This window comes from Streptomyces sp. NPDC019443 (assembly GCF_044389785.1).
Lineage (GTDB): Bacteria > Actinomycetota > Actinomycetes > Streptomycetales > Streptomycetaceae > Streptomyces.
On record NZ_JBIRYJ010000007.1, the window covers coordinates 114,265 to 210,471 of the forward strand.

The window sequence follows — 96,207 nt, forward strand, 5'->3', positions numbered from 1 at the left end:
GAAGCCGCCCGACGCGTCGAAGGCGCTGCGCCGGAACGACGCGTTGCCGCCCAGCACATTGCGCACCCGCACTTTGCCGGGCGGCAGGCCGCGGTACGTACAGCCGACGACCCAGTCGAACTCCTCGGGGAACCAGACCGGCCTGCGCCCGGACGCCCAGGCGGCCATGGTCCGCCCCCCGACAGCCATCACTCGTCTGTCGTCGTACCCCTCGGCGAAGTACCGCAGCCAGTCGCGCTCGGCCACCGCGTCGTCGTCCAGGAAGGCCACGAACTCGCCGCGGGCCGCCGCGATTCCGGTGTTGCGGCCCGCGGAGAGGCCGCGGGGGCCCGCATTCGCGAGCACCCGCACCTTCTCCCCGTCCGCCGCGCTCTCGCTCTGCTCGCCGTACTCCTTGTACTCCTTGGCGAGCCGGTCCAGCAGTGCCGGGTTGTGGTCGACCACGAGGAGCGTCTCCAGGGCCGGCAGCGACTGCCGCCGTACGGAGTCGACGGCCGCGAGGATGTCCTCCCAGCGGTCCTCCGTGTAGGCGCAGATCACCACGGAGAAGCGCCGGTCGCTCAAGACGCCCCTCCCCGCGGGATCCCGATGCTCAGCGCCGCCGGACGGCGACGCGCGGCTCTGCTCACGCCTTTCTCCTTGAGGATCACTCTGAGGACCCGCAACCCGTCCCGTACGGCTCGAAGGTTGCTGACGCCGTGGATGCGGAGGTACTCGTGGCTGGGGACTTCCTGCACCCGCAGTCCGGCCTTGACCACCCTGATGTTCATCAGGGTCTCGATCTCGAAGCCGGTGCAGTCCAGGGTGATCCTGTCCAGGCAGTGCTTCCAGAAGGCGTTGTAGCCGTAGCAGAGGTCGGTGTAGCGGGCCCCGAACTTGGCGTTGACGACGGTGCACAGGACCCAGTTGCCGAGCTTGCGGATCGGGGTCATGTCGTCGGTGCCGCCGCCGTTGGCGAAGCGGGAGCCCTTGGCGAAGTCGGCGCCGGAGACGAGTGCCGAGACGTACGACACGATCTCCTGGCCGTCCGCCGAGCCATCCGCGTCGACCATCACGATGATGTCGCCGGTGCAGGCGGCGAATCCGCTGATGAGGGCGTCCCCTTTGCCCTTGCCGACCTGCTTGACGACCTTGACCTCCGGCCACAGCTCGCGGGCGACCTGAACGGTGTTGTCGCTGGAATTCCCGTCGACCAGGACGACTTCATGAATCCAGTCGGGCAGGGTCTTGAAGACGTACGGAAGATTTTCCGCCTCATTCATGGCGGGGATGACGACGCTCACCGGCGGAGTGATCGCGAGATGTGAGGAGATCGGCCGGTACGCAGCGGCTATTCGGCCGGTTCCCTGCGCTTCCGGTCCGGCGCCTGCTGAGTGGGCGGCCGCGGATTGTGTGGCTGAATCCGCGGTTGATTCGGCGGTGTTGTCATGGTGCGACGGTGCAATGAACGGATCTTGCCCCGGAGCGGCCGGGTGCAGGACTGAGCTCATGAGTCTGACTTCCCTCTCTACCGGTGGACTGCCCGCCCCCGGGCAGTCCGGATGAGTTTCCGGTTCGAAAGGGGGGTTGTTCTCACCCCGGCCATGACGGCATAGCACTCCGTACTAGGTGGGTGAGCTGGCAAAACTGGCCGCGCGGCATACGGCTCGGATTGAGCGCGAAAACCGAGCACGGCACCCCCCTACCGCGCCCCGCTCCGGATCCATCGCGACGCCTGAGCCCTCCCCTAGAGCCGCTTTGCATGATGGACCGTTGCGGGTGGATGTACGACGGTATTAATGATTAGGACTGTATGGCAAGACCTGGAACGGGGGCTCACTTTTTTACTTTTTTGATACCGATTCGGTGGTCAGATACGGAACCGTCCCGATCGGATTCTCTTGATCCTTTTCATCAACCGGTCTGCCGGATCGATGTGTTCCGCATTCCGGATACGCCGCACCGGTGTCCAGAGGAAGAGGAGAGCGGTGGTCACGGCGACTGTCGTAATCCCGCCATTGGCCGTCAGGACCCGCGGTGACGACAGGGATTGGGCGATGACCAGATCGATGACCACCGCACCGGTTGCGGCCACGGCGGCACGGGCGGCCGGATCCAGCCGGTGAAGCACGGCGGCCAGCCCCCCGGCCGGCCCCGCGAACAGAAAGAAGAGGATGAACGGCGCGCGCAGCGGCGACTGGGCGCCGGTGAGCGCCAGTGCGACTCCGACCCCCGAGACGGCGGACGCGACGCCCGCGAGAGCCGGCAGTAGATCCGTCCGGACTGCGGACGGCTTGTCCTTGATCATCTGCATGACGGACTTTGCCCCTAGTGCCGGTTTCCGAGTCTCAATGCTGGGCAGTCGGCGACGCTCCGTCAAGAAGTCAGATGTCCTCACCGAATCTTCTTGGCATGGACACTTCCGGTGAAGTATGGGCCTTGCTACGACAGTTGTGGCAGAGATCCTGCTAAAGGGAGGTTCCATGAAACTGTCCCGAATCGCGGCATTCTCATCCTCACTCCTCCTCGGCGCCGTCCTCGCTCTCACCGGGGCCGGCCAGGCACAGGCCGCGGACACCGCCCTGGCACTGGACTATGTGGCCCTCGGCGACTCGTACTCATCGGGCGTCGGGGCCGGCAGCTACGACAGCGGCAGCGGCAACTGCAAGCGCAGCAGCCGTGCCTTCCCCAAGCTCTGGGCGGCCTCGCATTCACCCTCGTCGTTCGCGTTCACCGCTTGCTCGGGCGCTCGTACGGGTGATGTCACGGCCGGTCAGCTCTCCCCCCTCAGCTCCGCGACCGACCTCGTATCCATCACTGTCGGAGGCAATGACGCGGGCTTCGCCGACGTCATGACCACCTGCGTCCTGCAGTCCGAGTCCACCTGCATCAACCGCATCAACCAGGCGAAGGGCTACGTCGATTCGACGCTGCCCGGCAAGCTCGACTCCGTGTACTCGGCCATCAGATCCAAGGCTCCGGCGGCCCAGGTCGTCGTCCTCGGCTACCCACGCTTCTACAAGCTCAGCGGCAGCTGCGCCGCCGGGCTGAGCGAGAACGAACGGGCCGCGATCAACGGTGCGGCCGACTACCTCAACGCCGCCACCGCCAAGCGCGCGGCCGACCACGGCTACGACTTCGCGGATGTCACCCCCGCCTTCACCGGACACGAGATCTGCTCCGGGTCGGCCTGGCTGCACAGCGTCAACTGGCTCAACATCGGCGAGTCCTACCACCCCACCGCCTCCGGACAGTCCGGCGGCTACCTGCCGGTGTTCACCTCGCACGCCTGAACACGGAACTCGCCGCGCTCGCAGTGTTCGCGACGCTCGGTGTGTTCGCGGTGTTCGGTGTGTTCGCTGTGTAGGAGCTCTCGTCCGTCGGGGGCTCCTGCTCGCAGGTGACCGAGAAGTCGATCCAATTCGAGCGCACCTCGACCGGGCTCCGGACCTCCACCCGGATCCGGTCGTGGTGCGTCTCGTTCGCCTTGTACGTCAGCTCGGTGTGGCTGACCTGCTTCTGCTTCGAGCCCCCGGCCGCGAAGTGCAGCGTCTTCCAGCCCGAGCCGGAGCTCTCGCCACTCTTGGTCGCCCAGCGGTAGTCGACAGCCGCCGGGGTGCGGCCGACCGTGATCGTCGCCCGGAAGGACGGAGCCTCCGCTTCCGGTGGCGGGCAGGCGCCCGAGTAACTGCCGTGCACGGTCTCGACGTACACCTTCACGGTCTGCGGCGGCGTGACCGTACCGCCATTGCCCGCGCCGTTGCCTCCGTCGTCGCCTCCGTCGTCGCCCCCGCCGTCGCCCCCGCCGTCGCCCCCGCCGTCGCCCCCGTCGGTCGTGCCGCCGTCCGTCCCTCCGCCCGGGGCGGACGCCGTACTGCCCGTGCTTGCGCTCGAAGTCCCCGACGCAGGGACCGTGCCGCCGTTGTCGTCCCGGCCGCCCTGGTCCTTGTCCTTGTTGACCAGCGCCCAGGCCAGTCCGCCGACCGCGAGCAACAGGATGGCCACCCCGGCGACCAGCACCATCGCTGCCCGCCGCGCGCGTTCCGGCGGTACACCGGTCGTTGCCGTGGTGGCCGGACCGGACTCGGGAAGCGGCACGAACGGGGTCGGGGGAGTGGCCGGGGTGGGGGACGCGGCCGAGACGGTGGGGCTGTACGGGCCGGGCGGCGGCGGAGCGGTACGCGCGCCGCCGCCCGCGCCGATGACCCGCAGTTGATGCTCGGCCTCCTCCGCCGAGAGCCGTTCCGCCGGATCCTTGCGCAGCAGCCCCGCGATCACCGCCGCCAGCGCTCCGGCCCTGCGCGGCGGCGGCAGTTCCTCGTCGACGACGGCCCGCAGCGTGCTCAGCGGGGTGTTCTGGCGGAACGGGGTGTTGCCCTCGACCGCGGCGTACAGCAGCACCCCGAGCGACCACAGATCCGACTCCGGCCCTGGTGTACGCCCCAGCGCCCGCTCGGGCGCGAGGAATTCGGGGGAACCGATCAGTTCGCCCGTCATCGTGAGGTTGGAGGTCCCCTCGACCGTGGCGATGCCGAAGTCGGTGAGCACTACCCGGCCGTCATTGGCGATGAGTACGTTTCCCGGCTTCACATCCCGGTGCAGTACGCCCGCCTCGTGCGCGGCGCGCAGAGCGGCAAGGATCTCCGCTCCGATGTGCGCGACGCGCTGCGGGGGCAAAGGCCCTTCCGCGTCCAGCACATCGGAGAGCGCCAGGCCGCGCACCAGCTCCATCACGATCCAGGGCCGGCCGTCCTCGGTCGCCACGTCGTAGACGGTCACCACATTGCGGTGCGAGATCCGGCCCGCCGCCCACGCCTCCCGCTCCAGACGCGCGTACAGCCGCTGCTCGTCCGTAGTGCCGAGAGCGGCGGGGGCACGCACCTCTTTGACCGCCACCTCGCGGGCCAGCAGCTCGTCGCGGGCGCGCCACACCACGCCCATCCCGCCCTCGCCCAAGGGGCTCAGCAGTCGGTAGCGTCCCGCGACCAGCCGCTCATCGCCCGGCACTTCGCTCACAGAGAGCCCCCATCGGTAGCAGAGCAACTACCCCAAGTTAGCTCACGCAAGAGCTGTTGCCGCCCCCTTGAGCGCCAATCCGCATCCGAGGGCGAGGACTATGCAGGCCGTGCCCAGCGGCATCACGCGCTGCGCGGCGGAGAAGACCCGTCCCTTGCGACGGCTCCGGTCGGCCAGCAGGCGGGCGGCGCGATCACCGAGGCGGACCGCGGCGAAGCCTGCGGCGGCGAGAGTGAGGGCGAGCCCGACGCCGTACGCAATGACGAGCAGCAGACCGAACCAGGCCCGCCCGAGCGCGGCGGCGCCGACGAGTACGACGACGGCGGACGGACTGGGGACCAGTCCGCCGGCAAAGCCGAGCAGGAGGGTTGAACGGACGCCCAGGGGGCGGTGGTCGTGGCTGTGTGGGTGCGCATGGCCGTGGGAGTCCCAGTGGCCGTGGTCGTGCCCGTGGCTATGGCTGTCGTCGTGGCCGTGGGAGTGGCTGTGCCCATGCCCGTGGCTGTGCCCATGCGCATCTCCCCGGTTTCTCCACGCCCTGCGTACCAGCACCGCCCCCGCCCCCGCCACCAGCGCCCCGCTCGCGACGCCCAGCCACGCCACCACCGACGGTGCGGCCGCCGAGCCCAGCGCGATCAGGCCGCCGAGCGCGAACACGCCGAGCGTGTGCGTGACCGTCACCGACGCGCCCAGCGAGAGGACGTCGCGCAGGGAGTTGCGACCGCCCGCCGCCGCGGCGGCCGCCATCACGGTCTTGCCGTGACCCGGCGCAAGCGCGTGCAGTGCGCCGAGCAGCACTGCCGTCGCCAGTGCCAGCGCGGCGAATCCCGCCGTCAGTTCGCGCCGGGACACCAGACCGGTCAGCGCCTGCGTCCAGCGGTCGGTCCCGCGCGGCAGCACGGAGGCCGGGGGCGCCGCCGCCTCCGACCGGTCCGCCGGTGCCCCGCCAGGAGTGACCGCGAAGCCGGCAGTCCTGCGGTCCAGCGGTGAGGAGAGCTGCCCTTCCGGGTACCGCGCCAGCCGCCGGGACGCCGACGCCCTGGGTACGTCGGACGAGGTGAGCGTCATCCGGTCGCCGCCGGCCGTGATCTCCCGCCAGCCCGGCCCCTGGCCGTCGCCCGCCGCCCGAAAGGCGATCGTCTGCCGCCCGTCGGGCAGTTCGGCCGTCAGCCTGCACTCGACGCGGAGCGTCGGCAGCCCGGCCTGGCCGGGGCGTACCTCCGCGTGGCCCGCGCGGGGCGTGAGCGGAACCAGGCGGCGTCCGACCGCGACCTCGGTGTCCCGCGCCGCGTCACCGCAGCGGCCCTGGGCCCACTCGGACAGTTCACCGGTGGACATCTTCCGGTCGCCGTTCCGGTCGATCTTCGAACGCGCCTGGGCGGCCGGTATCTCCGCCAGATCCTCGACATGGTCGACGCTCAGCCGGCCGGGCGAGACGAGGAGCCCGTCGTAGCGGTTGACCGTGAAGTTGCCCAGGGGATGCGCGGCGGCCGTTCCCGCGGGCAGCACGGCGAGCGCCGCCCCGGCGACGAGGACCGCCGCGCAGACGGCGGTCGTACGCCTCTTCATGACGCCTCCAGAGCCTTCAGCGCGGTTCGTGCCGCGCGTGAACCGGTGGGGGAGAACCCGGGGTTGATCTTCAGGGCGGTGGCCAGTGAACCGCGGGCCACGGCCGTCCTGCCCGCCGCGCGTTCGATCATGCCGCGGTGGTAGAGGAACACGGCGTTGCGGCAGCCGGTCGGTGCGGACGTCCTTACGTACGAAAGGGCCTCCGCGGAACGGCCGTTGACGTGCAGGGCCCAGGCGAGGGCGTCCGCCGTGTGCACGGTGCGGCGCTTGCGCCACTCGGCGCGTGCGGCGTCCAGCGCCTGGGCCCGGTCACCGTGGTCGGCCAGGGCGAGAGCCGTGTCCAGGTCGGTGTCCACGCCATTGGCGCGGGCCAACTCGGTCCAGGTGCCGATGAGTTCGTACTGGGCTCGGGCATCGGCCTTGCGCCCACCCGCCTCGTACAGCTCACCGAGCGCCACCAGCTGTCCCGGCAGCGGCAGCCGGTTCACCACCGCTTCGAGCCCGGACACGGCGGCCTTGGTGTCGCCGCGAGCGGCCTGCGCGCGGGCACGGCCCTCGAGCGCGGGCAGATACGCCGGGTCCGCCTTGAGCGCGGTCGCAAAGTGCCGCAGGGCCGGGGTGTACGCACCCTGGCTCCACTCCAGCTGGCCCAGAGCGGTCGCCACATACGCCGTGTCACCGGGGGAGGAGGCCGACTCCAGCGCCCGTCCGAGCACCCGGCGGGCTCCCGCGATGTCGCCGCGCAGCTCCAGTACGTACGCGTAGCGCGTGAAGACGGGAATGCCGGGGCGGCGGCGGTCGGCCTCCTCGGCCGCCGCCAACGCCCTTGGATAGCTGCCCAGTTCGACGAGGGCGTCGATCCGGGAGGCGAGCGCCCGCTCGCCGTACGGATTGACCTTCAGCGCCGCCTCCGCCTCCCGCAGCGCGCCGCGGAAGTCGTGCCGAGCCGCCGCGAGCGCGGCACGACCCGCGAGTGCCGCGTCATTGCCCTGCGGCTGGAGAGCCAGTGAGCGGGCGAGCGCCTTGTCTGCCTGCGGGTACCGGGTCGGGTCACCGCCGGTCCTGGCCTGCTCGACATAGGCGGCGCCCAGCGCCGCCCACCCCCGGGCGTCCTTGGGCTGCGCCCGCAGATGCGCCTGGAGGCCGGTGACCCCGCGGCCGAGGTCACCGGTGCCGATCCGGTCGAACGGCGCGTCCGCCACGGGCGCTGCGGTGCGGGCCGCCGGGGGCTCCTGGTCCCCCCGGCCGGCCACGACAGCACCCGCGGTGAGCGCGACGGCCATCACGCCGGCGGGAAGAAGGATTCCCCAGCGCCGGGCGCTCGCCCCTGATTCCCTTCGCAGGGACATGAGTCCTGCCCTTTCCGCTCGTAGATGCGTACGGCCAGATGCGTACGGGTCAGATGCGTACGGCTCAGCTGTACGGATTCCGTCGCCGCATCCGCCACCAGTTGAGGCCCAGGGCGACGAGCAGTACCCCCGCGCCCGCGGCGACCGCTGATGCGATCAGCGTGGTGCTGGTGGCGTCACTGCCGGAGGCGGCAGACGACGCGCCACCGCTGAGCAGGTTGCCCTGGGCGTCCTTGGTGCCGCCTTCCTTGGCGAGCGGTCCCCGGGAGCCGGCCGTCGGGAGCGCCACGTACGGGAAGGCCTTGCCGAACTTCTGGTCGTTCTCGTTGACCGCGTCGCCCAAGTCGTTCTTCTGACCGAGGAGTTCGCCCTCGACGACCTGGAGCGCGATGTCCAGCACGTCGTCCGTCAGCCGTCGCCCGTTGGGGAATCCGGCGTTGTCGCCGTCCAGCACGCCCAGCCTCTTGGGCTCGGCACTCGGCTGGATGGAGGTGTTGAGCCGTAGCATCTCCGCGGGACGGACATGCGGCGGCTTGTTGAGCTTGTCGACCCCGGTCAGGAACACCGAGACCAGGTCGTTGCGCGGTTCGGCCGGGGCCTTGATCTTGTAGATGCCCTCGATCAGCTTCGGCAGTTCCGGCTTGGTGACGAAGTTCAGGAAGTCACCGTCGTTCCAGGGGGCGGACGCGTTGAACTTGTCCTTGTCCTTCACGGGTATGACGACCTCGTTGACCAGCGGCATACCGAGCCGGGACACCTGGGTCCAGTGACCGCTCGCACTCTTGCGCTGGGTGGTCGACCAGATGCCGACGATGGGCTGCTCCTCCGACTCCTGGATGTACGCCGTCGGCACCTGCAGGGCGATGGAGTTGACGCTGTAGCCCTTGAGCGTGTCGTTGCCGACCTCGGAGAGGTTTCCGCCGTAGAGCAGGTCGAAGACGCGCAGGTCGAGGAAGAAGGGATCGTCCGCCTGGCCCGCGAACGCCATGGAGCCGCCCGGGAGATGCTTGACTGCCTGGTCGCGCAGGGCCTGGTAGTCCGGCATGGACGCCTTGCCCACGTTCGACGGCGCCACCGGCAGATCGTCGGCGATCTTTGTGCTGTGCTTCACACGCTGGTTCTTCAGCCTCAGCAGTTCGATGTCGTACGTCTGCGTGATGTTGAGGTCCGGGTCGTCGAGGGAGGTGACGGCGCCGGTGTTGAAGAGGAACGTATTGCCGTTCTTGACGTGGTCCTTGAAGGTCCACCGGTAGATCAGGTCGCCCTGGGCGTCGCCGTCACTGTCGATGTGGATGTCGTACTGGGCGTCGTCGGCGAACTTGAAGAAGTTCGGGCCGCCGGCCGGTTCCTGGAACGGCAGCACGTTGGCGACGAGCGTGGTGGTGTCCGGCTTGTCGGGGCTGACGAACGCGTACACGTCCGTGTTGTCGTACTGCGGCTGCCCGGAGATCAGTGGGGCCTCGCGGTGGCTGGAAGCCTCGGCCGTGCCCGGCTCCAGCCCGGTCACACCGGAAGCCACGAGTGTCCCGGCGGCCAGCGCGACGCAGGTAAGAGCGGCGAGCCTCCTGGGCCCCCGCCCGCTGCTGCTCATTGCGGTCATCGAATCCGTCCTTCGCGAGTGCTGGTCTTGCTTCGATGCCAGCCATTCGGTGCGGAGGGCTGTTCGGATTGGTCGGGAGTCCAGGAAGTTTTTCCTGACGCTCTGTCCAACTCGCCCTGGAATCACGTGGATTCGGTGAGTAGTCGTCAACTCGCGTACGGGTGTGGTGAATCCTGTGACCGGAATACACGAGTGTCACCGCGGGACGATAGGGTTAACCTGCCCGGGCCGGGTGCCCTCGTACGGGTGGGGAGTGACATGGAACAGATAACGGTGCGCAGCAGGGCGCGAGTGCCTGCAATCACGTGTGGGAGCAGTGCGACCAGCACGCGTCTCGACCGCCATCTCTCGGTGCTCGGCGGCCCTGCCGTCCCGCAGGGTGAGACGGCCGAGGCGACGTCGCTGATGCTCGAGCTCACCTCACGCGATGTCGCGCACACCCGCAAGAGCAAGAGCGCGCGTGTCTCGCTCTTCGCGCCGCTCAGGCGGCTGCGTCGCTCACTGTTCGGCAGCCGCGGCTGACCGACCCCCAGGACGCTCTCTCCTACGCGAACGCGCTCAGGCGACCACACCGTCCCGGCGCAGCGCCGCTGTCCCCTCATCCGTCATCCCCAGGGCCTTCAGCAGCGCATCGGTGTGCTCGCCGAGTGCGGGAACCGCGCCCATCCGCGCCTCCGGCCCGCCCGGGAGAGTGATCGGCGGCAGCAGTGCCCGCAGCGGCCCGACCGGTGAGTCCACCTCTCGCCACCGGTCCCGCGCGGCGAGCTGAGCATGCCCGGCCACATCCGTCACGTTGTTGAGCCGGGCGCATGCGATGCCCGCCGCCTCCAGCCGGCCGATCGCCTCCCGTGTGTCGAGGCGGGCCAGCGCCTCGGCCACCACCGCATCGGTCTTCTCCCGGTTCGCCGTACGGGCCGTGTTGGTCGCGAAGACCGGATCGGCCCCCAACTCCGGCCGCCCGAGCACCTGGTCGGCCAGCCGCCGCCACTCCCGGTCGTTCTGCACCGACAGCAGCACCTGCCCGCCGTCCGCCGTTGTGTAGGCGTCGTAGGGCGAGATGACGGCGTGCGCGACCCCCGTGCGCGCCGGGGCCTCACCCCCATGCATCCCGTAGTGCAGCGGATGCCCCATCCACTCGGCCAGTGACTCCAGCATCGAGACCTCCACAGGGCCTCCGACGCCCGTGGTCCCGCGCCGCAGCAGCGCCGCCAGCACCCCCGAGAAGGCGTACATGGCCGCCGCGATGTCGGCCGCCGGAATGCCCGCCTTGACGGGCTGCTCCGCGGTCCCGGTCACCGACACGAGGCCCGCCTCGCACTGCACGAGCATGTCGTACGCGCGCTTGTGGGCATACGGCCCCTCCGCGCCGTATCCGGAGATGTCCACGGCGATCAGCCGCGGGTGCGCGGCGCACAGAGTGTCCGCGTCCAGACCGAGCCGGGCGGCCGCGCCCTGGGCGAGGTTCTGCACGAACACATCGGCGTCCGCGACGAGTTGACGCACGATCTCCAAGCCGCGCGGGTCCTTCAGATCGACGGCGATGGACTCCTTGCCGCGGTTGCACCAGACGAAATGCGAGGCGAGCCCGCGGGCGGCGGTGTCGTAGCCGCGCGCGAAGTCGCCGCCGTCGGGGCGCTCGATCTTGATGACGCGGGCGCCGAGGTCGGCGAGCTGGCGCGTGGCGAAGGGCGCAGAGACGGCCTGCTCGACGGCGACGACCGTGATCCCGTCGAGGGGGAGAGGGTGGTTCATGAGCCGTGCCTATCGTGTACGTACCACCTTTGTCACCCCCTGGACCGCTTACCAGCCGTTTTGTGCCACACGGCGCGCGGCGAGCAGTCAGGCGGGGAGGCGCCAGGACGGTCCCGACGGCTCGCCGAGCCACACGGTTTGGATGTCGTCACCTTCCGTGTCTGACGCTGGAAGCTCTGACTGGCAGAAGAGGTGACGCCGGTCGCCCCCTGGGGGAAGCGACCGGCGCCAGTCCGCTCGTCCGGCCGCCATCGCTTACCAAGACGGCATCGTGTTGACGTACGCGCGCGGAGCAGCGGACTTCATACTGCGGCGCAGAATCTCACCGCGTGCGGCCGGCGACGGGACGGGAACCTCGAACTCTGCCCACACCTTCCTCCCCCGGGCAGTCGGCTCCCAGCCGTTGCACTTGGCCGGTGACTCCACCAGGGCAAGACCCCGCCCTGCCTCGGCGTCGCCGGTCGCGTACTTCCGCCTGGGCTCGGCCGGGTTGCCGTCGTGGACCACCACGAGGAGACGGCCATCGCCGAGATGAACGCCGACCATGGTGAAGCCACCGCCATGCACCACGGCGTTCGTGATCAGTTCCGAGGCGACCAGCTTGACCGCCTCGCGCAGCTCTTCATCCAGTGGCACCCCCCAGGCCCGGACGTGTGCCAGGACACGGTCGCGGGCGATTGCGACGGCGCACGGGCCTCCGGAGACGAGAATGCGGGCACGGCGGGTCATGAGGACTACTCCTCGGTGTGGGGTTGGAGGGCAGCCGATCCCGACGGGGGAGGCGGGGACCGACTACCGCTCTTTCGTGCCGCCCGGGGCCTGCTAGGGAGAGCCTGTTGGCGGCTCAGCTCCCTGGGCGGTGTGATGACCAGTCAACGACCGGTGCACCGGGAACCGCGCAGGCTCACGACTGGACCGACCGCCTGCGCACGAAATGGAGCTGACGCCGTGATAGAGCTGCGGCACTACTGTCACGAAGACTTCGCAACGATCCGACAGGTGCTCATCCTCGACGTGCACGCGAAGATCCCTGAGTACTCGCCGAACGATCCGTTCGTCCAGCGCTTCCCCTGGTTCGTGGACCACTGGGGCGGGATGCCCGGATTCACGTGCGTGATCGGTTACGACCGAGCCCAGCCGGTCGGCTTCGCCTACGGCGGGCCGCTGACCGACGGGCGTGAATGGTGGCGCGATCACCTCGACCCGGTCCCCGAGAAGTCGCAGACGTACGCGGTTTCGGAGGTGATGGTGCGTCCGGAGTGGCGCAAGACCGGGACGGCGGATCGGCTCCACGAGGCGCTGCTGGAAAAACGAGACGAACACCTGGCCGTCCTCCTGGTGGACACTACGCACCCCAAGGTGGAGAGCGTGTACGAGAGCTGGGGCTACAACAGGGTCGGCGAGCGCCAGCCGTTCGCGGACTCGCCGGTCTTCGCGGTCATGGTCAAGACGCTGGTGGCGTAGGGCGTGTCCGATGGGTCGGATCCTGGAGGGTGATTGACGATAGATTGCCCGCCTATGCCGGGTAGAAGTGGAACCACTACGTGACTGACGTGACGAAACATGAGGTACCAGGCGGGGCGGGGTACCCGGAGTGGTTCGGGCGCAGGCGGGTGCTGGGGCTGGCCGCAGCCACGTTCGTCTCTTCGCAGTCGTGGCTCGGTACGGAATCGGCCGCGCAGTCCGGCGCGGTACCCGGTGGCCGGCCCGGGGACGTGCGGGAGGAGTCCGGGCTCGACGTGCGTGCCGAGAACTCCCGGCCGGGAGATCGTGACTGGCGGATCACCCGGGCGGGCGCGGCTGGTGCCATTCAAGGCTTCGCCGAGCGCGTCAGCGTGCGCTCTGGGGAGGCCGTCGCGCTGCGTGTGTCGACGACGGCTGCGGCCTACACCGTTTCGGCGTACAGGATGGGCTGGTACGGCGGAGTGAGGGCTCGTCTCGTCTGGAGGTCGGGCCTACTGCCGGGGGTGCTTCAGTCTCCGGCGCTGCTCGATGCCGGTACGCGTATGGCGCGTGCCGACTGGCGGCGGACGGCGGAAGTGGACACCTCGGGCTGGCCGGAGGGCTGCTACCTGCTGCGGCTGGACGCCGAGGACGGCCGGGGGCAGAGGTTCGTACCGCTCACGATCCGGTCTTCTTCCGCAGCCGGCCGCACGGCGGTGGTCAATTCGGTCGCCACCTGGCAGGCGTACAACCGGTGGGGTGGCGCCGACCTGTACAAAGGCACGACCGGCAAGAAGGGTTCGCGATCCCTCGCGGTGTCATTCGACCGTCCCTACTCGGGTGGTCATGGGGCCGGCCAGTACCTCGTCTATGAAGCGCCGTTGGTCGCGCTCGCCGAGCGGATAGGGCTTCCGCTGGCGTACGCCACGGGAGTGGACGTGGCCCGTGAGCCGCGTTTCCTGGGCGGGGCCGTGGCCATGCTCTCGCTGGGGCACGACGAGTACTGGAGCCCCGAGCAGCGGCGGCATGTGACCTCGGCGCGCGACGGGGGTATGAACCTGGCCGTGCTCGGGGCCAACTGCTGCTACCGGCGTGTCCGCTTCGAGCCGTCCGCCGTGGGAGCGGACCGGATCGTGGTCTGCTACAAGGGCGACTACGCCAAGGACCCCGGGTTCCAGCGCGGGTGCCCCCCGACGAACGACTACCGGCGCATGCCCGCACCCGAACCCGAGAGTTCCCTGCTCGGGGTCATCTACGACGGCTACCCGGTGGACGCGCCGTTCGTGGTGTCCCATCCGGATCACTGGCTTTTGGAGGGCACCGGGGCGCGGCTGGGCGATGCCTTCCCCCACCTGGTGGGCGTCGAGTACGACCGGGTGAACCCGGCTCATCCCACGCCTCGGCCGATCGAGATCCTGGCGCATTCGCCGGTGGTGTGCAAAGGACGCCCCTCGTACGCCGACATGGCCTACTGCTCCCTGCCCGGCGGGGCGGGTGTCTTCGCCACGGGCACGATGCGCTGGGTCGAGGCGCTGGAGGCGACCGGCCCGGGCGGGGGCAAGGCGAACCACGGACTGGACGAGCGGGCCGGGAAGTTCACCCGTACCGTGACGGCCAACGTCCTGCGGGCGTTCGCGCAGGGGCCGGCGGGGGACGCGAGACCCGCGCATGACAATCTGGCCGATTCATTCGCCCCTCACAACGTCCGTCACAACAGGGCGAACTGACCCTCCGGCCCTTCCTCGTGATGGTCGAGTACGGAGGCGGGCCGCCGGGTTACGTCGCTCGGCGGCAGAACACCCGGGAGCTCGGTGATCTCCATCCCCTTCAACTCCTGCTTCTGGAGCCTGAGTTGACCGAGCAGTGCCAGCACGGTGATCAGTTCCAGCAACTCGGAGGTCCACTCCTGCGGCCACACCGCGGGCCGGATCGCCTCCAGCGTCCCGGGCTCGGCCCCGGCGGTACGACGCTCGAACCAGAGCTCCAGCACGCGTACGCCACCCACCTCGAAGTCCCAGGCATCCGCGGGTACGGGTGAGATCCGGCCGGTTCCGAGGCTGAGCACCTCCTCCTCGGCGTCGTACGCGATCGCGTCCGGTCGCGCGGGCACGGCGGCCCGCACATACGGCCGCCGGCCGCCCGGCAGCCGGGGTCGCTCGCCGCCCCGGGCCCCACGCAGCTGGACCTCCATCATCCGCCGCCCCAACTCCACACCGTCGACCCACACGTGGGGGTCGACGGGCAGCGGCACCACGCATCCCGCTGCCGACGTCTCGGCGGCCGCGACGATCCAGGCAACGACGTCGTCGGTCTCGACTTCGCGCCCGTACCGGCTCCCCAGGGCGGACAGCAGCCCGGGCGCGAGATTGGGCTCGACACCACCGGGCCGCCGGTAGAGCGGACGAATCCGCCCGGGCCTTCCCGCGGGCGAGCGCCCGTCCGGCAAGAGGGCGGATACGGCCACGGCAGGCCCCGACGCGTCGGCCACCCACCCCTGCTCAACGACAAACACCTGCCGCTCATCGGCGACCCGCCACAATTCGGGCCGGGCGGAGTCGATGAGCCGGTGGTCGGGAATCAGCCACTGCTCGTCGAAGGCCCCGTGCAGCACCCGCACCGGCGCGGGACACCGCCCGTCCTCCCGGACGAACCTGCCCGTCCCGCTGGTCTGCCCGGGCAACTGGGCAACGGCACTGCGCGGCGTACGGGCCCGAGTGCACCCGAACAAGGCATCGCGCTCGACGCCCTCGGCGCGCACAAGAGCATCCCACCGGGCCTTGAGAGAGCCCGCATCCGGGGCCATCACCCAGGCCCGCCCCAGCCGCAATGGGGGTACGCCCCACGGCATGAGCTCGTCCAGCATCGGCATGCCGAAATGCTAACCGGGGGCCCGGAGGCCCGCCCCGGGCCCACCACCCCGAGCCCCGCCCGCGGACGCCTCGCTCCCGGACGCCCGCCCCGCGGACGCCCATACCCCGAGGCCCGCACCCCCGACCGAACGGTCACTCCGCGTCGACCGTCACCGAGAACGAGAACCGGTCCCCCCTGTACCGAATCCGCGCCACATCCACCACCCGCCCGCCCTCGTCGTACGTCACCCCCGTGTAATGCAGGATCGGGCTCAGCAACGGCACCTTCAGCAGCTCCGCCGTCGACGGGTCGGCCAGCCGCGCCTCCACCGTGTCCGTGATCCTGCTGATCCGTACCCCCAGCGAATCCCGCAGCACCTTCGTCATCGGCCAGCGCTCCAGATCCGCGACGTCCAGCCCCGCCGCCACATCCGGGGCCAGCGCGTTCTCCGCCCAGTTGGTCGGCTCACCGCTCTCGCCGTCGCAGCGCAGCCGCCGGTACGTCACGACCTCGGCCACGTCGGGGAAGTACTCCGCGAGGTCGCCCCGGACCGGCTCGGGCCCGTGTCCCAGGATCGTCGTCCGCTCGCCCGACTGCTGGGCCACGATCGCGTCGATCGAGCCCAGCAGCCGCCTCGGCGCGCCCCGCCGCGCCCCCGGCTCGATAAAGGTGCCGCGCCGCCGGTGCCTGCTGATCAGGCCCTCCTCCTCCAGCTCCTTGAGGGCCTGGCGCATGGTCAGCACGCTGACGCCGTAGTGCGCGGCGAGCTGCTCCTCGGTCGGCAGCCGCAGCGACGCCTCGGGCGCTCGGCCCAGTATGGAGGCGCGCAGGGACTGCGAGACCTGGTACCACAGCGGCAGCTTGCGGTTCAGGACCAGCGAGTCGGGGGCAAAGGCGGTCACGGGGTACTCCGTACTACGACCGGAAGTGGCGCTCAAGACCCTGCCACACGTCGTCGTACCCCTCCTGCAGATGGTCCGCGTTCGCCGCCTGCGCGGTCGCCGTCACCGGCCAGCGCGTCTCGAACATGAACGCAAGCCCGTCGTCGATCTTCTGTGGCTTCAGCTCGGCGGCGCTTGCGCGGTCGAAGGTCTCCCGGTCGGGCCCGTGCGCGGACATCATGTTGTGCAGCGAACCGCCGCCGGGCACGAAGCCCTCGGCCTTGGCGTCGTACGCGCCCTCGATCAGGCCCATGTACTCGCTCATCACATTGCGGTGGAAGTACGGCGGCCGGAAGGTGTCCTCGCCGACCAGCCAGCGCGGCGCGAAGACCACGAAGTCGACCCCGGCCAGGCCCGGGGTGTCGCTCGGCGACGTCAGCACGGTGAAGATCGACGGATCCGGGTGGTCGTACGAGATCGTCCCGATCACATTGAAGCGGCGCAGGTCGTAGACGTACGGAACATGATTGCCGTGCCAGGCGACGACATCGAGCGGCGAGTGGTCGTACGTCGCGGCCCAGAGGTTCCCGCAGAACTTGTTGACGACCTCGACCGGGCCCTCCACATCCTCGTACGCCGCCAAGGGCGCGAGGAAGTCCCGGGCGTTGGCGAGGCCGTTTGCGCCGATCGGCCCGAGGTCGGGCAGCTGGAAGGGCTGACCGTAGTTCTCGCAGACATAGCCGCGGGCGGTCGGGCTCTGCCCGCCATCAGGCACAGCGGCGAGCAGCTCGACCCGGAAACGGACCCCGCGGGGGATCAGCGCCACCTCGCCGGGCCGGGCGGCGAGCAGCCCCAGCTCCGTGCGCAGCAGCAGCCCACCGCGCTCGGGCACGATCAGCAGCTCGCCGTCCGAGTCGCTGAACACCCGGTCGGTCATGGAGGCGTTGGCGTGGTAGAGGTGCACGGCCATGCCGGTGCGCTGGGTCGCGTCCCCATTGCCGCCGAGCGTCCACAGACCGGCCAGCCAGTCTGTGCCGGGTGCGGGCTCCGGCAGGGGGTTCCAGCGGAGCCGGTTGGGGTCGGGGACGGACTCGGTGAAGGGCGCGCTGCGTACGCCGCCGTTGCCGATGCGGACGAACGGCGGATGGGCGGCCGACGGGCGGATCCGGTACAGCCAGGAGCGGCGGTTGTGGGCGCGCGGCTCGGTGAACGCGCTGCCGCTCAGCTGTTCCGCGTACAGCCCGAGCGGTGCTCGCTGCGGTGAGTTGCGACCGTGCGGAAGTGCGCCCGGTACGGCCTCCGAGCTGTGCTCATTGCCGAAGCCGGGCGAGTACCCAAGGCCGTCGGCGGTCTTGCGCGCCTGCTCGATGCCGCTCATCGTCCCCTCCCGGTGCCGAAGGATTCCTATGCATAACCATAGGATTACGGGACCGCCCCGTCAACGGCAACAGGTCGGCATGATGGACCGCGTGTCCCCAGCCCATCTCCGCCGTACGCCCGTGCAGCAGCGCAGCGCCGAGCGGCTCGCCCGGATCCTGGACGCCTGTGCCGAACTCCTCGACGAGACCGGTTACGAGGAGCTGTCCACCCGCGCGGTGGCCGCCAGGGCAGGGGTCCCCATCGGTTCCGTCTACCGCTTCTTCGGCAATAAGCGTGCCCTCGCCGACGCTCTCGCCCACCGCAATCTGGACAGTTACGCCGAGCGGATCAGCGGGCGCATCGCCTCGCTCGGTGCGGGCGACTGGCGCGGCGCCCTTGATGCCGTCCTGGACGAGTACCTGGCGATGAAGCGCACCGTCCCCGGCTTCGCGCTGATCGACTTCGGCTACCGGATCCCGGTGGGCGCGCCTGCGGTCGGAGCGAACCATCAGGTCGCCGACCGTCTCGCCGAACTGCTCGCCGGCCATCTGGGCCGCGGCGTCGACGAGGAGCTGCGCAGGGCGGTGCTGATCTCGGTCGAGGCGGCGGACGCGCTGCTGCAACTCGCCTTTCGGGTGGAGTCGGCGGGGGACGAGGGGATCGTCGCGGAGACGCGGGAGCTGTTGCGCGCGTATCTCGCGCGGGTCCTGGACTAGGGCGTCGGGGTGGGGCGCGGTCGCCTGCGGCGGGCTTGTTCCCCACCCCGCCCCTTCCCGCTGTATCGATTTGCGGCTCCGCCACGTGGGGGGGCAAGCCCCCAGACCCCGGTACTCCCCCTACGCCGGACGGGCTCCACCGGAGCCCCTGGGGGTCCCCCCGGACGAAGTCTGGGGCAGTTTGAGGCGCCGGGTCCGGGGCGGAGCCCCAAATCCAGCCCGTCGGCGGCTGTGGCGCGGGTCCGGGCGGAGCCCCAGTTATGGGAAGACCGCTCGTACCCCTCCCCTCCGTGCATACCGGTCGGTATGCTCGACCCTGAACCGCGCGCCACCGCCGTCGCCCCGGGGAGGGCCCATGTCCCGCACAGCTGCCACCCGTACCGCATTGCGCATCTGTCCCCTTTGTGAGGCCACCTGCGGACTGACCCTCACCATCGAGGGCACCCGTGTCACCCGCGCCCGCGGTGACCGCGACGACATATTCAGCAAGGGCTTCATCTGCCCCAAGGGTGCGTCCTTCGGGGAGCTCGACGCCGACCCCGACCGGCTGCGCGCCCCCCTCGTACGCAAGAACGGCGAGCTCCAGGAGGCCAGTTGGGAGGAGGTCTTCGACGTGATCGCGGACCGGATCAGGCCGCTGATCGAGGAGCACGGACCGAATGCCGTGGGCGTGGTCCTGGGCAATCCCAACGTTCACACCATGGCCGGCGCGCTCTATCCGCCCGTACTGCTCTCGCTGCTGCGTACCCGCAATCTCTTCACCGCCAGCACCCTGGATCAGATGCCCAAGCATGTCTCCAGCGGGCTGCTCTTCGGTGACCCCGTCGCCATCCCCGTCCCTGACCTGGACCGCACCGACCATCTGCTGCTCCTCGGCGCCAACCCCTTCGACTCCAACGGCAGCCTGTGCACCGCGGCCGACTTCCCGGGCAAGCTCAAGGCGCTGCGCCGCCGCGGCGGCACGCTGACCGTCGTCGACCCGCGCCGCACCCGCACCGCGCAGCTCGCCGACCGGCATATCGCCATCCGGCCCGGCGCCGACGCCCTGCTGCTCGCCGCCATCGCCCAGACCCTCTTCGAGGAGAAGCTCACCGACCTCGGAGCGCTCGAAGCGCATGTCGAGGGAGTGGCTGAAGTCGCGGAGGCGGTACGGGAGTTCACGCCGGAAGCGGTCGCCGCGGCCTGCGACATGGACGCCGAGGAGATCCGTACGATGGCCCGCGAGCTCGCCGCCGCGCCCACCGCCGCCGTGTACGGACGTGTCGGCAGCAGCACCGTGGAGTACGGCACCCTGACCAATTGGCTGGTCGACGTCCTCAACGTGCTCACCGGCAACCTCGACCGCCCCGGCGGCGCGCTCTTCCCGCTCTCCGCCACCGACCGCGCACCCCGCCCCGCCGCCCCCGGCAAGGGCTTCGCCCTCGGCCGCTGGACGAGCAGGGTCAGCGGCCACCCCGAGGCCAAGAGCGAACTGCCCATGGCGGCGCTCGCCGAGGAGATCGACACCCCCGGGGACGGACGGATCCGCGCGGTGATCTCGCTCGCCGCCAACCCGGTGCTCTCCGCACCCGACGGTGACCGGCTCGACCGGGCGCTGGCCGGACTCGACTTCATGATCAGCGTCGATCCGTACCTCAACGAGACCTCGCGCCACGCGGACGTGGTGCTGCCCCCGCCGCCGCCCTCCCAGAGCGCGCACTTCGACTTCGCCTTCAACGCCTTCGCCGTACACAACCAGGCCCGCTACAGCCCTGCGGTCGTTCCCCTGGAGGAGGGCCGCCTCGGCGAGTGCGAGATCCAGGCCCGTCTGGTGCTCGCCGTCGGCGACATGCACGGCGCGGATCCGGACGCCGTCGACGACATGGTCATCGAGCGCACCCTCACCAAGGCCGTCGCCGATCCGCACTCCCCGGTCCACGGCCAGGACGTGAAGGAGCTGACCGCACAGCTCACCGGCCGCAGCGGGCCGGAGCGGCGACTGGACATGATGCTGCGCCTCGGCCCGTACGACCTCACCCTCGACAAGCTCCTGGAGCACCCGCACGGCATCGACCTCGGCCCGCTGCAGCCCCGGATCCCGCAGGTCCTCAAGACCCGCAGCGGACGCGTCGAGCTGCTGCCGGAGCCCATCGCCGCCGATCTGCCGAGGCTGCGGCGCGCCCTGGAAGAGCGGCCCGCCACCCTCGTCCTCGTCGGCCGTCGCCATCTGCGCTCCAACAACAGCTGGATGCACAACGTCGCCACGCTCAACGGCGGCTCCAACCGCTGCACTCTCCAGGTCCACCCGGACGATGCGGCCCGGCTCGGTCTTGAGGACGGCGCCCAGGCCCGTATCACGGCGGACGGAGGGGAGCTCGAAGCGCCGGTGGAGATCACCGACGCCGTACGGACCGGAGTGGTGAGCCTGCCGCACGGCTGGGGACACAGCCGGCCGGGCACCCGGATGTCGGTGGCCGCCGCGCGCCCCGGAGTCAATGTCAATCAGCTGCTCGACGGCTCTCGGCTCGACCCGCTGTCCGGCACCGCCGTACTCAACGGCTTCCCCGTCGAAGTGTCACCTACGCGATGACCTGGGGTTTTGCTCGTATTGCTCACGCGTCAACATCTTGTTAACGGCCTTTGGCGCGACCTAACGTCATCCGAACCGCCGCTCCGGTGGGAGTTCAAGGGTGAACGTTAGGTGTCCCAAATGCTGACAATCCTCGGCTTCGTCATGATTGCGACCTTCCTGGTCCTGATCATGATGAAGAAGATGTCGCCGATCGCGGCGCTGGTCCTCATCCCCGCCCTCTTCTGCGTATTCGTAGGAAAGGGCGCGAACCTCGGCGACTACGTCATCGAGGGGGTCGGCACGCTCGCCCCCACCGCGGCGATGCTGATGTTCGCGATCGTCTACTTCGGCGTGATGATCGACGTCGGGCTGTTCGACCCGATCGTCCGCGGAATTCTGCGCTTCTGTAAGGCGGATCCGCTGCGCGTAGTGGTCGGTACGGCGGTGCTCGCCGCGATCGTCTCGCTCGACGGCGACGGCTCCACCACCTTCATGATCACCGTCTCGGCGATGTATCCGCTCTACAAGCGCCTCAAGATGAGCCTGGTCGTGATGACCGGCGTCGCCGCCATGGCCAACGGTGTGATGAACACCCTCCCCTGGGGTGGCCCCACCGCCCGTGCGGCGACCGCGCTGAAGGTGGATGCGGGCGACGTCTTCGTCCCGATGATCCCGGCGCTCGGTGTCGGACTGCTCTTCGTCTTCGTCCTCTCCTACGTGCTGGGCCGGCGCGAGCGCAAGCGCCTGGGTGTCCTCACGCTCGACGAGGTGCTCGAGCCGGAGACCGAGACGGTCCTGGTCAAGGCGGGTGGCGGCGACAGTGAAGGGCGAGCCACCTCCGGAAGTGCCGGTTTTGGTGCGGACGTTCCCCAGCAGGATGAAGACGACGAGGGCTTCCAGGGCCTTGACCCGAACCGCGCGACCCTGCGCCCCAGGCTGTACTGGTTCAACGCGGTACTCACCGTCACCCTCCTCACCGCAATGATCATGGAATGGCTGCCGATCCCGGTGCTGTTCCTGCTCGGCGCCGCGCTCGCCCTGACGGTCAACTATCCGAAGATGACCGATCAAAGGGCGCGGATCGCCGCCCATGCCGAGAACGTCCTGAACGTCGCCGGCATGGTCTTCGCCGCTGCCGTCTTCACCGGAGTCCTCACGGGCACCGGCATGGTCAAGCACATGGCTGACTGGCTCGTCGGCGCCATCCCCGAGGGGATGGGCCCGCACATGGCGCTCGTCACCGGCGTCCTGAGCATCCCGCTCACCTACTTCATGTCGAACGACGGTTTCTACTTCGGTGTCCTGCCGGTCCTTGCCGAGGCGGGCGCCGCACACGGCGTCTCCTCGCTGGAGATCGCCCGCGCCTCGCTCACCGGCCAGGTCCTGCACATGTCGAGTCCGCTCGTCCCCGCCGTGTACGTCCTGGTCGGCATGGCCAAGGTCGAATTCGGCGACCACACGCGGTTTGTCGTCAAGTGGGCCGCACTGACCTCGCTGATCGTGCTCGGCTCCGGAATCCTCTTCGGCATCATCTGATGCCTTCCAGCGGCTGGTTGCTGCGCCTTGTCATCGCCTTCGGCTTCGCGCAGGCGGCGGTGTCGACGGCGCGGCCTGCCGTCTCCTGCCGGGCGCTGGCACTGGGCGCGGACGAGCGCGCGATCGGTGTGATCGCCGGTGTGTACGCGCATCGCCTGCCGCCTGGTGATGACCCCGATGATCCGTCTGCTCGGCCGTACGGCGCTGATGACCGTTACCTGTCTGCCCGGCGGGCTGCTGTGCGCGGGCACCGCGCTGCCCGTCCCGGTCTGGGCGCTCGCCCTGATGCTCGCCGTCCTCGGCTTCTGTCTGGGAGTCGGCCGGCCGCTGTCGATGACGACGGTCGTCCAGGCCGCCCCGGCCGGCCCGCGATCGACCGCGCCCGCCCTGAGACTGACCGGAAACCGCCTCGGCCAGGTCGCCGCGCCCGCCTCCGCAGGACTGGTCGCGGGCATCGCGGGCACGGCGGCGCCCTTCGCCATCCTGGGCGTACTGCTTCTGGCAGCGGCCGGACTGGCCACACGGCAGCCGGTCCGCCGGGATCGTCCGGGAGTTCACGGCCCCGGGGCCGGTGGGTTGCCACGCCCGCCGGGTGCGGACGGCTCCGTACAAAAAGCCCAGTCCCAACCTGCGCGCGAGTCATTCCCTGACCGGGAGTAGTCGGCTAGTTTCAGGCGTCTCAGTCGCTCCCCCTCTTCCCATCGGCGGAACCATATGAGTCGCGCCATCTCGCTTCGCAGTGTCAGCAAGAGGTACGAACGCACCGCTCGCGCCGTCGACCGTTTTACCCTCGACATCGAGCCGGGGGAGTTCGTGGTGCTGCTCGGCCCTTCGGGCTGCGGCAAGTCGACCGTGCTGCGCATGATCGCCGGTCTCGAGGACATCACCGAGGGGGAGTTGCTGCTCGACGGCGAGTACGCCAACCACATCCCGCCCCGCGACCGCGGCATGGCCATGGTGTTCCAGAACTTCGCGCTCTACCCGAGCATGACCAACCGCCAGAACATCGGCTTCCCGCTGCGGCTGGAGAACCCCCGGCTGGACTGCGACCCGCAGGTCGAGGCCACCGCCAGGATGCTCGGCATCGAGGACGTCCTGGACCGCTACCCCAACCAACTCTCCGGCGGCGAACGCCAGCGGGTCGCGATGGGCCGGGCCATCACCCGGCGGCCCTCCGCCTTCCTGATGGACGAGCCGCTGTCCAACCTCGACGCGAAGCTGCGCAACCATCTGCGGGCCGAAATCTCCCAGCTCACCGCCGAGTTGGGGGTGACCACGGTCTACGTCACGCACGACCAGGCCGAGGCGATGTCGCTCGGCGACCGGGTCGCCGTGATGCGCGGCGGGGTACTCCAGCAGGTGAGCACCCCACGCGATACGTACGCCCTGCCCGAGAACGTCTTCGTCGCCGCGTTCATCGGCACGCCGCGCATCAATCTGCTGCAGGCCGTCGTCTACGCGCCGCTGGACGGCCGGATGTCGATCGACCTAGGCAAACAGCGGCTGCCGCTGCCCGAACCCCTCAGCGCCGACCACCAGTTGCTCCGCATCCAGCAGGGCCGGCAGATAATCGTCGGCCTGCGCTCCGAAGCCACCCGGATCGCCCCGCCGAGCCAGGCCCGACCCGGCGAGGTCGCCCTTACCGGGATCGTCGAGCACATGGAGTACCAGGGGCATGAGGCGCTGGTGCACTTCAACACCGGCTCGCGGCCCGCCGTGGTCGCCGACCTGGAGTCGCCCAGGCCGCAGGTCCCCGCGCGAAGGCGCAGAAGCAGAAGCGGCGGCCCGAGCGTCCTGACCCGGATCAGGGAGCGCGCGTTCGCCCATGTCTCTGGGCCGGTGGTGGCGCTCGACGACCCGGAGCCGGGGCCTCGTACCATCGCCGCCGAGCGCCCGCCCGTCGCCGCGAGCGATCTCGTCGTGCGGACCGGACCCGATGTGCGGCTGCGTACCGGCGCTCAGGTGCCGCTTCTCGTCGATCTCGCCCATCTGTATGTCTTCGACCACCACGGCCGCAGGATCTGCCCTGCTCCGACGGACCTCCCTGGCCTGGACGCCTGAGGGTCCCGGCTACGCTCCAGGTGCCCCTGGCGTCCAAAAACTAACACCGCTAGTTTGGGGTGTGGACGACTACCGCAGGTTCTGGAGGAGTGCGATGAAGGCCCACGACGGGATGTACATCGGCGGCCAGTGGCGGCCAGCCGCAGGCCCGGACACCATCGCTGTGGTGAACCCGGCGGACGAGCAGGTCATCGGCCATGTCCCGGCCGGCACGGCCGAGGACGTCGACGCCGCCGTGCGCGCCGCCCGCGCCGCGTTCCCCGGCTGGGCCGCCACCGGGCCGGCCGAGCGCGCGGCAAGGATCGCCGCACTGCGCGACGTGCTTGTGGCCCGCGCGGACGAGATCGCCGAGACCGTCACCGCCGAGCTGGGCGCGCCGCTCGCCCTGTCGCAGACGGTCCATGCGGGCGTGCCGATCCTGGTCGCCGGCTCGTACGCGGAGCTGGCCGCCTCTTACTCCTTCGAGGAGAAGATCGGCAACTCCACCGTGCTGCTGGAGCCGGTCGGCGTGGTCGGCGCCATCACGCCCTGGAACTACCCGCTGCACCAGGTCGTCGCCAAGGTGGGCCCCGCTCTCGCGGCGGGCTGCACCGTGGTCCTCAAGCCCGCCGAGGACACCCCGCTGACCGCGCAGCTCTTCGCCGAGGCCGTCGACGAGGCCGGACTGCCCGCCGGGGTGTTCAACCTGGTGACGGGCCTCGGCCCGGTCGCCGGACAGGCCCTCGCCGCGCACGAGGACGTGGATCTCGTCTCCTTCACCGGCTCCACCGCGGTCGGCAGGCAGATCGGCGCCACGGCAGGGGCAGCCGTCAAGCGGGTCGCACTGGAGCTCGGCGGCAAGTCCGCCAATGTCATCCTGCCGAGCGCCGACCTGGCCAAGGCCGTCAACGTCGGCATCGCCAACGTGATGTCCAACTCCGGCCAGACGTGCAGCGCGTGGACCCGGATGCTGGTCCACAAGGACCAGTACGAGGAGGCGGTGGCACTGGCGGCTGCCGCGGTCGCCAAATACGTACCGGGCGAGCGGGTCGGCCCGTTGGTCAACGCCAAGCAGCAGCAGCGCGTACGCGGCTACATCGAGAAGGGCGTCGCCGAGGGCGCCCGCCTTGTCGCGGGCGGTCCCGCCGCCCCGCACGAGACGGGCTACTACGTCAGCCCCACCGTCTTCGCCGATGTCACCCCGGAGATGACCATCGCCCAGGAGGAGATCTTCGGCCCGGTCGTCTCCCTGATCGAGTACGCGGACGAGGACGACGCGCTCCGTATCGCCAACGGTACGGTCTACGGCCTCGCGGGCGCGGTCTGGGCGGCCGACGAGGCGGAGGCCGTCGCCTTCGCCCGCCGGATGGACACCGGACAGGTCGACATCAACGGCGGCCGGTTCAACCCCCTTGCCCCGTTCGGCGGTTACAAGCAATCGGGTGTGGGCCGCGAGCTCGGCCCGCACGGTCTGTCGGAGTATCTCCAGACCAAGTCCCTCCAGTTCTGAGCCGGGAGTCTCACGCATCATGGTCCGTGCTGCCGTACTGCCCGCCGTCGGCTCCCCGCTGGAGATCACCGACATCGAACTGCCCGAGCCCGGCCCCGGCCAGGTGCGGGTGCGCCTCGCCGCCGCCGGGGTCTGCCACTCCGATCTGTCCCTGTCCAACGGCACGATGCGCGTGCCGACGCCCTGCGTCCTCGGCCACGAAGGTGCGGGCACGGTCATCTCCGTCGGCGAGGGGGTCACCCATGTCGCCGTCGGCGACGGGGTTGTCCTCAACTGGGCTCCCTCCTGTGGGAGTTGCCACCACTGCCGGATCGGCGAGGTCTGGCTGTGCGCCAACGCGCTGGCGGGCGCGGCAAGCGTCTACGCCCGCACCGCGAGCGCAGTGAGATGGGGGTCCCCCCGGCCGGAGGCTGGGGGAGGCGCCGAGCTGCACCCCGGTCTGAACGTCGCGGCCTTCGCCGAGGAGAGCGTCGTCGGTGCGAACTGCGTCCTGCCGGTCCCGGACGGCGTCCCGCTCACCGACGCCGCGCTGCTCGGCTGCGCGGTCCTCACCGGGTACGGCGCGATCCACCACTCCGCGCGCGTCCGCGCGGGCGAGTCGGTGGTGGTCTTCGGCGTCGGCGGCGTCGGCCTCGCCACCCTTCAGTCCGCAAGGATCGCGGGCGCGTCGACGATCATCGCCGTCGATGTGTCCCCGGAGAAGGAGGAGCTGGCGCGGCAGGCAGGCGCGACGGAGTACGTCGTCGCCTCCGACGCCACCGCCAAGCAGATCAGGGCGCTCACCGGCGGCCAGGGCGCGGACGTCGCGATCGAGTGCGTGGGCAGGGCCGCCACCATCCGCACCGCCTGGGAATCCACCCGCCGCGGCGGCCGCACCACGGTCGTCGGCATCGGGGGCAAGGACCAGCAGGTCACGTTCAACGCGCTGGAGATCTTCCACTGGGGCCGTACGCTCTCCGGCTGCGTGTACGGCAACAGCGACCCGGCCCGAGACCTGCCGGTGCTGGCGGACCACATTCGCGCGGGCCGCCTGGACCTGGGCGGCCTGGTGACCGCGCGGATCGGACTCGCCGGGATTCCCGCGGCGTTCGACGACATGCTCGCGGGCAGGGGCGGCCGGGCGCTGGTCGTCTTCTGACCGGGGCTCCGCGGGGCTGATTTCCGGAGCTCTGCCCCGGACCCCGCGCCTCAATCGCCGACGGGAAATCAAGCCCGTCCGGCGATTGAGGGCAACGCCCGAAGGGCGTCGGGGGCCCGGGGGCTTGTCCCCGGTTACGGGGCGGGGCGGGGTGGGGGAAAGCCAACCGCCTGCGCAAACCGTTGACCCCATACCCACTGGTCGGTATGGTCCCCGCACTCCTCGTCCCCGCACCCACCGGAGTGTGCACAACATGGACACGGCCCCATCACTCACCGCCCCCACCCCCACCGATCCCCGTCGCCGCCGCGTGGCCACCGCCGCCGCCCTCGCCTCCGCCGTCGAGTGGTACGACTACTTCGTCTTCGGCATCGCGGCCGCCCTCGTCCTCGGCGATCTGTACTTCCCCGCCGGCAGCTCGTCCGCCGGCGTGCTCGCCGCCTTCGCCACCTTCGCCGTCGGCTTCCTCGCCCGCCCCGTCGGCGGCATCATCGCGGGCCAGCTCGGCGACAAGCGCGGCCGCAAGCCGATGCTGGTCCTCGCGCTGGTCCTGATGGGCCTCGCCACCGTCGGAATCGGACTGCTCCCGACGTACGAGACCATCGGCATCGCCGCCCCCGTCCTGCTGGTGCTGTTCCGCGTTGTCCAGGGCATCGCGGTCGGCGCCCAGTGGGGCGGCGCGATGCTGATGGCCACGGAGTACGCCCCCGAGGGCAAGCGCGGGCTGTACGGCAGCCTCGTCCAACTCGGCGTCCCCATCGGCGTGGTGAGCGCCAACACCGTCTTCCTGGTCGCCGGAGCAGTCACCAGCGACTCCTCCTTCGCCGCCTGGGGCTGGCGCGTCCCCTTCTTCGTCGGCTTCCTGGTGCTCGCACTCGCCTGGTTCATCCACACCCGGGTCGAGGAGACCCCCGCATTCCGCGAGGCCGAACGCGCCCTCGCCGCACAGGAGAAGAGTGAACCCCGCTCGCCGCTGCGCACGATCCTGCGGGAGCACCTCGGCACTGTCTTCCTGGCCGGCGGCTCGTTCGCGGTCAACACCGCGACCTTCTACATCATCATCACCGGCGTGCTCGACTACGCGACCCGCGAACTCGACATGAAGCGCAGCGCCGTGCTCACCGTCTCGCTCTGCGTCAGCATCACCCAACTGGCGCTGATACCCGCGGCGGCCGCGCTCTCCGACCGCATCGGGCGGCTGCGTATCTATGCATTCGGCGCGGTCGGCCTGCTTGTCTGGGCGATCCCGATGTTCCTGCTGATCGACACCAAGTCGCTGCTCTGGCTGGGCGTCGGGACCTTCGTCACCAGCTGTTTCCTGAGCATCATGTACGGCCCGCAGGCCGCGCTCTTCGCCGAGCTGTTCACCGCGGAGATGCGCTACACGGGAGCCTCGCTCGGCTACCAGATCGCGGCGGTGTTCGGCGGCGGACTGGCCCCGTTCATGATGGTCCTCCTCCTGGAGGCCACCGGCACGTCGATGGCTGTCTCCGCTTACATCATCGGCCTCGCTGTCGTCGCTCTCGTCTCGATCAAGATTCTGGCTGCTCGGGCCGCCGCCCGGACTGCCGAAGGGGCCGTCGCCCAGGAGTGAACCGGTCCCGATTCACGCACGTGAGACCCCTGTGTGCGGCCGTCCCTTCTTCCCCCGCGGGGCGGCCGCATTCACTCACGAGCGAGATGCGAGGACCGCAATGGCCGACCTGCCTGTCTTCCAACTGCCGGAATCCGTCACCGGATCACCCGCGGACCGGGCCCTGGGGCTTGCGATGGTGGATGCCTGGCGGACCTATGGAATCTTCTACCTGGCCACCGACCCGGCCGGGCGGCAGATCGCCGACTGGGCCATCAAGTCGAGCAAAAAGTTCTTCGCGAGACCGCTGGAGGACAAGACCCGCCACGTAAGCGCCACCAGCTACAGCGGGTACATCGCCTCCGGTGAGGAGGTCACCGCGGGCGAGGCCGATTACTCGGAGATCTTCACGGTCTGCAAGGACGTCTCCCGGAACGACATCCGGTCGGTGGACGGCTGGCCCTGTCACGGCCCGGTGCCCTGGCCGGACGACGCGTACAAGCAGTCCATGCAAGCCTTCATGACCGAACTGGGCTCCCTGGGCGAGACATTGCTCGGCCTCACGGCGCTCGGCCTGGGTCTGGAGGACCCTGCCGCACTCACCACGCTCACCTACGAAGGCTGGCACCATATGCGCGTCCTGCGCTTCCCCGCCGAATCGCGGGCGAGCAGCCGGGGTATCGGCGCCCACACCGACTACGGACTGCTCGTCATCGCCGCGCAGGACGATGTCGGCGGGCTCTGGATCCGGCCGCCGGTCGCTGGTGAACACCGCAACCGGAACTGGCTGGAGAACGAGAGCAGCGCCGGGATGTACGAGAACGAGCAGCCCTGGACCTTCGTCGACCCGGTCCCCGGCACCCTGACCGTCTTCCCCGGCGACATCCTCCAGCTCCTCACCGGCGGCTATCTGCTGTCCACCCCGCACAAGGTCAGGCTTGCCGACCGCGAGCGCTATGCCATGGCGTACTTCCACGAGCCCAACTTCCAGGCCTGGGTGGAACCGCTGCCGCACGCGCACAGCGAAGGCGCCGCGGTCGTGCCGGACGACGAGAACCGGCTGCACTACGGCACCCACTTCACCCGTATGTTCATGCGCTGCTATCCGGAGCGGATCACCACCCTCCGCCTGCACGAGCAGGGTGGCCTGCCGAGGCTGGCAAAGCTGCGGGAGGCCACAGATCAGCCCTGACGGCCCCCGACGTCGGACGCGCCGGTCTCCCGCGCACTCGTTGCGGTCTCCGACGGCGCGACGACCGGTGTGACCGGCTTGGCCGGGGCGGCCACTCGCCGGGACCGGCTGCGCGAGACGGCCACTCCGGCCAGGCACAGCGCGCCGCCCGCCAGAGTCAGCCAGCCCGGCACCTCGTCCAGCGCCAGCCACGACATCAGCACGACCAGCGCCGGTACGGCATACGTCGTCGCGCCCATCCGTCCCGCGGTCGTACGGGCCAGGGCGTACGCCCAGGTCGTGAACGCCAGCGCGGTCGGGAACACGCCCAGGTAGACCATGTTGAGCGTGGCCGACAGCGGCGCCCGCTCCGCCTCGGAGACCAGTTGCCCGACAAACGGCAGACAGGCCACCGCACCGACCAGACAGCCGAACGTCGTCACCTGGAGCGCGCTCGCATGCGCCAGCGCCGGCTTCTGCCCCACCACCCCGCCCGCGTACCCCACCGCCGCCAGCAGGCACAGCAGCACTCCCAGCGTGGAGGCGCTTCCCTTGCCCGACATCGAAAGTCCCACGGTCACCGCTCCCGCGAAGGACACCGCCATCCCGGCCAGCAGCCGCGGCGGCAGCGTCTCGCCCAGCAGCCGCGCGCCGAGCAGCGCGATAAGGACCGGGCCGATGTTCACGACCATCGCGGCCGTGCCCGCGTCGACCTCCTGCTCGCCCCAGTTGAGGACCACCATGTAGACGCCGAACCAGAGCAGCCCGGATATGGCGATCCCGGGCCAGGCGGGACGCGGCGGAAGCCCCTCGCGCCGGATCAGCAGGACGCAGCCGAGAGCCAGGGACCCGGCGAGCAGCCGCCCGAGGGCGAGCGCGCCGGGGGAGTACGCCTCACCGGCGCTGCGGATCGACACAAAGGCGGAGGCCCACAGGACGACGGTGACGCCCGCGGCGGCCAGGGCGGGCCACTGCGAACGGGTGGCGGAGGGCGAGAGGTTCGTCATGGGCCGACCGTACGGCTTCGACCCTTCGGCGCTCACCGCAATATCCCCGGCTCGATGCCGAGCAGGTCGTGCAGCGCCCGCTCGCCGTCCGCGGTCACCTTCACGGCCCGCTCGGACCCGATCCGTACGCACCAGCCGGCCTCCAGCGCATGGCGGCACAGTTCGGCACCCGCGGTCCCCGCGAGATGCGGCTTGCGCTCGGTCCAGTCCAGGCACGACCGTACGAGCGGCCGCCGCCCCTTCCGCTCCAGCGGGAGCCCCAACTCGCCGAACCAGCCCACCCCTTGGGAGGTCAGCGCGAATCCCGTGTCCTGGTGCAGCAGCCCGCGCGCGGTCATCGCCTCGGTGATCGCGATGCCCAGCCGCCCGGCGAGATGGTCGTAGCAGGTACGCCCCCGGGCCATGGCGCTGCGCGTGCTCGCCGCCCGCAGCGTTCCGGCAGGCCCGTCCGGCGCGGGCGTGGAGTGCGAGGCGAGTTCCTCGACGAGATGCGCAACGCGTTCGTCGGCGAGGCGCACATAGCGGTGCCGCCCCTGCCGCTCCTCGGCGAGCAGACCACCCGCGACGAGCTTGCCCAGATGCTCGCTGGCGGTCGACGGCGCCACGCGCGACTGCCGCGCGAGCTCGCCGGCGGTCCAGGCGCGCCCGTCGAGCAGCGCGAGACAGAAGGCGGCACGCGTCTCGTCGGCGAGGAGCGCGGCCAGGGCGGCGAGGTCTCTGGATTGCATGTCTCCAGGTTCCGCCAATCATCGTTCGGCGGCGGCCGAAGCGTCCCGTACGCCGCGCGGGTCAGGCGCGAGCCAGCGCCTCGTACTGCACGGCCAGGCCGTCGATGAGCGCGCGCAGCCCGGTCTCGAACGCACCCTCGTCCACCTTCTGCTGCCGCTCGGCCAGCAGATGTGCCTGGCCGAGGTGTGGATAGTCGGCCGGGTCGTACGCCGTCTCGTCGTCGACGAAGCCCCGGGCGAAGGAGCCGAGCGCCGAGCCGGTGATGAAGTACCGCATCAGGGCGCCGATGTACGTCGCCTGGGCCGGTGGCCAGCCCGCGCGGACCATCGCGCCGAAGACCGCGTCGGCCACCCGGAGGCCGGCCGGGCGGCGTCCTGGGCCGCGGGCCAGGACCGGGACGGTGTTGGGGTGGGCGGTCAGGGCCGCGCGGTAGGAGACGGCCCAGTCGTGCAGCGCGGTGCGCCAGTCGCGCTCGTCGTCCTCCTCGAACATCGAGAGGTCGACCTGCGCGCTGACCGCGTCGGCGACGGCGTCGAGGATCTCGTCCTTGTTGCGGAAGTGGTTGTAGAGAGAGGGGCCGCTGACGCCGAGCTCGGCCGCGAGCCGTCGGGTGGAGACGGCGTCGAGACCCTCGGCGTCCACGAGCGCGCTCGCCGTCTCGACGATGCGTTCTCTGCTGAGGAGGGGCTTGCGCGGGCGGGCCATGCGGCACATAGTAGGCCTGCCAACAAGAAACTAGCAGTGATAGTTAAAAGTGGGTGGGGCGCATGAACCTGGAGCTCAGCGAGGAGCAGGCAGCCGTGCGGCAGCTGGCCAAGGACTTCGTCGACCGCGAGATCACCCCGAACGTCGTCGAGTGGGACCGTGCCGAGAGTGTCGACAGGTCGATCGTGAAGAAGCTGGGCGCGCTCGGCTTCCTCGGGCTCACGATCGATGAGGAGTACGGCGGCTCGGGCGGCGATCATCTCGCGTACTGCCTGGTCACCGAGGAGCTCGGACGCGGCGACTCATCGGTGCGCGGCATCGTGTCCGTATCGCTGGGTCTGGTCACCAAGGCTGTCGCCGCGTGGGGCGACGAGACGCAGAAGCGCCACTGGCTGCCGCGGCTCACGACCGGCGAGGCACTCGGCTGTTTCGGGCTCACCGAGCCGGGGACCGGGTCCGACGCCGGAAATCTGACCACCAAGGCCGTGCGTGACGGCGACGACTACGTCATCAACGGCTCGAAGATGTTCATCACCAACGGCACCTGGGCCGATGTGGTGCTCCTGTTCGCCCGTACCAATGACACGCCCGGACACAGAGGCGTCTCCGCCTTCCTGGTGCCCACGGACACACCTGGGCTGACCCGCCGCACCATCCACGGAAAGCTCGGCCTGCGCGGCCAGGCCACCGCCGAGCTGGTGCTCGACGGCGTCCGGGTGCCGCCCGCCACCATGCTCGGGCCCGAGGGCAAGGGCTTCTCCATCGCCATGTCCGCGCTCGCCAAGGGGCGGATGTCGGTCGCGGCGGGCTGCGTCGGCATCGCGCAGGCCGCCCTCGACGCGGCAGTCGGCTATGCCGGAGAGCGCGAGCAGTTCGGCAAGTCCATCGCCTCGTATCAGCTGGTCCAGGAGCTGATCAGCGACATCTCCGTCGACGTGGCCGCGGCCCGCCTGTTGACCTGGCGGGTAGCCGACCTGATCGACCGCGGCGAGGACTTCGCCACCGCCGCGTCCCAGGCCAAGCTCTTCGCCTCCGAGGCGGCAGTGCGCGCGGCCAACAACGCACTGCAGGTCTTCGGCGGCTACGGCTACATCGACGAGTATCCGGTCGGCAAGCTGCTGCGCGACGCCCGTGTGATGACCCTCTACGAAGGCACCAGCCAGATACAGAAACTGATCATCGGCCGCGCGCTGACCGGAGTCTCTGCCTTCTGAGCCCCTGAGTCCCCTGAGCCTCTGAGTAGGTGAGTGAGTACGGGAGCGGATGTGGCTCCGGCCACAGTGGCTGATCCTGGCGGCATGAGTGAGACACCGGTCAAGCAGCAGAGCACGACGGCCTTCTACGGACAGTCAGTCGCCTCCTTCGCCGTGGCCCTGGCGGCCGTCGGCCTGGGCATCCTCTATCTCGACGCGGACGCTTGGGTGCGCGGCTTTCTCGCCATCGCCGTCCTCTATCTCACGACCTCGGCGTTCACCCTGGCCAAGGTGATCAGGGATCGTCAGGAGGCCGGGCAGATCGTCAGCCGCGTCGACCAGGCCAGGCTGGAGAAGATGCTCGCCGAACACGACCCCTTCCAGAAGCTCTGACCGCAAGCTCTGAACCGCAAGCCCTGACCGCAATCGCTAAGCGCTTGCTCACTGGCGGGGTAAGGTGTGCCTTCTGCTGAACGGAAGGGGCGAGCGATGAGTACGGCGGAGGACACGGCGGGCGAGGACATGCCGTGGGACGAGGTCACGCCCGAGGCGGCGAAGAAGCTGCTCGTCGCCGCCGTCGGGGCCTTCGCCGAGCGGGGCTATCACGCGACGACGACCCGGGACATCGCGGGCCGCGCGGGGATGAGCCCTGCCGCGCTCTACATCCACTACAAGACAAAGGAAGAGCTGCTCCACCGGATCAGTCGGATCGGGCACGACAAGGCCCTGGAGATCCTTTCGGCGGCGGCGGACGCCGAAGGCACACCCTCCGAGCGGCTCGCCGACGCGGTGAGCTCGTTCGTACGCTGGCACGCCGGGCGGCACGACACCGCGCATGTGGTGCAGTACGAGATCGACGCGCTCTCTGACGACCACCGTACGGAGATCCTTGAGCTGCGACGCCGGAGCGACGCCGTCGTGCGCGGGATTCTGCGCGACGGTGTGGAGTCGGGGGAGTTCGACGTCCCGGACATTCCCGGCACCACGGTCGCGGTGCTGTCGCTCTGCATCGACGTGGCGCGCTGGTTCAGCACCAAGGGACGCCGGACGCCCGACGAGGTCGGCGCTCTCTACGCCGACCTCGTCCTGCGTATGGTCGGCGCTCAGAAGAAGTAGCGGGACACCGACTCGGCCACGCACACCGGCTTGTCGCCGCCCTCGCGCTCGACCGTGACGAGGGCGGTCACCTGCACGCCGCCTCCCGCGTCCTCGACGTTCTGCAGGACCGCTGTGGCGCGCAGCCGCGAGCCCACCGGCACGGGGGCGGGGAAGCGGACCTTGTTGGACCCGTAGTTGATGCCCATCTTCATGCCCTCGACGCGCATGACCTGCGGCATGAGGGTCGGCAGCAGCGAAAGCGTGAGATAGCCGTGCGCGATCGTCGTGCCGAAGGGGCCGCTCGCCGCGCGCTCGGGGTCCACGTGGATCCACTGGTGATCGCCCGTGGCCTCGGCGAAGAGATCGATCCGCTTCTGCTCGATCTCCAGCCAATCGCTGTAATCCAACTGCTCGCCGACCCCGGCGCGCAATTCGTCGGCGGAGTTGAAGATCCTCGGCTCAGCCATGTCCCTGGTCCCTGCCTCTCAAGCGTTCAAGCTCGTGTCTAAGCGCTTGCTCAGCATGGTTGGGTGTGGGCGCTCTGTCAACGGACGACGAGGTGCGAGCGGCCAGTGGCGAACGATCTGTGGCGAACGAAGAGCGGCGAACCACCAGTGGCGAACCACCAGTAGGCTTCGAGGAGTGCCACAGATTCCCGAGACGATTCACGAGCTCACGGTCGGCCAGCTGTCCGCGCGCAGCGGCGCGGCGGTGTCCGCCCTGCACTTCTATGAGTCCAAGGGCCTGATCAGCAGCCGCCGGACCAGCGGAAACCAGCGCCGCTACAGCAGGGACGCGCTGCGCCGCGTCGCCTTCGTCCGTGCTGCGCAACGCGTTGGCATCCCCCTCGCGACGATCAGGACCGCCCTCGCCGAACTCCCGGAGGAGCGCACGCCGGACCGGGAGGACTGGGCGCGGCTGTCCGAGGCATGGCGCACGGAACTCGACGCACGCATCCAGCAACTCGGCCGCCTCCGCGACCACCTCACCGACTGCATCGGCTGCGGCTGCCTCTCGCTGGAGACCTGCGTACTGTCCAACCCGGACGACGTCTTCGGCGACCGGATGACGGGCTCCCGCCTGCTCCCGGAGGGCGGGAAGCCGGGGAAGGGCAGGGCCTGAGGCGGGAGTGCGCCTGCGCGAGACTCGGCCTGCGCGAGACTGCGCCTGCGCGAGGGCGGCCCGCCGAGCGGCGACTCGGGCGAGAGCGGGCGCACGACGTGAAAGGTGGGCCCGCACCCCCGTGCCGGGCCCACCCTTTCCGCGGATCGTGCGCGGGCCCGCACCCCCGTGGGCGGGCCCGCGCAGTCCGGCGGGCTCACTCGTACTCCGTGCCGCCCTTCCGGGTCAGATACGCGGGGCTCACTGCCTTCGCGATCGCCCTGCCGCCCACCACCGGGCTGTGGCGCTCCACGGCGGGGCGGATCACGACCCCCTCGCGCAGATGCAGCTCGCGCCCCGACACCGTCTCCCGGCCGCTCGCCAGCTCCAGCACCTTGCCGATGTCGTACGGACCCTCGTACAGCCGGGGCACCAGCGGCAGTTCGCCCTCCAGCAGCTCTGCCGGGTCCAGCCAGCGGATCTGGCCGGATATCTCCGCCGATACGTCGAAGACCGCGTAACCCAGCGCCTCGGAACGGGCGTTGGCCCCATAGCCCAGGTCCTGCACCCCCGCGCCGTACACCTCGCCGAAGAGCCCGACCCGGCTCGCTCCCAGCTTCTCGGCGAGGCGTGCCGCGATCGCCGGGACGTCATGGGCGAGTACCGCGCGCCAGTAGAGATTGCGCGGGTCCGCCGTGAGCGCGAGGCCCTTCGCGCCGAAGCCCTTCGACGACACCTGGACCTTCCCGCCGTCCGCGACGCTGTACGTCAGCAGGCAGGCCGAGCCGTGCAGCTTCTCGGTCAGGACCACCGGCTCGCCGGGCGTGAAGATGTCTGGGTAGCGCTGGATGTTCTCGATGTCGACCCATGGCAGCAGATCGGGCGCGGTCTCCACCTCCCCGTCCATCGTGGGCGGGATCGGTGGCGACCACTTGGTGATCGAGAGCAGCTCGGCGAAGTCCGTGCCGTCGGCGGCCGCCCGCAGCAGGTCGACATCCGCCAGCGCCCGCGGCCGGCACACGATGCCCTGCGACAGCTCGCCGCGCAGCCGCACCGCCTTGACCCGGTCCGAGGCCTTCCCGGCCAGCCGCCCGGTCAGCCCGAGTTCCTCGATCAACCCGGCCGGGAGCACGGCCTGTTCCGGGATGTAGACGGCCGCGTCACCACTGCGGTAAGCCCCCTTGGCGACGACCGCGCGGTACAGACCCACCTGGGCCAGCTCGAGCGCGTCGGCATTCGGGTGCTCGTGGACGGTCAGCAGTTCTGCGGTGACACGCAGCGTGGACATCGGCGTCTCCTCGGTTACGGACTTCCGCAACCACTGTGCGGGTCGCGGCCAACCCGCGGCCACCGAATATCCGCGACGTCCCGGGCCGCGCGCACCAGTTCGGCGTTGGTCGCGGCACGCCGCCCGTCCGGCAGGAAGAGCACATCCTCCAGGCCGATCCGGGTGTCCAGACCCCACTGCCGCGCGAGCCGGAGCACCGGCCACGCCCCGCCGTCCTCGCCGTGCAGCAGCAGCGGTATCCCATGGGCCGTGCCCAGCTCGGCAAGGAGCGAGCGCGCCGACTCCTCCGCCGTGCCGGGATCGGTGTCCACCACCTCGGCGAGCACCCGCCGCACACGCGGGGCCAGCGGGGACGCCAGAAAGCGCCGCGGTCCGTCGGTCCCCGACCACAGGCCCGCCTCCACGCCGACGCCGCGCTCCAGCAGGGCGGCCGCGACCAACTCCGCGCCCGGCTCGTGCCAGTTCACCGAGGCGTAGTCGGGCAGCACCGTCCAGGAGCGGACGCGCTCCACCCGGCGGTCGGGATCGGGCTCCGCCCAGGCGCCCGTGGTCACCCCGACGGGAACGTCCACCACGGCCCGTATCGCCATGAGCAACTCGGCCAGGGCGCGCGGCGACAGGGTGTCGTCGCCGCACGGCGTCTTGGGGTGCACATGCACCTCGGCGGCGCCGGCCGCGACGGCTTCCGCCGCCGACTCGGCCATCGCCCCGGGCGACAGCGGCACGGCGACGCCGTCACTGGCCGAACGGGGTCCGTTCACGCAGGCCTGAATCACGCCGTCGATGGTGCCAGCCGCCAATGACAACGCCAATGACAGCGCCACCGTCGATGCCACTGACAACGCCACTGACAACGCGGGGGCTCAGCGACTGGGTCGACGCCCCCGCGCGCCTCAGGCGACCGACGCCAGTTCCTTGCGCCCCGCCCGTTTGGCCGCGGCCATGGCCTCGGACGTCAGAACGGGCTGCGGCACGACAATGCCGCAGCCCGTGCACACCGGCCCGAACCACGGCTCGTTCGCCAGATCCTGCCGCCAAACGATGTGCGTCCCCCCGCACACCGGGCATGCCACTCCCGGTTCCGTCTCCAGTGCCGCTATCAGCCGCCGCAGCACCTCGTCGAGCGGCGCCGAAGGATGCGCGGTCGGCCTGTCGCAGCGCGCGACGCCGTTCCCGCCCCAGGTCCGCCGGTGCCAGTCGTCGATGGACGCCGGCCGCCGCAGCCCGTCGTGCTTCTCGCGCTTGCGGCGGTCCGCGAAACCCTCTTCGTACGCGAGCCAGACCGCCCGCGCCTGCTCCAGTTCCTCGAGCGCGGCCACCAGCCGCGCCGGATCGGGCGCACGGTCCTCGGGCTCGATGCTGTGCCTCGCGCACAGATGATCCCAGGTCGCCCGGTGCCCATAGGGGGCAAATCGCTCCAGGCATTTGCGCAGCGAATAGCGCCTGAGCGCCAGATCACACCGCGCGTCGCGCACCTGTCTCGCAAGACTCCGGAAACCGGCCATCGCCCTGCCACCTCCGTCGCTCGTACATCGGCGTCATGGAATGGACGTACGTGTGCCCGATCCGGCTCCATCGAAAATTCGATGGCGGCCATCAGCCGGATTTCGCCCATGGTGCCGGGCGTGGCGAGGAGAGGTTCGATCTTCATTTCGTCGGCGTGACCAGGCGCAACGCACGTCATCCGCCCTGACCGCACGCCAGTTGACGAAAACGGACAGCGGTGTCGTGATTCGGAAAAGGTGACGCATGCTCACCTTACTCGCGAGCCTTACCGTCAGTAACGTCCCGCGCATCGGCCTCCCCGAGGAGCATCCATGCGACGACGCACGGGAAGACTCAAAACTGCCCCTGCCGCCGCGGTGTTCGCGTTCGCCGCCGGTCTGCCGGTCTGCCGGTCTGCCGGTCCGCCTGCCGCAGGCCGCGGCCGCCAACACCGCAGCCCCCACCGCAACCGCAGCCGACGGCGACCTTTGCTCGCACAGGTACACCCACCGGGCGCCGTGCGCCTCATGGACGCCTGGTGGCCACTGATGATCGAGGCCGAGTTCAAACCGGGGCTCGGCGGCGACCCCCGAGGTCTACCCCGCCGACGACAGCTGCAAGGCCGGGGAACAGTGGTGCTCGGACGCGATCATCCACCGTGCGCTCGGCGGCATCACCCACCCGGCTATCAGCCGGCAGAACCGGCCGACGTATCAGCAGGTCGTCGAATTCCCGTCCCACAGGTGACAACAGCCATGGGCCGCAGGGGCGTTGAGTGGCGACTCAGCGCCCGACGCGGCCCGCGGCCAGCACCACCCGGGCCAGCTCCTCATGGCAGATGTCGCTGTGCGCACCCGACGGCGGCCCGCCGCGCCGCACCACCGACGCCGTGTCCACACTGACGCACCCCGAGCCGGGAATGCCCTGCCGCAGCGCCTCCTCCAGGGTGAGCCGGACCAGCGGCCGGACGGCCTGGATGCCGTTGTGCCCCATCGCCCACCAGCGTTTGTCGAGCCCGACCGCACTCGCGTCGTCCCCGGCCAGGCTCGACGCCAGCGGATAGATCACCCCGAGCGCACTGTCGTGCCGTGAATAGCAGGCCACCACGGGACCGTCGACCCGCTGCTCCATGGCGCGCAGAGCTCCGCCGCTGTGCGTCGAGTGCGGCAGGCTCTGCGCGAACGCATAGTGCGAGAACGCTCCCTGAAGGAGCGTCAGCGACTTCACGTTGCGTACCCCGTCGGGCAGTCCGCGCAGCGCGAACGACACCAGCCGCGCCCCCTGGCTGTGGCCGACCAGATGCACCCGCACATCGGGGGACGACCGGGCCAGCTGTCCGAGCAGCGGTCCCAGGCCCAGCTCGCCGACCGTCCCGGAGCGCCGCTTCATCGCGTAGTACGTCGTCTGTCGCAGCAGCTCCTTCGCGCCCTTCCACACCTTCTTGAGCCCGTCACCGAAGGAGAAGGACGAGAGGGCGGGCTCCTTCTCGGTCACCTCACCGGTCTCCTCCAGCGCCAGCGCGAACCTCCGGCACATCGTCAGGGCGTCCTCGTACAGCACGGCGGGCGGGCCCTGCTCGTCATACGGCAGATCCTCGCTGAAGCAGGCCTCCAGACCGCCGTGCGGTGCCTCGGCCAACTGCCGTGCCAGTGCGCCGAACTCCGCGAACGCCTCCTCGGACTCGGGCTGTTCGTCGAGCAGTTGGGCCAGCCGCGCCACTGTCCCGTTGTGTCCGGGGAACAGCTCGACCAGAGCGTCCCGCGTCGCCTTGTCGAGACCGGAGCCCGGCAGCGGGCCGGCGGCCGACGGCTGGAAGTCGGGGATCGGCTCGTCCGTGAACCTCATGGACGGCCATACGACGCCCGCATATCCGAGCCGCACCTCGGGAGTGGCCGCCAGCAGCCCCGGGAACGGCGCGAAGAAGGCCGAGTACAGCCGGTTCGCGATGGCGGGCGAGTTGTTCCATCCATGCGCGAACATGACCAGATCGGTGACGTCCATTTCGGCCAGTCGCTCGCGCTGCGCGGTGTCGACGTCGCCGTCCTTGTCGAAGGTGATTTCCCGGTACGGATGCACACTCATCTGCGGCATGGCCCGCCCCTCCCCGTTGTCCCCGTTTCAGCCCCTTGTGCCACAGCATCCTGCGCAAGGGGAGAGACGGCCATACCTGTGACGGCAGTCGGCCGCGCTCGGTCGCGGCCGGTCCCGGACGGTCAGACTCGGTCAGCGGCGCGGACCCGGGCAGGCCCCCGTGCCCCGTCGGTACCGCAGAAACCTCTTCAGTACCACAGATACCTTTTCCGTACGGCCCGGAACGCGGCCAGCTCGTCCCGCCACGCGCCCACCACCTCGTCCGTCCCCGCCCCCGCGTCGATCATCGTGCGGACCTTCGCCGAGCCCGTCAGCTTGTCGACCCAGTTGTCCGGCCGCCAGGCGAAGCCGCTCCATGTCCGCTTCGCCGTCACCAGGAGGGCGACGCCCGTGCGCACCGGGTCGTACGACTCCCGGTCGTGGACGTGCAGTTGAACCCCGCCGACGGTCTTGCCCTGGAACTTGGAGAACGTCGGCGCGAAGTACGCCTCGCGGAAGTGGACGCCCGGCAGCTCCAGGGCGTTCGCAGCCTGCGCCCAGCGGCGGTCGATGCCCTCCGCGCCCAGCAGTTCGAACGGACGCGTCGTGCCGCGCCCCTCCGAGAGGTTCGTGCCCTCGAAGAGGCAGGTGCCCGAGTACACCAGCGCGGTGTCCGGCGTCGGCATGTTGGGGCTCGGCGGCACCCACGGCAGGCCCGTCGCGTCGAAGAAGTCCGACCGACGCCAGCCCGACATCCGCACCGTCTCCAGCTCCACGGGCCGCGTCAGGAATTCGCCGTTGAACAGCAGTGCCAGCTCGGTGACCGTCATGCCGTGCGCCTGCGCGATCGGCTCGCGGCCCACGAAGGTCGCGAAGGCCTTGTCCAGTACGGGACCGAGCGCGGCCCGCCCGGTCACCGGGTTCGGCCGGTCCAGCACCACGAAGCGCTTGCCCGCCAGCTCGGCCGCCTGCATGCAGTCGTAGAGCGTCCAGATGTACGTGTAGAAGCGCGCGCCGGCGTCCTGGATGTCGAAGACGATCGTCTGCACGCCCGAAGCGGTGAAGATGTCGGCGAGCGGCTGCCCGCTCTTGAGATACGTGTCGTACACGGGCAGCCCGGTGGCCGGGTCGTCGTAGCGGCCCTCGGAGCCGCCCGCCTGGGCCGTGCCGCGGAAACCGTGCTCCGGGCCGAAGACGGCGACCAGGTTCACCCGGTCGTCCGGGTGCATCACGTCCACGATGTGCCGCGCGTCCCGGGTGATCCCGGTCGGGTTGGTGACCACTCCGACCCGCTCGCCGGACAGTAGGCGGTAGCCGTCGGCGGCCAGCCGGTCGAAGCCGGTGCGGACCCGGCCGCGGCCCGCGTGGGCGGAGGCGGGCGATGCGGTCGCGGCTCCCACCGCGCCGGAGGCGGCGACCGCTCCGGCGGCAGTCACCGCGCCGCCGGCGGCCAGCAAACCCCGTCTGGACAGGCTCATCGGGTTACCTCCGCGATCGCTGTCTGTCATGGCCACGCACGCTAGCGCGCACGGCGGGCGCGGGGAACGACCCCGGAGCCCACGGTCCGCGTCCGGCACCCCGGCCCGGCATCGACGGTACCCGCCCCTGCCTGCCCCTTCCCCCACTACATACCGACTGGTTAGTCTGCACGGGTGGTCGGCACGCAGAGAGGCGGAGCTTGATGAGTTCGATGCAGGGCGCTGGAGTGGTGGTCACGGGCGCGGGCGGCGGCATTGGCGCCGCACTGGCCCGCCGGTTCGCGGCGGAGGGCGCCCGCGTCGTGGTCAACGATATCGATCCCACGAGGACCAAGGCGGTCGCCGACGAGATCGGCGCGACCGCGGTGCCCGGCGACGCCTCCGAGATCGTGGCGGCGGCCCGTGACGCACTGGACGGCACCGTCGACGTCTACTGCGCCAATGCGGGTCTCGCCTCGCCCGGTGACGCCTTCGCCGACGAGGAAGTCTGGGCCGCAGCCTGGGACGTCAATGTCATGGCGCACGTCCGCGCCGCCCGCACCCTGCTGCCCGACTGGCTGGAGCGCGGCAGCGGCCGTTTCATCTCCACCGTCTCCGCCGCCGGGCTGCTCACCATGGTGGGCGCGGCCCCGTACAGCGTCTCCAAGCACGGCGCGTACGCCTTCGCCGAGTGGCTCTCCCTCACCTACGGCCACCGCGGCCTCAAGGTGCACGCCATCTGCCCGCAGGGCGTGCGTACGGACATGCTCACCGCGGCCGGATCGGCGGGCGAACTGGTCCTCGGGCCGACCGCGATCGAGCCCGAGGACGTCGCCGACGCGCTCTTCGAGGGCATCGAGGCCGACCGCTTCCTGATCCTGCCGCACCCCGAGGTCGCCGGGTACTACCAGGCCCGCGCCGCCACTCCCGACCGCTGGCTGGCCGGTATGAGCCACATCCAGCAGAAGTGGGAAGGGACGGTCCGGTGACCTCGATCTACGCCGCCAAGCCGTGGCTCTCCCAGCTCACTGACGCCCAGCGCGCCGACATCACCCCGCCGGCGACCGTCGTGCACTCCTTCCGTGCCGCCGTCGACCGGGCCCCCGAGCACACCGCCCTCGCCTACTTCGACGGGCGGCTGAGCTACCGCGAGACCGACGAGCTCTCCGACTCCGTCGCGGGCCATCTCGCCGAGCGAGGCATCCAGCGCGGCGACCGCGTGGCGATCATGCTCCAGAACACGCCGCACTTCGTGATCGCGCTGCTCGGTGCCTGGAAGGCCGGAGCCACCGTCGTACCGCTCAACCCGATGTACAAGTCGGCCGAGGTCGCGCACGTACTGAGCGACGCCGAGGTCACCGCGCTGATCTGCACGGACCGCGCCTGGCAGGGGTATCTGCGGGACAGCGCCGCCGAGGCGTCCGTACGCATCGCCCTCACCGCCTGCGAACTGGACCTGCAGAGCCGCGACGACGCCCGCGTCCTCGGCTTCGAGCGGCTCGCGCCGCCGGACGACGCCGACGACCTGGTGACGGTGGCCCGGCAGGGTCTCGCCGCGCCTCAGGATCGTGAACTCACCTCCGCCGACGTGGCGTTGATCAGCTACACCTCCGGCACCAGTGGCACCCCCAAGGGCGCCATGAACCTGCACCGAGGCATCGTCCACAACGCCGAGCGTCAGCGCACCGGCCATCCCGTCCCCGAGGGTGCCTGCTACTTCGCGCTCGCGCCCCTCTTCCACATCACCGGCATGGTCTGCGAGCTCGCCGCCTGCATCGCCAACGCCGGCACCCTCGCCCTCGCCTACCGCTTCGACGCGGGCGTCGTCCTCGACGCCTTCGCCGAGCACCGGCCCGCTTACACCGTCGGCCCCTCCACCGCCTTCATGGCGCTCGCGGCGCACCCCTCGGCCACCCGCGAGCACTTCGACTCGTTCCAGGTGATCTCCTCCGGAGGGGCCCCGGTGCCGCCCGCACTGGTCGAGAAGTTCCGTGCGGGCTTCGGCCCCTACCTCCGCAACGGCTACGGCCTCACCGAGTGCACCGCGCCCTGCGCCGCCGTGCCACCGGAGAAGGAGGCCCCCGTCGACCCGGCCTCCGGCACCCTCTCCGTCGGCCTGCCGGGACCGGACACGCTGGTGCGGATCGTCGACGAGAAGGGCCAGGACGTGCCCTTCGGCGAGCCCGGCGAGATCACCGTCAGCGGTCCCCAGGTGGTGCCCGGCTACTGGCGGCTGCCCGACGCCACCGCCGAGGCGTTCCCGGACGGCGAGCTGCGCACGGGCGACATCGGCTTCATGGACGCGGACGGCTGGCTCTATGTCGTCGACCGCAAGAAGGACATGATCAACGCGTCCGGCTTCAAGGTCTGGCCGCGCGAGGTCGAGGACGTCCTGTACACCCACCCGGCAGTCCGCGAGGCGGCCGTGGTCGGCATACCCGACGAGTACCGCGGCGAGACGGTCAAGGCGTATGTGAGTCTGCGCCCGGGGGCCGCCGCCGAACCGGCTGAGATCTCGGCGTACTGTGCGGAGCGACTGGCGGCGTACAAATACCCGCGCGAAGTCGAGATCCTGCCGGAGCTGCCGAAGACCACAAGTGGGAAGATCCTCAGGCGGGAACTGCGTTTCCCCGGGTGAACCAAGGAACTGACGAGAGGCGGGTGGCGGCAATGGCCAGGACGACGGACGGGGACGGCACCCCCGTCCCGCAGAGGCTGCTGGCCGCCGCCACCCGGCTCTTCGCCGAGCGAGGATATGACCGCACCTCGGTCCAGGAGATCGTCGAGGCGGCCGGCGTCACCAAGGGCGCGCTGTACCACTACTTCGGCTCCAAGGAAGACCTGCTCCAGGAGGTCTACGCGCGGATGCTGCGGCTCCAGCAGGAGCGGCTCGACGCGTTCGCGGACGCCGACGAGCCGGTCGAGCGGCGGCTGCGCGGCGCGGCAGCCGATGTGGTCGTCACGACCATCGACAACCTCGACGACGCCGCGATCTTCTTCCGCTCCATGCACCATCTGAGCCCGGAGAAGCACAAGCAAGTGCGCGCCGAGCGCCGCCGCTACCACGAGCGGTTCCGCGCGCTGGTCGAAGAGGGCCAGCAGAGCGGGGTCTTCTCCTCGGCCACTCCCGCGGACCTGGTGGTGGACTACCACTTCGGGTCGGTCCACCACCTGTCGACCTGGTACCGGCCGGACGGCCCGCTGACCCCGCAACAGGTGGCGGACCACTTGGCGGACATGCTGCTGCGGGCGCTGCGGCCGTAGCCGGGGCTCCGCCCCGGACCCCCGCGCCTCAATCTCCCCCTACGCCCGGAGGGCGTGGGGGGATCCCCAGAAGGGCGTACGGGTCTGGGGCGGAGCCCGGGTTCGGGAAGGGGCGGGGTGGGGAAAAGCCCCCGGCCGAGCTAGAGGTACTTGCGCAACTCGCGCCGCGCCAGCGACCGCTGGTGCACCTCGTCCGGACCGTCCGCCAGCTTCAGCGTCCGCGCCGCCGACCACAGTTCCGCCAGCGGGAAGTCCTGGCTGACACCGCCCGCGCCGTGCACCTGCACCGCCTTGTCGAGGATTTCCACGACCGCACGCGGAGTGGCGATCTTGATCGCCTGGATCTCGGTGTGCGCACCGCGGTTGCCGACCGTGTCCATCAGCCAGGCCGTCTTCAGCACAAGCAGCCGCAGCTGCTCCACCGTGACCCGGGCGTCCGCGATCCAGTTCTGTACAACACCCTGCTGGGCGATCGGCTTGCCGAATGCCTCACGGGACACGGCCCGCTTGCACATCAGCTCAATGGCCCGCTCGGCCATACCGATCAGCCGCATGCAGTGGTGGATGCGGCCCGGCCCGAGGCGCGCCTGGGCGATGGCGAAGCCGCCGCCCTCCTCGCCGATGAGGTTCGACGCAGGCACCCGGACATTGTCGAAGACGACTTCCGCGTGGCCGCCGTGCGAGTGGTCCTCGTAGCCGTACACCTGCATGGCGCGACGGACCTCCAGGCCCGGGGCGTCACGGGGCACAAGGATCATCGACTGCTGGCGGCGGATGTCCGCGCCATCCGGGTCGGTCTTGCCCATCACGATGAAGATCTTGCAGTCGGGGTTCATCGCCCCGGAGATGTACCACTTGCGGCCGTTGATGACGTAGTCGTCGCCGTCCCGCTCGATCCGCGTCTGGATGTTCGTCGCGTCCGACGAGGCGACCTCCGGTTCGGTCATCGCGAAGGCGGACCGGATCTCGCCGGCGAGCAGCGGCTCCAGCCACTGCTTCTTCTGCTCGTCGGTGGCGAACTGCGTGAGCACCTCCATGTTCCCGGTGTCGGGGGCGGCGCAGTTCAGTGCCGTGGGTGCCAAGTGCGGGCTGTGGCCGGTGATTTCGGCCAGCGGCGCGTACTGGAGATTGGTCAGCCCCGCCCCGTACTCCCTGTCCGGCAGGAAGAGGTTCCACAGGCCCTGCTTGCGTGCCTCGGCCTTGAGCTCATCGAAGATCGCCGGGGTGTCCCACGGTGAGGCCAGCTTCGCGCGCTGCCCGTGCTCGATCGCCTCGGCGGGGTAGATGTGCTCGTCCATGAAGGCGAGCAGCTTGGCCCGCAGCTCCTCGGTGCGCGCATCGAATGCGAAGTCCATGGGTGCACTCAGCCTTCCTGGAGGGTGGTGATGCCGTGCTCGATGAAGAGGGGCACGAGATCGCCGATCCGGTCGAAGCCGGAGCCGACGGTCTGGCCGAGGGTGTAGCGGTAGTGGATGCCCTCGAGGATCACGGCGAGCTTGAACCAGGCGAAGGCCGTGTACCAGGCGATGGCGGAGGTGTCGCGGCCGGACCGGGCGGCGTATCGCTCGATCAGCTCGGCCGGCTCCGGGTGGCCGGCCGCGCCCGCGGTGGTGCTGACGGGGGAGTCGGGCAGCTCCAGCTTGACGCTGTACATGGCCAGCAGCCCGAGGTCGGTCAGCGGATCGCCGAGCGTCGACATCTCCCAGTCGAGGATCGCCTTGATGCGGTCGTCCGGGCCGACCAGGACGTTGTCCAGTCGGTAGTCGCCGTGGATGACCGTGGGCGCGGGGGACGCGGGCAGTTCGCGGCCGAGCGCGGCGTGCAGCTCGTCGATACCGGCCAGTTCGCGGTTGCGGGAGGCGTCCAGCTGCTTGCCCCAGCGACGCAGCTGCCGGTCGAGGAAGCCCTCGGGCCGGCCGAAGTCGCCCAGGCCGACCGACTCCGGGTCCACGGCATGCAGTTCTACGAGGGTGTCGACCAGGCCGAGGAGCGCGTCCCTGGTGCGCTCGGGGCCGAGCTGGGCCAGCTCCTCGGCGGTGCGGTACGGAGTGCCGTCCACGAACTCCATGACGTAGAACGGCGATCCGATCACCGACACGTCCTCGCACAGCACCACCGGCTCGGGCACCGGCACGGCGGTCGGGTGCAGCGCGCTGATCACCCGGTGCTCGCGCTTCATGTCGTGCGCGGTGGCCAGTACGTGCCCGAGCGGGGGCCGGCGGACCACCCAGCGGCCGGTGCCGTCGGTGACGGAGTACGTGAGATTGGAGCGGCCGCCCTGGATCAGCCGGACGCTGAGCGGTCCGCTCACCAGGCCCGGCCGCTCGCGGTCGAGATAACCGCGCAGCTGCTCGGGATCGAGGCCTGGCGGCGGGACTGAGCTCATTGGGGGCACCTCCGGGGGGCGGGTGGAACCGGTCTCGCTCATGATGACCGACCAGTCGGTATGTAGTCCAGTGCGCGGCCGGAACCCAGGCGAGGATCACAGGCGGGACGCCACTCGGGCGTGGCGGCAGGAGCCCGGCGGGGCAGGACTCAGGCGTGGCAGGCAGGACGCCGGCGGGGCAGGGCCCCGGCGGGGCAGGGCCCCGGCGGGAGGACCCCGGAGGTACAGGACCCCCGCCGGGGCAGGACTCAGGCGTGGCAGGCCACGGGAACTCCGCCGTTCATCTCGGCCATGTCGCCGAACACTGCGGCGGCGTCCAGCGGCGAGCCCTCCGGCCTTCCGTCCAGCTCCGCGTACGCCCGGTGCAGGTTCGCCACCAGTCGTTCGCTCTCCCGCAGTTCGGCGAAGACCCCGAGGTCCGCCTCGCGCGCCGTCTCCAGAGGAGTGAGTCCCTCGGCGTGCCCCTGCTGGGCCAGCTCGGCGACGTACCGCAGATATCGCTCCGTGGCGTCGTACGCGGACGGGTCGGTGATCGGGCCGTGGCCGGGCACCACCGTCGTCGCGTCCAGCGAGCGCAGCACGTCCAGCGCCCGCAGCGACCCGCTCAGCGAGCCCATCGGGATGAACGGCGTGCCGCCCTGGAAGATCAGGTCCCCGGTGAAGACCACCCGCTGTCCCGGCAGATGCACGATCGTGTCACCGGGGGTGTGCGCCACGCCGCCGGGGTGGATGAGGCGCACCTCGACGTCCGAGACATGGACGGTGAGCCGGTCGTTGTACGTCATGGTGGGGGCGGTGATCGTGATGTTGCCGAAGTCGGTCTGCGGCCACAGGAGATGGAGCTGGTGCCCGGCCGCGAGCACTTCGCTGCGGCAGGAGTCGTGCCCGATCACAACGGCTTCGGGGAATACGCCGTTGCCGTAGGTGTGGTCGCCGTGGTGGTGCGTATTGACGACGGTGCGCGGCAGCGGCAGGCCCGCCCCGAGGATCGCTTCACGCAGCGCCCGCGCGCGCCGCTCGGTGGCGGCGGTGTCCACGAGGAGGGTCGATTCCCCGTCGCTGACGAATCCCGCGTTGTTGAGACACCAGCCGCCGTCCGGCTGGAGGTAGGCGTGCACTTCTGGTGTGAGCTGGACGGTGTACGGATCTGTCGCGGACAACTGCGCTCCCCCGAGTCAAGGCCGAACCGGTCAGGAGGAGACTGTCAGTCGGGCAGGTCCGGGGGAAGTCGGACGAGTCGGCCTCTCGGCTCAGTGGTCGTCCCAGTGCCCGTCGTGCTTTGCGTGCCGGTGTCCGTCGTGGGCGTAGTCGACATGGTCGCCGTGTTCCATGGCGGGGTGGCCGCAGTGGGGTCCGTGCTCGTGGGCGTGCCCGCTGTGCGAGACGTGCTCGCCGGGCTCGCACTCGTCCCAGTGGCCGGAGTGCGCCTTGTGGAGGTGGCCGTCGTGCGCGTAGTCGACGTGATCGCCGTGCGCGATCTCGGGATGCCCGCAGGTCGGTCCGTGATTGTGCTCGTGCGTGGGGTGTTCTTGGTGGGGAACCGCCATGATGCTCACCTTTGATGCGATTCACAGCATTTGTCGCTGTCCAGGCTAGTCTTCGACGCTCTGCCTGTCGTCACACCACCATCGCGACGGCGAACCCGGCCAGCGCGACCGTACAGGCCACGGCCGTCAGCGCCGTCCGCGCCGACAGGGCCTGCGGCCTGGGCCGGGCGCCCAGCGCGTGCACCCGTCGGTGGGCCACCCGCAGAAAGCCCAGCCAGACCAGAGCGCTGAGCGCCACCGCGACGAACCCGGCCGCGCTCAGATCGCCGCCCGCCACCTGCCGGGCCGCGAGCACGGCGGCCACGGTGAATGTCAGCGTGGTCCTGCGCCACGCCAGTCGGGTCCGCTCGGGCTGCAGCCCAGGATCCCGCTCCGGTACGGCCGTCAACGGCCGCCCTCCCAGCCGAACAGCACGACCACAACCATCGCCACCGCCACGACGGCCACCACGACACTCAGCAGGACCGGGAACCGGGACACGGGCAGATCCTCACCCCGCCGCATGGCGCGCTCGCAGCGCACCCAGTGATTGACGGCCCGCAGCGCGCACAGCACTCCGGCGCCGAGCAGCCCGAGCGCCATGCCTGCCCGCACTCCCCAGGGCAGGTCCGGCAGGAACTGATCGACGGCGAACCCGCCGCCGATGAGCGCGAGCGCCGTACGCAGCCAGGCGAGGAAGGTCCGCTCATTGGCGAGCGAGAACCGGTAGTCGGGGGTCTCGCCCTCCTCACGCACCCGCCGGGGCGCGAACCACAGCCGCAGGCTCTGTCCGAAGTCGCTCACGCGTCGCACCCTACCTGCGGATTTGTCAGCGGCCCCGCGGTGCCCGACTCAACCCGCGCCGTGCGCTCGCAGCCGTTCGTACGCAGCGAGTCCGTCCGGCGTCCACTCCCACTCGGTGAGCTGCCGCTCCAGTTCCTCCGGCGGCAGGAAGTCGTACCAGGCGACCTCCTCGGCCTGCGGGTTCACCGGAAGCTCGCAGCGCACCTCGTACACAGCCGACCACCAGGTCTGATCGCCGCTCTCGTAGAGGAACTTGAACAGCGGTGCGGGCTGGGGGAGTCCGGAGACCCCCAGCTCCTCCTCGGCCTCGCGCAGCGCCGCCGCGTCGTAGCTCTCGCCCGCGCCGACGACGCCGCCCACGAACATGTCGTACAGCGAAGGGAAGACCAGCTTCGTCGGCGTACGACGATGGACGAAGATCCGGCCCTGCGCGTCCCTGACCAGGATGAACGCGCAGCGGTGGCGCATTCCGCGCGCGTACGCCTCGCCGCGGGGGGCCTGGCCGATCACCTCGTCCTGCTCGTCGACGATGTCCAGGATTTCGTCAGCGGGAGTCATGCTCCAATCCAATCACCGACGAACGGTTGACGAGTTACTGCCCCGTACAGAAGATCGGTCCCATCGCACTCCGGCCCCCCGACAAGGATGGAACCCATGGCGTACGACGCTGATGTGATCGTGATCGGGGCAGGTCTCGCGGGCCTGGTGGCCACTGCGGAGCTCGTCGACGCCGGGCGCAAGGTCATCCTGCTCGACCAGGAGCCGGAGCAGTCGATCGGCGGTCAGGCGCACTGGTCCTTCGGCGGACTGTTCTTCGTCGACTCGCCCGAGCAGCGCCGGATGCGGATAAAGGACAGCCGGGCCCTCGCGTTCCAGGACTGGCTCGGCACGGCGGGCTTCGACCGCGACGAGGACCGGTGGCCGCGCCAATGGGCCGAGGCGTACGTCGACTTCGCGTCCGGCGAGAAGCGGTCCTGGCTGCACGCGCAGGGGATGCGGTTCTTCCCGGTCGTCGGCTGGGCCGAGCGCGGCGGCTACGACGCCACCGGCCACGGCAACTCCGTACCGCGTTTCCACATCACCTGGGGGACGGGCCCCGGCGTCGTCGCCCCGTTCGAACGGCGCGTCCGGGAAGGGGTGGCGAGCGGCCTCGTCCAGCTGAAGTTCCGCCACCGCGTCACCGGCCTTAGCAGCAACGCCGGTGCGCTGGACACAGTGAGCGGCGAGGTCCTTGAGCCGTCCGACGCCGAGCGAGGCACAGCGAGCAGCCGCGAGGTCGCCGGAGCCTTCGAGTTCCGGGCCCAGGCGTTGATCGTCACCTCGGGCGGCATCGGCGGCAACCACGATCTCGTACGCGCCCAGTGGCCCGACCGGCTCGGCACCCCGCCCGACAAGATGCTCTCCGGGGTCCCCGCACACGTCGACGGGCTGATGCTCGGCATCGCGGAGCGGGCCGGCGCGAGCCACATCAACCGCGACCGGATGTGGCACTACACCGAAGGCATCGAGAACTGGAACCCGATCTGGGCTCGGCACGGCATCCGGATCCTGCCCGGCCCGTCGTCGCTCTGGCTGGACGCGCGCGGCAAGCGGCTGCCCGTCCCGCTCTTCCCCGGCTTCGACACCCTCGGCACACTCGAGCACATCATGAAGTCCGGCTACGGCTACACCTGGTTCGTGCTCGACCAGAAGATCATCGGCAAGGAGTTCGCGCTGTCGGGCTCCGAGCAGAACCCCGACCTGACGGGCAAGTCGATCCGCGATGTGATCGGGCGCGCCAGGGCGGAAGTGCCGGGACCGGTGAAGGCGTTCATGGACAACGGCGTGGACTTCGTCGTCGAGAAAGACCTCGCCGCTCTTGTACGGGGCATGAACGCGCTCACCGAGGAGCCGCTGATCGACGAGGCGGAGCTGCGGCGCGAGATCACCGCGCGGGACCGGGAGATCAAGAACCCGTTCACCAAGGACCTCCAGGTCACGGCCATCCGCGGGGCCCGCAAGTATCTGGGCGACAAGCTCATCCGCACGGCCACGCCGCACCGCATCCTCGACCCCAAGGCCGGACCGCTGATCGCCGTACGGCTGAACATCCTCACCCGCAAGTCACTCGGCGGTCTGGAGACGGACCTCTCGTCGCGGGTGCTGTCCGAGGACGGCGAGCCGCTGCCGGGGCTGTACGCGGCGGGCGAGGCGGCGGGGTTCGGCGGCGGGGGTGTGCATGGGTACCGCTCGTTGGAGGGGACGTTCCTGGGGGGCTGCATGTTCTCGGGGCGCGCGGCGGGCCGAGCGGCGGCGAAGGCGGTCGCCTAGCCCGGGCGCAGCACCTGCGGCGGCCTTTCCCCACCCCGCCCCTTCCCGTAACTGGGGCTCCGCCCCGGACCCGCGCCTCAAACTCCCCCAGACTTCGTCCGGGGGGACCCCCACGGGGCTGGATTTGCCCGGGCGGGCTTCAAGTTTCGTCCGGACGGGCGTGCGGGGTCTGGGGGTCCCCCAGTTCGGGAAGGGGCGGGTAGGGGAAAACCACCGGGCACCCTAGAACCGCTCCACCACCCGGAACCTCTCCGCCACCACCCGCGTCTCGTCGTCCACCACGAACCCCGGTTCCCCCAGCGCCTCCCGCATCTCATCCCCCTGCCAGAACGCCTCATGCCCCGCGCGCCACTCCGCCACCGACGCATACCCCTCGCCCTCGTCCAGCGCGTGCTGCAGATCGACCTCCCCGAGCCGCAGCACCCGTACCTCCGTCAGCTCGATCACCGCGACCTCCCGCCCGTCGGAGTCGATCAGCGCCGACCGCTCGCCGACCGGCGGCAGCTCCTCCTGCTCGGCCTCGTACTCCGCGAGGAGCCCCGTCGTCGAGACCTTCTGGCCGGACAGCACGGCGGCCACCAACTGGTCGCGCAGCGGCCCGGGGAAGGCGAGCAGATACGGCTTCAGCGGTTCACGGTTCTCCATGGAGCCAGCGTACGAAGTGTGACGGAAGTCTGACGCGCACCCGTTTTCCCTGGCGTCGGGCAGCCCCGAGTGTTCGAATCGAGGGGTGACCACACACCACCCCGACGCCGAGGGCGCCCCCGTCGGTCGCCGCTTGGTGCTCGGCATGCTCGGGCTCGGCGCGGCCGGCGTCGCGGGGGCTCCGTATCTGCAGCGCGGGCTCGAATCCCTCCTCGGCGCGGCCTCTGACAAGGACCCGACCGGGCTGACCGGGCTGCTGCCCAACGGCGGCGGCTTCCGCTACTACTCGGTCGCCTCCTCCGTGCCTCACAAGGACGAGCAGAGCTACCGGCTGACCGTCGACGGACTGGTCGACCGCCCCGCGACGTACACCCTCGACGCGCTGCGCAAGCTGCCGCAGACCCGCGTCGTACGCGATGTCCAGTGCGTCACCGGCTGGCGCGTCCCCGACACCCCCTTCTCGGGCGTCAGGCTGTCGCTGCTGCTGGACGCCGCCGGCGTACGCCCGCAGGGCAAGGCGATCCGCTTCACCTGCTTCGACGGCGCCTACAGCGAAAGCCTCACGCTCCCGCAGGCGCGCCGCGACGATGTGCTGGTCTGTCTGCAGATGCAGGACAAGCCGGTCAGCCACTCGCACGGCGGCCCGGTCCGGCTGTATGTCGCGCCGATGTACTTCTACAAGTCGGCGAAATGGCTCTCCGGGATCACCGTCACCTCCGACGTCCAGCCCGGCTACTGGGAGGAGCGGGGATATGACGTCGACGCCTGGGTCGGCCGGTCCAACGGCCGCAGCGACACCCCCACCGTCTGAACGGCCCGCGCGCGTACGGCGGTTCAGCCGCGCACAGCGTTGGGTGCACCGCACGACCGCTGCGCTGATGCTGCTGTGTGTGGCGACCGCCGCGGCCCTGTACGTACCGCAGATCGCCGAACTCGTCGGCCGCCGCTATCTGGTGGTCACCGTCCACGAGTGGTCGGGGCTCCTGCTCCCCGTGCCGTTCCTGCTCGGGCTCGGCTCGCGCGCCTTCCGGGCCGATCTGCGCAGGCTGAACCGCTTCGGGCGGCACGACCGGACCTGGCTGCGCGCGGTCAGGCGGCGCGACCACCGGCCCGAGTCCCGTCCCGCGGGCAAGTTCAACGCCGGGCAGAAGGTCTACTCGGCGTGGATCGCGGGAGCGGTTCTGGTGATGCTCGCGACCGGGCTGCTGATGTGGTTCACCTCGCTCGCGCCGTTGGTGTGGCGTACGAGCGCGACCTTTGTGCACGACTGGCTGTCGCTCGCCGTCGGCATCGTGCTCTTCGGACACATTGGAATGGCGCTCGCCGACCCGGAGGCACGGAGGGGTATGCGTACCGGGTCGGTCGAGCGCCCGTGGGCGGAGCGGGAGCACCCGCTGTGGTTGAAGGACGAGTAGTCCGGCGAGTAGCTACGTAGCCAAGTGGCTTCGTAGCCCGGTAGCTACAGGACGAGCGACAGCAGCAGGACGAAGCCGATGCCGACGACCGAGATGATGGTCTCCATCATCGACCAGGTCTTGATCGTCTGGCCGACCGTCATCCCGAAGTACTTCTTCACCAGCCAGAACCCGGCGTCGTTGACATGGCTGAAGAAGAGCGAGCCCGCGCCGATCGCCAGCACCAGCAGGGCCGCGTGCGAGGTCGACATGTCGGCCGCGAGCGGCGCGACAAGTCCGGCTGCGGAGATCGTCGCCACGGCCGCCGAGCCGGTCGCGAGCCGGATGGCCACCGCGAGCCGAAGTGATCGTTTCGGTGGCGTCCGCTGCCGGCGTCTCGACGCTGAGACTGGTCACGGTGGCTTCCTTGGCTATCGAGCGCTGTCGAGCCGGCGCAGCGCGGCGGCGGCCCGTTCGGTGATTTCTTCCGGGGTGCCGGACACTTCGACGGCGACGCCCGCCTCGTCGTCGCCCAGCGGCTGCAGCGTGGCGAACTGCGAGTCCAGCAGCGCGGGGGGCATGAAGTGGCCCTTGCGCTCCGACATCCGCTGCTCGATGAGCGCGCGGTCGCCGGTGAGGTGGAGGAAGACGGCCTCCGGTGCGGCGGCCCGCAGCCGGTCGCGGTAGCTCCGCTTGAGCGCGGAGCAGGAGACCACTCCGCCGAGGCCCGCCCGGCCGTGCGCCCACTGCCCTATGGCGTCGAGCCATGGCCACCGGTCCGCGTCGTCGAGCGGGATGCCGGCGGACATCTTGGCGATGTTCGCCGGGGGATGGAAATCGTCGCCCTCGGCGTACGGGACGCCCAGTGCGGCGGCGAGCAGGGGACCGATCGTGGTCTTGCCGGTGCCTGCCACGCCCATCACCACGACGACGTGGGGGGTGTTCATTACGTACCTCGCTGTCTTCGTCGACATCGGTGTCGACTTCCGGCCGTCGCGCTACTGAAGCCCATTAGGTATGACGTATTCAAGAGTCCCGGCGTGACCTTGGTTTACTGTGCCGTAACCTCTGAAACACCTCAGATCTATCCCTGCGTGACGTTGGCCACTGCCAAAATCGCAGGGTTGCCCTGAATATGTGCCGTCGGGCCATGCCACGGTGACGACCCCCCTCCGGCTTATGGCCGGGACCGACCACCGTCCCCTCACGAAGGCGAACAGCTCCATGACTGACCGCACCACGACTGCGGCCGACACGCTCGCCGCCGGGACACCGGCGACGAACTCCCCCCACGTGGACGCCGGCGACGCCGGTTACAGCAAGGACCTCAAGTCCCGCCACATCAACATGATCGCGATCGGCGGGGCGATAGGCACCGGCCTGTTCCTCGGCGCCGGTGGCCGGATGGCGGGCGCGGGCCCCTCCCTCGCCATCGCCTATGCCGTCTGCGGCGTCTTCGCATTCTTCGTCGTACGTGCGCTCGGCGAGCTGGTCCTCTACCGGCCGTCCTCGGGCGCCTTCGTCTCGTACGCGCGTGAGTTCATGGGGGAGAAGGGCGCCTTCGCGGCCGGCTGGCTCTACTTCCTCAACTGGTCGACCACCGCGATCGCCGACATCACAGCGGCCGCCACGTACGCCCACTTCTGGGCGATGTTCAGCGACATCCCGCAGTGGCTCCTCGCGCTGATCGCGCTCGCGGTCGTCCTGACCGCCAACCTCATCTCGGTGAAGTACTTCGGCGAGATGGAGTTCTGGTTCGCGATCATCAAGGTCGCCGCGCTGGTCGCCTTCATGCTCGTCGGCATCTACCTGGTGGTCACCCAGCACCCGGTCGACGGCCACACCCCCGGCTTCGCCACCATCACTGACAACGGCGGCATCTTCCCGATGGGCATGCTGCCGATGCTGCTGGTGATCCAGGGTGTCGTCTTCGCGTACGCCTCCGTCGAGCTGTGCGGCGTCACGGCGGGCGAGACCCAGAACCCCGAGAAGATCATGCCCAAGGCGATCAACTCGATCATGTGGCGCGTCGGTCTGTTCTACGTCGGCTCCGTGGTGCTGCTCGCGCTGATCCTCCCGTACACGGCGTACTCCGGGGACCAGAGCCCCTTCGTCACCGTCATGGACAAGCTCGGCGTCCCGGGCGCGGCCGGCGTGATGAACCTCGTGGTGCTGACCGCGGCCCTGTCCAGCCTGAACTCCGGGCTGTACTCCACCGGCCGCATCCTGCGCTCCATGGCACTGTCGGGCTCCGCGCCCAAGTTCACCGGCCGGATGAACAAGGGCCAGGTGCCCTACGGCGGCATCCTGCTGACCGCCGGCTTCGGAGTGCTGGGCGTCGGGCTCAACTACCTCATGCCCGGCCAGGCCTTCGAGATCGTGCTGAACTTCGCCTCGATCGGCATCCTCGGCACCTGGGGCATGATCATGCTCTGTTCGCTGCTGTTCTGGCACCGCTCGCAGGACGGCCGGGTCACCCGCCCCTCGTACCGACTGCCCTGGGCCCCATACACCCAGATCGTCACGCTGTTCTTCCTCGCCTCCGTGGCCTTCCTGATGTGGTGGGGCGGCGGCGTGGGCCGTACGACCGTGATGTGCCTGCCGCTGATCGCGGCGGCGCTGGTCGGCGGCTGGTTCGTCGTACGCGGCCGGGTGAACGCCCTCGCGGCGGAGCGCCAGGACGCCTGAGTGGCAGCAGTGGGCCGCATCAAACTGGCGGCTCCGCCGGGCGGCCGGGCCACTGAGCCAGCCGCAGCCGGCTCTCGAAGCGGTACGGCTCTCCCGTCACCGGATCGGTGAACTCCAGTACCTTCGCAAGGAGTTGAAGAGGACGGGAGTAGTCGTCGGGCCCGGGCTCCCGGACGACCGGATAGACCGGGTCGTTCAGGAGCGGCAGCCCCAGGCTGTTCATGTGGACCCGCAGCTGATGGGTTCGGCCGGTGGCCGGCAGCAGCCGGTACCGGCCGAACCCGGCCCGGTGCTCGAGGAGTTCGATCCGGCTCTCGCTGTTCGGCTCGCCCGGCTCCTCTCGGGCGGCCATCACCCCGCGCTCCTTCACGATCCTGCTGCGTACGGTCACGGGCAGGGCGAGCGCAGGGTCGTACGCCGCCACCGCCTCGTACTCCTTGCGCACCAGCCGGTCCCGGAACAGCATCTGGTACGGGCCCCGGTCCGCGGGCCGTACGACAAAGAGCGCGAGCCCCGCGGTCAGCCGGTCCAGCCGGTGCGCGGGCTGCAACTCGGGCAGCTCCAGATCGCGGCGCAACCGGGCCAGCGCCGTCTCGGTGATGTGCCGGCCGCGCGGGGTGGTGGCGAGGAAGTGGGGCTTGTCCGCGATCACCAGACGCTCGTCCCGGTGGACGATCCCGACCTCGAAGGGGACGCGCTCCTCGGGCGCGAAGTCCCGGTGGAACCAGAGATACCGCCCCGCGGTGTACGGCTCGCCGGCGGCGACCGGACCGTCCGTGGAGACGATGCGCCCCTCCCGGAACATGGCGTCGACCTGCTCCGCCCCGATGGCGTCGGCGTACCGCGCGGCGAGATGGTCGTACACCGTCTTCCACACGCCCTCCGGATCGGCGGGCAGCCGCAGCCGCACCGGGTCGATGCCGTCGCGCTGGGGGAGCGGCGCGGGCGGGGCCTTGCGTCTGCGTCTCACCGACGTGACTGTATGCCCACTGCATCGGATGTCTGCGGAACGGCGGCCGGGGTGACGTCGGTGACCAGCATCGCCGCGCGCCGGCCACGCGCGTACTGGAGACGCATGGCACCCAGGGCGACAAAAAAATCCCCACGGGAATCCGTGGGGATCTTGCTGGTGTCCGAGGGGGGACTTGAACCCCCACGCCCGATAAAGGGCACTAGCACCTCAAGCTAGCGCGTCTGCCATTCCGCCACCCGGACCAGGTGTATGTCTCACAGCCTTAGGCCGTTCCGACGTGGAAAACCATAGCAAACATTCGGCTGTGCCCGATCACGGCCCGGTCCGTGTGACGGCCGTATGACGGCGGACAGTCGCCCTTGGGGTCCGGGGCCGCTCGCGGGAGGATGAGCAGGAACCACCAGCAGCGACAGCGGGAGGAACAGCGTGAGCGAGTCGAACAGGGCAGACAAGTCCAAGCCCGCGACGGGCGAGGACGAGGTCGTCGACCTCTGTCGTGAGCTGATCCGGATCGACACGAGCAACTACGGCGACCACTCGGGTCCGGGTGAGCGGGCCGCCGCGGAGTACGTCGCGGAGAAGCTCGCCGAGGTCGGGCTCGAACCGAAGATCTTCGAATCCCACAAGGGACGCGCATCCACCGTCGCCCGGATCGAGGGAGAAGACCCGTCCAGGCCCGCGCTGCTCATCCACGGGCACACCGACGTCGTACCGGCGAACGCCGACGACTGGACGCATCACCCCTTCTCCGGCGAGATCGCGGACGGCTGCGTCTGGGGCCGGGGCGCCGTCGACATGAAGGACATGGACGCGATGACCCTCGCGGTCGTACGCGACAGGCTGCGCACCGGCCGAAAGCCCCCTCGGGACATCGTGCTGGCCTTCCTCGCCGACGAGGAGGCCGGCGGCACGTACGGCGCGCGGCATCTGGTCGACAAGCATCCGGATTTTTTCGAGGGCGTCACCGAGGCCATCGGCGAGGTCGGCGGCTTCTCCTTCACCGTCAACGAGAACCTGCGGCTCTATCTCGTCGAGACGGCGCAGAAGGGCATGCACTGGATGCGCCTCACCGTCGACGGCACCGCCGGGCACGGCTCGATGACCAACAACGACAACGCCATCACCGAGCTCTGCGAGGCCGTCGGCCGTCTCGGCCGCCACAAGTGGCCGGTCAGGATGACCAAGACCGTGCGGTCCTTCCTGGACGAGCTCTCCGACGCACTCGGCACGCCGCTCGACCCGGAGGACATGGACGCCACGCTCGCCAAGCTCGGCGGCATCGCGAAGATGATCGGCGCGACCCTGCGCAACTCCGCGGCCCCCACCATGCTCGGCGCCGGCTACAAGGTGAACGTCATCCCCGGGCAGGCGACCGCGCACGTCGACGGGCGCTTCCTGCCGGGGTACGAGGACGAGTTCCTGGCCGACCTCGACCGGTTGCTCGGCCCGCGCGTCAAGCGGGAGGACGTGCACGGCGACAAGGCCCTGGAGACCAGCTTCGACGGTGACCTCGTCGACGCGATGCAGATCGCGCTCAAGGCGGAGGACCCGATCGCCCGGGCCGTGCCGTACATGCTCTCCGGCGGCACCGACGCCAAGTCCTTCGACGACCTGGGCATCCGCTGCTTCGGCTTCGCGCCGCTCAAGCTGCCGCCGGAGCTGGACTTCGCGGGAATGTTCCATGGGGTGGATGAGCGAGTGCCGGTCGACGGGCTGAAGTTCGGTGTACGGGTGCTTGACCGATTCCTGGACCGGTGCTGAGTCGCACCGGGTGAAGTGTGCTGAGACGAAACTCCAATAATCGTCAGTGTGTGCGTACTTGACTGAAAAGGGTGAAAGGGGTGATCGCCTCGTAGCCCCCCTCACTCCTCCTCGTTACAGGTGATGCGGTCCGCGGCTGGGATCGCATTGCCAACAAGGAGGAACAATGATCAAGAAGGTCGTCGCTGCTGCGGCTGCCACTGGCGGTCTGGTGCTCGCGGGTGCGGGCGTTGCCATGGCCGACGCCGGTGCCCAGGGTGCCGCTGTGAACTCCCCCGGCGTGCTCTCCGGCAACGTCATCCAGGCGCCCATGCACCTGCCGGTGAACGCGTGTGGCAACACGGTCTCCGTGATCGGGCTGCTGAACCCCACCTTCGGCAACACCTGCGAGAACTCGTGATGTTGTGACTCGGCCCGTAAGGGTTCGGGTTTGAACCCGGGCGGTCCCGGAGTGCGCGCCATGCACTCCGGGACCGCCGGGTATTCCGCCTCCGGGCACGAGTCCGGAGGTTTTCCTGAAGCGTGAAGGCAAGGAACCAACCTATGCGACAGGTCACTCGCAAGGGCCTGATCACCATGGCGGCCGCGGGCGGCGTACTCGCCCTCGGCGGCAGCTATGCGTACGCGGATGCCGGTGCGACCGGAAACGCGTCGAATTCACCGGGCGTCGCGTCCGGGAATTCGGTCCAGCTCCCCGTGCATATCCCCGTCAATGCGTGCGGGAACACCGTGAATGTGGTCGGGCTGCTCAACCCCGCCGGCGGCAACGGATGCGCCAACACGTCCGGATCCGACAATGGCTCGCCGGGCGGCGGAGCCCAGGCCGGCGGGGAGACCAGTGACTCTCCCGGCATCGCCTCCGGCAACACCATCCAGGCGCCGGTCCATGTCCCCGTGAACGCCTGCGGGAACACCGTGGATGTGGTCGGGCTGCTCAACCCCGTCAGCGGCAACGAATGCGGCAACATGTCGGACGGCGGCTCGCCCGGCACCGGAGCCCAGGCCGGCGGGGACACCAGCGCCTCTCCCGGCATCGCCTCCGGCAACCTCATCCAGGCGCCGGTCCATGTCCCTGTGGACGCCTGCGGGAACGCCGTCACCATTGGCGGCCTCGGCAACGCGGTCTCGGGCAACGACTGCGGTAACGGCACGACGCCCGGGACCGAGACGCCGCCCGGCCCTCCGGTTACGCCGCCTGGCCCTCCGGTTACGCCGCCCGGCACCCCGGTTACGCCGCCCGGCCCTCCGGTCACGCCGCCCGGCACCCCGGTCACCCCGCCCGGTACGGTCACGCCGCCGGTCACCCCGGGTCAGCCCGAGACCCCCGCTCAGCCGGCCGAGCCCACTACCCCCAACGCCCCGCAGCCGGTCGCTCCGAACAGCCCCGGTACCCAGACGGGCACCTCGCCCGGGACTACCGACGAGCTCGCGCAGACCGGATCGGGTCCGCTCGACACGCTGATCCCGGCGGGCGCGGGTCTGCTGCTGGCGGGCGCGGTGCTGTACCGCCGCGGCCGCGCCAGGGCGTAACCGCGCGGTCACCGCTGAACGAGGCTGTGTGGCTCGCGGGGCGGTGCTGAACGGTACGAAAGTGGATAAAACGGAGCGGGTCCCGCAGTCGCGGGGCTCGCTCCGTCCCCTTTACTCGCTCACCAGGTGGCGCGCACCTGACGGATGATGCGTCGGCGCAGCCGCACCCTGCGGCTGCCGTCCCGATGCAAACTCAGTCGGTCCAACTCCCAGTGTCCGTACTCGGCATGGTCGGTCAGCAGACGGGTCGCTTCCTTGCGGGAGACCCCGCGCGGTACGTACACGTCGACAAATTCGTATTCCGGCATCGCATCTATTGTGCGGGCAGAGCCCCTGTACGGATAGCGTCTGCACTATGTCTGATGCTGCGCAGCCCACCGCTGCCGAGGTACGTGCCGCCGCCGAGGCGGTCAAAGCCGCACTGGACCGTCACCTCGCGGCGGTCGAGAACCGCACGGGCGAGGACGACCCGGCCGTCTATGCCGCGTTCAACAGCCTTGCCTCGGCGGCGGAGGCGTACGACGAGCGCCTTTACGACCGCTATGACGAGGTGACTCCCTTCGAGATCCCGGGCGCGGACGATTCGCTGCCGCCGTACACGGGCCCCGAGGAGCCGAACGCGCTCAGCGTGCTGATCCGCCGGGACTACGCGGTGGTCGAGCCGCAGCGGCTGCTGGCACAGGCACAACGCATCGCCGACGTGGACCCTGAGGACGACCGCCCGGAGAATGCCCCGGTGGTCGGCACGAGTGTGCACGCCGCGCTCGGGGTGCTCTTCGGGGAGTACGAACCGGATGAAATCGCCTCCCGGCACAAGGAGTTCGGCCTGGAGGAGGGCGACTCCACGCTGTGGGTGTCGGCAACGGACGAAATCCCGGAGCCGGGCGAGTGGCTGAGCACGCCGTTCGACCAGGCGGATCCGCAGCGGATCGTGTGCCGCTTCGACGTCAGCTCGGTCTTCGACGAGGACGAGCTGAGCCAGGATCTGGACGACCTCGACGAGGAAGGGGAGTCCTGACAGCGCTCGCTCCGTAGCGCGGGCCCCTGTCACGTCCGAGCGACGGGGGCCCGTCGCATGTCGTCGGCACGGCGCCCTCGGTGACGGCGCCCTCGGTCACGGCGTCGAGGCGAGCAGCCCCTCGAGCAGCGTCCGCAGGCGCGTCGTGCGGTCCTGGGACGGGATCTCCGCCACGGCTCGCGGCAGCGCATGGTCGACGCCGGGCACCACGGACAGATGGCGCTCGCCGCGGCTGAACGCGGTGTAGACCCACGGCCGGCTCAGTCCCTGAGCCGCGTCACCCGGCAGCACCACGACCGCCGCGGGCCAGCGCATTCCCGCGGCCTGGTGTGCAGTGAGCGCCCAGCCGTGGCGCACCGCCGATTCGACGCGCTCCTGCGGTACGACGACGGGCGTGCCCTCACAGTCGATGTGGAGGCCCTGCGCGTCCGCCGAGACGACGGTCCCGGGCAGCGTCCGGCCGAGCGCCGGGGCGTACGCGACCCGGTCGCCCGGGTCGAAGCCGCCGAACCGGCCCGGGCCGGGGTTGAGCCGCTGCTTGAGCGCCGCGTTCAGGGCCCGGGTGCCCGCGGATCCGCCGTGCCCCACCGTGATCACCTGGGTCTGCTCGGGCGGCACCCCGATGGCCCGCGGCACGGAGTCGGCGACGAGCTGCACCGTACGGTGGACCGCCTCGCCCGCGTCCCGCACCGGGACGATGACGACCTCCTTGCCGGGCGCCTCCACCTGGGTCAGTTCGCCGATGCCGACGCCCGAGACCAGCTCTCCGATCGGGCCGGGGTCCGGCGTACGGGACGCGATCTGCGGGCAGACCCTGGCGGCCAGCACATCCGCGAATACCCGGCCCGCGCCCGCCGAGCCGAGGACACCGGGGTCGCCGCTCAGCACCAGCCGGCTGCCGTCCGGCATCGACTCGACCAGCATCGCGGCGCTCTCCACGTCCAGCTGCGGCGCGTCCAGCACGACCAGGAGGTCGAGCGCGAACGCCCCGTCCCCGTCTCTGCCCGGTCCCTCCGCGCCGGAGAGCAGCCCGCTGACGGTGACCGCTTCGGGGCCGAGCCGCCGACGGCCGTTCTCGCTGTGGACCGCGACGACCGCGCGCAGCCCGAGCGCACCGGCGGCTTCGGCCAGCGCGACCGGCTCGGCGCGCGCCGCCTCGCCGCCGGTGTGCGCCACCAGGCCACTCGCCGCGACCGCGCGGACCAGCTCGGTGGGCTTTGCCGCCTCCCACCTGGCGTCGGCACTGGTCTTGGCCAGCCGCGCCAGGCCGTCCGCGAGGCTCTCCTCCGCGAGGGCGTACCGGTCGAGCCCCAGCAGCACCGGTACGGCAGGCTGCCCGGGCTCCTCGCCGTCCGCCGTCTCTTCCTCTATACCGTCCTGGAACACCAGCACCGCGCCGTCTGCGATGGCCTGCTGCAGTGCCTCGTCCGGATCGGGCACCGACCGCTCGGCCAGCGCCCCGCGCACCGCGGACGACTCCAGCGCGGTGTGGCCCTGGAGCGCAGCGCGCTCCAACTGCCAGGTGACCAGGGCCGCCGTCCGGCGCTCGTCGCCCGGGCCGCACTCCGCGCCGAGCAGCGCCCGGGCGAAGCCGTCGGCCTGTTCGGGCCGGACGCCGGGCACGGACAGCAGCTGCCACGGGTCCTCGCGCAGGAAGTCCGCGGCCCGCTCCCCGAGCGCGTCCGCCACCTGCGGCGCCAGCGCTTCGGGCGCACCGCCCTCGGTGAGCACGGCCCGTACGGCTGTGACGGTCTCCGGCGCGGTCGCCGCGGGTGCCCGCGCGGGCTCCGGAGGCCGCGGCCGCACCGGCTCGGCCGCCGCGGGCGCGGGCCGCCTCGGGGTGGGCGCGGTGGGGGTCCCCCCAGTGGAGGGAGGCGGAGAGTCGAAGAACGCGGTGCCGGACTTCTCGCCGCTCTCCACGGCCCGTACCGCAGCGAGCAGATCGGCGGCCGTCCCGCTCAATTTGGTGCCGGCCTCTATGGACCCCGCCTTCTCGGCCTTGCGCTGCTCGATCCGGGCCCGAAGCTCTCGCTGCGCGGCAAGCTCGGCCTCGGCCTCGGAGAGCTCGCCCGCCTTCTCGGTGCCCTCCGCACCAGCAGCGGCCTCGTCGGCAGAGTCCGCGGTGTCTGCGTCCGCGGTGTCCTGGTCCCCGGTGTCTGCGTCCGCGGTGTCCTGGTCCCCGGTGTCTGCGTCCGCGGTGTCCTGGTCCGTGGCCTCGGGCGCGTCCGGCTCGGCGGCCTCCGGTGCCGGGGCAGCGGCCTCGTCCGCGGGGGCGCGGTCCTCGGCCGGGGGTTCGGCCTGCCCCTCAGCGGCTGTTGGGGGCGGCGTCCCCTCGGAAGGCGCAGTCACAGCGTGCTCCAGTCCTGGTCGGGATATCGGTGCACGGGCGCCGACACATCGTCGAGCGCCTGGCAGATCTCGTCAGGAAGACTAAGCGCCTCCACTGACAGTGCGGCCGTGAGCTGCTGCGCATTGCGCGCTCCGACGATCGGTGCAACCACCCCCGGCCGGTCCCGCACCCACGCCAGCGCCACCTGAAGTGCAGTAGCCGCCAGTCCGTCCGCCGCCGTCGTCACCGCGTCCACGATGCTGCTCGCCGCCTCGTCGAGGTACGGCTCCACGAACGGCGCCAGCTGCTCCGACGCACCCCGCGAGTCCGCCGGAGTCGCATGCCGGTACTTCCCGGTCAGCACCCCGCGGCCGAGCGGCGATGACGGCAGCAGCCCGACCCCCAGGTCCAGGGCGGCGGGCAGCACCTCCCGCTCGACCCCCCGCTGCAGCAGTGAGTACTCCATCTGCGTACTGGCCAGCCGCGTCCGCACGCCCGGCGAGGCGAGCTGCCAGGTCGCGGCCTTCGCCAGCTGCCAGCCGCAGAAGTTCGACACGCCCGCGTACCGCGCCCGCCCGCTGCTCACCGCTATGTCCAGCGCCTGGAGCGTCTCCTCCAGCGGAGTGTCCGGATCGAAGGCGTGCACCTGCCACAGGTCGACGTAATCCGTCCCGAGCCGCTCCAGCGACGCGTCCAGCGCGGCGAGGAGATGCCCGCGCGAGCCGTCGAAGCGCCGGTCCGGGTCGGGCACGCTGCCCGCCTTCGTCGCGATGACCAGATCGCGCCGTGGGACGAGCCGCTCGACGAGCTGGCCCAGCAGATACTCGGCATCCCCGCCGCCGTACACATCAGCGGTGTCGACCAGCGTCCCGCCCGCCTCCCAGAACGCCTTCAGCTGGTCGGCAGCGTCGTGCTCATCGGTGTCCCGGCCCCATGTGAGGGTGCCGAGCCCGATCCGGGACACGCGCAGGCCGGTACGGCCGAGTTGCCTCTGCTCCATGGGCGCTGAGATTACTGGCCACGGGCCCACCCTGAGAGAGCCTGTGGACAACCTCCCCCTGACGAATCGCCGGAACCCGCGCTAGAGTCCCCGGAACAGGGACGTTACTGATCAGTAAGAGGGAGCGGTTATGCGGCTCGGCATCAACCTCGGCTACTGGGGCGCGGGGATGGACGGCGACAATCTCGCGGTCGCCAAGGAGGCCGACAAGCTCGGCTACGACGTCTGCTGGGCCGCCGAGGCGTACGGCTCCGACGCCCCCACCGTGCTCACCTGGGTCGCTGCCCAGACCGAGCGCATCGACGTCGGCTCCGCGATCATGCAGATCCCGGCCCGCCAGCCCGCGATGACCGCGATGACCGCCGCCACCCTGGACTCCCTCTCCCGTGGCCGCTTCCGCCTCGGCCTCGGCGTCTCGGGCCCGCAGGTCTCCGAGGGCTGGTACGGCGTCAAGTTCGACAAGCCGCTCTCCCGCACCCGCGAGTACGTCGAGATCGTCCGTAAGGCGATGGCCCGCGAGCGCCTGTCGTACGAGGGCGAGCACTGGACGCTCCCCCTGCCGGAAGGACCGGGCAAGCCGATCAAGCTCACCGTCCACCCCCAGCGCGAGCACATCCCGCTGTACATCGCCGCGATCGGCCCCAAGAACCTTGAGCAGACAGGCGAGATCGCCGACGGCGCGCTGCTGATCTTCCCGTCCGCGGACCACCTCGAGGACACCGCGATCAAGTATCTGCGGGCGGGCCGCGAGAAGGCCGGAAAGACGATGGAGGGCTTCGACGTCTGCCCGACGCTGCCGCTCGCGGTCGGCGAGGACGTGGGCGGTCTTGCCGACATGTTCCGTCCGTACACCGCGCTGTACGTCGGCGGCATGGGCAGCCGCAAGCAGAACTTCTACAACCAGCTTGCGCAGCGCATGGGTTATGAGAAGGAAGCCGCCGAGATCCAGGACAAGTACCTGTCCGGCGACAAGGAGGGCGCGGCCGCCGCGGTCCCGCACCAGCTGATCGACCAGACGACGCTGCTGGGCCCGGTGGAGCGGATCGCCGAGCGGATGGCGGCGTACGCCGCGGCCGGCGTCACCACGCTGACCCTCGCCCCGGCCGGGTTCACGCTCGACGAGCGGCTCACCGCTCTGCGGGCGGGCACGAAGGCCCTGGAGCGCGCCGGGCTCGCGTAACGCGGCCGCTGAACGGCCTGCCTGCGCTGAAGCCCCCGTTCACAAGGGGGCAAGGCTGCGGCCGTGGTGGGGGCTCGGGGGTCTTCCCCGCCACGGCCGTCATGCATCACAACGCCGAAATGCGGGCTCCGGTTACGGCCGGCACCCGCGTCGCCGTCCTCCATTCGGCGGAGTTGTGCGACCTACCTGTTGCCTCGCCTCCCGTAGCGCATTTGACTCGTTCTTTGCGGATGTCTTCTGCGGATGTCTTCATGGAGGTGGCAGTGATGCTCTCGGCCCGGAGTCTGTTCCAGGAAATCGTCGACAGCGACGACGCCTTCCAGCTCTTCTGCTCCATCGCGGCCAGCGGCGAGACGCAGGGTGGCTGGGAGAACGGCCGTATCGCCGCCCTGGTGCCCGAGAGCATGCGCGCCCTCGCGCCCAAGATCACCCGGCACGGCGCCGACGAGGACAAGCACGGACGGCTCTTCGACGCCCTGCTCAAGAAGCGCGGACTGGCACCGGTCCCCGTCCCGCCCGAGACCGACTACACGATGCTGCTCGAAAAGCGGGGCATCGGACTCACCCACGAGAAGCTGCGCCGCGACGAGCCGCTGACCGAGGGGGACATCGTCGTCTACCTCTCGCACAGCAGGGTCACCGAGCAGCGGGCCGCCGACCAGATGGACATGCTCGTGAAGTACTTCGGGAACCATCCCGAACTGGGCAGGGCCATCACCATGATCTGCAACGACGAGGACAACCACCTGGCCTACTGCCACGAGGAGTTGCTGCGGCTGGCCGCCGCCGGGCACGGCCGTACGATCCAGCGGGTCCTGCGCGAGAGCGCCCTCGCCGAGATCAAGGTCTACCGCGATGTGAGCCTCGCCGTGATGGACCACATGGGACGGCTGCTGAACTGGCCCAAGGCCAAGTCCGCGACGCTGGCCGCGGGCATCCACGCCATGTACGCGTACGAACGGTTCGGCGGCTGGCACCGGATGGTCAGCCTGAAGATGCCCGAGCGCCGGGGCGCCCTCGACGGGCCTCCCGCCGCCGCTCCCGCCTTCTGAGAGCGGCGGGGGCGCCCTACAGCCAGCCGCGGCGCTTGAACAGCCGGAACAGGCCGTACACCGCCCCGGCCATCAGCAGCACCACCGCCGGATACGTCCACACCCACCTCAGCTCCGGCATGTGCTCGAGGTTCATGCCGTAGATCCCCGCGACCATGGTGGGGACCGCGACCATGGCCGCCCACGCCGAGATCTTGCGCATGTCGTCGTTCTGCCGCACGCCCATCTGCGCGAGATGGGCGGACAAGACGTCCGACAGCAGCCGGTCCAACCCCTCGACCTGCTCGTTCGCGCGTGTCAGATGGTCGTTGACGTCCCGGAAGAACGGCTGCGCATGCTCATGGACGAACGGCACGCCCGCGCTCGCAAGACGGGCCATCGGAGCCGACAGCGGCCCTGCGGCGCGGCGGAACTCCAGAACCTGCCGCTTGAAGGTGTAGATCCGCGCCGCGCTGTGGCGTGCGTCGCCGCCGGCGGGTGCGAAGACATCGGTCTCCAGCTCCTCCAGGTCCACCTGGAGCTCGGCGGCGACATCGATGTAGTGGTCGACGACCGCGTCACTGACGGCGTAGAGAACCGCAGTGGGGCCGTGCTTGAGGACCTCGGGCTCGGCTTCGAGCCGTCGGCGCACCGCCGCGAGCGGCGCGCCCTCACCGTGCCGGACCGTCACCACGAACGAGTCGCCGATGAAGACCATCAGCTCGTCAGTGGTGACGGCGTCGCTCTCCGGCTCGTACACCACCGGCTTGAGAACCACGAACAGCGAGTCGTCGTACACCTCGAGCTTGGGGCGCTGGTGTGCGTTGAGCGCGTCCTCCACCGCCAGCGGATGCAGCCCGAACTCCGCCGAGACGTGATCGAACTCCTTCTCGGTCGGCTCGTAAAGACCGATCCAGAGAAAGGCGTCGCCGGTCGCCCGAGCCTCGTCCAGGGCATCGGAGAAGTCGGCGGGGCCTTTGGTGCGGCGCCCCTCGCGGTAGATGGCACAGTCCACGATCACGGCGTGCATTCTTCCTTGCATACGGCCCCGGCGCACCCTCGTGCGCGGGTCCGCCTAGGCTGACGGTCATGGCCACGCTGATCCTCGTACGCCACGGACGCTCCACCGCCAACACCGCGGGGGTGCTCGCCGGCTGGACCCCTGGCGTCTTTCTCGACGAGCGCGGCGCCGCGCAGGCGGCCGCGTTGCCCGAGCGGCTCGCCGACGTGCCGGTCGCCGCCGTCGTCAGCAGCCCCCTGGAGCGCTGTCTGCAGACCATGCAGCCGCTGCTGGACGCCCGGGCCGGCCTTGAACTGCAGACCGACGAGCGGATCGGCGAGTGTCACTACGGCGACTGGTCGGGGCGCAAGCTCGCCGAACTCGCGGACGAGCCGCTCATGGAGGTCGTGCAGCAGCACCCGTCCGCGGCGGCGTTCCCCGGGGGCGAGTCGATGCGGGCCATGCAGGCGCGCGCTGTCGACGCCGTACGCGAATGGAACGCGCGCATCGACGCGGCGCACGGCGAGGACGCGGCGTATGTGATGTGCTCGCACGGCGACATCATCAAGTCCCTGGTGGCGGACGCGCTCGGTATGCATCTCGATCTCTTCCAGCGGGTGCATGTGGAGCCGTGTTCCGTGACCGCGATCCGCTACACCCGCACCCGTCCATTTCTTCTGCGCCTCGGTGACACCGGGGACTTCGGCTCGCTCGCGCCGCGCGGGAACGGTGGCGGGAACGATGGCGGGGCCGCGGTCGTCGGGGGCGGCGCGGGCGCCCCGTGATCGCTCCCCGCAGTAGGGTGGACGGGCCGAAAACCCGTATGCCCGCTCGACAGTCGTCCACAGCAGCCGATACCGACCGACCCCACGATCCCGAGGGAGACAGAACGTGTCCCGTCAGGTGTTCCTCTACGACCCGCCGGACCGTTTCGTGGCCGGCACGGTCGGGCTGCCTGGACGCCGTACGTTCTTCCTGCAGGCTTCGGCCGCAGGGCGCGTCACCAGCGTAGCCCTGGAGAAGACCCAGGTGGCCGCGCTCGCCGAGCGGATCGACGAGCTGCTGGACGAGGTCGTGCGCCGTACCGGGGGCAACGCGCCGGTGCCGGCCGTCGCGCCCGCCGACGTCGCGGACACCGCACCGCTGGACGCGCCGGTCGAGGAGGAGTTCCGGGTCGGCACGATGGCGCTGGCGTGGGACGGCGAGGAACAGCGCATGATCGTCGAGGCTCAGGCGCTGGTGGAGCTGGACGCGGACTCCGAGGAGGACCTCGCGGAGGCCGAGGAACGGCTGCTGCAGGACGAGGAGAACGGCCCGCCGATGCTGCGCGTCCGGCTGTCCGGGGCGCAGGCGAGGGCCTTTGCCAAGCGCGCGCTGGACGTGGTGAACGCCGGCCGGCCGCCGTGCCCGCTGTGCAGCCTGCCGCTCGATCCGGAAGGACACGTATGCCCGCGCCAGAACGGATACCGCCGCGGAGCCTGACGGCGCGGGATCTCCTCGCCAAGGGCGAGCTCACCGTGCGCGGGCGGGTCCGCGAGGCGTCCAACGCGGTCCTTTACTGCTCCGTCTCGTACGAGGGTGAGCAGGCTCACTGCGTGTACAAGCCGGTCGCCGGGGAGCGGCCGCTGTGGGACTTCCCGGACGGAACGCTGGCGCAGCGCGAGGTGGCGGCGTACGAGCTCTCCGAGGCGACCGGGTGGGGCCTGGTGCCGCCGACGGTCCTGCGGGACGGCCCGTACGGCGAGGGCATGGTCCAGCTCTGGATCGAGGCGGACGCGTCGGCGTCGCTGCTCGCGCTGGTCGAGGAGGAGGAGCCGGGAGAGGGCTGGAAGGCGATCGGCTTCGCGGAGGTGGGCGAGGGGCGTACGGCGCTGCTTGTGCACGCGGACGATGTGCGGCTGCGGCGGCTGGCGGTGCTGGACGCGGTGATCAACAACGGTGACCGGAAGGGCGGGCATCTGCTGCCGACGGCGGACGGCCATCTGTACGCGATCGACCACGGGGTCACGTTCAACGTGGCCGACAAGCTGCGGACGCTGCTGTGGGGCTGGGCGGGGGACCCGCTGCCGCCGGAGGCGACCTCGGCGCTGGCCGCACTGGCGGCGGCGCTGGGCGAGGGCGAACAGCTGTCCGCCCGTCTGGCGGAACTGCTGACGGGGGCGGAGGTGGAGGCGGTGCGGTCGAGAGTGGGGGCGCTGCTGGGGACGGGGAGGCATCCGGTGCCGTCGGGGGAGTGGCCGGCGATTCCCTGGCCGCCGGTGTGAGGTGTGGGGGCTGTTCCCCAGCCCCGGGCAACGGACACATCCGCGCTCAACCCGCAAGACCGCCCAACCAGCCAAGCCGTCGCCTGATCCGGTTCGTATGCGGAACGGGCGTCCGGTTACGCTCATGTCATGCATGCCTGGCCCGCTTCTGAGGTCCCCGCCCTGCCTGGCAAGGGCCGCGACCTCCAGATCCACGACACCGCGACCGGTGCTCCTGTGACCCTCGACCCCGGTCCTGTCGCCCGCATCTATGTCTGCGGCATTACGCCGTACGACGCGACCCACATGGGTCACGCGGCGACGTACAACGCGTTCGACCTCGTTCAGCGCGTGTGGCTCGACACCAAGCGGCAGGTTCACTACGTCCAGAACGTGACGGACGTCGACGACCCGCTCCTCGAGCGTGCCATCCGCGACGGGCACGACTGGACCGAGCTCGCCGAGCGCGAGACCGCGCTCTTCCGCGAGGACATGACCGCACTGCGGATGCTCCCCCCGCAGCACTACATCGGCGCTGTCGAGGCCATACCCGGCATCGTGCCGCTCGTCGAGCGGCTCCGGGACGCGGGTGCCGCGTACGAGCTCGAAGGTGACGTGTACTTCTCCGTGGAGGCCGACCCGCACTTCGGCGAGGTGTCCAACCTGGACGCCGAGGCGATGCGGCTCCTGTCCGCCGAGCGGGGCGGCGACCCCGAGCGCCCTGGCAAGAAGAACCCCCTCGACCCGATGCTGTGGATGGCCGCCCGTGAGGGCGAGCCGAGTTGGGACGGCGGCACCCTCGGGCGCGGGCGGCCCGGATGGCACATCGAGTGTGTGGCCATCGCCCTGGACCACCTCGGCATGGGCTTCGACGTACAGGGCGGCGGCTCCGATCTCGCCTTCCCGCACCACGAGATGGGTGCTTCGCACGCCCAAGTCCTCACCGGCGAGTACCCCTTCGCCAAGGCGTACGTCCACGCCGGCATGGTCGCGCTCGACGGCCAGAAGATGTCCAAGTCCAAGGGCAACCTGGTCTTCGTGTCCAAGCTGCGCCGCGACGGGGTCGACCCCGCCGCGATCCGGCTCGCCCTTCTCTCCCATCACTACCGCGCCGACTGGGAGTGGACCGACCAGGTCCTCCGGGACGCCGTCGAGCGTCTCGGCCGCTGGCGCGCGGCCGTGTCCCGGCCGGACGGGCCGCCCGCCGACGCCCTCGTCGAGGAGATCCGCGCCGCCCTCGCGAACGACCTCGACGCGCCAGCCGCGCTGGCCGCCGTCGACCGCTGGGCCGCGCTCCAGCAGGCGGAGGGCGGTACGGACGAGGGCGCGCCCGGCCTCGTCTCGCGCGCCGTCGACGCTCTGCTGGGCGTAGCGCTGTAAGCCCGCCCGACGACCGAGGGGGCGCCGGGCGGGTCTGTACCCACCCGGCGCCCTCGGTGCTGGAGTTGCCCTTACTGCTTGTTGACGATGACGGCCTGGATCACGTCGTTCGTCGACTCGTAGATCCCGATGATCTGCTGCCCGAAGGCGAAGGCCTCCTGGACCGCGTCATGCGTCACCGCGTTCGGGTTCACCAGACGGCGCCAGCCGTTGTTGATGAACAGGTACAGGATCGACGGCTGGCCGGGCAGCGGTGTGACGACGTCCCAGAACTTCGTGGCGATACCGCTGGTGACGGCCTGGTTGTCGACCGCGCTCGGCAGCAACAGCGGCTGCTGGTGCTGCGACTGCTGCTGGCCGAGTTGCTGGAGCAGCTGCTGGTACGGCTGCTGCTGACCGAGCTGCTGCAGCTCCTGCGCGAGCGGGTACTGGCCCTGCTGGCTCTGCATCGACGGCGGCGGGGCGGTGCTCGCGCCCTGCTGTCCGTGCTGCTGCTGCCCGAACTGCTGGTGTCCGTACTGCTGCTGGCCGTACGGCTGCCCGTACTGCTGGCTCATGGAGCTGGGGTTCATCTGCGGGGTGGTGCTCATGTCCTGTTCACCTTCCCTTTCGATTCATCCGGCGACGACCAGGCCCACGACCTCGTCGTCCGAGTACCAGACGCGAACGTCCGGCCGTCCCCCCGCGAAGGCGGCATGGACCGCCTGGCGGATTTCGGGGGCGGGATGGTTGAGATTGCGCCATGCGCCGGCCACGAACAGCCTCAGGCGTGGCGGAAGTTCACGGGGATACGGCATCAACTCGTCCCAGTACCGCTCCGCCCGGCCGGAGCCGACCGATGACGGCACCAGCTGGGTGACGGCCGACTTGATGTCCGGACGGTTGCCGATCCGCTGCGAGGCGGGTCGCCCCGGTGCGTCCTGCTGCGGCGAACCCGTCCTGCGCAGTACGTCGCGCGCCTGCTCGGGGCTCATCTGCGCGAACCGCGTGGCCTTGAGGATGCCCTGCAGGCACGCCAGCGCGCCGACCACCACCGGCGACGCGGACGAGGTGCCCGAGAAGGTGTCCGTGTACCAGGCGATCTCCTCGGCGCCGCCCTGGAGATCGCCCGCCCGGTCCCAGAAGCCGCCGGTCGTGGTGACCTCGCGGCCCCAGCCCTGGGCGTCTATGCGCGCCCCGTAGTTGGAGAACGCCAGCCGCGACCGGTCGGGACCGTGGTCGCGGCCGTGCGTCCCGGGCGGGGGAGCGCCCGCTCCGACGAGGATCGCCCCGGATGACTGGTTCGACGGGTTGAAGGGGTTGCGCCACGACTCGGGGAACTCGTCGGGCCTGCGTTCGTACAGCGCGTCGTCCAGGCTCTCGCCGCCGTTGCCCGCGGCCTCGACGACCAGGACGCCCATGGCGGTCGCCCAGCGGATCGCCGCACAGTCGTCGGGCCACCACTCCAGCGGGATGTAGCCGCGCTGGTCGTCGCGGGTCTCGAAGTCGAACCGCGGTCCCGGGCGGTGGAGTTCGATCAGCAGGATGTCGCCGGGGGAGAGCCGTTCGGCGGCGGCGTGGATGGCCGCGGCCGAGCCGATGCCCTGGAACGACGCCGCCGCGGTCACCGCCTCCGGCGCGATCCCGGTGATCCCCTTCTCGTCGCGGTCGCCACCGATGATGCCGAGGACCGCCGTGCCGTGGTTGCGCCACGCGATGTCCTGGACCGGATTGCCGACGACGATGCCGGCCAGCTTGTCCGCCAGGTCCTCGTGGCCCAACTGCCAGGCGCCCTCGACGTCGACGACGGTGACGCCCGCTCCCGTGCCGCCCGGTCGATGCCAGGCCCAGTACGCGTCCACGCCCTCGGGCGCCGGCGTCAAGTAGCCCTGACGGCCGGTGAAGTCGGGTGTCGCGGGCGCGCCCTCCTTGAGGCGTTTGGCCTCCTCGGTCAGGGCGACATGGGGCGAGGTCCGCGCGGGTACGGCGCCGGGTTTGGCGTACGCCGTCTCGATCTCGGGGAGTGCGGCCAGCCGGGCGGTCAGCTCCTGGGCCCGGTCGCCTCCGCCCCGTACGCGATAGAAGAGCGAGAGGTCGGGCATCGCGCCCCGGCCGCCGACCGGTCCCGCGGGCTGCGAGGGCAGGGCGGTCCTGCTCCGCTCCTCATTGCCGAACAGCGGCTCCAGAGCGAGCTGTTCGTCGCTCAGGAACATGTTCAGGGCGGAGATGTCCGTCCCCGAGGCCGACCGTACGCCGTCCGTGCCGACGCGCAGCCGGGCCTCGGCCCGTGCGACGACGATCAGCTCCGGCTCGGCTCCTTGATAGGTGAATCCAGCTCCGTCGGGTCCAGGGCCCGTAGTTCCGGGGCCCTGACCTGGGAGTGCCTGATCGGTCATCGCTACGACCGCTCCCTTCAGGTGCCGTGCTCCGTGGTTTGGCTATGTCTGCGTGTCGTGCCGTGGCCGCCACCCTGCTACCGACACCGCCGGACGTCCACCCCGCTTGGTGAACTACGTTTGAAATCAAGCCTGATTGGGAAACCCGTGCATTTCGGCTTGAAGGCGATGTCACGCCGCAATTCGGCCAAACACTGCGGAGCCGCCTGCTGTGTGTTGAGGTGAGAGCGACTGTTGAACACTTGTCGGAAGGACGGTCAATGCAACGCTCCTTCGCACGTCGAAGAGTTCTCGGAGCTGTCGCGGCACTAGGCGGCGCGGCGCTCCTCTCCCCTCTGGGCGGAGTGGCCCAGGCGCCCGGTCCACCAGTGGGCGGTGGCCCACACGTTTCCCGTTGCCGAACGGCTTCCGGCCCGAAGGAATCACCATCGGGCCGAGCCCCTATGCCTACTTAGGGTCGATAGCGAACGGCGATGTCTACCGCGCGAGCCTGGCCACGGGCCGGGGACACGTCATCAGCCAGGGGCTCGGAGCCGAGCACCCCGTGATAGGTCTGAAAATCGACCGGCGAGAGCGGCTGCTGTTCCTCAGCGGCGGCGGTAGCCGTGAGATCCGGGTGGCCGACGTCCGCTCGGGGAAGCTTCTGAAGACCTTCACCGTCGGCTCGGACGGCACATTCGTCAACGATGTGATCCTCACCCCGGGGGCCGCCTGGTTCACGGATTCGTTCAAACCGCAGATCTACCGGCTCCCGCTCGGCCGGCACGACCAGCCGGGCGACGAAGTCACGACCGTCCCGCTGACCGGTGACTGGGAGCAGGGGCCCTCCTTCACAGGCAACGGCATCGAGCGCACGCCGGACGGCAGCGCGCTGCTCCTGGTCAACACCGTGGCCGGGGGCGGCGGCCTGATGCGCGTCGACCCGCGCACCGGAGTGGCCCGCAGCGTCGACATCGGCGGCACCCGGCTTCCCAACGGCGACGGCCTGTTGCTGCTCGGCCGCACCCTCTATGTCGTACAGCAGCAGCAGAACGCCGTCGATGTGCTGCGGCTCAACGAGTCCGGCACCCGGGGCACGGCGATCGCGCGTATCACCGATCCGGAGCGCTTCAAGATCCCTACGACGGCCGCGGCCTGGGGGGACCGGATCTACTTGCCCAACGCCCGTTTCGATGTCGAGCCGACACCGGACACGACGTACGACGTGGTCGCGGTGGATCAGGTCCGACGCTGAGGACGAGAAGCTGAGGACGAGAAGCTGAGTCCGAACTGAGAGCGGAGCGGGGCGGCGCCCGGTCGGCGCCGCCCCGCTCCTCATTCCCCTACCTCAGTCATCCGAGGAATCTTCGTCCTCAGCCTCAGCCTCATGCCCCGCCTCGGGATCCGGCTCCGCACGCGGTGGCATCGGCGGCCGGGTCCGCCCGCTGGAGGTGTCGCGCAGATACGAGCTGCCCTCGCCGCCGTCCGTTGCATGCCCGGGACCGCCGTCGCGCCTGCGCAGATACCGTTCGAATTCGCGGGCGATGGCCTCGCCCGACGCCTCGGGAAGCTCCGCGGTGTCCCGCGCCTCCTCCAGCGTCTGTACGTACTCCGCCACTTCGCTGTCCTCGGCGGCCAGTTGATCCACACCGAGCTGCCATGCCCGTGCGTCCTCGGCCAGTTCACCCAGCGGAATCCGGAGGCCGATCAGGTCCTCGAGGCGGTTGAGCAGCGCCAGCGTCGCCTTGGGGTTGGGCGGCTGCGACACATAGTGCGGCACCGCGGCCCACAGGCTCACTGCCGGCACACCCGCGTGCGTGCACGCCTCCTGCAGGATGCCGACGATGCCGGTCGGCCCCTCGTACCTGGTCTCCTCCAGATCCATGGTCCTCGCCAGATCCGGATCGGAGGTGATGCCGCTGACCGGCACCGGACGGGTGTGCGGGGTGTCGCCGAGCAGCGCCCCCAGAATCACCACCATCTCGACGCCGAGCTCATGGGCGAAGCCCAGGATCTCGTTGCAGAACGAGCGCCAGCGCATGGACGGCTCGATGCCGCGGACCAGCACCAGATCGCGCGGCTTGTCGCCGCCGATGCGGACGACGGAGAGCCGGGTGGTGGGCCAAGTGATCTTCCGTACCCCGCCGTCCAGCCACACCGTGGGCCGGTTGACCTGGAAGTCGTAGTAGTCCTCGGCGTCGAGCGCCGCGAACACCTCGCCCTTCCATTCCCGGTCCAGGTGTGCGACCGCGGTGGAGGCGGCGTCGCCGGCGTCGTTCCAGCCCTCGAACGCGGCCACCATGACCGGGTCGATCAGCTCGGGAACCGCCTCGAGCTCGATCACCCAGTGCCTCCTTCCGAAGTTCCCTTGTCTACGCCCCAACCTTACGGCTTACGGGGTGCCCGGCCGCAGCCCCCTTGCACGGCCGGGTGAACTTCCGCGCGATAGGGCATGCGTCGGAGAACCAGGGCATCGGGGCATTGATTCATCCGAGCTGTGTACGAGAATTTTCGTCCCGGCCCTGGACGTTGCCGCGTGGACGGCGCTATACATCGGATGACCAAGAGAGGTCCGATGTTCTTCCAGTGGGGGCGTGCATGAGTCAGACCGTCACGGAGTTCGAGGTTCACGACATCCGCTTTCCCACCTCGGAACAGCTCGACGGCTCCGACGCCATGAACCCCGACCCCGACTACTCCGCCGCCTATGTGGTGGTACGCGCGTCCGACGGGGCCGAGGGACACGGTTTCTGCTTCACCATCGGGCGTGGCAACGATGTCACCACCGCCGCCATCGAGGCGCTGCGTCCGTACGTCATCGGGCGCCCGGCCCCCCGTACGGCAGCCGACCTCGCCGAGCTCCACATCGACCTGACCCATGACTCGCAGCTGCGCTGGCTCGGCCCGGAGAAGGGTGTGATGCACATGGCGGCGGGCGCGGTCGTCAACGCCTCCTGGGACCTGGCTGCCCGGCACGCCGGGCAGCCGGTGTGGGAGTTCCTCGCCTCGATGACCCCCGAGGAACTCGTCTCGCTCGTCGACTTCCGCTATCTGACGGACGTACTGACCCGGGACGAGGCACTGGCGATCCTGCGCACTGCGGAGCCCGGCCGGGCCGAGCGGGCCGGGCGGCTGCGCGCGCAGGGCTATCCCGCTTACACCACCTCACCCGGCTGGCTCGGCTACTCCGACGAAAAGCTCGTCAGGCTCGCCAAGGAGGCCGTGGCCGACGGCTTCGGCCAGATCAAGCTGAAGGTCGGCGGGGACATCGACGACGACATCCGGCGCATGAAGCTCGCCCGCGGCGCCGTCGGCCCCTCCGTACGCATCGCCGTTGACGCCAACCAGCGCTGGGACGTCGCCGACGCGGTGCGCTGGATGAAGGCGCTCGCGCCGTACGAGCCGCACTGGATCGAGGAGCCGACCAGCCCCGACGACATCCTCGGCCACGCCGCCGTACGCGCGGGCCAGCCGGTCAAGGTCGCCACCGGCGAACATGCCGCCAACCGCGTCGTGTTCAAACAGCTGCTCCAGGCGGGGGCCGTCGACTTTGTGCAGATCGACGCCGCGCGGGTCGCCGGAGTCAACGAGAACCTCGCGATCCTGCTGCTCGCCGCCAAATACGGCGTCCCGGTCTGCCCGCACGCCGGTGGGGTAGGACTGTGCGAGCTCGTCCAGCACCTTGCCATGTTCGACTACGTCGCCGTCTCCGGCAGCTGGGAGGACCGCGTCATCGAGTACGTCGACCACCTCCACGAGCACTTCGCCGATCCCGCCGAGATCTCCTCCGGGCGTTATGTCGCCCCGCGCGCCCCGGGCTTCTCCGCCCGCATGCTCCCCGAGTCGATCGCCGCCCACCGCTATCCGGAAGGGCCCGTCTGGCAGGCCCGACGCACCATCGAGGAGGTCAACTCATGACCGGGACAAGGGACTTCGAGGGATTGTCGGCCCTCGTGACGGGCGGCGCCTCGGGCATCGGGGCCGCCGTGGCGACGCTGCTGCTCCAACGCGGAGCTCGCGTCGCCGTACTCGACCGCGAGACCTCGGGAGCGCCCGACGGTGTCCTGGCGCTCAAGGCCGACGTCACCGACGACGAAGCCGTGCGCACCGCCGTGGACGGGGCCGCGGCGGAGTTCGGCGCCCTGCACACCGTCGTGTCCAACGCCGGCATCGGCGCCATCGGCACCGTCGCGGACAACGCCGACGACGAATGGCAGCGCGTCCTCGACATCAACGTGCTGGGCATGGTGCGCGTCGCCCGGCACGCCCTGCCGCATCTGCGGCGCTCCGCCGCGGACCGACCCGGCCAGGTGTCCATCACCCAGACCTGCTCCATCGCCGCCACCGCCGGGCTGCCCCAGCGCGCCCTCTACAGCGCAAGCAAGGGCGCGGTCCTCTCCCTCACCCTCGCCATGGCCGCCGACCATGTGCGCGAGGGCATCCGCGTCAACTGCGTCAACCCCGGCACCGCCGACACCCCGTGGATCGGCCGCCTGCTCGACCAGGCCGACGACCCCGCTGCCGAACGCGCCGCGCTGGAGGCCCGCCAGCCCACCGGACGGCTGGTCGCGGCCGACGAAGTGGCCGCCGCCATCGTGTACCTCGCCAGCCCCGCCGCGGCAGCCGTCACGGGCACGGCACTCGCGGTCGACGGCGGAATGCAGGGCCTGCGCCTGCGCCCCCCGAACTGAGCGTCCCCGAACCAAGCGCCACCTGAGCCGACACCACCGAAGGACGGGACACCAATGAGAGTGCGTACGACAAGTGCCGCGGCCTGCGCGGTGCTGCTGGCCGTGACGGCCCTTGCGGGCTGCAACCGCGACTCGGACAGCGGGTCCGGCGGCGGCAAGGTCGGCATCGATCTGCCGCGCAGCGACAGTGACTTCTGGAACTCGTACCAGCAGTACATCAACAAGGGCGTCAAGGACGGCGAGGTCGACGCGCTGTCCCTGACCAACTCCCAGAACGACATCGGAAAGCTGGTCGCCAACGTCCAGACCTTCACCGACCAGGGCGCCAAGGCCGTCGTCATGGCCCCGCAGGACACCGGCGCGATAGCCGAGTCCCTGCAGACCCTGGAGGACAAGAAGATCCCTGTCGTCAGCGTCGACACCCGGCCCGACAAGGGCAAGGTCTACATGGTGGTCCGGGCCGACAACCGCGCGTACGGCGAGAAGGCCTGCAAGTACCTCGGCGAGCAGCTGAAGGGCAAGGGCAAGGTCGTGGAGTTCCAGGGCGACCTGTCCTCCATCAACGGCCGCGACCGCTCCGAGGCATTCAAGTCCTGCATGGTCAAGAACTTCCCCGGCATCAGGGTCTTCGAGCTGGCCACCGACTGGAAGGGCGACGTCGCCTCCGCCAAGCTCCAGTCCACGCTCGCCGCGCACCCCGACATCAACGGCATCTACATGCAGGCCGGCGGCGTCTTCCTGCAGCCCACTCTCGCGCTGCTGGAGCAGAAGAAGCTGCTGAAGGCTCCAGGTACCCCGGGCCACATCACGATCATCTCCAACGACGGCATCCCGGAGGAGCTCGACGCAATCAAGGCCGGGAAGATCGACGCGACGGTCTCCCAGCCCGCCGACCTGTACGCCAAGTACGCGCTGTACTGGGCCAAGCAGGCGCTGGACGGAAAGACCCCCAAGCAGGGGCCGACCGACCACGAATCCACCATCATCAAGATCCCGAACGGGTTCGAGGACCAGCTGCCCGCGCCGCTGGTGACCAAGGAGAACGTGGACGACCCCAAGCTGTGGGCCAACCAGCTGGAGAAGAAGAGCTAGCCATGGCGCACCAGGTCCCACCTGCCGCCGTGGAGGCGGAGGGAATCGTCAAGCGCTTCGGTCCGACCGTGGCGCTCGACGGTGTACGCCTGACCGTCGCGCCCGGTGAGTCGCACGCACTCGTCGGGCGCAACGGCGCGGGCAAGTCCACCCTCGTCAGCGTTCTGACCGGGCTGCACAAGCCGGACGCGGGCACGGTGACCTTCAGCGGCGAGCCCGCGCCCGCCTTCGGGGACACCGCGGCCTGGCAGTCCAAGGTCGCCTGCGTCTACCAGAAGTCGATGGTCGTGCCGGATCTCACGGTCGCCGAGAACCTGTTCTTGAACCGCTTCGACACAAGCAGCCGATTCATCAGCTGGCGGCAGCTGCGGCGGCGCGCCGAAGAACTGCTCGCCGGGTACGGAGTGAGCGTCGACCCGGGTGCCCGTGCGAAGGATCTCGCCGTGGAGCAGCGGCAGTTCGTCGAGATCGCGCGGGCGCTCTCCTTCGGCGCACGGCTGATCATCCTCGACGAGCCGACCGCCCAGCTGGACGCCCGCGGCATCCAGCGGCTCTTCGACAAGCTGCGTGAACTGCAGAGCCAGGGAGTGGCGTTCCTGTTCATCTCCCACCATCTGCAGGAGGTGTACGAACTGTGCACCGCCGTCACGGTCTACCGCGACGCCCGCCATGTGGTCACCGCGCCCGTCGCCGACCTCACCAAGGACGACCTGGTCACGGCGATGACGGGCGAGTCCAGCGGTGGCCCGTCGACCTGGCACGCCCCTGTCGGGCTGGTCCGCGACGAGGAGCCCGTGCTCCGTACTGAAGGGCTCACCCTGGAGGGCCAGTTCGAGCCGCTCGACCTCTCGGTGCGCCCGGGCGAGGTGCTGGGGCTCGCCGGGGCCGCGGCCAGCGGCAACACCGCCCTCGGCGAGACCCTGGTCGGCATGCGCAGGGCGAGCGCGGGGCGGATCACCGTACGCGGCCGGGAAGTGAAGACCGGCAGCGTCCCGCATGCGCTCGACGCAGGCATCGGCTACATCCCCGAGGACCGCCACCTCCAGGGGCTTGTCGTGGGCCGCAGCGTTGCCGAGAACACCACGCTCACGGTCACCGACCAGCTCGGCCCCTGGGGGACCGTACTGCCGTCTCGTACAAGGGAATTCGCCCAGTCCATGATCTCTTCGCTCGACATCAAGACACAGGGACCCGGGCAGCCCGTCTCCGGGCTCTCCGGCGGCAATCAGCAGAAGGTCGTGGTCGCCCGCGCGCTTGCCCGCAGGCCGAGCGCGCTGGTGGCCCTGCGGCCCACCGCGGGCGTGGATGTGAAGTCAAAGGACTCGCTGCTGTCCGTCGTCCGACGGGTGGCGGACCAGGGCAGCGCGGCCGTGATCATCTCGGACGAGCTGGACGATCTGCGGGTCTGCGACCGGGTGCTCGCCCTCTTCCACGGGCGGGTGGTCGCGACGTTCGGGAGCGGGTGGACCGACCGCGAACTGGTCGCCGCCATGGAAGGTGTGGGGGAGCAGGAATGACCGGGACGATACGGCCGCTGACGGCCGACGAGACCAAGAGCGACAGCCCGTTGAACCGGCTGCAGCTGATCCGGTGGAGCGACTTCTCGCTGGTGCCGGTCATCCTGGTGCTGATGGTGATCGGCTTCATCGTCTCGCCGGTCTTCCTCACCTCCAACAACCTGATCAGCGTGGTTCAGCAGTCCTCCGAACTCAGCCTGCTGGTGCTGGGGCAGGCGCTGATCCTGATCTGCGGCCGGATGGACCTGTCGCTGGAGTCGACGATCGGCATCGCGCCGGTCATCGCCATGTGGCTGGTCCTGCCGACCGAAGGCGGGCGCTTCGCGGGCCTGGAACTGCTGCCCGTCTGGATGGCGATCCCGGTCTGTCTGCTGGTCGGCATGGCCATCGGCGCGGTCAACGGCTTCCTGATGCTGAAGCTGCGCGTCAACGGCTTCATCGCCACGCTCGGCATGCTCACCATGCTGCGCGGCCTCCACATCGGCATCACCGAGGGCAAGTCGATCACCGATGTCCCGGAGTCCTTCCGGTACTTGGGCAAGACCGACTGGCTCGGCGCGCCGGCCGCGGTGTGGATCTGTCTGGCGCTGTTCGCGATCGGCGGCGCGGCGCTGGCGTATCTACGGCACGGACGTGCGCTGTACGCGATCGGCGGCAACCCGGAGGCGGCCAGGGCAGCGGGTATCCGAGTCGACCGGATCACCTGGATCGTGCTCGCCATCGGCGGGCTGCTGGCCGCGTTCGCGGGCATCCTCTACACGGGCCACTACGGCTCGGTCGCGGCCACCCAGGGCAACGGCTGGATCTTCCAGGTGTTCGCGGCGGCGGTGATCGGCGGGATCAGCCTCAAGGGGGGACGGGGGACGCTCTTCGGCGCGCTGACCGGGGTGCTGACGCTGCAGCTGGTCGTCAATGTGATGACGCTCGGCGGCGTGCCCGCACTGTGGAACCAGTTCCTGAACGGCGCGATCATCATCGTGGCGCTGGTGATCTCGCGCTTCGCGAGCGGCGAGAAGCAGGACTAGCCCACTGCCGCCCCTTCCCGTAGCCGGGGGCGGAGCCCCAGTTCGGGAAGGGGCGGGGCGGGGAACAGGCCCGCCGCAGGCGCTAAAGCGTCGACCTCAGCCACTGCTCCACGCTCGCGATATGCACCGTCGCCCACGACCGCGCCGCCTCCGCATCCCGGTCCCGCAGCGCCGACAGGATCGCCCGGTGCTCGTGGAGCGTCCGGCTGACCGCGTCCTCCTGGGTCAGGCCGCGCCAGACCCGCGCCCGGGTCGTCGGCCCGGACAGCCCGTCGAGCAGCGAGCAGAGCACCGAATTGCCCGAGGACTGCACAATGCCGCGGTGGAACTCGAGGTCGGCCGCGACCAGCTCCTCCACCGATGGCTGCGGACCGAGCGCGTCCAACTGTGCGCTCAGCAGGTCCAGTTCGCTCTCGCTGATCCGGGTCGTGGCCATCGCGGTGGCGGCCGGTTCCAGAATGCGGCGTACGGCGAGGAACTCCAGCACCGTGTCGTCCCGGTGGAAGTCGACGACGAAGCTCAGTGCCTCCAGCAGAAGCTGCGGGTCCAGGCTGGTGACGTAGGTGCCGTCGCCCTGCCGTACGTCGAGGATGCGGATCAGTGACAGCGCCCGCACCGCCTCACGCAGAGAGTTGCGCGACAGGCCCAGCTCGGCGGCGAGTTCGCTCTCCTTGGGCAGGCGGTCGCCGGGGCGCAGCGCACCCGAGACGATCATTCCCTTGATCTTCTCGATGGCCTCGTCGGTGACAGCCATGGGCGACCTCCATACATCCGATGTATCGGCCCCCATTATGCGTCCCAAAGGGTGGTCGGAGCCTCCTCCCGCACGATTGGGGCGATCTTCTCGGCGAATCGCTGGAGCGTTTCGATCTGTTCTGCCCGATCAAGCCCGAAACCGTCCTCCGTGATCGACTGCAGATTGTGCCGGTACACCTCGTGGCGGCCGAGGATCTTGTCGATGATCTGCCGCGGACTGCCGATGAGCTGCGGCCCGTTCGCGATGGCCTCCGGCACCCTCGTCACCTTGCGGGGAGTGGCTGATGAGTGAGAGCACTTGAAACTTCATGCTTCAACTGTCCCCACGCCATGTCGCGGCAACGCGGCGGCCGTATGGCACGAGTAAGGGGCGGCCTCAGGGGAGGCCGCCCCTTACTCATCAACCGGTATCAGTCCTTGACCGGTATCAGTCCTTGTCGACGAGCAGCTTGTCGACCTTCTCGCGGATCTCGTCCGTCGCGAGGCCCCGGATCGTCAGCGTCGTGCGGCGGCGCAGCACATCGTCCGCCGTCTCGGCCCACTCGTGGTCGCGCGCGTACACGACCTGCGCCCAGATCTCCGGCGCGTCCGGGTGTATCCGCTCGCCGAGCGCAGGGTCGTCGTTGGCCAGGCGCGCGATGTCGAAGGAGAGCGAGCCGTAGTGCGTGGCCAGGTGCCGAGCGGTGTCCGCGGCCATCCGCGGGCCGGGCGTTCCGCCGTCGACCAGCAGCCGGTGCGCGACCGCGTTCGGGTTGGATATACCCGGCAGCGGGAGCTTCTTCGGCAGCCGCGAGATCGGCTCCATGTCCTCAGCCAGCGGCTGCCCGGGCAGGGCGGCCAGCTTGTTCATCACCGTACGGCCGATGTGGCGGAAGGTCGTCCACTTGCCGCCGGCGACCGACAGCATGCCGCCGCTGCCCTCGGTCACGACCGTCTCGCGCTTCGCCTTCGAGGTGTCGCCGGGACCGCCGGGCAGCACCCGCAGACCCGCGAAGGAGTACGTGATCAGATCGCGGGACAGCTGCTGGTCGCGGATGGAGAACGCGGCCTCGTCCAGGATCTGCGTGACGTCCTTGTCGTTGACCGCGACATCCGCCGGATCGCCCTCGTACTCCTCGTCGGTCGTGCCGAGCAGCAGCATGTCCTCCCAGGGGAGGGCGAAGGTGATGCGGTACTTGTCGATGGGGGTCGCCAGCGCGGCCTTCCACGGCGCGGTGCGCTTGAGCACCAGGTGCGCGCCCTTGGACAGGCGGATGGACGGAGCCGCGTTCGGGTCCTCCATCCTGCGCAGGTGGTCGACCCAAGGTCCGGTGGCATTGAGCACCAGGCGCGCGGTGACGCCGAACTCCGTACCGTCCATACGGTCCTTGAGCTCAGCGCCCGTCACCCGGCCCTTGGTGAAGCGCAGCCCGGTGACCTCGGCGTGGTTGAGCACGGTCGTGCCCGACTCGACGGCCGCGCGGACCGTCATCAGCGCCATCCGGGAGTCGTTCATCTGGTCGTCGCCGTACACGGCAACGGCCTTGAGGTTTTCCGTACGCAGCTCGGGAACGTCACGCTGTGCCTTGGCCGCGCTGATCACATGGCCGACGCCGTCGCCGAACGCGGAGAGCGCGGAGTAGGCGAAGACGCCCGCCCCGAGCTTCGCCGCGCCGTGCGGTCCGCCCTTGTAGACCGGCAGATAGAAGGTGAGCGGGTTGGCCAGGTGGGGAGCCACCTGACGGGATACCGCGCGCCGCTCGAAGTGGTTCTCCGCGACCAGCTTCACCGCGCCGGTCTGCAGATAGCGCAGACCGCCGTGGAGAAGCTTGGAGGAGGCGGAGGAGGTGGCGCCGGCGAAGTCGCCGGCGTCCACCAGAGCCACCCGCAGCCCGGACTGCGCCGCATGCCAGGCGGTGGAGATGCCCAGGATGCCGCCGCCGATCACCAGGAGGTCGTATGTCGCCTTGGAAAGCTGCTCCCGAGTTTCGGCGCGGCTCGGCAGGGAGCCGGAGGCCGGGTGCGTCCCAAGGGAAGGGACGCTCTGCAGGGTGGTCATCTCGAATTACTCCTCGTCAGCGTCGTCTTCGAGCCAGCCCATGGTCCGCTCGACGGCCTTGAGCCAGCTCTTGTACTCGCGGTCCCTTTGGTCCGCATCCATGTGGGGGGTCCACTCGGCGGCCCTGCGCCAGTTGGCGCGCAGAGCGTCGGTGTCCGGCCAGTAGCCGACGGCCAGACCGGCGGCGTAGGCAGCGCCGAGGCAGGTCGTCTCGGCAACCATCGGGCGCACCACCGGTGCGTCCAGGAAGTCCGAGAGGGTCTGCATCAGCAGGTTGTTGGAGGTCATGCCGCCGTCGACCTTGAGCGCGGTCAGCTCGACGCCGGAGTCCTTGGTCATGGCGTCACTGATCTCGCGGGTCTGCCAGGCGGTGGCCTCGAGAACGGCGCGGGCGATGTGCGCCTTGGTGACATAACGGGTCAGGCCGGCGATCACACCGCGGGCGTCGGGACGCCAGTACGGGGCGAACAGGCCGGAGAAGGCCGGTACGAAGTACGCGCCGCCGTTGTCCTCGACGGAGGAGGCCAGCGTCTCGATCTCGGCAGCGGAGTTGATCAGGCCCATCTGGTCGCGCATCCACTGCACCAGCGAACCGGTGACGGCGATGGACCCCTCGAGGGCGTACACCGGTGCCTGGTCGCCGATCCGGTAGCCGACGGTCGTCAGCAGGCCGTTGTACGAGTTGACGGGCTCGTGACCGGTGTTCATCAGCATGAAGGTGCCGGTGCCGTACGTCGACTTGGCCTCGCCCTCGGCGAAACAGGTCTGGCCGAACAGGGCCGCCTGCTGGTCACCGAGCGCCGAGGCGACCGGCACACCGGCGAGGGCGCCGCTCTTGGCGGTCCCGTACACCTCGGCGGAGGAACGGATCTCCGGCAGCACCGCGGCCGGGACCTCCATCGACTGGAGGATCTTCTCGTCCCAGTCGAGGGTGTGCAGGTTCATCAGCATGGTGCGCGAGGCATTGGTGACGTCAGTGACGTGGTGGCCGCCGTCGACGCCGCCGGTCAGGTTCCAGATGACCCAGGAGTCCATGGTGCCGAAGAGGATCTCGCCACGCTCGGCGCGCTCGCGCAGGCCCTCGACGTTGTCGAGCAGCCAGCGGATCTTCGGGCCGGCGAAGTACGAGGCCAGCGGCAGGCCGGTCTCGCGGCGGAACCGGTCCTGGCCGACGTTGCGACCGAGCTCCTTGCAGAGCGCGTCGGTGCGGGTGTCCTGCCAGACGAGGGCGTTGTGCACCGGCTCGCCGGTGTTCTTGTCCCACAGGACGGTGGTCTCACGCTGGTTGGTGATGCCGATGGCCTTGACGTCGGCGGAGGTGATGCCCGCCTTCGCGACGGCGCTGTCGACGACCTCCTGGACATTGGTCCAGATCTCGGCGGCGTCGTGCTCCACCCATCCCGGCTTCGGGAAGATCTGCTCGTGCTCCTTCTGGTCGACGGAGACGATCCGGCCGTCCGTGTCGAAGACGATGCAGCGGCTGGAGGTGGTGCCCTGGTCGATGGCCGCGATGAACGGGCCGGTGGTGTGTGTGTCGGTCACGGGTGTGCTCCTGAAGGCTGTAGGTGTCGGTCGGCTCAGGCGAACGCGATGTTGTAGATACCCGCGGCAATCGCTCCGCCGACCAGCGGGCCGACGACGGGAATCCAGGCGTAGCCCCAGTCGGAACCGCCCTTGTTCGGCAGCGGGAGCAGGGCGTGCACGATGCGCGGGCCCAGGTCACGTGCGGGGTTGATGGCGTAGCCGGTGGGGCCGCCGAGCGAGAGGCCGATGCCGACGACGGTGAGGGCGACGATCAGTGCGCCGATGACGCCCAGGCCCTTGCCGCTGTCGTTGAGGCCCTGGGTGAGCACCGCGAGCACGAGCACGATGGTGCCGATGATCTCGGTGGCCAGGTTCTGCCACACAACACGGACCTCGGGGCCGGTGGAGAAGACACCGAGGACCGGTCCGGCCTTCGGGGCGGCCTCCTCGCTGACCAGGCCTTCCTCGTGCGGCGGCGCGGCGATGATCTCCGGGTCCGTGAGGTGGGCCTTGAACTGTCCGTAGTACGCGATCCAGACCAGAGCGGCACCGAGCATGGCGCCGAGCAGCTGCCCGGCTATGTAGACCGGAACATTGCTCCAGTCCCCGTCCTTGACCGCGATACCGACGGTGACCGCCGGGTTGAGGTGGGCGCCGGAAAGGGTGCCCGTCATGTAGACCGCGATCATGACCGCGAAGCCCCACCCGAAGGTGATTGCCAGCCAGCCGGCGTTCTGAGCCTTCGAGCGCTTGAGTACGACGGCGGCGACCACGCCTCCGCCGAGCAGGATGAGTACGGCGGTACCAATGATCTCGCCGATGAAGATGTCGGAGCTGGACACCCGCGACTCCTTTGTCCTTCGTCCAGGGGAAGCCGAACCCCGGGTCCCTCCGGTGGTCCGCGCCCTCAGGTGAGGGCGATACCGGCCCTGGCATTGCCACACCCTACTGCGTATTGCCGGTAGGTGTTCGGCATTGCCGACCGATGAACGGAAGTTTTGTCCTCCGGTTAACAGGACGTCAAGGGCTTGTGGCCGAGTGACTCGATCGTTACCGACGGGCGAGCAAAAGCCTCAAAAGCGCCCGGCGCCGAGATCCCTGGAAACCGCCCTGGCACAGTCCCGTACCGCCGCGACCAGCTCGGAACGCAGCTCGCCGGAGTTGCAGACCCGCTCCACGGCACCCGTTATGGCAACCGCGCCGACGGGCATGCGGCGCCGGTCGTGGATGGGTGCGGCCACCGAGGCGACGCCCTCCCAGGTCTCCTCCACGTCGGCCGCCCAGCCCTGGGCCCGGGTGTGGTGGAGGACCGACTCGAACTCCTTCAGACCGGTAACGGTCCGCGAGGTGAAGACCTTGCGCTCGACCTCGAGGACCTCGGTGTGCGCCACCGGGTCGTACGCCGAGAGCACCTTCCCCAGTGCGGTGGAGTGCAGTGGCTGCATGGCTCCGACCTCCAGCACCTGGCGGCTGTCGTCGGGCCGGAAGACGTGGTGGACGATGAGGACGCCGTGCTGGTGCAGTACCCCGAGGTGGACGCTCTCGCCGCTGGAGCGCGCCAGGTCGTCCGTCCAGACAAGGGCGCGGGCGCGCAACTCGTGGACGTCCAGATAGCTGTTGCCGAGCCGGAGCAGCTCGGCTCCCAGCTGGTAGCGGCCGGACGCCGGGTCCTGCTCGACGAAGCCCTCGGCCTGGAGTGTGCGCAAAATGCCGTGGGCGGTGCCCTTGGCCAGGTCCAGCGAGGACGCGATGTCGGACAGGCCGAGCCGGCGCTCCCCGCCCGCGAGCAATCGCAGCATTGCCGCTGCTCGCTCGAGCGACTGGATGTTCTTCGCCATCTCTCGGGCCCTTCTCCACTGCGGTTCGACAATGCTGAACACTATCGGTCGATGTCGACCTTGGTTACCGCAGTGCAAGCCCTTCGTGGCTGAAAGCCATCACATGGGGCCGGGAACATGATGCCGTCCGCCCCGTGGGACGCCCACCCCTTTGTCGGTCGGCCCGGCTACGCTGGGCCCGTGCGCCTTCCACCGGAAGACGCAAAGCCGACAGCCGTCGCACTCCTGGGAGCACATCCATGGCCTTGCTGCCGACCCCCTCCGCTGACAGCCGGACCCGAATCGAAGCCCTGCGCGAAGCCCTCGCCACGCGAGTCGTCGTGGCCGACGGCGCGATGGGCACGATGCTCCAGGCGCAGGATCCGACGCTCGAGGACTTCGAGAACCTCGAGGGCTGCAACGAGATCCTGAACGTGACGCGCCCCGACATCGTCCGATCGGTCCACTCGGCCTACTTCGAGGTCGGCGTCGACTGTGTCGAGACGAATACGTTCGGCGCGAACCTCGCGGCGCTGGGGGAGTACGACATCCCTGAGCGGGTCTTCGAGCTCTCCGAGTCCGGGGCACGGATCGCGCGTGAGGTCGCGGACGAGTTCACCGCGACGACGGGGCAGCAGCGGTGGGTGCTCGGCTCGATGGGGCCGGGCACGAAGCTCCCCACCTTGGGCCACGCCCCGTATGTGAAGCTGCGGGACGCCTATCAGCAGAACGCCGAGGGCATGATCGCGGGCGGTGCGGACGCGCTGCTGGTCGAGACGACCCAGGACCTGCTCCAGACGAAATCCGCGATCCTGGGCGCCCGCCGGGCCCTGGACGCGACCGGCACCAACCTCCCCCTGATCTGCTCGGTGACGGTCGAGACGACCGGGACGATGCTGCTCGGCTCGGAGATCGGCGCGGCGCTCACCGCGCTGGAGCCGCTGGGCATCGACATGATCGGCTTGAACTGCGCCACGGGACCGGCCGAGATGAGCGAGCACCTGCGCTACCTCGCCCGGCACTCTCGTATCCCGCTGTCCTGCATGCCGAACGCCGGCCTGCCGGTCCTCGGAAAGAACGGCGCGCACTATCCGCTGTCGGCGGGCGAGCTCGCGGACGCGCAGGAGACGTTCGTACGCGAGTACGGGCTGTCGCTGGTCGGCGGCTGCTGCGGTACGACGCCGGAGCATCTGCGGCAGGTCGTCGAGCGGGTCCGCGATCTCGCTCCGACCGAGCGCGAGCCGCGCCCCGAGCCGGGCGCCGCGTCGCTCTACCAGACAGTGCCGTTCCGCCAGGACACCTCCTTCATGGCGATCGGTGAGCGTACGAATGCGAACGGGTCGAAGAAGTTCCGTGAGGCCATGCTGGAGGGCCGCTGGGACGACTGTGTGGAGATGGTGCGGGACCAGATCCGCGAGGGCGCGCACATGCTCGACCTGTGCGTCGACTACGTCGGCCGGGACGGTGTCGCCGACATGGAGGAGCTCGCGGGCCGCTTCGCCACTGCCTCCACCCTCCCCATCGTGCTGGACTCGACCGAAGTCGACGTCCTTCAGGCCGGGTTGGAGAAGCTGGGCGGCCGAGCGGTCATCAACTCCGTCAACTACGAGGACGGCGACGGGCCCGAGTCGCGGTTCGCGAAGGTCACCAAGCTCGCCGTCGAGCACGGCGCGGCGCTCATCGCGCTGACCATCGACGAGGAGGGCCAGGCCCGCACCGTCGAGAACAAGGTCGCGATCGCCGAGCGGATCATTGACGATCTGACCGGGAACTGGGGTGTGCTGGAATCCGACATCCTCATCGACACGCTCACGTTCACGATCTGCACCGGCCAGGAGGAGTCGCGCAAGGACGGCATCGCCACGATCGAGGCGATCCGTGAACTCAAGCGCCGCCGTCCGGATGTGCAGACCACGCTGGGCCTGTCGAACATCTCCTTCGGCCTGAACCCCGCCGCCCGGGTCGTACTGAACTCCGTCTTCCTGGACGAGTGCGTGAAGGCCGGACTGGACTCGGCGATCGTGCACGCCTCGAAGATCCTGCCGATCGCCCGCCTGGAGGAGGAGCAGGTCAAGGTCGCCCTAGACCTGATCTACGACCGGCGCGCCGAAGGCTATGACCCCCTGCAGAAGCTCATGGAGCTCTTCGAGGGCGTCAACATGAAGTCGATGAAGGCGGGCAAGGCCGAGGAGCTCCTGGCCCTGCCGCTGGAGGAGCGGCTCAAGCGCCGGATCATCGACGGCGAGAAGAACGGCCTGGAGGCCGACCTCGACGAGGCGCTCCAGACCCGCCCGGCTCTCGAAATCGTCAACGAGACACTCCTGGACGGCATGAAGGTCGTCGGTGAGCTGTTCGGCTCGGGCCAGATGCAGCTGCCGTTCGTGCTGCAGTCCGCCGAGGTGATGAAGAACGCGGTGGCCTTCCTCGAGCCGCACATGGAGAAGTCCGACGCGGACGGCAAGGGCACGATCGTCCTTGCCACGGTCCGTGGTGACGTTCATGACATCGGGAAGAACCTCGTCGACATCATCCTGTCCAACAACGGATACAACGTCGTCAACCTCGGTATCAAGCAGCCGGTTTCGGCGATCCTGGAAGCGGCCGAGGAGCACCGCGCGGATGTGATCGGCATGTCGGGTCTGCTGGTGAAGTCCACGGTGATCATGAAGGAGAATCTGCAGGAGCTGAACCAGCGCAAGCTGGCCGCCGACTACCCGGTCATCCTCGGCGGGGCCGCGCTGACGCGGGCGTATGTCGAGCAGGATCTGCACGAGATCTACGAGGGCGAAGTCCGCTACGCCCGTGACGCGTTCGAGGGTCTGCGTCTGATGGACGCCCTGATCGCGGTCAAGCGCGGTGTCCCCGGGGCGGCGCTGCCGGAGCTCAAGCAGCGCCGGGTGGCCAAGCGGGACACTGCCGTGCTGGAGGTCCAGGAGCCGGAGGGCGCGGTCCGCTCGGATGTCGCGATCGACAATCCGGTGCCGCAGCCGCCGTTCTGGGGCACCCGGGTCATCAAGGGCATCCAGCTGAAGGAGTACGCGTCCTGGCTGGACGAGGGCGCGCTGTTCAAGGGCCAGTGGGGCCTCAAGCAGGCCCGGACCGGCGACGGCCCGACGTACGAGGAGCTGGTGGAAACCGAGGGCCGGCCGCGGCTGCGCGGCTGGCTGGACCAGCTGCACACCAGGAACCTGCTGGAGGCGGCCGTGGTCTACGGCTACTTCCCCTGCGTGTCCAAGGGCGACGACCTGATCCTGCTGAACGAGGACGGCTCCGAGCGCACCCGCTTCTCCTTCCCCCGCCAGCGCCGCGGCCGCCGCCTGTGCCTCGCCGACTTCTTCCGCCCCGAAGAGTCCGGCGAGACCGACGTCGTCGGGCTCCAGGTCGTGACCGTGGGCTCGAAGATCGGTGAGGCCACCGCCGAGCTCTTCGAGTCTGACTCGTACCGCGACTATCTCGAACTGCACGGCCTGTCCGTGCAGTTGGCCGAGGCGCTCGCCGAGTACTGGCACGCCCGCGTGCGCGCCGAGCTCGGCTTCGCGGGCGAGGACCCGGCCGACGTGGAAGACATGTTCGCGCTCAAGTACCGCGGAGCGCGTTTCTCGCTCGGTTACGGAGCGTGCCCGGACCTGGAGGACCGGGCCAAGATCGCCGAGCTGCTGCAGCCGGAGCGGATCGGCGTCCAGCTCTCCGAGGAGTTCCAGCTCCACCCCGAGCAGTCCACCGATGCCATCGTCATCCACCACCCCGAAGCGAAGTACTTCAACGCACGTTAGTCGGCAGAGTCGTACACTGGTCGGTCCAGTGCAGGCCGGTCGCCTTCCCCATCTGGGAGGCGACCGGCCTTCTCGTCCCTCAGTGGAGGTGTGCCGGATGACCAGTACGGTCCCCGCGTCCTTGACCCGTTCGGCCGAGGGCTCTGCCCTGCAGGCCGTTTTTCTCGACATGGACGGCACCCTCGTGGACACCGAAGGCTTCTGGTGGGACGCGGAGGTGGAGGTCTTCGCCGATCTTGGCCATGAGCTCGACGAGGCATGGCGGGATGTGGTGGTCGGCGGCCCCATGACGCGCAGCGCCGGCTATCTCATCAAGGCGACCGGCGCGGACATCACGCTGGCCGAGCTGACCGTACTGCTCAACGACCGTTTCGAGGACCGCATCGGGCGCGGTGTGCCGCTGATGCCGGGCGCCGCCAGGCTGCTCGCCGAGCTCGCCGCCCACGAGGTGCCCACCGCCCTGGTCTCCGCCTCCCACCGCCGCATCATCGACCGAGTCCTCGCCTCCCTCGGTCCCCAGCACTTCGCGCTCTCGGTCGCGGGTGACGAGGTCTCGCGTACGAAGCCGCACCCGGACCCCTATCTGCTGGCCGCCCGGGGGCTGGGCGCACAGCCGGCGAGATGCGCCGTCATCGAGGACACGGCGACCGGTGTGGCGGCCGCGGAGGCGGCCGGCTGCCGGGTGGTCGCCGTGCCGTCCGTGGCGCCGATCGCGGCCGCCGACGGCCGGGTGGTCGTACGTTCGCTCGAAGAAGTGGACCTTGGTTTTCTACGCACCCTCATCACCACGATGAACTGATGCGCATACGGTCCGTGTTTCCCCCGTGCATCCGTCAATGGGTTTCGTAGGGTGATTTTCGTCACCCTGAGTGGTCACGCAGAGGTAAGTCCGGATCACTGCGCACCCTGGCCAGGGGTGCCGGGTCTGCCCTTGTGTCCGTATTGGTGGAGTGGTGTACGAATCGTTCCGTCGCATGCTCGTCCACTCGCGGGCAGGACTGATCACGGTGTGATTACGACCTCAACTCGGCCCTGGTCACGCTGTCCTGACGTCTCCGACTAATCTCGTCGCGAGTACTTCGCCGCTCACGGATGTATCCCGGCGGTTGCCCAAGCCATCCGGAACTCAGTGCCGATCGCTCTGTTTCCCCGGCCCGATCGCACCGCTCCGACCGGGCGGCCGCGGCGGAGTGCCCAAACCTTCGCTGTAACCCAGTGCCGGATGAGGAGAACGTCCAGGATGAACCGTAAGACTTTGGTGCTGTCGGCCGTGGTCGGCCTGCTCGCGCCCGTGCTGGTCGCCTGCGGCGGGACGGACGGCGGGTCCGGCGGCGGTGATGCCATTGTCGTGGGCACCACGGACCAGTTCATCGCCACCGCGGACGCCCCCGCGCCCCTCGACCCGGCCTACGCATACGACACCGGTTCGTGGAGCGTGCTGCGGCAGACCGTCCAGACGCTGATGCACGCTCCGCGCGGCGGCGGCGCGCCGGTGCCCGAAGCCGCCCAGTCGTGCAGCTTCACGGACAAGGTCAGCGAGAGCTACCGCTGCAAGTTGCGCAGCGGGCTGAAGTTCGCCGACGGCAGCGCCATCACCGCCGAGGACGTGAAGTTCTCCATCCAGCGTGTCCTGGACATCAACCCCGACAGCGGCACGGCCTCTCTCCTCGCGAACATCGACACGATCGAGGCCAACGGCGACGAGGTGGTCTTCCACCTCGCCTCGCCGGACGCGACCTTTCCGTACAAGCTCTCGACACCCGTCGCCGCCATCGTCAGCAAGAAGCACTACGACGGCAAGAAGCTCCGCGAGGGCCTGGAGGTCGACGGCTCCGGCCCGTACACCATGAAGACCGAGGCCAAGGGTGGTCAGATCGCCAAGGTCATCTTCACCAAGAACCCCTCCTACCAGGGCGACATCAAGCTCCGCAACGACAAGGTCGAGCTGCGGTCCTTCCCGGACGCCGACACGATGGGCAAGGCGCTCGACTCCGGCGACATCGACATCATGACCCGTGCGATGTCTCCCGACCAGATCAGGGATCTGTCCGAGAACCCCAAGGAAGGCATCGAGCTCACCGAGATGCCGGGTCTCGAGATCCGCTACCTCGCCTTCAACACCAATGACCCGTCGGTGAAGAACAAGGCCGTCCGGCAGGCCATGGCAGCCGTCGTCGACCGCGGCCAGATCGCGGGCCAGGTGTACGGTGCCACCGCCGAGCCGCTCTACTCGCTCATCCCGACGACCATCGCGGCGCACACCAACTCCTTCTACAACAAGTACGGCGAGCCGAGCCGCGCGAAGGCCGCGGACATCCTGCGCGACGCCGACATCACCACGCCGGTGAAGCTGAAGCTCCACTACACAACCGACCACTACGGCGCCGGCACGGCCAAGGAGTTCGAGGCGCTCAAGAACCAGCTGAACGCCACCAAGCTCTTCGACGTCACCGTCGAGGGCACCGAGTGGGCGAAGTTCCGTCCGGCCCAGAAGCGCGGCGACTACGCCGTCTACGGTCTTGGCTGGTTCCCCGACTTCCCGGACCCGGACAACTACATCGCCCCGTTCCTGGACAAGGGCAACTTCCTCAACACCCCGTACGTCAGCACCGTGGCGCGGCAGCTCATCCCGCAGTCGCGCCGTGCCGCCGACCGGACCGCCGCGTCCGACGCCTTCACGCGGATGCAGGAGATCGTCGCCACCGACGTGCCGTTCCTGCCGCTGTGGCAGGGCAAGCAGTACGTCGCCGCCCGCACCGGCGTCAGTGGCGTCGAGCGGGTGCTCAACTCCAGCTCGGACCTGCAGCTTTGGGAGCTTGGAAGCGGCACCGAATGACCCCCGCGGTATCCGGATGAAGCAGTCGGGGGGGGGGCCCCGCCCCCCCCCCCCCCCCGGGGGGGGGGCCGGGGGGGGGGGGGGGGCCCCGGGCGCCCCCGACCCCCCGCCGAAGCGGAAAACCCCGCCGGCACCCCCGCGGCCCCGCCCCCAGAA

General features: G+C 70.0%; 85 protein-coding genes, 1 tRNA gene and 3 pseudogenes (1 of these 89 only partly in view). 43 read left to right on the forward strand and 46 right to left on the reverse strand.

Annotated elements, in window-relative coordinates:
- The 3 genes from ACH492_RS23015 to ACH492_RS23025 form a co-directional block, all read right to left on the reverse strand.
- A protein-coding gene (locus ACH492_RS23015) for a glycosyltransferase family 2 protein (protein WP_398989378.1) crosses the window boundary here: on the reverse strand, positions 1 to 564 show its 5' portion. It extends 471 nt beyond the left edge of the window; 564 of the gene's 1,035 nt are visible here — the first part of the coding sequence; it begins with the start codon at positions 562 to 564; the stop codon falls past the left edge of the window.
- Complete coding sequence (locus ACH492_RS23020) at positions 561 to 1,490, reverse strand: glycosyltransferase family 2 protein (protein ID WP_398989380.1); 930 nt, start codon at positions 1,488 to 1,490, stop codon at positions 561 to 563. The genes ACH492_RS23015 and ACH492_RS23020 overlap by 4 nt, the downstream gene beginning before the upstream one ends.
- A gap of 359 nt (positions 1,491 to 1,849) precedes the next feature.
- Positions 1,850 to 2,293, reverse strand: a complete 444-nt coding sequence (locus ACH492_RS23025) for a hypothetical protein (protein WP_398989382.1) — start codon at positions 2,291 to 2,293, stop codon at positions 1,850 to 1,852.
- A 169-nt stretch (positions 2,294 to 2,462) separates the two neighbouring features.
- On the opposite strand from ACH492_RS23025, the gene ACH492_RS23030 reads away from it, so the two are divergent.
- Positions 2,463 to 3,272: an SGNH/GDSL hydrolase family protein gene (locus tag ACH492_RS23030; RefSeq protein ID WP_398989384.1), complete on the forward strand. Its 810-nt coding sequence runs from the start codon at positions 2,463 to 2,465 to the stop codon at positions 3,270 to 3,272.
- Here ACH492_RS23030 and ACH492_RS23035 read toward each other — a convergent pair.
- From ACH492_RS23035 to ACH492_RS23050, 4 genes are all read right to left on the reverse strand, one after another.
- A complete protein-coding gene (locus tag ACH492_RS23035; protein WP_398989386.1) occupies positions 3,256 to 4,995 on the reverse strand; it encodes a serine/threonine-protein kinase in 1,740 nt (579 codons plus the stop codon). The genes ACH492_RS23030 and ACH492_RS23035 overlap by 17 nt on opposite strands.
- A 42-nt stretch (positions 4,996 to 5,037) precedes the next feature.
- Entirely contained in the window at positions 5,038 to 6,564 is a 1,527-nt protein-coding gene (locus tag ACH492_RS23040) for a nickel transporter (protein ID WP_398989388.1), read from the reverse strand.
- Positions 6,561 to 7,913 (reverse strand): hypothetical protein, encoded by a 1,353-nt coding sequence (locus ACH492_RS23045; protein WP_398989390.1) that lies wholly within the window; start codon positions 7,911 to 7,913, stop codon positions 6,561 to 6,563. Before ACH492_RS23045 ends, ACH492_RS23040 begins: the two co-directional genes overlap by 4 nt.
- A gap of 64 nt (positions 7,914 to 7,977) precedes the next feature.
- Positions 7,978 to 9,513: a DUF4331 domain-containing protein gene (locus ACH492_RS23050; RefSeq protein ID WP_398989392.1), complete on the reverse strand. Its 1,536-nt coding sequence runs from the start codon at positions 9,511 to 9,513 to the stop codon at positions 7,978 to 7,980.
- Between the two features lie 258 nt (positions 9,514 to 9,771).
- Between ACH492_RS23050 and ACH492_RS23055 the strand changes: the two genes are divergently transcribed.
- Complete coding sequence (locus ACH492_RS23055; protein WP_398989394.1) at positions 9,772 to 10,035, forward strand: hypothetical protein; 264 nt, start codon at positions 9,772 to 9,774, stop codon at positions 10,033 to 10,035.
- A gap of 36 nt (positions 10,036 to 10,071) precedes the next feature.
- Here the strand turns inward: ACH492_RS23055 and ACH492_RS23060 are convergent, their stop codons facing one another.
- Both ACH492_RS23060 and ACH492_RS23065 read right to left on the reverse strand, forming a co-directional pair.
- Positions 10,072 to 11,265, reverse strand: a complete 1,194-nt coding sequence (locus ACH492_RS23060) for a CaiB/BaiF CoA transferase family protein (RefSeq protein WP_398989395.1) — start codon at positions 11,263 to 11,265, stop codon at positions 10,072 to 10,074.
- 255 nt (positions 11,266 to 11,520) lie between these two features.
- A complete protein-coding gene (locus ACH492_RS23065; protein WP_398989397.1) occupies positions 11,521 to 11,994 on the reverse strand; it encodes an ATP-binding protein in 474 nt (157 codons plus the stop codon).
- Positions 11,995 to 12,264: 270 nt separating this feature from the next.
- Here ACH492_RS23065 and ACH492_RS23070 point away from each other — a divergent pair, with 270 nt between their 5' ends.
- Positions 12,265 to 12,729, forward strand: a complete 465-nt coding sequence (locus tag ACH492_RS23070; protein ID WP_398989399.1) for a GNAT family N-acetyltransferase — start codon at positions 12,265 to 12,267, stop codon at positions 12,727 to 12,729.
- An 89-nt stretch (positions 12,730 to 12,818) separates the two neighbouring features.
- Complete coding sequence (locus ACH492_RS23075) at positions 12,819 to 14,435, forward strand: N,N-dimethylformamidase beta subunit family domain-containing protein (protein WP_398989401.1); 1,617 nt, start codon at positions 12,819 to 12,821, stop codon at positions 14,433 to 14,435.
- On the opposite strand, the gene ACH492_RS23080 is transcribed toward ACH492_RS23075, so the two are convergent.
- The 3 genes from ACH492_RS23080 to hmgA form a co-directional block, all read right to left on the reverse strand.
- On the reverse strand, positions 14,417 to 15,577 hold the full coding sequence (locus ACH492_RS23080) for a type ISP restriction/modification enzyme (protein ID WP_398989402.1): 1,161 nt from the start codon (positions 15,575 to 15,577) through the stop codon (positions 14,417 to 14,419). The genes ACH492_RS23075 and ACH492_RS23080 overlap by 19 nt on opposite strands.
- A gap of 133 nt (positions 15,578 to 15,710) precedes the next feature.
- Positions 15,711 to 16,460: a GntR family transcriptional regulator gene (locus tag ACH492_RS23085; RefSeq protein ID WP_398989404.1), complete on the reverse strand. Its 750-nt coding sequence runs from the start codon at positions 16,458 to 16,460 to the stop codon at positions 15,711 to 15,713.
- 13 nt (positions 16,461 to 16,473) lie between these two features.
- Positions 16,474 to 17,817 carry a homogentisate 1,2-dioxygenase gene (gene hmgA / locus ACH492_RS23090; RefSeq protein WP_398989406.1) on the reverse strand — a complete coding sequence of 448 codons (1,344 nt, stop codon included), beginning with the start codon at positions 17,815 to 17,817 and terminating at the stop codon, positions 16,474 to 16,476.
- Between the two features lie 82 nt (positions 17,818 to 17,899).
- Here hmgA and ACH492_RS23095 point away from each other — a divergent pair, with 82 nt between their 5' ends.
- From ACH492_RS23095 to ACH492_RS23135, 9 genes and pseudogenes are all read left to right on the forward strand, one after another.
- Complete coding sequence (locus ACH492_RS23095) at positions 17,900 to 18,514, forward strand: TetR family transcriptional regulator (RefSeq protein WP_398989748.1); 615 nt, start codon at positions 17,900 to 17,902, stop codon at positions 18,512 to 18,514.
- Between the two features lie 355 nt (positions 18,515 to 18,869).
- Positions 18,870 to 21,083, forward strand: coding sequence for a molybdopterin oxidoreductase family protein (locus ACH492_RS23100; RefSeq protein WP_398989408.1), 2,214 nt, complete (start codon positions 18,870 to 18,872; stop codon positions 21,081 to 21,083).
- Between the two features lie 120 nt (positions 21,084 to 21,203).
- A complete protein-coding gene (locus ACH492_RS23105) occupies positions 21,204 to 22,601 on the forward strand; it encodes a CitMHS family transporter (RefSeq protein ID WP_398989410.1) in 1,398 nt (465 codons plus the stop codon).
- A gap of 150 nt (positions 22,602 to 22,751) precedes the next feature.
- A pseudogene (locus ACH492_RS23110) lies at positions 22,752 to 23,261 on the forward strand (MFS transporter); the annotation flags it as partial.
- 54 nt (positions 23,262 to 23,315) lie between these two features.
- Complete coding sequence (locus ACH492_RS23115) at positions 23,316 to 24,662, forward strand: ABC transporter ATP-binding protein (protein WP_398989412.1); 1,347 nt, start codon at positions 23,316 to 23,318, stop codon at positions 24,660 to 24,662.
- A gap of 94 nt (positions 24,663 to 24,756) precedes the next feature.
- Positions 24,757 to 26,151, forward strand: a complete 1,395-nt coding sequence (locus ACH492_RS23120; RefSeq protein WP_398989413.1) for an aldehyde dehydrogenase family protein — start codon at positions 24,757 to 24,759, stop codon at positions 26,149 to 26,151.
- A 19-nt stretch (positions 26,152 to 26,170) separates the two neighbouring features.
- Positions 26,171 to 27,289, forward strand: coding sequence for a Zn-dependent alcohol dehydrogenase (locus ACH492_RS23125; protein ID WP_398989415.1), 1,119 nt, complete (start codon positions 26,171 to 26,173; stop codon positions 27,287 to 27,289).
- 253 nt (positions 27,290 to 27,542) lie between these two features.
- Positions 27,543 to 28,883 (forward strand): MFS transporter, encoded by a 1,341-nt coding sequence (locus tag ACH492_RS23130; protein ID WP_398989417.1) that lies wholly within the window; start codon positions 27,543 to 27,545, stop codon positions 28,881 to 28,883.
- A 100-nt stretch (positions 28,884 to 28,983) separates the two neighbouring features.
- The gene (locus ACH492_RS23135) at positions 28,984 to 30,054 is read left to right on the forward strand and encodes a 2-oxoglutarate and iron-dependent oxygenase domain-containing protein (RefSeq protein WP_398989419.1); all 1,071 of its coding nucleotides are present in this window, start codon (positions 28,984 to 28,986) and stop codon (positions 30,052 to 30,054) included.
- On the opposite strand, the gene ACH492_RS23140 is transcribed toward ACH492_RS23135, so the two are convergent.
- The 3 genes from ACH492_RS23140 to ACH492_RS23150 all read right to left on the reverse strand — a co-directional run bounded on the left by ACH492_RS23140 (position 30,045) and on the right by ACH492_RS23150 (position 32,474).
- Entirely contained in the window at positions 30,045 to 31,040 is a 996-nt protein-coding gene (locus tag ACH492_RS23140) for a DMT family transporter (RefSeq protein ID WP_398989421.1), read from the reverse strand. The two genes, ACH492_RS23135 and ACH492_RS23140, sit on opposite strands and share 10 nt — an antisense overlap.
- A gap of 32 nt (positions 31,041 to 31,072) precedes the next feature.
- Complete coding sequence (locus ACH492_RS23145; RefSeq protein WP_398989423.1) at positions 31,073 to 31,768, reverse strand: ArsR/SmtB family transcription factor; 696 nt, start codon at positions 31,766 to 31,768, stop codon at positions 31,073 to 31,075.
- Between the two features lie 61 nt (positions 31,769 to 31,829).
- Positions 31,830 to 32,474: a TetR/AcrR family transcriptional regulator gene (locus ACH492_RS23150; protein ID WP_398989425.1), complete on the reverse strand. Its 645-nt coding sequence runs from the start codon at positions 32,472 to 32,474 to the stop codon at positions 31,830 to 31,832.
- Between the two features lie 62 nt (positions 32,475 to 32,536).
- Here ACH492_RS23150 and ACH492_RS23155 point away from each other — a divergent pair, with 62 nt between their 5' ends.
- The 3 genes from ACH492_RS23155 (at position 32,537) to ACH492_RS23165 (ending at position 34,783) form a co-directional block, all read left to right on the forward strand.
- Positions 32,537 to 33,688: an acyl-CoA dehydrogenase family protein gene (locus ACH492_RS23155; RefSeq protein ID WP_398989427.1), complete on the forward strand. Its 1,152-nt coding sequence runs from the start codon at positions 32,537 to 32,539 to the stop codon at positions 33,686 to 33,688.
- A gap of 84 nt (positions 33,689 to 33,772) precedes the next feature.
- Positions 33,773 to 34,060, forward strand: coding sequence for a YiaA/YiaB family inner membrane protein (locus tag ACH492_RS23160; RefSeq protein WP_307664432.1), 288 nt, complete (start codon positions 33,773 to 33,775; stop codon positions 34,058 to 34,060).
- Positions 34,061 to 34,156: 96 nt separating this feature from the next.
- Positions 34,157 to 34,783, forward strand: a complete 627-nt coding sequence (locus ACH492_RS23165; protein ID WP_398989430.1) for a TetR/AcrR family transcriptional regulator — start codon at positions 34,157 to 34,159, stop codon at positions 34,781 to 34,783.
- Here ACH492_RS23165 and ACH492_RS23170 read toward each other — a convergent pair.
- Complete coding sequence (locus ACH492_RS23170) at positions 34,771 to 35,232, reverse strand: MaoC family dehydratase (protein ID WP_398989432.1); 462 nt, start codon at positions 35,230 to 35,232, stop codon at positions 34,771 to 34,773. The genes ACH492_RS23165 and ACH492_RS23170 overlap by 13 nt on opposite strands.
- A gap of 175 nt (positions 35,233 to 35,407) precedes the next feature.
- Between ACH492_RS23170 and soxR the strand changes: the two genes are divergently transcribed.
- Positions 35,408 to 35,887: a redox-sensitive transcriptional activator SoxR gene (soxR, locus tag ACH492_RS23175; RefSeq protein ID WP_398989434.1), complete on the forward strand. Its 480-nt coding sequence runs from the start codon at positions 35,408 to 35,410 to the stop codon at positions 35,885 to 35,887.
- A 196-nt stretch (positions 35,888 to 36,083) separates the two neighbouring features.
- On the opposite strand, the gene ACH492_RS23180 is transcribed toward soxR, so the two are convergent.
- From ACH492_RS23180 to ACH492_RS23200, 5 genes are all read right to left on the reverse strand, one after another.
- Positions 36,084 to 37,154 carry an RNA ligase (ATP) gene (locus ACH492_RS23180; protein WP_398989436.1) on the reverse strand — a complete coding sequence of 357 codons (1,071 nt, stop codon included), beginning with the start codon at positions 37,152 to 37,154 and terminating at the stop codon, positions 36,084 to 36,086.
- A gap of 14 nt (positions 37,155 to 37,168) precedes the next feature.
- A complete protein-coding gene (locus tag ACH492_RS23185; RefSeq protein WP_398989437.1) occupies positions 37,169 to 37,930 on the reverse strand; it encodes a 3-keto-5-aminohexanoate cleavage protein in 762 nt (253 codons plus the stop codon).
- A 117-nt stretch (positions 37,931 to 38,047) separates the two neighbouring features.
- Positions 38,048 to 38,659, reverse strand: coding sequence for a hypothetical protein (locus ACH492_RS23190; protein WP_398989439.1), 612 nt, complete (start codon positions 38,657 to 38,659; stop codon positions 38,048 to 38,050).
- 763 nt (positions 38,660 to 39,422) lie between these two features.
- Entirely contained in the window at positions 39,423 to 40,721 is a 1,299-nt protein-coding gene (locus ACH492_RS23195) for a serine-threonine protein kinase (RefSeq protein ID WP_398989749.1), read from the reverse strand.
- Between the two features lie 197 nt (positions 40,722 to 40,918).
- Positions 40,919 to 42,187, reverse strand: a complete 1,269-nt coding sequence (locus ACH492_RS23200) for an exo-beta-N-acetylmuramidase NamZ domain-containing protein (RefSeq protein WP_398989441.1) — start codon at positions 42,185 to 42,187, stop codon at positions 40,919 to 40,921.
- A 203-nt stretch (positions 42,188 to 42,390) separates the two neighbouring features.
- On the opposite strand from ACH492_RS23200, the gene ACH492_RS23205 reads away from it, so the two are divergent.
- From ACH492_RS23205 to ACH492_RS23215, 3 genes are read left to right on the forward strand one after another with little or no spacing between them, the layout of a single operon-like run.
- Positions 42,391 to 43,155, forward strand: a complete 765-nt coding sequence (locus ACH492_RS23205) for an SDR family oxidoreductase (protein WP_398989443.1) — start codon at positions 42,391 to 42,393, stop codon at positions 43,153 to 43,155.
- The gene (locus ACH492_RS23210; protein ID WP_398989445.1) at positions 43,134 to 44,804 is read left to right on the forward strand and encodes a class I adenylate-forming enzyme family protein; all 1,671 of its coding nucleotides are present in this window, start codon (positions 43,134 to 43,136) and stop codon (positions 44,802 to 44,804) included. Before ACH492_RS23205 ends, ACH492_RS23210 begins: the two co-directional genes overlap by 22 nt.
- Before the next feature lie 32 nt (positions 44,805 to 44,836).
- The gene (locus ACH492_RS23215) at positions 44,837 to 45,430 is read left to right on the forward strand and encodes a TetR/AcrR family transcriptional regulator (protein WP_307664441.1); all 594 of its coding nucleotides are present in this window, start codon (positions 44,837 to 44,839) and stop codon (positions 45,428 to 45,430) included.
- A 140-nt stretch (positions 45,431 to 45,570) separates the two neighbouring features.
- Here the strand turns inward: ACH492_RS23215 and ACH492_RS23220 are convergent, their stop codons facing one another.
- The 7 genes from ACH492_RS23220 to ACH492_RS23250 form a co-directional block, all read right to left on the reverse strand.
- Complete coding sequence (locus tag ACH492_RS23220) at positions 45,571 to 46,785, reverse strand: acyl-CoA dehydrogenase family protein (protein ID WP_398989447.1); 1,215 nt, start codon at positions 46,783 to 46,785, stop codon at positions 45,571 to 45,573.
- 8 nt (positions 46,786 to 46,793) lie between these two features.
- Positions 46,794 to 47,816 carry a phosphotransferase family protein gene (locus tag ACH492_RS23225; RefSeq protein ID WP_398989449.1) on the reverse strand — a complete coding sequence of 341 codons (1,023 nt, stop codon included), beginning with the start codon at positions 47,814 to 47,816 and terminating at the stop codon, positions 46,794 to 46,796.
- Between the two features lie 248 nt (positions 47,817 to 48,064).
- Positions 48,065 to 48,976 carry an MBL fold metallo-hydrolase gene (locus ACH492_RS23230; RefSeq protein WP_398989451.1) on the reverse strand — a complete coding sequence of 304 codons (912 nt, stop codon included), beginning with the start codon at positions 48,974 to 48,976 and terminating at the stop codon, positions 48,065 to 48,067.
- Positions 48,977 to 49,066: 90 nt separating this feature from the next.
- Positions 49,067 to 49,363 (reverse strand): hypothetical protein, encoded by a 297-nt coding sequence (locus ACH492_RS23235; protein WP_398989453.1) that lies wholly within the window; start codon positions 49,361 to 49,363, stop codon positions 49,067 to 49,069.
- A gap of 70 nt (positions 49,364 to 49,433) precedes the next feature.
- The gene (locus tag ACH492_RS23240) at positions 49,434 to 49,751 is read right to left on the reverse strand and encodes a DUF202 domain-containing protein (protein WP_398989455.1); all 318 of its coding nucleotides are present in this window, start codon (positions 49,749 to 49,751) and stop codon (positions 49,434 to 49,436) included.
- On the reverse strand, positions 49,748 to 50,146 hold the full coding sequence (locus ACH492_RS23245; protein WP_307664447.1) for a YidH family protein: 399 nt from the start codon (positions 50,144 to 50,146) through the stop codon (positions 49,748 to 49,750). Before ACH492_RS23245 ends, ACH492_RS23240 begins: the two co-directional genes overlap by 4 nt.
- A gap of 48 nt (positions 50,147 to 50,194) precedes the next feature.
- Positions 50,195 to 50,704 carry an NUDIX hydrolase gene (locus ACH492_RS23250; RefSeq protein ID WP_398989457.1) on the reverse strand — a complete coding sequence of 170 codons (510 nt, stop codon included), beginning with the start codon at positions 50,702 to 50,704 and terminating at the stop codon, positions 50,195 to 50,197.
- Positions 50,705 to 50,800: 96 nt separating this feature from the next.
- Here ACH492_RS23250 and ACH492_RS23255 point away from each other — a divergent pair, with 96 nt between their 5' ends.
- Complete coding sequence (locus ACH492_RS23255) at positions 50,801 to 52,456, forward strand: FAD-binding dehydrogenase (protein ID WP_398989459.1); 1,656 nt, start codon at positions 50,801 to 50,803, stop codon at positions 52,454 to 52,456.
- Between the two features lie 222 nt (positions 52,457 to 52,678).
- Here the strand turns inward: ACH492_RS23255 and ACH492_RS23260 are convergent, their stop codons facing one another.
- Positions 52,679 to 53,101: an ASCH domain-containing protein gene (locus ACH492_RS23260; RefSeq protein WP_398989461.1), complete on the reverse strand. Its 423-nt coding sequence runs from the start codon at positions 53,099 to 53,101 to the stop codon at positions 52,679 to 52,681.
- 145 nt (positions 53,102 to 53,246) lie between these two features.
- Here ACH492_RS23260 and ACH492_RS23265 point away from each other — a divergent pair, with 145 nt between their 5' ends.
- Positions 53,247 to 53,912, forward strand: a complete 666-nt coding sequence (locus tag ACH492_RS23265) for a molybdopterin-dependent oxidoreductase (RefSeq protein WP_307666043.1) — start codon at positions 53,247 to 53,249, stop codon at positions 53,910 to 53,912.
- A complete protein-coding gene (locus tag ACH492_RS23270) occupies positions 53,854 to 54,516 on the forward strand; it encodes a cytochrome b/b6 domain-containing protein (protein WP_398989463.1) in 663 nt (220 codons plus the stop codon). Before ACH492_RS23265 ends, ACH492_RS23270 begins: the two co-directional genes overlap by 59 nt.
- A 44-nt stretch (positions 54,517 to 54,560) precedes the next feature.
- Here ACH492_RS23270 and ACH492_RS23275 read toward each other — a convergent pair.
- Positions 54,561 to 54,854: pseudogene (locus ACH492_RS23275) on the reverse strand (gluconate transporter); the annotation flags it as partial.
- 72 nt (positions 54,855 to 54,926) lie between these two features.
- Positions 54,927 to 55,442: a gluconokinase gene (locus ACH492_RS23280; RefSeq protein ID WP_398989465.1), complete on the reverse strand. Its 516-nt coding sequence runs from the start codon at positions 55,440 to 55,442 to the stop codon at positions 54,927 to 54,929.
- Between the two features lie 277 nt (positions 55,443 to 55,719).
- Here ACH492_RS23280 and ACH492_RS23285 point away from each other — a divergent pair, with 277 nt between their 5' ends.
- Positions 55,720 to 57,183: an amino acid permease gene (locus tag ACH492_RS23285; RefSeq protein WP_398989467.1), complete on the forward strand. Its 1,464-nt coding sequence runs from the start codon at positions 55,720 to 55,722 to the stop codon at positions 57,181 to 57,183.
- 19 nt (positions 57,184 to 57,202) lie between these two features.
- Here ACH492_RS23285 and ACH492_RS23290 read toward each other — a convergent pair whose 3' ends face one another.
- Positions 57,203 to 58,153, reverse strand: coding sequence for a pseudouridine synthase (locus ACH492_RS23290; protein ID WP_398989469.1), 951 nt, complete (start codon positions 58,151 to 58,153; stop codon positions 57,203 to 57,205).
- 157 nt (positions 58,154 to 58,310) lie between these two features.
- Positions 58,311 to 58,398 (reverse strand) — tRNA-Leu (locus tag ACH492_RS23295).
- Between the two features lie 184 nt (positions 58,399 to 58,582).
- Here ACH492_RS23295 and ACH492_RS23300 point away from each other — a divergent pair.
- From ACH492_RS23300 to ACH492_RS23310, 3 genes are all read left to right on the forward strand, one after another.
- The gene (locus ACH492_RS23300) at positions 58,583 to 59,917 is read left to right on the forward strand and encodes a M20/M25/M40 family metallo-hydrolase (protein WP_398989471.1); all 1,335 of its coding nucleotides are present in this window, start codon (positions 58,583 to 58,585) and stop codon (positions 59,915 to 59,917) included.
- 166 nt (positions 59,918 to 60,083) lie between these two features.
- The gene (locus ACH492_RS23305; protein WP_398989473.1) at positions 60,084 to 60,317 is read left to right on the forward strand and encodes a chaplin; all 234 of its coding nucleotides are present in this window, start codon (positions 60,084 to 60,086) and stop codon (positions 60,315 to 60,317) included.
- A 143-nt stretch (positions 60,318 to 60,460) separates the two neighbouring features.
- Positions 60,461 to 61,447, forward strand: a complete 987-nt coding sequence (locus tag ACH492_RS23310) for a chaplin (RefSeq protein ID WP_398989475.1) — start codon at positions 60,461 to 60,463, stop codon at positions 61,445 to 61,447.
- A 119-nt stretch (positions 61,448 to 61,566) separates the two neighbouring features.
- Here the strand turns inward: ACH492_RS23310 and ACH492_RS23315 are convergent, their stop codons facing one another.
- Positions 61,567 to 61,755, reverse strand: a complete 189-nt coding sequence (locus ACH492_RS23315; RefSeq protein WP_005319466.1) for a DUF5703 family protein — start codon at positions 61,753 to 61,755, stop codon at positions 61,567 to 61,569.
- A 47-nt stretch (positions 61,756 to 61,802) separates the two neighbouring features.
- Here ACH492_RS23315 and ACH492_RS23320 point away from each other — a divergent pair, with 47 nt between their 5' ends.
- Positions 61,803 to 62,465: a hypothetical protein gene (locus ACH492_RS23320; RefSeq protein ID WP_398989477.1), complete on the forward strand. Its 663-nt coding sequence runs from the start codon at positions 61,803 to 61,805 to the stop codon at positions 62,463 to 62,465.
- Between the two features lie 96 nt (positions 62,466 to 62,561).
- On the opposite strand, the gene ACH492_RS23325 is transcribed toward ACH492_RS23320, so the two are convergent.
- Both ACH492_RS23325 and ACH492_RS23330 read right to left on the reverse strand, forming a co-directional pair.
- Positions 62,562 to 64,814, reverse strand: coding sequence for a helix-hairpin-helix domain-containing protein (locus ACH492_RS23325; protein ID WP_398989479.1), 2,253 nt, complete (start codon positions 64,812 to 64,814; stop codon positions 62,562 to 62,564).
- Entirely contained in the window at positions 64,811 to 65,794 is a 984-nt protein-coding gene (locus ACH492_RS23330) for an aldo/keto reductase (protein ID WP_307664464.1), read from the reverse strand. Before ACH492_RS23330 ends, ACH492_RS23325 begins: the two co-directional genes overlap by 4 nt.
- Positions 65,795 to 65,924: 130 nt before the next feature.
- Here ACH492_RS23330 and ACH492_RS23335 point away from each other — a divergent pair, with 130 nt between their 5' ends.
- Both ACH492_RS23335 and ACH492_RS23340 read left to right on the forward strand, forming a co-directional pair.
- Positions 65,925 to 66,974: an LLM class F420-dependent oxidoreductase gene (locus tag ACH492_RS23335; RefSeq protein ID WP_398989482.1), complete on the forward strand. Its 1,050-nt coding sequence runs from the start codon at positions 65,925 to 65,927 to the stop codon at positions 66,972 to 66,974.
- Positions 66,975 to 67,240: 266 nt separating this feature from the next.
- Entirely contained in the window at positions 67,241 to 68,026 is a 786-nt protein-coding gene (locus tag ACH492_RS23340; RefSeq protein WP_398989750.1) for a ferritin-like domain-containing protein, read from the forward strand.
- Positions 68,027 to 68,042: 16 nt separating this feature from the next.
- Here ACH492_RS23340 and corA read toward each other — a convergent pair whose 3' ends face one another.
- Positions 68,043 to 69,035: a magnesium/cobalt transporter CorA gene (gene corA, locus ACH492_RS23345; protein ID WP_398989483.1), complete on the reverse strand. Its 993-nt coding sequence runs from the start codon at positions 69,033 to 69,035 to the stop codon at positions 68,043 to 68,045.
- A gap of 59 nt (positions 69,036 to 69,094) precedes the next feature.
- On the opposite strand from corA, the gene ACH492_RS23350 reads away from it, so the two are divergent.
- From ACH492_RS23350 to mshC, 4 genes are all read left to right on the forward strand, one after another.
- On the forward strand, positions 69,095 to 69,790 hold the full coding sequence (locus ACH492_RS23350) for a histidine phosphatase family protein (protein ID WP_398989485.1): 696 nt from the start codon (positions 69,095 to 69,097) through the stop codon (positions 69,788 to 69,790).
- A gap of 106 nt (positions 69,791 to 69,896) precedes the next feature.
- Positions 69,897 to 70,487, forward strand: coding sequence for a DUF3090 domain-containing protein (locus tag ACH492_RS23355; protein ID WP_307664468.1), 591 nt, complete (start codon positions 69,897 to 69,899; stop codon positions 70,485 to 70,487).
- Positions 70,451 to 71,269, forward strand: a complete 819-nt coding sequence (locus ACH492_RS23360; protein WP_398989487.1) for an SCO1664 family protein — start codon at positions 70,451 to 70,453, stop codon at positions 71,267 to 71,269. Before ACH492_RS23355 ends, ACH492_RS23360 begins: the two co-directional genes overlap by 37 nt.
- 129 nt (positions 71,270 to 71,398) lie before the next feature.
- A complete protein-coding gene (mshC, locus tag ACH492_RS23365) occupies positions 71,399 to 72,628 on the forward strand; it encodes a cysteine--1-D-myo-inosityl 2-amino-2-deoxy-alpha-D-glucopyranoside ligase (protein ID WP_398989489.1) in 1,230 nt (409 codons plus the stop codon).
- A gap of 71 nt (positions 72,629 to 72,699) precedes the next feature.
- Here the strand turns inward: mshC and ACH492_RS23370 are convergent, their stop codons facing one another.
- Together ACH492_RS23370 and ACH492_RS23375 are read right to left on the reverse strand one after the other, a co-directional pair.
- Complete coding sequence (locus ACH492_RS23370) at positions 72,700 to 73,218, reverse strand: hypothetical protein (RefSeq protein WP_398989491.1); 519 nt, start codon at positions 73,216 to 73,218, stop codon at positions 72,700 to 72,702.
- 24 nt (positions 73,219 to 73,242) lie between these two features.
- Positions 73,243 to 75,003 carry a S8 family peptidase gene (locus tag ACH492_RS23375; protein ID WP_398989493.1) on the reverse strand — a complete coding sequence of 587 codons (1,761 nt, stop codon included), beginning with the start codon at positions 75,001 to 75,003 and terminating at the stop codon, positions 73,243 to 73,245.
- A 394-nt stretch (positions 75,004 to 75,397) separates the two neighbouring features.
- Here ACH492_RS23375 and ACH492_RS23380 point away from each other — a divergent pair, with 394 nt between their 5' ends.
- Positions 75,398 to 76,237, forward strand: a complete 840-nt coding sequence (locus ACH492_RS23380; RefSeq protein WP_398989495.1) for a superoxide dismutase — start codon at positions 75,398 to 75,400, stop codon at positions 76,235 to 76,237.
- Between the two features lie 93 nt (positions 76,238 to 76,330).
- Here the strand turns inward: ACH492_RS23380 and ACH492_RS23385 are convergent, their stop codons facing one another.
- A complete protein-coding gene (locus tag ACH492_RS23385; RefSeq protein ID WP_398989497.1) occupies positions 76,331 to 77,326 on the reverse strand; it encodes a PAC2 family protein in 996 nt (331 codons plus the stop codon).
- 254 nt (positions 77,327 to 77,580) lie between these two features.
- Between ACH492_RS23385 and ACH492_RS23390 the strand changes: the two genes are divergently transcribed.
- The 5 genes from ACH492_RS23390 to ACH492_RS23410 are packed head-to-tail and all read left to right on the forward strand — an operon-like array spanning position 77,581 to position 83,307.
- The gene (locus ACH492_RS23390) at positions 77,581 to 78,900 is read left to right on the forward strand and encodes an enolase C-terminal domain-like protein (protein ID WP_398989499.1); all 1,320 of its coding nucleotides are present in this window, start codon (positions 77,581 to 77,583) and stop codon (positions 78,898 to 78,900) included.
- Positions 78,897 to 79,673, forward strand: coding sequence for an SDR family NAD(P)-dependent oxidoreductase (locus ACH492_RS23395; RefSeq protein ID WP_398989501.1), 777 nt, complete (start codon positions 78,897 to 78,899; stop codon positions 79,671 to 79,673). Before ACH492_RS23390 ends, ACH492_RS23395 begins: the two co-directional genes overlap by 4 nt.
- Positions 79,674 to 79,727: 54 nt before the next feature.
- Positions 79,728 to 80,765, forward strand: coding sequence for a sugar ABC transporter substrate-binding protein (locus ACH492_RS23400; RefSeq protein WP_398989503.1), 1,038 nt, complete (start codon positions 79,728 to 79,730; stop codon positions 80,763 to 80,765).
- Positions 80,766 to 80,767: 2 nt separating this feature from the next.
- Positions 80,768 to 82,282: a sugar ABC transporter ATP-binding protein gene (locus ACH492_RS23405; RefSeq protein WP_398989505.1), complete on the forward strand. Its 1,515-nt coding sequence runs from the start codon at positions 80,768 to 80,770 to the stop codon at positions 82,280 to 82,282.
- Positions 82,279 to 83,307 carry an ABC transporter permease gene (locus tag ACH492_RS23410; protein ID WP_398989507.1) on the forward strand — a complete coding sequence of 343 codons (1,029 nt, stop codon included), beginning with the start codon at positions 82,279 to 82,281 and terminating at the stop codon, positions 83,305 to 83,307. Before ACH492_RS23405 ends, ACH492_RS23410 begins: the two co-directional genes overlap by 4 nt.
- A gap of 82 nt (positions 83,308 to 83,389) precedes the next feature.
- Here the strand turns inward: ACH492_RS23410 and ACH492_RS23415 are convergent, their stop codons facing one another.
- From ACH492_RS23415 to ACH492_RS23440, 6 genes and pseudogenes are all read right to left on the reverse strand, one after another.
- Positions 83,390 to 84,061 (reverse strand): FadR/GntR family transcriptional regulator, encoded by a 672-nt coding sequence (locus ACH492_RS23415; protein ID WP_398989509.1) that lies wholly within the window; start codon positions 84,059 to 84,061, stop codon positions 83,390 to 83,392.
- 35 nt (positions 84,062 to 84,096) lie between these two features.
- A pseudogene (locus ACH492_RS23420) lies at positions 84,097 to 84,321 on the reverse strand (LLM class flavin-dependent oxidoreductase); the annotation flags it as partial.
- 169 nt (positions 84,322 to 84,490) lie between these two features.
- Positions 84,491 to 86,101: an FAD-dependent oxidoreductase gene (locus ACH492_RS23425; protein ID WP_398989511.1), complete on the reverse strand. Its 1,611-nt coding sequence runs from the start codon at positions 86,099 to 86,101 to the stop codon at positions 84,491 to 84,493.
- Positions 86,102 to 86,107: 6 nt separating this feature from the next.
- A complete protein-coding gene (glpK, locus tag ACH492_RS23430) occupies positions 86,108 to 87,643 on the reverse strand; it encodes a glycerol kinase GlpK (protein ID WP_398989513.1) in 1,536 nt (511 codons plus the stop codon).
- A 35-nt stretch (positions 87,644 to 87,678) separates the two neighbouring features.
- Entirely contained in the window at positions 87,679 to 88,467 is a 789-nt protein-coding gene (locus ACH492_RS23435; RefSeq protein ID WP_398989515.1) for an MIP/aquaporin family protein, read from the reverse strand.
- Between the two features lie 231 nt (positions 88,468 to 88,698).
- Positions 88,699 to 89,463 carry an IclR family transcriptional regulator gene (locus tag ACH492_RS23440; protein WP_398989517.1) on the reverse strand — a complete coding sequence of 255 codons (765 nt, stop codon included), beginning with the start codon at positions 89,461 to 89,463 and terminating at the stop codon, positions 88,699 to 88,701.
- A gap of 239 nt (positions 89,464 to 89,702) precedes the next feature.
- Here ACH492_RS23440 and metH point away from each other — a divergent pair, with 239 nt between their 5' ends.
- The 3 genes from metH (at position 89,703) to ACH492_RS23455 (ending at position 96,051) form a co-directional block, all read left to right on the forward strand.
- Entirely contained in the window at positions 89,703 to 93,215 is a 3,513-nt protein-coding gene (metH, locus tag ACH492_RS23445; RefSeq protein WP_398989519.1) for a methionine synthase, read from the forward strand.
- A gap of 97 nt (positions 93,216 to 93,312) precedes the next feature.
- A complete protein-coding gene (locus ACH492_RS23450; protein WP_398989521.1) occupies positions 93,313 to 94,014 on the forward strand; it encodes an HAD family hydrolase in 702 nt (233 codons plus the stop codon).
- Positions 94,015 to 94,455: 441 nt separating this feature from the next.
- The gene (locus ACH492_RS23455) at positions 94,456 to 96,051 is read left to right on the forward strand and encodes an ABC transporter substrate-binding protein (protein ID WP_398989523.1); all 1,596 of its coding nucleotides are present in this window, start codon (positions 94,456 to 94,458) and stop codon (positions 96,049 to 96,051) included.
- Positions 96,052 to 96,207: the final 156 nt, after the last annotated feature.

Coding starts and splice junctions, on each gene's coding strand:
- ACH492_RS23305 (WP_398989473.1), top strand. CDS start 60,084: ATGATCAAGAAGGTCGTCGCTGCTGCGGCTGCCACTGGCGGTCTGGTG.
- ACH492_RS23395 (WP_398989501.1), top strand. CDS start 78,897: ATGACCGGGACAAGGGACTTCGAGGGATTGTCGGCCCTCGTGACGGGC.
- ACH492_RS23220 (WP_398989447.1), bottom strand. CDS start 46,785: ATGGACTTCGCATTCGATGCGCGCACCGAGGAGCTGCGGGCCAAGCTG.
- ACH492_RS23215 (WP_307664441.1), top strand. CDS start 44,837: ATGGCCAGGACGACGGACGGGGACGGCACCCCCGTCCCGCAGAGGCTG.
- ACH492_RS23335 (WP_398989482.1), top strand. CDS start 65,925: ATGCGGCTCGGCATCAACCTCGGCTACTGGGGCGCGGGGATGGACGGC.
- ACH492_RS23080 (WP_398989402.1), bottom strand. CDS start 15,577: ATGCCGATGCTGGACGAGCTCATGCCGTGGGGCGTACCCCCATTGCGG.
- ACH492_RS23135 (WP_398989419.1), top strand. CDS start 28,984: ATGGCCGACCTGCCTGTCTTCCAACTGCCGGAATCCGTCACCGGATCA.
- ACH492_RS23330 (WP_307664464.1), bottom strand. CDS start 65,794: ATGGAGCAGAGGCAACTCGGCCGTACCGGCCTGCGCGTGTCCCGGATC.
- ACH492_RS23130 (WP_398989417.1), top strand. CDS start 27,543: ATGGACACGGCCCCATCACTCACCGCCCCCACCCCCACCGATCCCCGT.
- ACH492_RS23190 (WP_398989439.1), bottom strand. CDS start 38,659: ATGGCCGGTTTCCGGAGTCTTGCGAGACAGGTGCGCGACGCGCGGTGT.
- ACH492_RS23270 (WP_398989463.1), top strand. CDS start 53,854: ATGACGTCGACGCCTGGGTCGGCCGGTCCAACGGCCGCAGCGACACCC.
- ACH492_RS23105 (WP_398989410.1), top strand. CDS start 21,204: ATGCTGACAATCCTCGGCTTCGTCATGATTGCGACCTTCCTGGTCCTG.
- ACH492_RS23095 (WP_398989748.1), top strand. CDS start 17,900: ATGGACCGCGTGTCCCCAGCCCATCTCCGCCGTACGCCCGTGCAGCAG.
- ACH492_RS23405 (WP_398989505.1), top strand. CDS start 80,768: ATGGCGCACCAGGTCCCACCTGCCGCCGTGGAGGCGGAGGGAATCGTC.
- ACH492_RS23375 (WP_398989493.1), bottom strand. CDS start 75,003: ATGACCGATCAGGCACTCCCAGGTCAGGGCCCCGGAACTACGGGCCCT.
- ACH492_RS23060 (WP_398989395.1), bottom strand. CDS start 11,265: ATGAACCACCCTCTCCCCCTCGACGGGATCACGGTCGTCGCCGTCGAG.
- ACH492_RS23115 (WP_398989412.1), top strand. CDS start 23,316: ATGAGTCGCGCCATCTCGCTTCGCAGTGTCAGCAAGAGGTACGAACGC.
- ACH492_RS23025 (WP_398989382.1), bottom strand. CDS start 2,293: ATGCAGATGATCAAGGACAAGCCGTCCGCAGTCCGGACGGATCTACTG.
- ACH492_RS23350 (WP_398989485.1), top strand. CDS start 69,095: ATGGCCACGCTGATCCTCGTACGCCACGGACGCTCCACCGCCAACACC.
- ACH492_RS23265 (WP_307666043.1), top strand. CDS start 53,247: ATGCTCGGGCTCGGCGCGGCCGGCGTCGCGGGGGCTCCGTATCTGCAG.
- ACH492_RS23360 (WP_398989487.1), top strand. CDS start 70,451: ATGCCCGCGCCAGAACGGATACCGCCGCGGAGCCTGACGGCGCGGGAT.
- ACH492_RS23195 (WP_398989749.1), bottom strand. CDS start 40,721: ATGAGTGTGCATCCGTACCGGGAAATCACCTTCGACAAGGACGGCGAC.
- ACH492_RS23235 (WP_398989453.1), bottom strand. CDS start 49,363: ATGGCGGTTCCCCACCAAGAACACCCCACGCACGAGCACAATCACGGA.
- corA (WP_398989483.1), bottom strand. CDS start 69,035: ATGCACGCCGTGATCGTGGACTGTGCCATCTACCGCGAGGGGCGCCGC.
- ACH492_RS23260 (WP_398989461.1), bottom strand. CDS start 53,101: ATGGAGAACCGTGAACCGCTGAAGCCGTATCTGCTCGCCTTCCCCGGG.
- ACH492_RS23020 (WP_398989380.1), bottom strand. CDS start 1,490: ATGAGCTCAGTCCTGCACCCGGCCGCTCCGGGGCAAGATCCGTTCATT.
- ACH492_RS23100 (WP_398989408.1), top strand. CDS start 18,870: ATGTCCCGCACAGCTGCCACCCGTACCGCATTGCGCATCTGTCCCCTT.
- ACH492_RS23455 (WP_398989523.1), top strand. CDS start 94,456: ATGAACCGTAAGACTTTGGTGCTGTCGGCCGTGGTCGGCCTGCTCGCG.
- ACH492_RS23180 (WP_398989436.1), bottom strand. CDS start 37,154: ATGTCCACGCTGCGTGTCACCGCAGAACTGCTGACCGTCCACGAGCAC.
- ACH492_RS23320 (WP_398989477.1), top strand. CDS start 61,803: ATGTCTGATGCTGCGCAGCCCACCGCTGCCGAGGTACGTGCCGCCGCC.
- ACH492_RS23310 (WP_398989475.1), top strand. CDS start 60,461: ATGCGACAGGTCACTCGCAAGGGCCTGATCACCATGGCGGCCGCGGGC.
- ACH492_RS23250 (WP_398989457.1), bottom strand. CDS start 50,704: ATGACTCCCGCTGACGAAATCCTGGACATCGTCGACGAGCAGGACGAG.
- ACH492_RS23145 (WP_398989423.1), bottom strand. CDS start 31,768: ATGCAATCCAGAGACCTCGCCGCCCTGGCCGCGCTCCTCGCCGACGAG.
- ACH492_RS23065 (WP_398989397.1), bottom strand. CDS start 11,994: ATGACCCGCCGTGCCCGCATTCTCGTCTCCGGAGGCCCGTGCGCCGTC.
- ACH492_RS23390 (WP_398989499.1), top strand. CDS start 77,581: ATGAGTCAGACCGTCACGGAGTTCGAGGTTCACGACATCCGCTTTCCC.
- hmgA (WP_398989406.1), bottom strand. CDS start 17,817: ATGAGCGGCATCGAGCAGGCGCGCAAGACCGCCGACGGCCTTGGGTAC.
- ACH492_RS23415 (WP_398989509.1), bottom strand. CDS start 84,061: ATGGCTGTCACCGACGAGGCCATCGAGAAGATCAAGGGAATGATCGTC.
- ACH492_RS23450 (WP_398989521.1), top strand. CDS start 93,313: ATGACCAGTACGGTCCCCGCGTCCTTGACCCGTTCGGCCGAGGGCTCT.
- ACH492_RS23125 (WP_398989415.1), top strand. CDS start 26,171: ATGGTCCGTGCTGCCGTACTGCCCGCCGTCGGCTCCCCGCTGGAGATC.
- ACH492_RS23400 (WP_398989503.1), top strand. CDS start 79,728: ATGAGAGTGCGTACGACAAGTGCCGCGGCCTGCGCGGTGCTGCTGGCC.
- ACH492_RS23150 (WP_398989425.1), bottom strand. CDS start 32,474: ATGGCCCGCCCGCGCAAGCCCCTCCTCAGCAGAGAACGCATCGTCGAG.
- ACH492_RS23225 (WP_398989449.1), bottom strand. CDS start 47,816: ATGAGCTCAGTCCCGCCGCCAGGCCTCGATCCCGAGCAGCTGCGCGGT.
- ACH492_RS23340 (WP_398989750.1), top strand. CDS start 67,241: ATGCTCTCGGCCCGGAGTCTGTTCCAGGAAATCGTCGACAGCGACGAC.
- ACH492_RS23200 (WP_398989441.1), bottom strand. CDS start 42,187: ATGAGCCTGTCCAGACGGGGTTTGCTGGCCGCCGGCGGCGCGGTGACT.
- ACH492_RS23120 (WP_398989413.1), top strand. CDS start 24,757: ATGAAGGCCCACGACGGGATGTACATCGGCGGCCAGTGGCGGCCAGCC.
- metH (WP_398989519.1), top strand. CDS start 89,703: ATGGCCTTGCTGCCGACCCCCTCCGCTGACAGCCGGACCCGAATCGAA.
- ACH492_RS23040 (WP_398989388.1), bottom strand. CDS start 6,564: ATGAAGAGGCGTACGACCGCCGTCTGCGCGGCGGTCCTCGTCGCCGGG.
- ACH492_RS23045 (WP_398989390.1), bottom strand. CDS start 7,913: ATGTCCCTGCGAAGGGAATCAGGGGCGAGCGCCCGGCGCTGGGGAATC.
- ACH492_RS23165 (WP_398989430.1), top strand. CDS start 34,157: ATGAGTACGGCGGAGGACACGGCGGGCGAGGACATGCCGTGGGACGAG.
- ACH492_RS23170 (WP_398989432.1), bottom strand. CDS start 35,232: ATGGCTGAGCCGAGGATCTTCAACTCCGCCGACGAATTGCGCGCCGGG.
- ACH492_RS23050 (WP_398989392.1), bottom strand. CDS start 9,513: ATGACCGCAATGAGCAGCAGCGGGCGGGGGCCCAGGAGGCTCGCCGCT.
- ACH492_RS23285 (WP_398989467.1), top strand. CDS start 55,720: ATGACTGACCGCACCACGACTGCGGCCGACACGCTCGCCGCCGGGACA.
- ACH492_RS23410 (WP_398989507.1), top strand. CDS start 82,279: ATGACCGGGACGATACGGCCGCTGACGGCCGACGAGACCAAGAGCGAC.
- ACH492_RS23425 (WP_398989511.1), bottom strand. CDS start 86,101: ATGACCACCCTGCAGAGCGTCCCTTCCCTTGGGACGCACCCGGCCTCC.
- ACH492_RS23370 (WP_398989491.1), bottom strand. CDS start 73,218: ATGAGCACCACCCCGCAGATGAACCCCAGCTCCATGAGCCAGCAGTAC.
- ACH492_RS23280 (WP_398989465.1), bottom strand. CDS start 55,442: ATGAACACCCCCCACGTCGTCGTGGTGATGGGCGTGGCAGGCACCGGC.
- ACH492_RS23140 (WP_398989421.1), bottom strand. CDS start 31,040: ATGACGAACCTCTCGCCCTCCGCCACCCGTTCGCAGTGGCCCGCCCTG.
- ACH492_RS23315 (WP_005319466.1), bottom strand. CDS start 61,755: ATGCCGGAATACGAATTTGTCGACGTGTACGTACCGCGCGGGGTCTCC.
- mshC (WP_398989489.1), top strand. CDS start 71,399: ATGCATGCCTGGCCCGCTTCTGAGGTCCCCGCCCTGCCTGGCAAGGGC.
- ACH492_RS23205 (WP_398989443.1), top strand. CDS start 42,391: ATGAGTTCGATGCAGGGCGCTGGAGTGGTGGTCACGGGCGCGGGCGGC.
- ACH492_RS23155 (WP_398989427.1), top strand. CDS start 32,537: ATGAACCTGGAGCTCAGCGAGGAGCAGGCAGCCGTGCGGCAGCTGGCC.
- ACH492_RS23255 (WP_398989459.1), top strand. CDS start 50,801: ATGGCGTACGACGCTGATGTGATCGTGATCGGGGCAGGTCTCGCGGGC.
- ACH492_RS23030 (WP_398989384.1), top strand. CDS start 2,463: ATGAAACTGTCCCGAATCGCGGCATTCTCATCCTCACTCCTCCTCGGC.
- ACH492_RS23440 (WP_398989517.1), bottom strand. CDS start 89,463: ATGGCGAAGAACATCCAGTCGCTCGAGCGAGCAGCGGCAATGCTGCGA.
- ACH492_RS23160 (WP_307664432.1), top strand. CDS start 33,773: ATGAGTGAGACACCGGTCAAGCAGCAGAGCACGACGGCCTTCTACGGA.
- ACH492_RS23055 (WP_398989394.1), top strand. CDS start 9,772: ATGGAACAGATAACGGTGCGCAGCAGGGCGCGAGTGCCTGCAATCACG.